We start from the raw sequence: 115,343 nt of genomic DNA on the forward strand, positions 1-115,343 counted from the left end.
ATTTTTATTAAAAATGATTTCAAAACACTAGAAATCAAAATTTTAATAACTTAATTTTTAATACATAATGGATAATTACGGAACCTTCATTGGTATCGTTTGTCTACTAGCATTTATGCTTCCTATACTTTTTTTAGTTGCAAAAGATCAAAAAAAAGTAAGGCTTTTAAAGAACAGAATAGATACCATCGCCCAAAAAAATCACATGAATAATAGTGAAATGTTTGAGTTGGGCAACCTCATTTTTTTAATTAATCATCTTGATCATAAAGGCATTGTTTTTCCAAGAATCGGTTCAGATACTTCAGCCGTTTCTTTTGACAGAACAAAGCTTGACCAAGTTGCCGCTTCTTATGAAACTGAACGTTTGGAGAGTGGAAAAACCATCATTAGCAAAATCGTTATCAGTATAAAATCTGGAGCAAAACAGATTCAGTATAATGCTTTTGATGAGTTTTACCCTAACCAAATGGAGGCAACATCATTGGTTGAAAAAACAAAAACTATGATACATCGTATTCAAAAACTATAGTCCCCCAAAACCATAAAAAAGAGAGTTGGAGTTGATAGTAAATTTGCTTTTCCCTTTTCTATTGCTTCAAAATTTTCCTGTCACGTGTTTTTTCCTTATTTCCCCCGAAAAGCAATTGTGTGAAAGCTATCAACTCTTACTTCTCTTTTCTTTTTGCATTTCCTTAAGAGGCTTCTATTTCGATTTTTCTATTTTAGTAGTACAATTTTATACAGAAAAATGACGCTACTCATTATATATGCAATTATTTCTATTGCATTTTCCTTTCTCTGCTCTGTGCTCGAAGCCGTTTTACTTAGTATTACGCCAACTTTTCTTGCCATTAAAAAAGAGGAAGGTAAAAATTATGCTCATCAATTAGGAAAGTTTAAAGAAGATATAGACAAGCCACTTATTTCAATCTTAACCATAAATACCATTGCGCATACCGTTGGTGCTATTTTGGTAGGTTCACAAGCAGAAACTGCATTTGGAACAGGAAATAATGCGGTGGGAATTGTTTCGGCAATTATGACCTTTTTAATTTTAGTTGTTTCAGAAATTATTCCTAAAACTATTGGAGCTTCTCATTGGAAAAGTTTAGCAGGCTTTGCTACCACTGCTCTACGAATCATGATTTTCCCATTACAATACACAGGAATTTTATGGCTTGCACAACGCATTACCAAAGTTTTTGGTGGATCTTCACATGCGGGAATCATTAGTAAAGAAGATTTTAGCGCTATGGCTGAAATTGCAGAAAAGGAGGGTATTTTTTTAGAATCGGAATCAAAGATTATTAAGAATTTGATCTCTTTTAATGAAATTCAAGCAAAGGATGTAATGACGCCTAGAACGGTTATGAAAATAGCTAACGAAACTGAAGTGATAGAAGAATTCTACGAAAAAAATAAAACACTTCGGTTTTCCAGAGTTCCTGTTTATCATGAAGATAGCGACAATATAAAAGGTTTAGTACTAAAAACCGATATGCTACAAGCCATTGTAAATGGGGAAGGAAAAAGTACTTTGGCTGATATCAAACGTACTATTTTGATAACCAACAGAACAAAACCAATTCCAGAACTATTTGAAGAGTTGATTCAAACCAAAAACCACATGGCCTTGGTCATTGATGAGTATGGCTCAGTGAGTGGATTGGTAACCCAGGAAGATGTTATTGAAACTTTACTTGGACTTGAAATTATGGATGAAAGTGATTCTATTGCCGATCTTCAAAACCTGGCTCGAAGAAATTGGGAACGCCGTGCTAGATTATTGGGTATGATTGAAGAAGAGCAACAAGAAAAACAAGAATAAATGCTCGAAGTTGCTTACATAAACACTCCATTAGGAATCACTAAAATTGAAGGTGATTTAGTAGGAATTCAGCGCATCACTACCAATCATGAAGTTGATAAACCATCAGAGGAAATTCCGGAATCGCTACAACATTGTGTTACCGAATTGCAACGCTATTTTGAAGGAAGTTTGACAGCATTCACCTTTAAAATGAATCCACAGGGTACCGAATTTCAACAAAAAGTCTGGAATGCACTATTAGATATTCCGTTCGGAAAAACTACTTCTTATGCAGACTTATCCATAAAACTTGGTGACATAAAAGCCATACGAGCCGTAGCCAATGCCAATGGTAAAAATCCGTTATGGATTGCTGTTCCATGTCACAGAGTCATAGGTTCCGATGGTAGTTTAACCGGGTATGCCGGCGGTTTGTGGCGAAAGCAATGGTTGTTAGAGCATGAAAATCCTGTAAAGCAACAGACGCTTTTTTAAATAAATTTCTGTATTTTTAGATGAAATCAATCAAAAAATGAAATTCATTAAAAAATTCTTTAAATGGCTGTTCATCTTACTTTTAGTAAGCTGCTTAGCTTTACATCTTTTGGGGTATGGTTACCTCTTTAAAGCGGTAAAAACTATTTATTTCAACGGTCACACCACTGCATTTCTATCGGATTACAAGTATTTTGACAATGCCGAAATTGACAACGGATCTGCTCAACCTTGGCCAATTCATCAAAATTACAATACAGCGAAAACCACAGAATTGCTGGAAGAAACTAATACCGAATTAGGAACTATTGCCTACCTCATCATAAAAAATGATAGTATTTGGTTCGAAAAATATTACGAAGACTACAATGAAAATTCCAAAAGCAATTCCTTTTCCATGGCAAAAAGTTATGTAAGCGGAATGCTAGGCAAAGCCATTATGGACGGCTACATTAAAAATCTTGAGCAACCCGTAGGAGATTTTATTCCGGAGTTTAGCGAAGGAAAAGCAGCCAAACTTACCGTTGGCGATTTGTCTTCCATGGCTTCGGGTACTAATTGGGATGAAGCGTATTATTCACCGTTTTCAGTAACTACACAAGCATATTTTGATGATGATTTAGAAGATGTTATTCTCAATTTAAAAGTAGTTAACGAACCCGGAACATTCTACAAATATGCCAGTGGCGATACCGAAATGTTAGCCATGGTCATAGAACGTGCTACCGGAAAAAAACTCTACAACTACCTGTCTGAAAGTTTTTGGAAGCCCATGGGTTGCGAAAACCAGGCCTTGTGGCAAGTAGATAGCGAAGAAGGTGATTTGGTAAAAGCGTATTGTTGCATTGCCAGTAACGCCAGAGATTTTGCGCGTTTTGGAAAACTATACAAAGACCACGGAAAATGGAATGGAAAACAACTACTAGATTCCACCTTTATTGCCACTTCTTTGAAACCTCGTTTTAACGATAGTCCGTTTTACGGTTATGGTTGGTGGTTGCACAAAAAAGCCGGAAAAAACTTTTTTATGATGCGTGGTCATTTGGGTCAATATGTAATTGTGGAGCCAGATGATAATGTAATTATCGTTCGTTTAGGACATCAAAAATCCCCAGATGCAGGGATTGGGGTATACACAAAAGATATTGATATTTACATAGACGAAGCTTATAAAATGATGACCAATGCTACACCGAATTAGTTTAGATAAAATTCTGTTTTTAGATATTGAAACAGTTCCTGAAGTTGAGAACTTTAGCGAACTTGATGAAACTACTCAAAAATTGTGGGAGCTCAAAAGTAAATATCAACGAAAAGAAGAATTCTCTGCGGAAGAGTTTTATGATAATGCAGGGATTTGGGCAGAATTCGGAAAAATCGTTTGTATTTCGGTAGGCTATTTTGTTACTAAAGGTTCTGGAAGAAATTTTAGAGTGACAAGCTTTTTCGGGGAAGAAGAAAAATTACTGAAAGAATTCAAAAATCTTTTAGAATCGCACTTTTATCAACCTCAGCATCTACTATGTGCACACAACGGAAAAGAGTTTGACTTCCCTTATATTGCTCGGCGAATGCTTATAAACCGAATTACGCTTCCTTCAAAATTAAATCTATTTGGAAAAAAACCTTGGGAAATACCCCATTTGGATACGTTGGAACTCTGGAAATTTGGGGATTATAAAACCTATACTTCTCTGAAATTATTAACGCATGTATTGGGAATTCCGTCTCCAAAAGATGATATTGATGGCAGTGAAGTTCGAGGTGTTTTTTATGATGAAAAAAATATAGATAGAATTGTCACCTATTGTGAAAAAGATACGGTTGCAGTTGCTCAAATATTCTTACGATTACGAAACGAAGATATTCTTACCGAAGACGAAATTTTACATGTTTAAAAATCTTTGTAGCTTTCCACTTTACTAGAAGTATGCTGAAAATTGAAAACCTATCAATAGCCTTTAAAAAAGACAACACATTTACGAATGTGATTCACAACATTTCGTATGAAGTACAAAAAAATGAGATTGTTGGTATCGTAGGAGAATCAGGTAGTGGAAAATCGGTGTCTTCCTTGGCTATTTTGGGTTTACTTCCCAAAAAAATAAGTAAGATCTCTTCTGGAAAAATTATCTTCAATGAAGAAGAAATAACCCATCTTCCCGAAAAAAAATATCAGCAATTACGTGGAAAAACCATTTCTATGATTTTTCAAGAACCTATGAGTTCTTTAAATCCGTCCATGAAATGCGGTCCTCAAGTGCTTGAAATTTTACTTCAGCATACCCAACTTTCGAAGAAAGCCGCGAAAACAGAGGTTTTAGCTTTGTTTGAGAAAGTAAAATTACCCGAGCCGGAAGCTGTTTTCAAAAAATATCCACATCAAATTTCGGGCGGACAAAAACAACGGGTTATGATTGCCATGGCCATTGCTTGCAAACCTAAACTTTTAATTGCAGACGAACCTACAACAGCGCTAGATGTTACCGTTCAAAAAGAAATTATCAAACTTTTAAAAACTTTACAGCAAGAAACCGAAATGAGTATTATTTTCATTTCGCATGATTTAGCGTTGGTTTCTGAAATTGCTGATAAAGTTGTGGTTATGTATAAAGGTGATATTGTTGAACAAGGTGATGCTTCACAGGTTTTTCACCATCCAAATCATTCCTATACCAAAGCACTTTTGGCAAGTAGACCTTCTTTGGATGTTCGATTACAGAAATTACCAACTATTGCAGATTTCTTGAATGAAACCACAAATTTGTCTATTATAAGCCCTGATGAAAGAGAAAAAAAGCATCAAAAACTTTATGAGCAACCTCCTTTACTTTCCATAAGAAATGTGTCAAAAGAATACGTTACTGCTACCGCTATTTTTGGAAAAGACAAAACATTTAAAGCTGTTGATGATGTTTCTTTTGATGTTTTTGAAGGCGAAACGGTTGGATTAGTTGGTGAAAGTGGCTGTGGAAAATCTACCTTAGGAAACGCCATTTTACAACTAGACAAAGCCACTTCCGGAACCATTTTGTACAAGGGAAAAGATATTACAAAACTAAAATCATCAGAAATAAGAAGTCTTAGAAAAGAAATTCAATTGATATTTCAAGACCCGTATTCTTCGTTAAATCCAAGGATTTCTGTAGGTAATGCCATTTTAGAACCTATGAAAGTTCATGGGCTGTATAAGAATGATACCGAACGAAAAGAAAAAGTTATAGAAATTTTAGAGCGTGTAGGTTTAGATGCTTCTCATTACAACAGATATCCACATGAGTTTTCCGGTGGGCAACGTCAGCGAATTGGCATTGCAAGAACCATTGCTTTACAACCCAAACTTATTGTTTGTGACGAGTCTGTTTCTGCTTTAGATATTTCCGTTCAGGCTCAAGTTTTAAACTTATTAAACGAGCTAAAAGAGAATTTTGGTTTTACCTATATTTTCATTTCGCACGATCTTTCGGTAGTAAAATACATGAGTGATCAACTAATTGTGATGAATAAAGGTAAAATTGAAGAAATGGGTGATGCCGATGCTATTTATAAAGAACCTAAAACAGCCTATACCAAAAGGTTAATTAGCTCAATTCCTATAGGAAAATGAAAAATAAAACGTTTTCGTAAAGTTTTAATCAATTATATATACTAAATAGCCAATTTCTATGCGGATTTTACAATCTGTTTAACATTTAAGGTGTACCTTTGCCCGCTCAAAACCATTTACTATGAGTACCGAAAATGTTGCTGATACTAAACAAGTTGTTTTAATTGGGGCAGGAATAATGAGTGCAACTCTTGCCACATTATTAAAAAAATTAAACCCTGGAATTTCCATTTCCATCTTTGAAAAATTAGATGTGATTTCTGGAGAAAGCTCTAATGCTACCAACAATGCCGGTACAGGACATTCAGGATTTTGTGAACTAAACTATACTCCTCAAAAAGAAGACGGTTCTGTAGATATTTCTAAAGCCATTAACGTTGCAAAATCTTTTGAACTTTCAAGAGAGTTTTGGTCATTTTTGGTAAAAGAAAAAACCATCATCAATCCTCAAGAATTTATACAAGCCGTTCCACACATGAGTTTTGTTTGGGGCGAAGAAAATATTGATTTCCTTAAGAAAAGATGGGAGCTTTTAAAAGAGCATCCGTTATTCAAAGGAATGGAATTTTCTGATGATTGGGACGAAATTGCCTCTTGGATTCCATTGATGATGGAAAACAGATCTAAAGAAGAGAAAGTTGCCGTTACCAAAATGCCTGCAGGAACCGATGTGAATTTTGGTGAATTGACTCGTAAAATGCTTTTGGGCCTATTCTATGAAAAAGAGATAGATCTTCACATGGCTCATGAGGTAAAAGACATTCATAGAAATTCCAATGGAAAGTGGGAAGTAAAAGTGAAAAACCTTACTACAAAGAAAAAATCAATCGTAGAAGCAGATTTTGTTTTTGTAGGTGCAGGTGGTAGAGCTTTAAACTTATTAGAAAAATCTAAAATAGAAGAAATTAAAGGTTTTGGAGGTTTTCCTGTAAGTGGAGAATGGCTGGTTTGTAATAACGAAGAAGTTATTAAAAATCACCATGCTAAAGTTTACGGAAAAGCAAAAGTGGGCGCTCCACCAATGTCGGTTCCTCACTTAGATACTCGCCTTATCAACGGTAAACCAAGTTTACTTTTTGGTCCGTTTGCAGGTTTTTCAACCAAGTTCTTAAAGAATGGTTCTTACTGGGATTTCTTCGATTCAATGAAAAAAGACAATATTGGTCCTATGCTTTCTGCCGGGGCTCAAAATATACCTTTGACGCGTTACTTAATAGAGCAAGTGCGTCAAGACAAAAAAGATAAAATTGAATCTCTTAGAGAGTACTTTCCAAACGCAAAATCAGAAGACTGGGATCAAAAAACTGCCGGACAACGCGTTCAGGTAATTAAGAAAAGTGGTCGTGGCGGAATTTTACAATTTGGTACCGAAGTAGTAAGTTGCAAAGATGGTTCTCTTGCAGGTTTGCTTGGTGCTTCTCCAGGTGCTTCCACGGCTGTAGCTATTATGATAGATTTGCTACAACAGTGTTTCCCAGAAAAGTTTGAAAGTGAATGGAAAGCAAAAATTCAGGAAATGATTCCTTCTTACGGAAAAGAAAATTTGGATGAAGCTTATTACAATGAAAGCAGAAATAAAACTGCTCAAGCACTAGGTTTATCTGCAATTTCCGAAGATGAAAACATTCCTGTACTCCGTTAGTTAATAGCTAAATACTGTCTAAAAAGCGGATGGAGAGATCGTTTTTTAGAACCCAACTAAACACAAAACACATGATTTGATTGCTCTTTAGACAGTATTTTATTTATAATTCCATTTCAGGAATTTCTCCCTCCACTAATAATGTTCCTTCAGTAGCATTTTTTATTTCTTCTACGCTTACTCCAGGAGCGCGTTCCAATAATTTAAATCCATCTTCTGTTATTTCCAAAACTGCAAGATTGGTCACTATTTTTTTAACACACTGAACTCCCGTTAGCGGTAAACTACATTTTTTAAGAAGCTTAGACTCCCCTGCTCTATTGGTATGCATCATGGCTACAATTATATTTTCTGCGGAAGCAACCAAATCCATAGCACCACCCATACCTTTAACCATTTTACCCGGAATTTTCCAGTTGGCAATATCACCAGTTTCAGAAACTTCCATAGCACCTAAAATAGTAAGGTCTACGTGTTTTCCACGAATCATAGCAAAACTCGTTGCGGAATCAAAAAAACTAGCTCCAGGAAGCGTGGTAATGGTTTGTTTTCCAGCATTGATCACATCGGCATCTACTTCCTCTTCAGTAGGAAATGGTCCCATTCCCAACACACCATTTTCACTCTGAAACTCTACGGAAATATCATCTCGTACAAAATTAGCCACTAGCGTAGGAATCCCTATTCCAAGGTTTACATAGTATCCGTTTTTTACTTCTTGAGCAATACGCTTTGCTATTCCGTTTTTATCTAACATACTTTTTCTTTTTGAAAATGAGGTCTCTTTCTTATTCTCTAACTGTTCTCTGTTCTATTCGTTTTTCATAATGTGTACCTTGGAAAATTCGGTTTACAAAAATTCCCGGAACATGAATTTCATTTGGATTCAAGCTACCTGCAGCAACCAATTCTTCTACTTCAACCACAGTAATTTTAGCAGCGCCACACATGACAGGATTAAAATTTCGGGCAGTTCCTTTAAAAATTAAATTTCCGGCTTCGTCACCCTTCCAAGCTTTGATCAATGCAAAATCAGCTTTAAAAGCATGTTCCAGTATGTGCATTTTCCCATTGAACTCTCTTGATTCCTTTCCTTCTCCAACTTCGGTTCCATAGCCCGCCGGAGTATAAAATGCAGGAATGCCAGCTTGTGCTGCTCGGCATTTTTCGGCCAATGTTCCTTGGGGAGTTAATTCAACTTCTAATTCGCCACTCAACATTTGGCGTTCAAATTCATCATTTTCGCCCACATAAGAAGAGATCATTTTTTTGATTTGCTTCTGCTGTAGCAATAATCCCAAACCAAAATCATCTACGCCAGCATTATTTGAAATACAAGTGAGTTCTTTTACATTTAAACGAACCAATTCAGTAATACAATTTTCTGGAATACCGCATAACCCAAAACCACCCAACATAAGTGTGTTTCCATTGCTAATTCCATTCAAAGCTTCTGAAACCGTATTTACAGTTTTTTTGATCATTTCATATTATTTACTTCTAAAAATATAAAATATACAAATACGAAGTTTGTTTTTTGCGATTTTTTAATACTTGATGCTCATCAATAAAAAACGCTTCAAAACTAAATGAGTCATGAAGCGTTGCTATTTTGCTATAAATGGTTCTTGATTTAAGAAAAAGTAGCGTCTTTAAAATTGGCTAGAATTTCATCAAAAACACTATACAATTCGTCTAAATTGTCATTCGTAACTAATTGGGTTCGGTATTCTTTAAAATGCGGAATTCCTTTAAAATAATTGGTATAATGGCGACGCATTTCTACGATTCCTAAACGTTCCCCTTTCCATTGGGTAGACCATGTTAAATGATTTTTAGCAGCTTCTACTCTATCTTCAATGGTTGGTTTCTCTAAATGTTCACCTGTTTCAAAGAAGTGTTTTATTTCGTTAAAAATCCAGGGATAACCAATCGCTGCACGACCAATCATAATGCCATCTACTCCATATTTATTACGGTATTCCAAGGCTTTTTCAGGAGAATCTACATCCCCATTTCCAAAAATAGGCATGGTGATTCTAGGATTTTCTTTTACACGTGCAATGTGCGTCCAATCCGCTTCTCCTTTGTACAATTGAGCACGTGTTCTACCGTGAATACTCAAAGCTTGTACCCCTACATCTTGCAAACGCTCTGCAACCTCATCAATATTAATAGAAGTATCGTCCCAACCCAAACGAGTTTTTACAGTAACAGGCAAATTGGTATTATCAATGACAGCTTTGGTTAAGCGAATCATTAAATCTACATCTTTTAAAACCCCTGCTCCGGCACCTTTAGTCACCACTTTTTTCACAGGACAACCGAAGTTGATGTCTAACACATCTGGTTGCACGGTTTCTACAATTTTGGCAGACATGGCCATAGCTTCTTCGTCACCACCAAAAATCTGAATTCCCACAGGACGCTCGTAATCAAAGATATCGAGCTTCATTTTGCTTTTAATAGCATCGCGAATCAATCCTTCCGAAGAAATAAACTCGGAATACAACATATCGGCTCCGTGCATTTTGCATAACCTACGAAATGGCGGATCGCTCACATCTTCCATTGGTGCTAACAATAATGGAAATTCTCCTAACTCTATGTTTCCTATCTTTACCAAAACTCAATCTATTTTGAGAGCAAAGATACAGTTTTATCAGATTTTCTAAGAATATGATATAAAATTATGATAAACAGAAAACTACAAACGCTCTCTTTCTTCTACATCAATATCTTTTTTGTTGTTGCTTAAGCGGTAATTACCAAACTTATATTTGAAACCAAGTAGTATAGTTCGGTTTTCATAACGAGCTCTGTAGGAGTTATTCTGATTCAAATATTCTGTGGTACTGGTAAAGATTTGTCCATTAAAAATGTCATTTGCCTGTAGACTCAAACTCGCACGGTTATTCCATAAAGACTTGCTCAAACTGATTGAAAAATTACTTCTTCCTGTAACTTGAGCATTGGCATCATTCGCCGGAAGTATATATAAATATGTAACATCGGCTAAAAGCGAATTATCTTTTAGGAAGGTAAAATAGTTTCCTAAAAACAACCAACCTGTCCAACGATTGTTATCTACCAATTGGTTTTCATTTTCCTGAGCAAAAAATTGCAGTTTGTTGTAAAACGTAGTCGATTCAAAATACAAAAACCATCGGTTTGAAATGGATTTGTTTACATATAAATCCAAACCATAACTAGCTTCTCTTTCTAAATTGGCCGCCACATATTTTAGTTTTCGATTGTCATTTTCCTGAAAACTCAATTCAGACATAGGATTGCTGATATGTTTATAAAAAACAGATGCCGTATACATTCCCTGATACGTATAATCCAAACTCATGTACTGTTTGATTGCTGGCAACAACGCGCTATTTCCAGAAACATAACTATTATCGGTCAAGTAAAAACGAAACGGATTCAAACGTTCATACGATGGTCTGGTGATACTTTTTCTGTACGACGCACTGAAAGAATGGTTGCTAGACGGATCATAAGAAATTCCGGCAGACGGAAACCATTTTACATAGTCAAAACTATTGTTATTTGTAGCATCTGCAGCAGTTCCTTCGGCATCGGTATATTCTGTTCGAAAACCGGCTCTTACATTCCATTTGGTCCAGGATTTTGAAAGATTCATATACGCTGCCAAATTACTTTCGGTATAGTCAAATTGATAATTATTATCTAACACTTCCGTACTCTCGCTTAAACTTTCTTGCACCAAATCGCTATCGGTATCAATTTGCACTCCTTTAATTCCCGCTTCCAACGCCATATCGTTTTCCATTGGTAAACTATAATCAATTTGAGCGGTAGAAATAGTAATATCCTGATCTTGATCTGTAGTAAAATGATTGGTTCTTGAAGTACTTCCCAAGGCATCAAAATAATTGGTTACCACATCTTGATCTCTTTCTTTATTATAAAAAGTATGATGTGCCAATATGGAAATTTTTTGTCCGTCTTCATCTAGCTTTTTCTCATAGCCAAGATTCAGCGCTACATTGTTTTTGTTGTCATACGTATTATTGATAGAATGAAATGTAGAATCAATAGTCTCGGCAGTATTGTAAGCCGAAGTAAATCCATCTGTATTTCGTTTCCAGTATGGCGTAATATCGGCCATAGCAGAAAAACTCAAGCTACTTTTTTCAGAGAAATCATAATCTACGTTTGCAGAAACCGTATGGTTTTCTGACCAAGTGTCTAAATCTAAATGACTTTTCCATTCTCCTGCTGGAGTTTCTTCATCAAAAAACTGTGCATATTCATCCGTAATTCGGTCTATTTTTTTCTTGTTGTAAGCATAACTCAGAAAAACATTCAACTTATCTGTTTTATAGAATTGAGCTATTCCGGCGTTGTATTTTGGGTAAATTCCCTGGGTAACATTTCCAAAAACGGAACCGTTGTAACCGGTCGCTATATTTTTGGTCATATTGATATTTACCACCATAGCATCTTGAGCATCATATTTTGCAGAAGGATTTGTAATGACCTCAACAGACTGAATAGAACTCGCAGGTGTATTTTCTAACAACTGCTGAACTTCCGAAGCCGATAGATATACCTTTTTGTTGTTGATATAAATGGTAGGTTGCATTCCCTTTACCATTAACTCATTATTCACAGCAATAATTTGTGGAGTTTTTTGCAAAACATTCCATGTACTTCCGTTAGTCAAAGCCGTATTGGCTACGTTAAAAATGGTTCTGTCCGCTAATTTTTTTACGGTTGGTAATTTTCCAACTACAGTTACTCCTTCAATATTTTCAACCTCTGGTGTTAAGATTAAAATTCCAACATCACGGTTTGACGTAATTGTAACTTTTTGATTTACAGTTTTGAAACCTATAAAAGAGCAAGAAATAATATAAGTTCCTTCCGTTACATCTTTAAAAATAAAACTACCTTCCTCATCACTGGAAACACCGGAAAGCGTTTCTTCTTCTTCACTTTTCAATAAAACAGTAGCATAAGCTATCGCCTCGTTTTCATCATCCTGAATTTTTCCTGAAACTGAAAATTCTTGTGCAAAAATGGGTAAAGAACTAAGCATCACAAAGCTTAGAAGCATCTTGGAAATTCTCATAAATAACTTTGAAATCTGTTTGTTAACGAAATATTAACAAATATATCATTTTTTTCTTACACGCAAACAAATATTTAGCAGCCTGCTCAACAGCTTATTAAATCCATTATATTTGCAAATTGATAAGGTTACAATTTTTTGACAGCATGGGATAACATTCCAAGCGAAAAAATTTGTAATTACTTAAAAAACAATATTCAAGAATACATCTTGATTAATTTAAAGTTGGAAAACAGGAAATGAAGCACATTCGTAATTTTTGTATCATAGCGCATATTGACCACGGGAAAAGTACTTTAGCTGACCGTTTGTTAGATTTCACAGGTTCGGTAACCGAGCGTGAAAAACAAGATCAGCTATTGGATAGTATGGATTTGGAGCGCGAAAGAGGAATCACCATTAAGAGTCACGCCATTCAAATGGAGTACATTTATAAAGGTGAAACCTACGTGTTAAACTTAATTGATACTCCGGGTCACGTAGACTTTAGTTACGAAGTTTCTCGTTCTATTGCTGCTTGTGAAGGAGCTTTGTTAATTGTAGATGCTGCGCAAAGTATTCAGGCACAAACTATTTCTAACTTGTATTTAGCTTTAGAAAATGATTTAGAAATTATTCCGGTACTAAACAAAGTAGATTTACCAAGTGCCAATCCGGAAGAAGTGACCGATGATATTGTAGACCTTTTAGGTTGCGATGCTTCAGATGTAATTCCAGCTTCTGCGAAAACAGGTTTGGGTATCGAAGAGATTTTAAATGCGATTATTGAACGTATTCCTGCTCCTAAAGGAACTGTTGACGAGCCTTTACAAGCCTTGATCTTTGACTCGGTTTACAACCCATTTAGAGGAGTTGAAACCTACTTTAGAGTATTGAATGGTGAGATCAAAAAGAATCAAAAGATCAAATTCATGGCAACGGGGAAAACCTATAATGCCGATGAAATTGGTACTTTGAAATTGGTGCAACATCCTAAACAAAAGATTTCTGCAGGAGATGTTGGTTATCTAATCACTGGTATCAAAGATGCGCGCGAAGTAAAAGTGGGTGATACCATTACTGATGCTGCAGATCCTACAAAAAATATGATTTCTGGTTTTGAAAATGTAAAACCAATGGTATTTGCCGGAATTTATCCTGTAGATACTGAAGATTATGAAGAGCTTCGTGCTTCTATGGAAAAACTACAGTTGAACGATGCTTCGCTAGTATTTACTCCAGAAAGTTCTGCAGCTCTTGGTTTTGGTTTCCGTTGTGGTTTCTTAGGAATGCTTCACTTAGAAATTATTCAGGAACGTTTGGAGCGTGAATTTGACATGACCGTAATTACTACCGTTCCCAACGTTAGTTACCATGCGTTTACCAAAAAGAACCCTGATGATATCATCATTGTAAATAATCCTTCAGACATGCCAGATCCAACAATTATGGATCGTGTGGAAGAACCTTTCATCAAAGCAAGCATCATTACCAAAGCCGACTTTGTAGGTCCTGTAATGAGTTTGTGTATCGAAAAACGTGGACAAATTACCAATCAAACCTATTTAACTCCAGAACGTGTAGAGCTGAATTTTGATATGCCATTGGCGGAAATTGTATTTGATTTCTATGACCGTTTGAAAACTGTTTCCAAAGGGTACGCATCGTTTGATTATAGTCCAATTGGTATGCGTGCTTCAAAATTGGTTCGTGTAGATGTTTTGATCAATGCACAATCGGTTGATGCACTTTCTGCGTTGATTCATGCTGATAATGCCTATAACATTGGTAAAAAGATGTGTGAAAAACTGCGCGAATTGATTCCACGTCAACAGTTTGATATTCCTATTCAGGCGGCAATTGGAGCTAAAATTATTTCACGTGAAACCATCAAAGCTTTACGTAAAGACGTTACTGCTAAATGTTATGGTGGAGATATTTCGCGTAAACGTAAATTACTTGAAAAGCAGAAAAAAGGTAAAAAGCGTATGCGCCAAGTTGGTAACGTAGAAATACCTCAACAAGCGTTTATGGCTGTGTTGAAATTGAATGACTAATTTTATTTCTATATAATTTACAAAAGCGAACCAAATGGTTCGCTTTTTTTATCGAAATTTAAACTTACCGAAAACAATAATTTAAGATTCCTTTAGCGCAGAAAAATTCCATTTCGTAGTAAATTAGAGCTGACTTTAGAAAGCCCGTCTTTTTAACGTTCTGAATAATTATTATCGAATAAAATCTGTGAAACCATGGAATTTATAGATTACTACAAAACACTGGAAATAGCCAGAGATGCATCGGCAGCTGATATAAAAAAAGCATACCGAAAACTGGCCAGAAAATACCATCCGGATCTGAATCCTAACGATACCGAAGCTCATAAAAAATTTCAACAGATCAACGAAGCCAATGAGGTGTTGAGCGATCCTGAAAAACGAAAAAAATACGACAAATATGGTGAGCATTGGGAACATGCCGAAGCCTACGAAGAAGCGCAACGCCAACAACAGCAACAACGTTCTCAAAGAAATACCGGTTTTGGCGGTGGTAGCAATTACCAACAATACACCTATTCTAGCGACGGAGCTGATGATTTTTCAGACTTTTTTGAATCGGTTTTTGGAAACAGAGGTAGCCACCGACAACAACAATCGCGCTTTCGGGGACAAGATTTTAATGCCGAACTACAACTTACTTTGCACGATGTTTTTACTACGCACAAACGCACGCTAACCATAAATGGTAAAAACATTCGACTCACCATTCCGGCCGGAGTAGAAAATGGGCAAACCATCAAAATAAAAGGTCATGGTGGCGAAGGTATCAATGGTGGTCCCAAAGGTGATTTGTACATTACTTTTAATATTAGCAACCATACGCCCTTCAAAAGAGATGGAAATGATTTATATAGAGATGTAAATGTTGACTTGTATACGGCTTTATTGGGTGGAGAAATCACCATAGATACGTTTGATGGCAAAGCCAAATTAACACTGAAACCAGAAACTCAAAACGATACTAAAGTAAAACTAAAAGGCAAAGGTTTTCCGGTGTACAAACAAGAAGGCAAGTTTGGTGACTTATATGTAACCTTTAAAGTTACACTGCCTAAAAACCTTTCAACAGAAGAAAAAGAACTGATTGCACAACTTCAAAAACTACGTTCATGAACTCAACAACATTGATATCTGTTACTTCCTTTTGTGAATCGCACGCTATTGAACCTAAATTTATTGAAACCTTAGCACAATACGAATTTGTAGAAATCATAGAACAAGAAAAAGAACAATTCATAGAAGAGGAATGTTTAGCAACTATAGAACGAATGATGCGGTTGCATTATGACCTTAACATTAATATGGAAGGCATTGATGCTATTCAACATTTGCTTAACCAAATTCATGAACTGCAGAAGGAAGTTGTCTTACTTCGGAATAAACTCAACCCCTAATATTTTAGAGAACATTAGCATTAGAAATCTATCTCTTACCAGTCTGTTAACAGCACTTTGGACTATTGTTTTTTAATTTTATAGACAATTAAAAATTAGTTCATTATGTCACAAAGTGTATCAGATAAAATAGTAAAAATGTTAGTTGATGCCGGTGTTAAAAGAGTGTACGCTGTTACCGGTGATAGTTTAAATCCTGTAAATGACGCCATCCGTAGAGAAGGTTCTATTCAGTGGATTCATGTTCGTCATGAAGAAGCCGGAGCTTATGCAGCTTCTATGGATGCCGAGTTAAACGGAATTGGTTGTTGCATGGGTAGTAGTGGTCCGGGTCACGTTCACCTCATCAACGGCCTCTATGATGCCAATCGATCTGGAAATCCGGTTATTGCTATAGCTTCAACCGTAGCAACTCATAAAATGGGAACCGAAAATTTTCAAGAAACCAATGTCACCAAACTATTTGATGATTGTAGCAAATATTGTTTCATGTCAAACACTCCAAAACAAGCATTAACAGGTTTGCAAAGTGCCATTCAGCATGCTATTACCGAAAAAGGTGTTGCTGTTTTAGGTTTACCTGGAGATGTTGCTTCAGCAGATGCAGAGGCTGTTGTTTCGGCTGATAAAAACTATTTTACCAAACCTGTTATAACTCCCCCACAACAACATATAGAAGAATTTGCTAGCGTAATCAATAGCAACAAAAATGTAATGCTATATGTTGGCCACGGTGCAAAAGATGCCTATAGCGAGGTGATAGATCTAGCAGAAACTATTAAAGCTCCAATTGGTTACAGCTTTCGCGGAAAGATATTTTTTGAAAAAGATGAAAATCCTTATACCGTTGGATTAAATGGTCTGTTAGGAAATAAATCTGGGTTTAAAGCTATGCACGAAGCTGATTTATTGATTCTTCTAGGAACTGATTTCCCATATTCTGATTTTCTTCCGGAGAACAATACCATCATTCAAATTGATATTAAACCAGAGCGTATTGGCCGAAGAGCAAAGGTAGACTATGGTTATTGTGGAGATATCAAAGAAACTCTAAAACGTGTACTTCCGTTAGTTGAAACAAAAACTGAAACTAAATATTTAGACAACATGCTAAAACTACATAAAGAGGTAGAAGACAATTACCAAAGTTATGTAGAAGGTAAAGGAAAAGAAGATCAAATTCATCCGGAATATGTAGCTTCTGTAATAGACAATCTTGCAGATGACGATGCTATTTTCACCGTAGATACAGGAATGTCTGCCGTTTGGGCTGCTAGATATTTAAAAGGTAAAAAGAACAGATATCTTACGGGTTCCTTTAATCATGGTTCTATGGCAAATGCAATGCCTATGGCTATCGGAGCTGGACTTTCGCAACCGGAAAGACAAACTATTGCACTTTGCGGTGACGGAGGAATTACGATGCTTCTGGGAGATCTTATGACGATAAGCCAATATAACATTCCCGTAAAAATTATCATTTTTAACAATAGAACATTAGGAATGGTAAAACTAGAAATGGAAGTTGCCGGAATACCCGATTGGCAAACCGATATGGTAAATCCGGATTTTGCTAAAGTTGCCGAAGCTATGAATATAAGAAGTTATACTGCCGATAAACCAGAGCAAGTTACTTCTGTATTAAAAGAAGCTTTTGTACACGAAGGTCCTGCGGTCATCAACATATTTACAGATCCAAATGCGTTGGCCATGCCGCCAAAAGTAACTTTTGAACAAATGAAAGGTTTTGCTGAAAGTATGGGAAAATTGATGCTGAATGGAGATGCTGCTGAAGTAATTAGTTCTGCTAAATCGAATGCTAAATATTTGAAAGAACTCTTTTAAAAACAACATCAAGCATATCTATACAATTAAAAGTCGCATTAGAAAATTTTTCTATGCGACTTTTCTATTTTAACGAGATAGTTTTTGTATCTTTAAATACATTACTACCTGAATTTAAAACGATTACAAATAAAAAGTAAGTATCTTTTTTTGCCCTATGGAATAATTTTGATGTAAAAAATTCAGGTAGTTTTTTATTTTTCCGGATTTAATAATTCCATTGGTTTTCCTAAATATACCAACTGATATCCTTCACCTATTTCAAAATTAGCATCCAGAGAACAAATAATGTGAAGTGTTCTTTCTTGATCTTTTATAAACAAAGGAATTGTTTTCTTCTCTTTATTCAACCTAGCTACTTCTTTTAAATAATGATCTTTAGATTCTAATTCCAATTCATTCATATTTGGATAATCTCTGGCAACTTCACTTAGATTTAAATAATCGTCTTTCTTAGAGAAAAGGTTGTCTAGTGGCAAATCTTCCTGCCCCAATTCTTCCGAAGTAATCAAACGAAAAGCTCCGTTTTCACCAAGATATTTTTGAAACTTTCCAAGCGAGTATTTGTTCACCTCATCACTTGCAGTTAAAGCTAACAAATAACCAATGTCGCTAAATTCAATATTCAAGGTAAGATCATCAGAAAATACATTGATTTCCATAGCATCAATCCCCATTTGACTTGCTTTATCTACATTGTCTGGATTACTATCTACCAATACCACATGTCTACCATTCTTCTTCAAATATTTAGCGATTAACCTACAAACGTGTGATGCACCAATCATTACAATTCCATTGGATTGCTTTAAGAAAACACCCGAAACTCTAGCAAATAATCTTGCTGTGGTGGCATTTAAAAGTACGGTTCCTAGTACGATCATAAATACCAAAGGTGTAATGTATTCGGCACCTTCTTCACCCTGCATTATCAATTTTAAACCAAATAAAGAGGCAATACCGGCGGCTACAATTCCACGAGGACCAACCCAACTAATAAATAATTTTTCATTGAATTTTAAATTGGAACCCCATGTACTTAAAAATACTCCAAGCGGACGAATAGCAAACACAATTACTGCGAAAAGAATCATAGTATCCCAGGTATAAATGAGATACAAATCTTCCATATTAATATTGGCCGCGAGCAGTATAAATAAAATAGATATTAATAAAACACTGAGTGATTCTTTGAAATATAAAATGTCTTTAAGATTTGGCAGATTGATGTTTCCTAAAACCATTCCCATAACCACAACCCCTAAAAGACCAGATTCATGGGCAAACATATCTGAAAGAATGAAAACTCCCAAAACTGCACAAAGAGTAACTACATTCATCAAATAATGTGGTATCCAGTTTTTTCTTATGAATAAATACAACAAATAGGCTCCTGAAAATCCAAAAGAACCACCTATAACAATGATTTTTCCGAACTCTGCCAATGCCTGTTGCGTAAACTCTCCGCCAGCTTCTACACTAATAAATTCGTATACCAAAACGGCTACCAAAGCTCCGATAGGATCTATTAAAATACCTTCCCATTTCAAAACTGTAGAAACGTCTTTCTTTAAAGGAATGTTTCTAAGAATTGGGCTAATTACCGTTGGTCCCGTTACAATAATTAATGAAGAAAATAAGAAGGATATTGGCCATGATAATCCAAATATAAAATGAGATGCAATACCAGCGCCAAAGAAAGTTATAAGACTTCCTACGGTGATCAACTTAATAATTACCGGACCAACATTTAGAATTTCAGATCTTTTCAAGGTTAACCCTCCTTCAAAAAGGATAATACTAATGGCCAAGGAAACAAAATTGAACAGACGCTCTCCAGGAAACAATCCATCGTTTCCATTCCACATGGGTTCTATAAGTTTTTCGCCATCCACAGTAAAAAAAGTAGAAATGGGCCCTACACATAATCCAATAATAATTAAGGGTAAAATTGCCGGCAATTTGAGTCGCCATGCCATCCATTGCGCTAAAATTCCTAATATTACGATTCCTGCTAATGCTAACATTTTTTTCGGTAAAAGTTAAGTGAACCAAAATACTGGTTCTTCAATTTTTATTTTGTTAAAAAATACCCAATAATAATACAACTCTAATTCTTGCTAAACAACAGAAATATAGAAAAATAGCCCAAGTACATTCTATTTTTACAAAATTTCTCACGAAAAAAACCTTCTAAAGTGTAACCAAAAAATCAATTCTAGCACTTATTTCCGTATTCATCCTGAAGATTGAAAAAAGTTAGACTGTGATAATCTTAATAAAATCTAAAAATCAGTGGATATCGGTTAACAATTTCATACTTTGCGACTCGCTTTTTTGAAATCTTATGAACTGATAACCAAAAGATTTCTTCTTCAGGCTGAAAAAAATAACCACTATTATGAAATTATATACCATAGAATCCGGAAACTTTAAGTTAGATGGAGGCGCTATGTTTGGTGTAGTACCAAAATCTATCTGGAATAAAACAAATCCGGCAGATGAAAATAACATGATAGACATTGCAGCAAGATGCCTACTTGTAGAAGACGGAAACCGTTTAACGCTCATTGATACCGGAATGGGCAATAAGCAAAACGATAAGTTTTTTGGATACTATTATTTATGGGGAAATGATAATATTGATGATTCCCTTAAAAAACACGGTTTTCATAGAGATGATATAACCGATGTTTTTATGACACATTTGCATTTTGACCACTGTGGAGGTTCCATCCAATGGAACAAAGACAAAACAGGATATGAACCTGCCTTTAAAAATGCTAAATTTTGGACCAATAAAGATCATTGGGAATGGGCTACCAAACCAAATCCTAGGGAAAAAGCATCTTTCTTAAAGGAAAATATTCTACCTATGGAGTCTAGCGGTCAGCTAAACTTTGTAGATGTTCCCAGCGCTGGAGACTTTTTAGAAAATGGACCGCTTGGTTTTGATATTCTTTATGTAGATGGTCATACAGACAAACAAATGATTCCGTTTTTCAATTATAAAGGCAAAAAACTTGTTTTCGCAGCAGATTTGTTGCCAACTGTTGGGCACATTCCACTTCCGTATGTGATGGGATATGATACAAGACCTTTATTAACTATGAGTGAGAAAGAAAAGTTCTTAACAAATGCTGCAGAAAATAATTTCTACATTTTGCTAGAACACGACGCTCACAACCAAATCTGTACTTTAAAAAACACCGAAAAAGGTGTTCGACTAAAAGATATTCATACTTTTGACGAAATTTTTAATTAAACTATAAAAAATGAAATTTATAAAACCCGTACTTGTTACCGCTACAGCTGCTATGATCATGGCAAGTTGTGGTTCTCCTAAAATTGTTGCCACTCCCGTTGAAAACATAAATTCTGTAACTGCTAAAAAAGCAGAATTAACAGAAAACCAATTAGAAAATTGGATGCATTTAGACTTACTTTCCGATACTATTCCGGGAATGAGCGTAAACAAAGCATATACCGAATTATTAAAAGATCTTACTCCTAAGAAGATTATTGTTGGGGTAGTAGATTCTGGTGTAGATATTGAGCACGAAGATCTTAAAAATGTAATTTGGACCAACGAAGATGAGATTGCAGGAAACGGAATTGACGATGACAAGAACGGTTATGTAGATGATATTCACGGTTGGAATTTCTTAGGTGACATTACCAATGAAAACCTTGAAATGACGCGTATTGTAAAAAAAGGTGATGACGGTTCTGAAATGTACAAAGAAGCCAAAGCTAAGTTTGATCAAGACTTGCAAGAAGCTACACAAAACAAAATGCGTTACGAGCAGTTACTACAAGCTGTGAAAAATGCAGATGGTATTGTTACTGAAAAATTAGGAACTTCAGACTATACAAAAGAAGACCTTGCGGGTATTGAAGCTACTACACCTGAATTACAACAAAGCGTTGGAATTTTATCTCAAATGTTAGCCTACGCGCCAACAGTAAAAGAGTTAAAAGAACAATTAAAAGAAGGAATCGAGTATTTTTCAGATCAACTTAATTACAACCTAAATACAAGTTTTGAAGCAAGAAGTATTTTAGGAGATAATCCAGATGATTTTACGGATAACAAATACGGAAACAACAACGTAATTGGACCAGACAAAGAAGAAGCAAAACACGGTACACACGTTGCAGGTATCATTGCGGCACAAAGAAATAACGGAATAGGTATGGACGGTGTTGCAAATAGCGTAGAAATTTTAGCCGTAAGAGCCGTTCCAAACGGAGACGAATATGATAAAGATATTGCTTTAGGTATTCGTTATGCAGTAGACAATGGCGCAAAAGTAATTAATACCAGTTTTGGTAAAGCATATTCTCCACATGCACAGTGGGTTTACGATGCAATTAAATATGCAGCAGACAACGATGTTTTAATTGTAAATGCAGCAGGTAACGATACACACAATATAGATGAAGTTGATGTTTATCCAAACGATGCAGTAGGTACAGATCCAGAAATGTCTGATACTTTCTTAACTATTGGTGCTTTAAACTATGAGTACGATGCTAATTTGGTAGCAACATTCTCTAACTACGGAAAATATAATGTTGATGTTTTCTCTCCTGGAGTAAAAATTTACTCAACAGTTCCAAATAGCAAATATGAGTTTTTACAAGGAACTTCTATGGCTTCTCCGGCAGCAGCTGGTGTTGCAGCATTAATTCGTTCTTACTTTCCAAAATTGAAAGCTTCACAAGTAAAACAAATCATTATGCAATCTGGTTTGGCACCTAATATGAAAGTAAACATTGGTGGTGATCCAAGTAACGTAGTAGATTTTGCCGATCTTTCTCAAAGTGGTAAAATGGTAAATGCTTACAACGCTCTTATTCTTGCAGCACAAGTAGATGCAGGAAAAGTGAAATTATAATTTAAAAATTAATCAGAAAGCCGCTTTTATGAATTTAAAAGCGGTTTTTTTATTTTTACTGAAAACACTATTTAAGTCAATTGTATGAAAAAACTATGCGTACGCCTTAGTTGCTTGGCAGTTTTGTTAACCGGCAGTTTATTTGCTCAAAACAATACTCCATACTGGCAACAACATGTAGACTACACCATGGACATCAATATGGATGTAGAAGATTTTCAATATGAAGGAACTCAAAAACTTGTCTATACCAACAATTCTCCTGATGTTCTAGACAAAGTATTTTACCATCTATATTTCAATGCTTTTCAACCGGGAAGTGAAATGGATATAAGATTGCAAAACATTGCAGACCCAGATAAAAGAATGGTGAACAATCTGGGAACAAAAGAAAACCCTGTATACGAAAGTAGAATTGCTAAACTTTCTCCAGAAGAAATAGGATACCTCAAAGTAAAATCTCTAAAACAAGATGGAGTAGCAGTTACCTACAAAACTATTGGAACTATTTTAGAAGTAGCACTTGCAAAACCAATTCAACCTGGCGAAAAAACCACTTTTGAAATGGAATTTGATGGACAAGTTCCTGTACAAATTCGTCGTTCGGGTAGAAATAACAAAGATGGAGTTGCTCTTTCTATGACGCAATGGTATCCAAAATTGGCAGAATACGATTTTGAAGGTTGGCATGCTGATCCGTACATCGCAAGAGAATTTCACGGTGTTTGGGGAGATTTTGATGTAAAAATTACTATTGATAAAGATTACATTCTAGGTGGAACCGGGTATTTACAAAATCCGAATGAAATAGGATATGGATACGAAGATGAAGGAACCAAAGTAAAACGTAGAGGAAAAACCGCTACTTGGCATTTTAAAGCGCCAATGGTACACGATTTCACGTGGGCTGCAGATCCTGAATATATTCATGATAAACTGGAAACCGAAAGCGGTGTAACACTTCATTTCCTTTATAAAGATGATGAAAAATTTAAAGATGCCTGGACAAAATTACAACCTAAAACTGCAGAATTATTAGATTTCTACAATACAAACGTAGGTCCATATCCATGGAAACAATATTCTGTAATTCAAGGTGGCGACGGTGGAATGGAGTACGCTATGTGTACATTAATTACCGGTGGTGAAAACTACGGTGGTTTGTTTGGTACTACGGCGCATGAAATGGCACACGCTTGGTTTCAACATTTGTTAGGTACCAATGAATCTGAACATCCTTGGATGGATGAAGGTTTTACTTCGTTTATTTCAACCTTATCAAGTGCAAAAATCAAGAATCTAGAAAATCCAAATCCGTTTGAAAGTGCTTACGGTAACTATTTGTATTTAGCAAAATCTGGTAAAGAACAACCAGAAACTACGCATGGAGATCGTTATGCATACAACTTTGCATACTCTATAAATGCCTATAGTAAAGGAGAAGTTTTTCTAGCACAATTAGGTTACATCATTGGTCAAGATAAATTGATGGAAACACTTCATAAATATTATGAAGACTTCAAATTCAAACATCCAACACCTAATGATTTCATTAGAACTGCAGAAAAAGTATCTGGAATGCAATTGCATTGGTATTTAACCGATTGGATAGAAACTACAAATCAAATTGATTATGGAATCAAAGAAGTAAACGAAACTGAAAACAACACTACAATTACACTAGAAAGAATAGGTTTAATGCCAATGCCACTAGATGTTATTGTAGAATATACAGACGGTTCTGTAGAATATTTCTATATTCCATTAAGAATGGCTTATGGCGGAAAAGATAATCCTTATCCTGCTTTAAAAGCAACTACAATGGCCGATTGGCCTTGGGCTTACCCAACGTATGATTTATCTATTTCTAAACCTAAATCTGAAATCAAAACCATTGTAATTGATCCATCAAATTTAATGGCAGATGTAGATAGAGAAAATAATATTTATAGCGCAGAGTAACCTAAGCTATACAACAACAATTTTAAGAAAGCCATTCCAAAATTTGGAGTGGCTTTTTCTTTATTGATAAAGAAGCAGTAATTTTACCGCACTTATCTAAAACAAAAATGGATTTCAGATTTCCAAAAGATGAAAAATTAAAAAGTAAAACCCTCATTCAAGAAATGTTTAGGGAAGGAAATGCTGTTTCAAAATATCCATTAAAATTAGTTTTTATACAATCATCGCTTCCTAAAGAAGTAACTTTTCAAACAGGCGTTTCAGTTTCCAAGCGCTATTTTAAACATGCGGTAGACAGAAATAAAATAAAAAGATTTTTGCGAGAAACATACCGACACGAAAAAAACAATATTCTAAATCAAACTACTGATAATTATGCTTTTATGATTTTATACACCGGTAAAGAAATGCCAAATTATGATTTCATTAAGCAGAAAATGCAACAATTAGTTGAAAAATTTATACAAAACGAGCTAAAGAATCGTTAGCTAATTTGGCTAAGATGTACAAACATTTTGTAATTTAGCCAGACCCTCATACTAAAAACGCGTTTATTTATCATGAAGAAGAAGATTTTTATCTGCTGTGCGGCTATTGTTCTTTTTTTCGTTGGAACCTCTTTTAAAAACGATTTCTTTGAAATTTCTAAACAGATAGAAATTTTCACCACTTTGTTCAAAGAATTGAACATGAATTATGTGGATGATACCAATCCTGGTGAGCTTATGGATACTGCCATAAAAAGTATGCTTAGCGATCTAGACCCTTACACAAATTATCTCAACGAACAGGACGTAGAAAACTATAGAATTAACCAAAGCGGTGAATACAGCGGTATTGGTGCTATGGTAAAAAGTGCCGAAAACAAGCTCATCATTGTTGAACCCTACAAAGGTTATCCTGCTGATAAAGCTGATTTGAAACCAGGCGATGAAATTGTAAAAATTGATGATATTGAAATCAAAAATTTTGAAGACAATGCGAGTGATCTTCTAAAAGGAGCTCAAAATTCATCTATTCAAATTACCTATAAACGCCAAGGAAAAACGTTTTCAACAACACTGGAACGTGAAGGAATTGAAATTGATGCAGTACCGTATTACGGAAAAATCAATGATAAAACGGGTTATATTGTTTTAGAAAGATTCAATGAAAAAGCTGCCAAACAAACCAAAGAAGCTCTAGAAGATCTTAAAAGTCAAGGAGTAGAAAAATTGGTTTTAGACCTTAGAAATAATCCGGGTGGACTCTTAAGAGAGGCCATAAATATCTGTAACCTGTTTGTAGATAAAGGCGAAGTGATAGTGACTACAAAATCAAAGGTTAAAAAATTCAATCAAACCTATAAAACCAGAAATCAACCATTAGATACTAAAATTCCATTAGTAATTTTGGTTAATGGCCGTAGTGCTTCAGCTAGTGAAATTGTTTCAGGAGCTTTACAAGATTTAGATAGAGCAGTAGTAGTTGGTGGAAGAAGTTTTGGAAAAGGTTTGGTTCAGCGTCCATTAAAATTATCGTATGGAACACAGTTAAAAGTTACCATATCTCGCTATTACACGCCTTCTGGTCGTTGTATTCAAGCTTTAGATTATTGGCATAGAGATGCCAGCGGAAATGCCGTAAGAACTTCTGAAAAAGATTTTAATGCCTTTCAAACTAGAAATGGTAGAACGGTTTATGACGGTGGCGGTATTATGCCGGATGTTGAAATTACTTCTGCAAAGAAAAGTACATTTACCAATGCTTTGATAGATGATTATATCATCTTTGATTATGTGAATAACTATTATTATTCACACGAATTGGCTTCTGCAGCAGATTTTGATTATTCTGATGGAGATTATAATAAGTTCAAAAAATATGTTTCAGAAAGCAATTTTACATATGAAACTGAGACTGAAAGAGAACTAAAACAATTACTTACCAAAGATAAATTAGACGATCTAGGAAACGAAGTAAAATCATCCTATCAAAATCTTCTAAATACAATTGATGAAAGTAAAGTTACCTCACTAGATACTTATAAACCGGAAATAAAGGAAGTAATCGAAAAAGAGATTATAAAACATTATTTCTATAGGGAAGGATTGTACACCTACAATTTAACTCATGATGAAGCACTTATCATGGCTACTAAATTGTTAACAGATACTTCTAAATACAAAGGAATCCTTCAATAAGTAACTATATGAAAAATTTACTGGAAGAGGTAAAGCAACCAGCGCTTTATCAGGTTCGCGAACTCGCTTTAAAGGTTTGGCCACAGACTTTTAAACCCATTTTATCAGACGATCAAATAGATTATATGATGGAGATGATGTACAGTACAAAGTCTTTACAAAAACAATATGAAAACGGTTGTATTTTTTACATATTAAAGAGTAATACAGACCCAGCCGGTTTCATGTCTATAGAACACAATTATAAACAAAACCCTTATAAAACTAAATTACACAAACTTTATCTTCTAACGGAATTTCAAGGAACAGGATTGGGTAAATATCTAATAGAACAAGCTGCCGAAATAGCTAAAACCCGTGGTAGTAAAATCTTAGAACTCAATGTGAATAGATATAATACAAGTGCTATTGAATTTTATAAAAAAAAGAATTTTGAAATTACTGAAACAGAAGACATTGCCATAGGTAATGATTTTTTAATGGAAGATTATATCATGCAAAAACCCCTCTAGTCATGAATTTTGATGAACAATTTAAAGTTTACAAAGAAATTTTCAGTAAATACACCAAATACGATGGTTCGGTAGTACAACAACATATAGAAAAACTTACCGAAATGGATAAGATCATTCCTCCAATGGAATCCTATACCATGTTGCTTAATGTAACAAAAAACTGCCATGAATTTTTAAGTAAAAATTTTGAATATGTTGCAGGTTATACAGTTGATGAAGTAAAACGAAATGGCGGTGTGGAATTTATAATCTCAAAATTTCACCCAAACGATATCACTGAATGGATGACCTGTATAAAAGAACTAATGGATATTATGATTCATAAAGTTCCTAATGATAAAAAAGATAAAATATCAGCATCATATAATTATAGACTTCAAAAGAAAAATGGAGAGTACATAAATATTATAGAATATATTTCACCAATTTATTTTGACGAAAATAATGTACCAGTCATAGGTTTTGCACATTGCACAGTAATAGGAAGAGATTTTGAATATCCCATTATTGGTAATATTAGGATGTTAAATGATGCCGGTGAATATGAGACTTTATTTCATAAAAACTTTTCCCATGAATCGTTAAGAACTAAACTAACTAACAGAGAAATAGATGTTTTACGATTAATTGCTTTGCGCAAAACTAGTAAGGAAATAGGGGAGAAGTTGTGTATAAGTTCACATACCGTAGACAGTCACCGTAGAAAAATACTAAAAAAAATGAAATTTAAATCTACAGGAGAAATCATCCAATACTGCAAAGAGAACTTTTTAATTTAAAAAATACTCAATTTGAGTATTTTCTATTAAAAATTATTCAAATATTTTTGTTACATGATTAGATTATTACCGTTTTTAGGTTGGGGGGCTTAAAGATATTCTAAAATTTAATCTAATCTGTTAAGGGTTTGAAAAGAGCGTGATTTATAATCACGCTCTTTTTTTTATTCTTGATTATCAAATGTGTATCCAATCTTAAGAGTAAGGTAAGGTATGTTTCGGTAGTTGCTAATTCTGCTAAAATCTGTTCCTTGGGTTACCACATCATACTGTTGTGTGTCAAAAATATTACTGCCGGTAAGGTTTACTTTCCAACGATCATCAAAAAACGTTTTCTTTACTCCTAATGATGCATAGAAAAACCCGTCTCGCTTTTCCTGTGCTCCCTGAAATGGGCCTGAATATGACATATAGTATTGTATGGAAAAATCATCTGAAACTTCAAAAGTATTGTTCCATTTGGCACCATAATTAAATTGATTTCTGGTATAAGCTGTTTCATCAAAATCAACTTCCAGATGATAATCATACAGTGAAATACTCAAATTGCTTGTCCACCATTTTTTAAAAGCTATATTTCCCATCAACTCAACTCCAGTATTCTGGGAAATCCCAACATTGGTAGGCATTGAAATTAAAATTTCATCTGCTCCTGTTACGGTATAATCTTGCATTACATTCGTAGTTTTTCTGTGGTAGAATTGAAAACTTGCATAATCTTTATTAGTCCAGTTTTGTTTATAGCCTAGTTCATACGAGTCTACATAAGCTGGTTTTATGTTTGCGTTTCCTAAGTAATAACTGGTAACATCTGTGTACTGTAACACTGGAATAAGTTGGTAATATCCTGGTCTGTTAATACGGCGTGTATAATTGGCTACCAATTGTATATCATCTGAAAAATTATACAACAAATAAGCAGTAGGAAAGAGCTTGGTAAAATTATCGGAAGCTGGAATATAAACTTGTTGTTGGTCTACAGCTACATAACTGTAATTAGACTTGGTATCGGTATTTTCTAACCGCAGACCAAACTGATATTCTAACTTTTTAAACTTACTCTTAAAATTGAAATAAGTAGCATATATATTTCGTTTAAAATCTATAATCTGATTGGTTCGTTCGTCAGAGAAAGGTATTAAATTGTTGTTTTCATCAAAATTACCATTATCGTTACCAACTTCTGGAATGTTATCAATTTCTACAGCAACTCCAACGTCTAAAGATGTTTCTTCACTAAAAGGAACGGTATAATCTAAAGTTCCATTTACTAATAATTCATTTTTTTCATAATTGAGATAGCCAATTTTTTCAACCCTATCTTCATAAATTTTAGAATCGATGGTAGACTCTTTGTAAGGACTTGTATAGTTTGAAACGTCTACATTCAACACTAACTTATGAGATTTACTTTCATTAAAAAAGTGATTGTACCCAAAAGTACCACCGTAATATCCATAGTTATTTCGGTAGGTAGTTTGAAGGTTATAATAAGATTGATCTAAAATATTTCCTTCTGCATCATAGGCTTCATTGGTAACATTTCCGGTAAAATCTCTGTAACCACGGTTATTCACATAATTTATATTGGCCGAAAAATCTATATAATCGCTTGGCGTAATATCATAATTAAAACCTGCCTGAATATAAGATACTTTTTGACCATATTTTTGATCTCTGTACAAGGAAGTTGTGTACAAAACATCATTGTTTAGAACGCGTTGTTGCAAATTGTATTCGCTTTTATTGAAAACCTGATCTCCTTCCTGAACATTCATATACCAACCACTACGAGCTGTTTTTTTATCAATAGAAGCATAACCATTCAAGGTACCAAAAGTATTGGTGGTTATTTCGGTATTAATGGCATAGCCTTCTAAACGTGTTTTCTTTAATATAACCTGAATGATACCAGCACTACCTTCTGATCTGTATTTTGAAGAAGGATTGGTTATAATTTCAATACGCTCTATTTGATCAGCGGGAATTTGGCGTAACTTTTCAGTTCCATTAGGATCTCTGTGACCATTAATGTACACCACAAAAGTACCATCACCACGATACGTAATATTGCCATTTATATCTACTTGTAAAGAAGGTACATTTTGTAAAAGATCTACAGCAACGGAAGCTGTTGGAAAACTTTCTGCATTAATTACCTGTCGGTCTACTTTGTACTGAATAGCCGGTTTATTAGATTTTACAACAACTTCATCCAGATTTTCAACATTTTCTTTTAATAAAATATCAGCAACAGTCACTACATATTTATCAACTGTAACAGGAATCTCAACTTTTGAAAATCCCATAAATGTGGCTTGTACTGTATAAGAACCAAACGGAACTTTTTCTAGCTGAAATACACCAGATTCGTTACTAATTCCACCTAATAAAACACTGTCTTGAACAGCTACAGATTTTAATGTTATCTCTGCATAAGGAATAGGTTGAGAGGTAGCTTTGTCTAAAACTTTTCCTTTTACAACGGCTGTTTGCGCTATACTGCTCAACGAAATACAGAAAGCAAACAAGAAGAAGATATACTTCATATTACTATAATTTTCTTACTTTTTATAGATTAAGAAAATTACAGTTTGTTACAGTATTAGAAATTTATTTTTTACGAATCATTCCTATATGCGGAATACCATCTTCTAAATAACCTTCGCCAACTTGCTGAAAACCGTGTTGCTCGTAGAATTTTTTAAGGTATAATTGAGCCGATATTTTTATGACATGTTCTTGAAATGTAGTAGTAATAAAATCTATCGAAGCTTTTAAAATATCATGACCGTAACCAAAAGCACGCTCAGTTTCCTTTACAACAACCCGACCGATGCTTGCATTTTCAAAATAATCACCTGCTTTAAACACACGTGTATAAGCAATAATTTTTCCACCTTTTTCGCCAATAATATGCCAAGATTTTTCATCTTTTCCATCAATATCTTGATATACACAATCTTGTTCTACCACAAAGACTTCGCTACGTAATTGAAGAATTTCGTACAATTCTTGAGTAGTTAATTCAGAAAATGTTTTGACGTAAATATGCATGGTATTAAATTTTTTCAAACTTAGTAAATTCCTTTAGGGAAAGTACCATAGAAAAAAAACTAGTTAATCTTGCACAATAAAATCTTTAGAGGCTTCCTGCTTTTTAAATTCCGGTTGTAGATTGATGTGGTTGATTCCAAATTCATCATGTAGTAAATGTTCTATTTCATGCTGAATTTCATCAAACTGAGAAATGGTAATATCTTCAGAAAAATCTAAATGAGCTTCCAAATGTACCTCATCATCATTTAAATTCCACACATGAATATGGTGTAGTTTGTTCACATATTTTATTTCATGAACAGCTTCAATAATTTTTTCTAAATCTATATTTTCAGGAACAAAAAGCATTAAAGCCCTCGTAGAAGTTTTCAATAAGTCATAGCCCATATAAATTAAATACACAGCAATAGCAGCTGTAAGCACGCTGTCTACCCAATAGATTTCAAAATACTTCATTAAAAATCCACCCACAAGAACAGCTATACTGGCTAACATATCGGTTAATAAATGAATATAAGCTGATTTCATATTCATATTACCTTCGGAATGTTTTTTCAACAACAGTACACTCAGCCCATTGGCTACAATACCTAAAATAGCCAACCAAATTACAATTCCAGATTGAATAGCAACCGGATTTAAGAATCGTTCCACCGCTTCTTTAATCAAATACAGCGCTACAATAATTAAACTGGAGGAATTCACAAAAGCTGCTAAAATTTCGGCACGCTTGTAACCAAAAGTTCTGTTTGTAGAAGCTTTCTTTTTTGAAAGTTGATTGGCAACATAACTAATAATTAATGAAATTACATCGGTAAGATTATGCAATGCATCAGAAATAAGTGATAAGCTACCAGAAATAATTCCTCCAACCACTTGCGAAGCCGTTATCAACACATTTAAAAAAATAGAGAAAAGGAGGTTTTTACCTTTTAAATTTCCATGATCATGATGGTGGTGATGGTGATGATGTGACATAACTTCATTATAATTTATACCACAAAAATAGAACAGAATGGGTGCAACCTAATTGCATTTATCGCAAATACCGTGGATAAGATATTCTTGTGAAGAAACTTTAAATGCGTCTGGAAGTTTTAAATGTGGTAAAGAGATGGCGTTTAAACAAACTGTAGTATTACATTCTGTACAATGAAAATGCGGATGTAAATCTTTATGATGATCTGCAGTACAGGTACTGTTACACACAGCATATTTTGTTTGAAAGCCTTCGTGAATGGTGTGTACCAATCCATTTTCTTCAAAAGTCTTTAAACTTCTAAAAATTGTGGATTTATCTGCATTGGAAAGAGCCGTTTCAATATCTGTCAAAGAAACCGCTTCTTGAGTAGATAAAAGATACTGCAATACGAGTAGCCGCATTGCAGTAGGTTTTATATTTTTTTGTACCAAATATGTTTCTTCTCTTTGAAAACTCATTTACATACAAGGAATTTTAGCTATTCTATTGGCATGTCTTCCGCCTTCAAAATCAGTTTTCAAAAACGTTTTTACCATTTCTACAGCTTGCTCAATAGAGGTGTAACGCGCCGGAATACTTAAAATATTCGCATTGTTATGTTGACGTGCGAGTTCTGCAATTTCTTTGGTCCAACAAAGTGCAGCGCGTACGCCCTGATGTTTGTTAACCGTCATAGAAATTCCGTTTCCACTTCCACAAATTACAATACCAAAATCTACATTTCCTTTTTCAACATCAGTTGCAACCGGATGTCCAAAATCTGCGTAGTCTACACTATCAGGAGTATCCGTTCCGTAGTTAATAACTTCGATACCTTCTGATTTTAAATACTCTACAATGGCAAATTTGTATGCCGGTCCTGCGTGATCGTTGCCAATAGCTATTTTCATATTTATTTCTGTTTAAAAAATGATGCTTTTACAAAGATACAAAGAAGCAAACTCATCTATCTTTAAATATAAAAGAAGTATTTACCTACAATTATAGCGATATAAACAAATTAAATAATTGATTTCCAATAAATTCATAGGTTATAAACAATGGAAAGAGCTCAATTTTACAATTAATTAAATTTCAATCAATTATAATTTTACAATAATTGTTGATAACTGGTAATTAAAATAGCGCAACTTTATTTTGTTGTTAACGGAATATTTTCAATATGTAAACTAAATTGAAAAAGTCAAGAGTATAATTCAAAATTTTATTGAAAGTTATCAAACAGAAATTTTACGATTATTAACAGCTATCAACATAGAAAAATATTAAAAATTTCAATCAAAATCTCGTTGTTCACAACTGTTAATAACTATCATATTTCATCTCAAAATGAATATTTTAGAATGTAAATTATATGTTAATTTCTACGAATAAAGTTTGACAAACTATCAAAACAAGAAAAACTAAATAAAAATATACCGCTATTCACAGGCTATAATAACAACCATTTTAATTTTAAATTTTAAAAAAAAGAAAAGAAGTATATTATATATGTTTATAAGATATGTTAGTATTCAATTTTTATTTTTGATTTGAAAAGATTGAATTGACTGATACGTATGTTTGAAAAGAAAATTAATTAGGTGTGTATTGAAAAAAAAAGAATGCTTAAGAATTGCATTCTTTTTGGATTCCTTGCTTTGGATTGATAGAGATAACGGTTTCTTCGCTCTCTTTTAATGACTGGTCTATGGTTACAAAAAAGTAAGCCATGCCGCCAACAAATAGCAGGATAAAGAAGATTATTATGATGTAAACTTTTTTCATATACCTTAATAGACGATGTAATTTAGAAAATATTACATTTTTTTTAATAAAATTTTAACTTTTTTTGGTTAGTCTTGGAAAACGCAAATAATTTGTACCTTTCAAGTACTTTAAAAACAATTTATGTCTAGAAAAAAGAAGAGAGCACAAAAGCAAAAAAAGAACGAAATAACCAAAGGCATATTTAGCATTCTAGAAAAAAATCCTAGTCAGAATTTTAACTATAAACAAATAGCTGCAAAGCTTGGAATTACAGATCCTTCAGGTCGTAATCAACTCATTAAGAAACTAGTACAACTCAAAGAAAGCAAAAGAATAGAGGAGCCAGAACGTGGTAAATACAAAGCTATTCCTTCACTCAATTATTTTACAGGAACGGTAGACATGACCAGCAAAGGTCATGCATATGTGATTTCTGAAGAATTAGAAAAAGATGTTTTTATTCCAAGTAATATGCTTAATAAGGCATTACATGGTGATGAAGTAGAAGTCTATGTTTTTCCAATGAGGAAAAATAGAACGAAGGTTGAAGGAGAAATTACAAAAGTTCTTAAAAGGAAAAAAACACAGTTTGTTGGAATAGTACAAATGCATCCAAACTTTGCGTTTGTATTGGCAACCGATGTGAAAATGTATACCGATATTTTTGTTCCGAAAAATAAATTAGGTGATGCAAAAGATGGTGACAAGGTAATTGTAGAAATTAATGATTGGCCGGAAAATGCAGATTCTCCATATGGAAATATTACTACAGTACTTGGAAAACCGGGAGATCACAATACAGAAATACATTCAATTTTAGCAGAATATGGGTTACCGTATGAATTTCCGCTGGAAGTAGAACATTATGCAAATCAGTTAGATACTTCTATAACAGCAGAAGAAATTGCAAAGCGTAGAGATATGCGTGATGTGTTAACATTTACCATAGATCCAAAAGATGCAAAAGATTTTGATGATGCATTATCATTTCAAGAATTAGAAAACGGAAATGTAGAAGTAGGTATTCACATTGCCGATGTTTCGCATTATGTGGTTCCCGGAACTGTGTTAGATGAAGAAGCTTATAACCGAGCAACTTCTGTGTATTTGGTAGATAGAGTAGTGCCAATGTTACCCGAAATTCTTTCAAACAATGCCTGTTCATTAAGACCAAACGAAGAGAAATATACCTTTTCTGCAGTCTTTGAATTGAATGATAAAGCCGAAGTTGTGAATAAGTGGTTTGGTAGAACAGTTACCTATTCCGATAAACGATTTGCCTATGAAGAAGCGCAGCAAATCATAGAATTAAAATCGAACACCATTCCTGCTGAAATTTCACTTACTGGTGAAGCATACGAAGTGGATGATGCTATTGTCAGCGCAATTTTAAAATTAGACGAATTGGCAAAAATTATGCGTTCTAGAAGAATGCGTGCAGGAGCCATTTCTTTTGATAAAGTGGAAGTTAAATTCCAATTAAATGAAGAAAGTGAACCCGTTGGAGTTTACTTTAAAGAAGCGAAAGATGCTAATAAATTGATTGAAGAATTCATGCTGTTAGCTAATAGAAAAGTTGCTGAGTTTATAGGTAAACAAGAAAAAACATTTATCTATCGAGTGCATGATGAGCCCGATGAAGAGAAATTAATGCAGTTACAAGGCGTAATTTCTCGTTTTGGATATGGACTTAATATGAAGAACCGAAAAACCATTACAAGCTCTTTAAACAATTTATTGTCTGAAGTTCAAGGTAAGAAAGAACAAAACTTGGTAGATACACTTGCGATTCGCTCTATGAGCAAAGCAAAATATACTACAGACAACATTGGTCATTACGGTTTAGCGTTTGATTATTATTCACATTTTACTTCGCCAATTCGTAGATATCCCGATGTGATGGCGCATCGTTTGTTGCAATTTTATTTAGACGGAGGTGCTTCTGTAAAAGTGGAAGAATACGAAGAAAAATGCCATCATTCGTCAGATATGGAAAGTTTAGCAGCCAATGCAGAGCGTGATTCTATCAAATACATGCAAATCAAGTTTATGGAAGATCATAAAGATCAACCGTTCTTGGGTGTTATTTCTGGCGTTACAGAATGGGGCGTGTATGTAGAAATTATAGAAAATAAATGTGAAGGAATGATCAGAATTAGAGATATCAAAGATGATTATTACACATTTGATGAAAAGCAATATGCTATTGTTGGTGAAGTAACTAAAAACGTTTATCAACTTGGTGATGAAGTAGTGGTAAAAGTAAAATCAACAGATCTTATGAAACGCCATTTAGATTTTGATTTGCTAGGAAGTAGAGAACAAGTAGGTATTTAAAAGTCAATAGCTTAAAAGTTTTAACGCAGATTTAAGTGATACTTAACTGTAACAAATTCTCGTATTTCACATCTTTGAGGTATTAAACAAACTTAGTTATGAGAAAATTAATTGCAATTGGATTATTTTTTATTGGTTTTTCAGCATTTGCTCAAAATGATATAACAAAAACACTTGGAGCTTTTGACGAAGTTAAGGCCTATGATGGAATTTCGGTTAAACTAATTCAATCAAACGAAAATAGAGCCATTATCAAAGGAAAAAATAAGAATGATGTAGAATTGGTTAACAAAGACGGAATTCTTAAAATTCGAATGGATATCACAGAAGCTTTTGATGGTTATGACACGTTTGTAGAAGTGTATCACAAAGATAGATTGTACGTGATTGATGCAAATGAGCAAGCATATATTGAAAATATAGATCCTTACAAGCAAACCGAAATTACTTTAAAAGCTCAGGAAGGTGGCGAAATAAGTATGTATTTGAAAGTAGAAAAACTAGAAGTTAAAGCGGTTACTGGAGGAATTATTACTCCAATTGGTTCTGCAACAAATCAAGATATAAGCATTAATACAGGTGGAGAATATGAAGGAAAAGAAATGGAAAGCGAGCAAACCACAGTAAGCGTTAATGCGGGTGGAAATGCAGATGTTTATGCCACTAAATATGTTGATGCAAAAGTAAGAGCTGGTGGAAATGTTCAAATTTATGGAAGTCCAAAAGTGATAGATCAACAAACCTTTCTAGGAGGAAAAATAAAAGAAATGGATTAAAAATTCATTATTAAAGAATAGCAAAAGCACCATAATCTCAAGATTTATGGTGCTTTTTTGTTGTATTATAATTAATTTTGAAGTTAAATAGGGTAAGATAATCTTCACTCAGAAGAAAAATCAATGATATAATGATTCAGGATGTTTTTGCAGCGATACCTTTGGGAGTTCTTTTAGCATTTACCATTGGTCCTGTATTTTTTGTGCTTATAGAAACCAGCGTAGTCAAAGGTTTTAGAGCGGCAATGATTTTTGATATTGGCGTTGTATTAGGTGATATTTTCTTTATTCTTATTGCTTATTTCAGTACTTCAAAATTACTAGAAAGACTCAAAGATGAACCCGGTTTATTTATTTTCGGAGGAATTATTATGATCGTTTATGGTGGTTTTACTTACATCAAAGAAAAGAGAGATTACAATAAAAAAATTGATGAAGAAGTAGATGTAAAGGAAGTAAGCAGAAACAACTACTTTGGACTTTTTTTCAAAGGATTTTTACTGAATTTTATAAATATTGGTGTTTTAGGTTTTTGGTTAGGAATCATTATAGTATTTGGACCAAAGCTAGATATGATGCCAAATAGAATCATCATCTTTTTTGCTACAATTATTGTAACTTACTTATTGACAGATGCTATTAAAATTACACTGGCAAAACAATTGAAAAATAAATTGACACCTTTTAGAATTCACAAACTTAAAAGAGTTATTAGTGTAGTATTAATGGTTTTTGGAATTGCTTTAATGGCTCAAGGAATTTTTCCAAAAGAGAAAGAATTTCTAGAAAGAAAATTTGAGTTAAAACAAGGAGAAGCAATAAATCATACAAACAGTATAAAAGAAAAAAGAGCTGATAGTTAAATCAGCTCTTTTTTTGGAGGCATCAAGCGGATTCGAACCGCTGTAGACGGTTTTGCAGACCGCTGCCTAGCCGCTCGGCCATGATGCCCTTTGCGGACGGCAAATTTACATATTTATTTTTTATTACCAAGCAAAAATATCACTAGGGTAAAAGGTTTTCTTAAAGTGTTCTGTTCAAGGTCATTTCTATAGTCACCATTTCTACATTTCCACCAATCGGCGGATTTATCTTTGAAACTGCAACTGTTGCCTCTTCTGCAATACTTATTTCTTCAAAAATTCTATTCAAAATACGTTTAGCTACATGTTCCAGAAGCTTAGACCGTACAAGCATTTCTTCTTTCACTATTTTATTAATATGTACATAATCAACAGTTTCAGATAATTCATCACTGGTTGCTGAGGGTTGTAAATTTGCTTTAACCGATACATCAACGCGGTAATCACTACCTATTTTTCCTTCTTCGGTTAAACAACCGTGATATGCATAAACCTTTATATTGGTAACTTTGATAATTCCCATGAAAAAAATTTTTGCAAAGATAGATTTTAAACTGTGCTATTAACGAATAATAACGTTTTCTATTGATTGATTGTTGGTACTAATTTTTATTTTTGCAGTAATTAGTAATGCTTCTATCTTAATTATTTATGTCAGAAGAAAAAAAATCGCTCAATTTTATAGAGCATATTATTGAAGAAGATCTTAGAAATGGATTTTCTACAGATGATTTACGATTCAGATTTCCACCAGAGCCAAATGGATATTTACATATTGGACATGCAAGTTCTATTTGTTTAAACTTTGGTTTAGGATTAACATACAATGCACCGGTAAACCTTCGTTTTGATGATACCAATCCAGAAAAGGAAGAACAGGAATATGTTGATGCAATCAAAAGAGATGTTTCTTGGTTAGGGTTTGAATGGAATCATGAATGTTATGCATCCGATTATTTTCCGCATTTGTATGAATGGGCTGTTGAGCTTATTAAGCAAGGAAAAGCATATGTAGATTCACAATCTTCTGAAGAAATTGCTGCTCAAAAAGGAACTCCAACCACGCCTGGTAAAGAGAGTCCTTATAGAAATCGTCTTATTGAAGACAATTTGGATTTGTTTGAGCGAATGAAGAATGGAGAATTTGAAGCAGGAGATCAAGTATTGCGTGCAAAGATAGATATGACATCATCAAACATGTTGATGAGAGATCCTATCATGTATAGAATTATGCATAAATATCACCATAGAACTGCAAACAATTGGTGTATTTATCCAATGTATGACTGGACTCATGGTGAAAGTGATTATTTAGAACAGGTTTCACACTCCTTTTGTACGCTTGAGTTTGCCATGCACCGTGAATTGTATGATTGGTTCTTAGATCAAGTATATGATAGTGAAAAGATACGTCCTAAACAGCGTGAGTTTGCACGTCGTAATTTAAGTCATACCGTTGTTAGTAAACGTAAATTATTGCAACTGGTTAAAGAAGGTCATGTAACTGCTTGGGATGATCCTCGTATGCCTACTATTTCTGGTCTTCGAAGAAGAGGATATACACCAAATTCAATTAGAAATTTTGCTGATACTATTGGTATTGCAAAACGTGAAAATTTGATAGATGTATCTTTATTGGAGTTTTGCGTTCGAGAAGATCTAAATAAAATAGCTCCACGTGTTATGGGAGTTTTAGATCCGGTAAAAGTGGTTATCACTAATTATCCTGAAGATGGAGAAGAATGGTTAGATGCTGAAAACAATCCGGAAGATGAAGTAATGACCTATAGAAAAGTACCTTTTTCTAGAGAGTTGTATATTGAAAAGGAAGATTTTAGGGAAGAAGCAAACCGTAAGTTTTTCCGTTTAAAACTAGGTGGAGAAGTTCGCTTAAAGAATGCATACATCATTAAAGCAGAAAGTTGTGTGAAAGATGAAAATGGTAATGTTACCGAAATTCATTGTACGTATGATGAAGATAGCCGAAGCGGAAGTGGAACAGAAGCTAGTATGCGTAAGGTAAAAGGAACACTGCACTGGGTTTCTGTAGCTCATGCTCAGGAAGCTGAAATTCGTATTTATGACCGTTTATTTGCAGATGCAGCTCCAGATAGTCATAAGGATAAAAACTTTTTAGAATTCATAAATCCAGATTCTTTACAAGTTGTTACAGGTTATGTTGAACCTAGTTTAGCTTCTGCAAAGGTAGGAGAGCGTTTCCAATTTCAACGAATAGGATATTTTTGTGTAGATAAAGATACTACCAACGATCAATTAGTTTTTAACAAAACTGTAGGATTACGCGATACTTGGGCAAAACTTGAAAGCAAATAATATTTTCATAAAATATTAAAAATAAATAAAATAGCTACCAAAGTCGGTAGCTATTTGCTTTTGTTAACGGAATATCAATTAACGGTCGTTTAACAGTAAATTCCTATTAAAAAGAATACTTTAGAAGTGAATTTATTTAATAACCTAAAAAAAATTGATATGAATAAGACAGGAAGTACATTAGTTGCATTGGTTGCAGGAGCAGCATTAGGAGTAGGAGCGGGAATGTTATTTGCTCCTGCGAAAGGTTCAAAAACCAGAAAAAAAATCAAAAGTAAAGCAATAGAAACTAAAGATGATTTATCTTTAAGAATTTCTCAAATTGCAGAAGAGTTATCTCAAACAGCAGATAAAAAGAAAGCGGATTTTGAAGAAACTTTAGAAGAAACTCTTTCTAGTATGAGCTACAAAGCAGAAGACGTTATCAACACTATGGAGCGCAAATTAGAAGATTTGAAAGCAAAAAATGCTAAACTTCAAAAAGGTAAAAACAATGTAGTAGTTACCGAAGAAGTAAATATATAATTAGGTAATTTGCCCTTTACATGATAGACAACATTAAAGAGAACCTCGGTGAAGTAAATGAAAACGCTCAACAGTATGTAAATTCGAGTGTTTCATACTACAAATTGAAAGCATTTAAGCTTTTAATGAAGGGAGTAACTTCTATGTCTCAATTGCTTATAACTGGTTTTATACTTGTTATTGCGGCGTTGTTTATTTCTTTTGCTGCTTCTTTTGGAATAGGAGAATTGCTAGATAATAGATTTTTAGGATTTTTAATAGTAGGAGTGTTTTACATACTCGTTGCTATTATCTTTTATGCGAATAGACAGATAATTGAAAGGAAAATTTTGAAAGAGTTTTCAGAAGATTTCTTTGATGAATTAGAAGATGACAACTAATCCCTAAAAATTGACAAGCATGAGAGTCTACAAAAGTTTTGAAGAAATAGATAATGATCTAGCTATAAGAAAGCTAGAAAGAGATATAGCCGCCGAAAAAGTAAAATTAAATCTGAGTAAAACAAAAGAACAATTAATGCCAACCAATCTTCTAGGAGGATTCACAGGCATTGCTAGAAAATTCATTATAACTTATATAGTTAGAAAAATTCTCAAATAGAATTAGTTTAGTTTTAAGTATAGATAATTTGGTTAGTTAAATAAATCCTTGGGAAGATATTCTTCTCAAGGATTTATTTTTTTGTAGTCAACAGGATGAAGATTTTTAAATCTCCAACTTTCATAACCATAGGATGGCAAACCTATGGATTTTCTATAAATATTGATAGAATCTTTATTTTGAATATGATCTTCAGAATCAAAAGTGATGGTTCCAAATTTTTGCTGATGAGATTCTTTTGATAAATGATAATCGTACAACTTAGCATAAATCTTAGGATCACATTCTCCTTTAGCAACCAATGTTTTTAAAGTAGGCAAAATGTTATTTTTAAGTCCTTCATCAGAAATATTTTGTAAAAGCATGTAAAAATCATCTTGAAGATCTATGTAAGCGTTTTTAGAGCTTTTTCCAGTCTCAGATATACTTGGATAACCATTTTTATTTAAAATTGATTCTATACGTTGTAAATACTCCTTTTTGAAATTAACTATTTTGATTTTCATGCTAGCATCATTCAACTTTTCAAGGTTTCTGTAGAAATTCAGTTTTTCTTTGAGAGATTTTATTTCGGTAACTAAAGCATTATCAACATGAGAGTCAAAAGTGTTTTTCAATTGGTTGTAATCTTCTAATACGAAATCGTTTTCTTTCGCAATTGTATTTAAAACGTTGTCGTGAGTTATTTGCTTCCAGGAAATACCATAAGTAGTTATAAGATTTTTGAAATGTTGAAATGTTTCAGAAGCATTTCCGGCAATGTAAGAAGCTTTTACATAGGTTTTGTATTCATTGTAGATCTCCATATTTACTGGAGTAAATTCCTTGAAAAGATCGTCGAGTATAGTATAGCTTTTTTCGTAATCTCCTTTTATAAAAAGACTATCAGCTTTATATACGCCAACGTAATAGTTGTCTGAAATATAATTCAGGTTATTTTTTGGTGTAGTATTAGAATCATTGATTGGTAAAAAAGTACTGGCCAACAGCGTTGCAATACTGGTAAACAATATTTTCATAGCGGTACTATTTTTAAATTATAAAAAAAGGAGCTTAAATTTTAAGCTCCTTACAAATTAATAAAAAAATATTTACTATTTCTTAGTATTGTCACCATTTTCTAGTTTATGCTGTTTCATGGTTTCACTAATTTGATTACTAGCTGTAAAGCTGGCGACCATATTATTCAGCATATCGCTACCGGCTTGCGGTGTGTTTGGTAACAAAATTAAATTACTGTTGGTTTCTTCACCTAAGGATTGCAACGTATCATAGTGTTGCGTTACCACAATTAGGGCAGAAGCTTCTTGAGAACTAATTCCAACTTTATTCAAAACAGCTACAGATTCTTCTAAACCACGTGCAATTTCTCTACGTTGATCTGCAATACCTTGTCCTTGTAAACGCTTGCTTTCTGCTTCAGCTCTTGCTTTTTCAACAATTAAAATACGTTGTGCATCACCTTCAAACTGAGCAGCTGTTTTTTGACGTTCTGCTGCGTTGATTCGGTTCATAGCTTCTTTTACTTGAGAATCGGGATCAATATCTGTGACTAAAGTTTTGATAATGTCAAAACCATATTCCAACATCGCGTCTTGTAATTCTGCTTTTACTGCAATGGCAATATCATCTTTCTTTACAAAAACGTTGTCCAATTTCATTTTAGGAACTTCGGCACGTACAACATCAAAAACATACGATGTAATTTGATCATGTGGATATTCTAATTTATAAAACGCATCGTAAACTTTGTCTTTGATAACTACGTATTGTACCGAAACTTTTAATCTAACAAATACATCATCAAGCGTTTTGGTTTCTACAATTACATCTAATTGCTGAATTTTTAAACTTATTTTTCCTGCTATTTTTTGTGCTACTGGAATTTTAAATTGAAGTCCGGAATGACGAATGCTACTAAATTTACCAAAGGTTTCAATAATGTAAGCAGTTTGTTGTCTTACGGTAAATACAGAAGCAACGATGAGTAACAGCAGAAGTACTGCAATGATAATTTGTGGATACATGGTTATAAATTTTAAGTTTGAACAATCAAATTTAGGCTTTCAGTAATATTTGTCGCTATTGTATAAAAATGTTACAAGTTATAAAAAAACCGCTCTATGCTGAGCGGCTTTCTATTTATGATAAAGTATCAATTGCTTTCTGTATTCGTTCAATACTGGTTTCTTTTCCAAGAACTGCAGCAATGTCAAATACATGCGGACCTTTCATAGCTCCGACTAACGAAAGTCTGAATGGAGGCATTACCTGGCCAAAACCATAACCTTTTTCTGTAAGCCATTCTTTTACAATGGTTTCAGTATTTGATGAAGTGAAATCTTCTATACCTTCTAACACAGCAATCAACTCTTGCATAATGGTTGGCGTTTGTTCTTTCCACTGTTTTTTAGAAGCTTTTGCATCATATTCAGTAGGATTCACAAAGAAATAATCGCTTAAATCCCAAAGTTCATTTACAAAGTTGGCACGTTCTTTTACCAAACCAACAACGGTTGTTATGGTTTCAATTGGAGTTTCAACATGATTATGAACAATAGGAGCGAAAAGTTCAGCTATTTCAGCATCTGATTTCTGCTGTAAATATTGATGGTTGAACCATTTATTTTTCTCAGGATCAAATTTTGCACCTGATTTATTTACTCTGTCTAAATCAAAAGTTTCTGTAAGTTCTTTTAAAGAGAATAACTCTTTATCAGTTCCATCATTCCAACCTAACAATGCTAAGAAATTCACTACAGCTTGTGGGAAATATCCTTGTTCACGATAACCCATGGAAGTTGTTTCTTCAGTTTTCCATTCTAAAGGAAATACCGGGAATCCCATTTTATCACCGTCACGTTTGCTTAATTTTCCATTACCTACAGGTTTTAAAATTAATGGTAAATGGGCAAATTCTGGTTTTTTCCAACCAAAGGCTTCGTACAAAGCAATGTGAAGTGGAAGCGAAGGCAACCATTCTTCACCACGAATTACATGAGAAGTTTCCATTAAATGATCATCTACAATGTTCGCTAGGTGATAGGTTGGCATTCCGTCACTTTTAAACAAAACTTTGTCGTCTAGTAATTCTTTTTTGAAAGATACTTCACCTCTAATCAAATCGGTAGTAGTAATATTAGCTTCTTCTGCATCAGGTGTGTACATGTTAAAACGAACCACATAAGCTTCACCATTAGCAATTTTTTCAGCAACTTCTTCTTTAGAAAGTGTGAAAGAATTTTCTAAGGTTCCACGATTTTCCCAGTTGTAGATAAACGTTTTTCCTTCTGCTTCACAAGCTTTTCTTGCTTCTGCTAAAGCCTCAGGTTTATCAAACGCATAATACGCTTTTCCTTTGGCAATCAATTCTTCAGCAAAATCTTTGTATAAATGTTTACGTTCGCTTTGTTTGTACGGACCAAATTGTTCATTTTTTCCAACAGTTTCATCGGGAGCAATTCCTAACCATTCCAAAGCTTCAAAAATGTAAGCTTCTGCACCAGGAACAAAACGTGTTTGATCGGTATCTTCTATTCGAACATAAAAAGTTCCATTATGTTTTTTAGCAAATAAGTAGTTGAATAACGCTGTACGAACGCCACCAATATGCAATGGTCCGGTTGGACTTGGGGCAAAACGTACTCTCACTTTTTTAGACATGATGTTTCTTTGTTTTGCGGCAAAAATACAAAGTTTTATGCTTCATATGTTAATAACCTGTTTATATTAGAATATATTGTAATTTTATAGGTTTAATCAAGACTATATCAACATCTAAAAGATAGCTTTTGAACAATTTTCAATACATACAACAAAAATTAGTCCAATTCACCAGAAAGTTTTACCTGAATGAATTGATCAAAGGAGTTATTCTTTTTGTATCGATCGGATTGTTATATTTTTTGATAACGCTACTTGTGGAACATTTTTTTTGGTTGTCACCCGTAGCTCGTAAAATTTTGTTTTGGTTGTTTATTGGCGTGGAGCTTGCTTTGCTATTCAAGTTTGTTTGTATTCCGTTAGCATATTTATTCAAGTTAAAAAAAGGAATTTCTGCAGCTGATGCTTCGAAGATTATCGGAAATCATTTTCCGGATGTAAATGATAAGTTGATGAATTTAATTCAGCTTTCAGAAAGCAAGCAAGAATCAGATTTGTTGTTGGCAAGTATAGAACAACGAAGTTTAGAGTTGCAACCCATCCCTTTTCATTTTGCGGTTAATTTTAAAACGAATTTAAAATATACCAAATATGCCTTAATTCCTATTTTGATATTTGTGTTTTGTTTGTTCTTTGGATCCATTAATTGGTTTACAGAAAGCTATGATAGGGTTGTTAATTATTCCAAAGAATATATTCCACCGGCTCCTTTTGAAATTTTTATCACCAATGAGAATTTTAAAGTAGAGGAGGGAAAGTCTTATACGGTACAAGCAAAAGTTGTTGGCGATGTTTTGCCTTCATCGGTTTCAATACATTTTGATGATGAACAATATTTTCTAAAAAAGATAGATGCTCAAACTTTTGAATACACATTTGAAAATGTATCATCTGTAACTGAATTTTATCTAAAAGCTAATGATGTTTCTTCTGCACATTATAAGTTGAACGTTATTCAAGTTCCCATGATTTTGAATTTTGAAATGTTACTTGATTATCCATCTTATACTTCCAAAAAGGATGAAGTATTAAAAAGTTCAGGAAATGCCATTATTCCGGAGGGTACAAAAGTTGTGTGGAAATTAAAAACAAATGCAACGGACGATGTTCGGTTTATAGAAAAAGATTCACTACAGTCGTTTAAGAAAAATCAAAATTTGTTTGAGTTTAATCGACAAGTGTTTTCAAATTTAAAGTATGCAATTAATACCAATAACAAGAATTTTCAATCTTATGAAAATTTTAATTATGAGTTAGAAATAGTAAAAGATGGCTTTCCATCTATTCAAATTCAAACGGTAAAAGACAGTATTACCGATGCTATTATTGTGAATGGAAATGTTAGCGATGATTATGGTTTGAAGAAACTTTCTCTGGTGTATTACAACGTAAATTACCCTGATGTAGAAGAGAGAATTAGATTGAATATTCCTTCGGATAATATGTATCAATTTTTTACTTCTTTTCCAGATACGATTAATTTACCAAAAGGTGAGTCATACGAATTTTATTATGAAGTTACAGATAACGATCCTTTTCATGGAGGTAAAATTTCTAAATCTACTACACAACAATATCATGTAGCGACCAAAAGCGAAAAGCAACAGGAATTGTTAAAAAATCAAAAACAATCAATTTCTGATTTCAGTAAATCTTTTGAAAAGTTCAATGAACAACAAAAAGAATTAGAAGAAGTTTCAAAATTGCAAAAGGAAAAGAAGGATTTGAATTATTCCGATCAACAAAAGATTCAAGATGTTTTAAAGAAAGAACGAAATCAGTTAAAACAAATGGATCAACTTTCTGAGCAGTTGAAGGAAAATTTGAATGATTTTAAAAAGGAAAATGATCTCAATGCTGAAGAAGATAAATACTTGCAAGAAAGATTAGAGCGTTTGCAGAAAAAGATGGAAGAGGAGCAGAAGATGCTTGAAGAAATGCAGAAGTATTTGGATAAGTTGAGTAAAGAAGAGATGTCTGGGAAATTAGAAGAATTTCAAAATCAGAAGAACAAGAATAATCGTGATACCAAACAAATGTTAGAATTGGTGAAACGTTATTATGTTCAACAAAAAGCGGAAATGATCAATAAGGAAATTGATGCTTTAGCTGATAAGCAAAAGGAGTTATCAGAAAAGAGTACTGAACAAAATACTTCTGCAGAACAAGAAAAATTGAATAAGCAGTTTGATGAGTTATCTAATGAATTAGAACAATTGCAAAAGGATAATCAGGAATTGAAAAAGCCTATGGACATTCCTGATCAGTCCAAAGAATCGGATGCTGTTAAGCAAGTTCAACAAGAAGCTCAAGAAAATTTGGAGAATTCAGAACAATCAGATTCACCAAGTGAACAATCCAAACAGCAACAAAATGCTCAACAAAAACAAAAGCAAGCTGCTCAAAAAATGAAACAAATGAGCAGCAAAATGCAGGGTGGAATGCAAATGGGTGCTATGGAAACTATGTCTGAAGATTTAGAAATGCTTCGTCAAATTCTAGATAATTTAGTTGTTTATTCAAATCAACAAGAAGATTTGCAGTTACAAATTTCTAAATATGTAACTACTTCAAATGGTTTTTCAAAACAACTGTTGAAACAACAAGATTTGAAAATGATGTTTGAACATGTAGATGATAGTTTGTTTGCGTTGTCTTTGCGTCAACCAATGATTTCTGATGAAATCAATTCTCAAATAGAGGATGTGTATTTCAATGTAGATAAAAGTTTAGAACGGCTTTCTGAAAATCAAATTTATCAGGGAATGAGCAGTCAACAATATGCTTTAACGGCTGTAAACAATTTGGCAAATATGTTGAGTGATGTATTAAATAGCATGCAAAACCAGATGCAAATGCAGAGTAGTGGTCAAGGTAAAGGTTCCCAAAGTCAAGGATTTCAATTACCAGATATTATACAATCTCAACAGCAACTTAATGAACAAATGGAAGGACAAATGCCTTCCCAAAGTGGACAATCCCAATTGGGTGAATCAGGAGAAGGTTCTAAGGGTGAAGGGAGGGATGGTGAAGGTAAAAAAGAAAACGGTAACAAATCTGGAGAAAAAGGTAAAGAGGGTAAAGAACAATCGGGTGAAAATGGAGGTTCTTCAGGTGGAAATGGGTCTGCTGAAATGAGTAATCAAGAACTGTTTGAAATCTATAAACAACAACAAAAATTACGTCAAGAATTAGAAAAGCAGTTAAATGATAAACTAAGTTCTGAGCAAAAGAGAAACACTCAAACAGTTATTAAGGATATAGAATCAGTAGAGGAAGAATTGTTGTCGAGAGGTATTACGGAACAAACTTTACAAAAAATGAAACGCATAGAACAACAGTTAATAAAACTGGAAAATGCTTCATTTGAACAGGGTAAAAAGGAAGAACGACAAAGTGAATCCAACTCTAAGGAATTTGAGGGAATACATACCGATGTAGATCGATTGAAAGATTATTTCAATCAAGTTGAAATTTTAAATAGACAAATACTACCTTTGCGCCAATTTTATAAAGCTAAAGTAAATCAGTATTTTAAAGAGCATGATTAATTTTCATTACGAAACAGAATTTGAACTTTCCAACGAGGCCGATTATGGTAAATGGATTGCATCGATTTTATCTTCTGAAGATAAAGAATTAGGTGAGCTAAACTATATTTTTTGTAATGATGAATATTTGCATAAGATCAATGTAGATTATTTAGATCATGATACGCTGACTGATATTATTAGCTTTGATTACACAGAAGGTGATGTAGTCTCTGGTGATATCTTCATTTCTATTGAAAGAGTAGAAGATAATGCAAAGTATTTTAATGTAATGTTTCACGTGGAACTTTTAAGAGTCATGTCTCACGGAGTATTACATTATTGTGGTTATAAAGATAAATCAGATGCTGATGCTGATTTAATGAGAAGTAAAGAAGAAGAAAAAATTAAGCTGTTCCACGTGAAACAATAATCGATATTTCGATTATTGTATTAGTAAGTTCCACGTGAAACATAAAGTAGAATTGTATGTTTGATAGAGAATATGATGTGATTGTAGTTGGTGCTGGCCATGCCGGATCAGAGGCTGCGGCCGCTGCTGCAAATATGGGAGCAAGTACGTTATTGGTTACCATGAACCTTCAAAACATCGCTCAAATGTCTTGTAATCCTGCGATGGGAGGTATTGCAAAAGGACAAATTGTAAGAGAGATTGATGCGTTGGGAGGTTACAGTGGAATTGTAACGGATAGAACTGCGATTCAATTCAAGATGTTAAATAAATCCAAAGGTCCGGCAATGTGGTCTCCAAGAGCTCAAAGTGATCGTATGCGTTTTGCTGAAGAATGGAGAATGATGTTGGAGCAAACTCCAAATTTGGATTTTTATCAGGAAATGGTTTCCGGTTTGATCGTGGAAAATAATGAGATTAAAGGAGTGAAAACTTCTCTTGGTTTGTCAATTTATGCGAAGTCTGTAGTCTTGACAAACGGAACTTTCTTGAACGGTTTGATTCATATTGGAGAAAAACAAATGGGTGGTGGTAGAGCAGGAGAAAGAGCCGCTACCGGAATTACTGCCGATTTGGTTGAGCTAGGTTTTGAAGCTGGAAGAATGAAAACCGGAACACCTCCACGTGTTGATGGTCGTTCGTTAGATTATTCAAAAATGACGGTTCAGCCTGGAGATGCCATTCCAGAAAAATTTTCATATTCAGATGTTACCAAACCATTGACACATCAACGCGATTGTCACATGACGTACACAAGTGAAAAAGTTCACGATTTATTGCGTACTGGTTTCGATCGTTCGCCTATGTTTAATGGTGCTATCAAAAGTACGGGTCCAAGATATTGTCCTTCCATCGAAGATAAAATCAATCGTTTTGCCGATAAAGATCGTCACCAAATGTTTATTGAACCGGAAGGATGGAACACGGTAGAAGTCTATGTAAATGGTTTTTCTACTTCGTTGCCAGAAGATGTTCAGTTCAAAGCGTTGCGTTCTGTTGTTGGTTTTGAGCAAGTGAAATTCTTCAGACCTGGTTATGCTATCGAGTATGATTATTTTCCGCCAACACAATTAAAGCATACGCTTGAAACCAAATTGGTAAGTGGATTGTATTTTGCTGGACAAATCAACGGAACTACCGGTTATGAAGAAGCAGGTTCCCAAGGATTAATGGCGGGTATTAATGCAGCGTTGAAAGTTCAAGGTAGAAATCCATTTATTTTGAAGCGTAACGAAGCTTATATTGGAGTTTTAATTGACGATTTAATAACCAAAGGAACTGAAGAACCTTATCGTATGTTTACGTCGAGAGCAGAATATAGAACCTTGTTACGCCAAGATAATGCAGATATTCGTTTAACGCCACTTGGGTACGAAATAGGTTTAGCGAAAGAAGACCGCATGAATCGTATGATTGAGAAGCAACAAAAATCTGATGCTTTTATCAATTTCTTTAAAGAAACTAGTATCAAACCGGAAGATGCAAATCCTATGTTAGAGGAGTTGGCTTCATCTGAAATGAAACAATCTGATAAAATGTATAAAGTGTTTTCCAGACCAAAAGTTACTATGGATCACATGAAACAGTTCGCAGAAGTTTCAGATTATATCTCAGAAAACAATTTAGATACCGAAGTTTTAGAACAAACCGAGATTCAGATTAAGTACTCTGGATATATTGAAAAGGAAAAAAATAACGCAGATAAGCTAAATAGGTTAGAAGATATTCGTATTCCGGAGAATTTTAATTTCGATAAATTAACGTCTGTTTCTTTTGAAGCACGAGAAAAATTGAAAAAGATTCGCCCAACCACGTTATCTCAAGCTTCACGAATTAGTGGAGTTTCGCCTTCAGATATCAGTATTATGTTAGTTTATATGGGACGTTAATGTAGTTCCACGTGAAACAATTCAATCAAATTCCCGCTTTTTAGCGGGATTCTTTTTTATAGTTTTTATTTATTTGTTGAATGAATTTTAGAATTTCATGACAAAAACATCCAAAGTGCTTTTAGAAGTAAAAGATCATTCGGTCTCTAAAGAAACATTTCAATTGGTGAAAAATGCTGAAATGGATTTTTTAGAAACCATTCCGCAGCCAGCCGAAAATGAATTAGGGAAATATTACGAAAGTGAAGATTATATTTCGCATACAGATGCAAAACGTTCGTTGTTTGAAAAAATGTATCATGTGGTGAAAAGTTATTCTTTAAATAAAAAGGTAAAACTGATCGATTCTTTCAAAACCGAAAAGAAAACTTTATTAGACATTGGTGCAGGAACTGGAGATTTTTTAATGCAAGCCAAAACAAAAGGGTGGGAGGTGACCGGAATTGAACCGAATGAAAATGCCATTGCCAATGCAACCAAAAAAGGAATTACATTGCATACTTCTTTGGATAAAATAGCAAATGAAAAATTTAATGTGATTACACTTTGGCATGTTTTAGAACATTTACCAAACCTAGAAAATCAAATTGAGCAAATTTCTTCTTTATTAAAACCGAACGGAGTTTTGGTAATTGCGGTTCCAAACTACAAGTCGTACGATGCAGAATATTACAAAGAGTTTTGGGCTGCTTACGATGTGCCAAGACATTTGTGGCATTTTTCAAAAGAAGGCATAGCACAACTTTTTTCGAAACAAAATTTTGGTATCAGTAAAATCTTACCATTAATATTTGATGCCTTTTATGTTTCACTCTTATCAGAAAAATACAAAAATGGGAAAATGAATTATTTTAAGGCTTTTCAAATAGGAATGCGTTCCAATTCCAGAGCAAAAGCTACAGGTGAGTATTCTTCTCTAATTTATGTGCTTCGAAGAGCTAAATAATCGTATAAATAGCTTTTGTGACGGTTTTAGGGTAGTAGATGATAAATGACAAGATAAAATTTTAAAAACGGCTTAAATCGCTTTAAAATGATTAGTTTTCAATAAAAATATTTTATTTAAAATTTTTAAGTATAAATTTTAATTATAATAAGGCTTCACGCAAAATTCATCGTCATTTTTCATAAAGGAAGACTAACTTTTATATTTTTGCGATGCTGAGATGATCCATAGAAAAATCTCAGAAAAATTGATTTAAAAAATTTAAACAAACAATACATGAAAAAATTAGTTGTAACAGTTTTTGCAGTAATTGGATTAATTTCTTGTAGTCAAGAAAAAACTGCTTATATAGATCTTCCAACTTTGTTAGAGGATTATCAAGGTAGAAAAGACATTGAAACGAAGTACAAAGACAAAATGGAAAAGTTTGGAATGCGAAGAGATAGTATTGGTAAATCTTTAGATGCTGAAGGACAAGATTTTCAAACGAAGGCAAACAGTATGTCTCAATCAAAGCAGCAAGAAGAATATCAAAAATTGATGCAAAAGGCGCAACGTCTACAACAAGTTTTACAACAGGAAGAATATAAAATTAGTCAAGAAGGTCAAGTGGAAATTGATACGTTGATTAGTGAAGTAAAAGATTTTGTAAAAGTTTACGGAGCTGATAATAATTATACTTACATTTTTGGAGCTAATGAAAGTGGTAGTGTAATGTATGGAGCTGATGATAAGAATATTACAGAAGATGTTCTAAAAGCTTTGAACGATAAATATGCTAGAGAATAATTAGCATTAAATCATAAATAATATTTAAAAGCGCTGTGCCACAGCGCTTTTTTTTGTAATATGGTGTAAGATAAATTCATTCACCGTGTCAAAAGTTTTCAAGGGCTTTCTTATTTTTTTATTACTTGTTGTTGCCATTTTATTAGCTGCCGGATTTTTTGCTTCCGGAACGGTTGAAAAAAAGGTAACAGAAGCACTTTCCAAGAACTTTTTGGTAAGCATAGGTGATACCAAAATCAATTTTTGGAATACCACTGCAACTTTCTCAAATGTGTCTCTTCAAAGTAAAAACAGAGAAAAAGATAGTTTGTCTATCAATGCAAAAGACGTACACGTAAACTTTCAAAGCCTTTTGAATGTTATCAAAGCAGACACTATCAAAATTTCAAAGATTGATGTGGCTTTTCCAACCTTGGCTATTTACAAAGCAGAAAAAGATTCTACTAAGTCAAAAAAAATAAAAGAGAAGGACTCTTTACCAAAATCTTTTCTTTTAAAAAATTTAGAAGTGAACAACGGAAATGTTTCTGTTTATTCATCAACCGATACGCTACAAACTTCAAGCAAAAATTTTCAAATTTTACTTGCTGATATTGCTGTTAATAACAAAACAGTTACTCAAAATATTCCGTTTGAATACAGTCTGAAACAAATACGGTTTTCCGAATTTTACCAGAATGCAGGGAAACGCAAGGAACTTACAGCAAAAAATCTGGTAATTTCAGATAGTATCATCGAAGTTTCTGGTTTGCATTTAAAGCCTCGTTTTAGTAAAAAAGAATATATAAATCATATTGATTATCAAGATGATTGGATGGATCTTACGGTGAGTAACATCAAAATTCATCATTATGATGTTAACTTTTTTGAAGAAAGAAAATCTATTAAAATTCCTAAAATAGAAATTGATAGTACGTACTTGAATTTGTATAGAGATAAATCGGTGAAACGAGATTTTAGTTACAAACCAATGTACAGCAAAATGCTACGAGATTTGGACTTTGATTTGGTTGTAGATTCGCTCGAAATTACCAATACAAAACTAGATTATGAAGAAAGACTTCCTGGCAGAGTTCCCGGAATCATTGATTTTGCAGATATGCACATTCTTATTACAGATATCAATAACGTGGATACTTCCAAAAAAACGAATATTACTATTGATTGTCAGTTTTTAAAAGAAGCACCGTTACATGTAGATTGGATGTTTGATATTCACAGTAAGAAAGACTATTTTGAAATTAAAGGAAATCTTGGTTCTGTAGATGTTAAACAGCTTAATAATTTTATGGATCCTATGATGAACATTCAAGTATCGGGTAGAGTAGACGCTGTAATGTTTAATTTCTACGGAACTGATGCCAGCGCTAAAGGAGAGTTCACCATGAAATATCATGATTTGAAAGTAGAATTACTCAAAAAAGGTGACCGAAAAAAGAAGCGTAAATTTCTATCGGCTATAGCCAATATATTTGTTCATAAAGTGCGAGAAGATTTAGATGCTAAACAAATTGAAGTAGAACGAACCAAGTATAAATCGTTTTTCAACTATTTCTGGTTATGCGTCCAAGATGGAATAAAAAAAACGGTGGTTTTTTAGTTTAAAAGGTACAACAGAAAAAACGCCGGAATAAGATAAATCACCATATTTCTGGCACCGTCATAATCTTTTACCAATCGCGTGCCAATTAACAAAGCCAATAGCACAGCAATACATAGCAAACAACCCAACAGTGCAAAAGTTTTGCCTTCAAACCAAATCAATTCAATGATTCCGGCAACACATAAAAAAGTGGCTATAATTTCAAAAAAGAGAATTTTTAGAATGGATAGTTTTACAAAGTGTTTCATAAAACTGTTTTTAAAATAATCATTGAGCCATAACACTTGTCCTTTAAAATCAGTTATTTTTTCAAAAGCACTAAAGCCAAAGGTAAAAATGAATAATAGTAAAATAGCTACTTGGGTAAACATTAAGGTGTGCATAAAACCATATTTTTTATCGCTGCAAAAATATTGTAACGTTGCGTTACGTTTAAGTACTAATATCAACAAAAATACGTAGCAAAATTTACTTGGCAACCCAAGCATGAAACTAACTCATTTTTTAAACCGGCCTTTTAACTACTTACAAAGCACCAGAAAAAAATGGAATTATATTATAAGTGCTTCACTTTTTGCACATTTTTTTTTGATTCTCTTTCAGCCTTACGGATTATTTACTGAGTTAAGAAACCCAATAAATACGGCATTAGATAAATTTTTATTTTTCTTTACAATCACCTGTATTGGCTTTTTTGGTCTTATGTTTTCTCAGTTTGTATTACGGTCCTTATTCAATTTTCAATCGGTAACTATTAAAAAGTATATTTATTTTTTTGCTATAGAGGTTTTTGTAGTATACGCTATGTATTTTCTGATTTCTTTTTTTATTCCAGATTTAGGAAAAGATTTTGAAAAAGAATTAGATGTTTCTTTCCAATTACGTAATTATTTTAGAGCTTTTACAGTATTGGTTTTTCCTTTTTTTGGAGCTATAGTCTTTGAGTTTATTGCTAAGTTGAAAGAAGAAGTTAAAACGATGGGCAAGCAATTAAATATCTATCAACATAAATATCAAGACAAGCAAAAACTAGCGATGCTAGACTTTTATGATGAAAATAATCAATTACAATTAAAAATTCCGTTACAAGATTTTTTCTATGCAGAGTCTAGTAACCAATACGTACTTATTTATTTTCTTGAATCAGGAAACATAAAACGAGAAATTATTAGAACTCGTTTGAAGAATATTTTAGAACAATTTTCTGTTAGTTGTGTTTTACAATGTCATAGATCTTTTATGGTAAACCTTATGAATGTATCTTGTTTAAACAAAAAAGAAACAAAGAAATACCTTATTCTAAAGTCAGAGAATTTAATGGAAATTCCAGTATCAAAAACCTATCTTACTTCTATTTTATCAGAAATAGAAAAACACGAATAGAAAAATAGAAACATTTTACTCCAAACTTATTTATGTTCACTCCAAATCATTTTAAAAGTAACTCATTAAGAACTTAATTTATAAATATTTGTACAATAAGTTAAACTAACCAAATAAGTATTTACTATGAAAAACCTTTGCCTAATTTTAGGCTTTCTTTTTGTTTCGCTAGCATTTTCTCAAGAAAATGTAACCATCAGTGGAACCATAAAAGACGATACCAATGGCGAAACCATTTACGGAGCATCGGTCTATTTGCAAGATACATCCTATGGCGTTACTACTAACTCATACGGATTTTACTCGTTATCTGCTCCTGCTGGAACATATACTTTATCAGTTTCTTTTATTGGTTATGAAACAATTTCACAGCAAATTACGCTAACTGAAAATCAAAAAATAAATTTCGAAATTACGGAAGAGTCCATGGCGCTCGATGAAGTGGTGATTACTGCAGAAGAAAATACAGCTACCGATATTAAAACACCACAAATGAGTGTTACCAAACTGAAAACTGAAACTATTAAAAAAATTCCGGCAGTTTTAGGGGAGGTTGATATTATCAAATCCATTCAATTACTACCTGGAGTTACCAATAGTGGAGAAGGTTCTGGCGGATTTAACGTACGTGGCGGTGCAGAAGATCAAAACCTGGTATTGCTCGATGAAGCTATTATTTACAACACTTCGCATTTATTCGGATTCTTTTCAGTTTTTAATGCAGATGCTATTAAGAATATTGAATTGTACAAAGGTTCTATTCCGGCACAATTTGGCGGACGAGTTTCTTCGGTTTTAGATGTGCAACAAAAAGACGGAAATAGTAAAAATTACGAGCTTACAGGAGGTATTGGCGCCGTGAGTAGTAGATTAGCCGTAGAAGGACCTTTATTCAAGGAGAAAGGCTCTTTTATAGTTGCGGGTCGTGGTTCATACGCACATTTATTCTTAAAATTAGCCGATAACGAAAATAGCGCGTATTTCTATGACGTGAATGCCAAAGGAAACTACGAAATCAACGATAAAAACAAGTTATTTCTTTCCATGTATCACGGCCGTGATAAGTTTGACATTGCTAATATTTTTAAGAACGAATACGGAAATACTTCTGCAAATCTGCGTTGGAATCACGTGTTTAATGACAAATTATTTGCTAATGCTTCTTTGATTTATAGCAAGTATGATTATAAAATTCAAATTAGTTTTATAGAGCTAGATTGGGTTGCGGCTATTGAAAATTATAATTTCAAGTACGATATGAAATACTACGCAAGTCAAAATTTTAAATTGAATGCAGGAATAAGCGGAATTTCATACATGTTTCAACCGGGAGAAGTAAAACCAACTTCCGAAACATCTTCTATCAATTACATGAAACTTGATGATAAAAGAGCACTAGAAACCGGAATTTACCTTAGCGCAGAACATACACTTACTGAAAAATTAACCGCTCTCTACGGAATTAGATACAGTATGTTTCACAGGTTTGGCGGACAATCTTTAGTCAATTATGAAAATGATTTACCGGTGGTTTATAACGAAACTTTAGGCGTTTATGAAGAAGGAACTCCTGTTTCCGAAACGTATTATGACAAAGGAGAAGTTATCAAATCATTTGGAAATTTTGAACCCCGCGTTGGACTTTCCTACCAGCTAAATGATGCTACTTCTATTAAAGCAGGGTATTCCAGAACGGCGCAATATATTCATTTGATTTCTAACACTTCGGCAGCAACACCTGTAGACGTTTGGGCACCCAGTGGAAAGTTCATCAAACCACAATTATCAGATCAGTTTTCGGTGGGGTATTTTAAAAATTTAATGGATAATAAATATTCGTTAGAAGTAGAATCATTTTACAAAACCGTTGACAACCGAGTAGATTATGTAGATGGCGCAAGTTTAATAGGTCAAAATACAATTGAAACCGAAATTTTAATTGGCGAATCTAAAGCCTACGGATTGGAAGTTTTACTTCGGAAAAATTCCGGAAAATTAACCGGTTGGATTGCCTATACGTTGTCTAATGCAGAACAAAGAACGTTGGGCGGCGCAGCAGGCGGACCAGGAATTAATGCTGGAAATTGGTACAATACGCCTTATAACAAAACGCATGATATTTCGGTAACAGGAACTTATGCTCTTAACAAAAAATGGGATTTTGGAGCTAATTTAATTTATCAAACAGGTAGACCGGTAACGTACCCAAATGGCCAATATCAGTATGAAGGAATTTCGGTTCCTAGTTATTCCGGGAGAAATGAAAATCGTTTACCGGCATATCATCGGGTAGATGTTTCAGCAACGTACCGTCCAAATCGTAAACCAGAAGCTAAATGGAAAGGTGAGTGGGTTTTCAGTATTTACAATTTGTATAACAGAAAAAATGCGGCTTCAATTTCCTTTGGTCAAAATCGTGAAACTGGTATCAACGAAGCTACTAGAACAGCCATTTTTGGTATGGTTCCTTCAGTATCTTATAACTTCAAATTTTAAAGTAAGATGAAATTCAATATAAAATCAATATTCGTATTAGTGGTATGTATTTCGTTTACCGCTTGTACCGATGTAGTAGACGTAGATGTACCTTTTGAAGGTTCAAATTTAGTAATCGAAGCTTCCATGGATTGGCTGAACGGAACTTCAGGGAATGAGCAAACTATTTACCTGAGTGAATCCACTCCGTATTTTTCAGAAGATCAAATAAGTCCGGTTTCTGGTGCAACGATTAGTGTTGTGAACGATGCAACTGGAGAAACATATATTTTTGAAGATCAGAATGATGGTTCATATACAACAACATCTTTTGAACCAGTAGAAAATCAATCTTTTACCTTAACGGTTGTTTATGATAATGAAACGTACCAAGCAAGTGATACCTTTATTTTGCCAACGGCCATAGATTATGTAGAGCAAACTTTGGAAGGAGCTTTTGATGATGAAGTGATAGATTTGAACACCTATTTTCAGGATGATGCAGAAGTTGATAATTATTACATGAACAGATATTACCGACAAGGAGATTTGTTTCCGTACTTAGATACTTTTTCAGATGAATTTACAAACGGGAATCAAATGCATGATTTTTTTGAAATTGAAGATGATGAAGACAGTACTATAGAACCTTTGCAAGCAGGTGATGTTGTAGATATTTATTTGTATTCCATAACCGAAAGTTATTACAATTACATGACATTGCTTCTAGAACAATCAGAAAGTTCAGGAAATCCGTTTGCTACAACTCCGGCTGCATTACAAGGAAATTGTAAAAATATGTCTGATGGAGAAGATGCTTACGGGTATTTTAGAACTACTAGGTATGATAAAGTTACCTATACAGTAGAATAGTATAAAATGAAAAGAAGCGGTTGTTAAACCGCTTCTTTTTTATGTAAATATCTGGTAAGTTTTATAGAAAGGTCTGTAAAAATGATTTTTGCATTTCCGTTACGTTCCACGTGATACAAGGCATCTTCAAGCTCTTTGGTAATTTCCAAAATATTACCGCTGTGTACAAATGGTGCAAACTTTTCCAATTTAAATCCGTCCGATTGCATTTCCATATACACCAAATCGGGCGATTGATAATTGAGTAACAATGCTTGTCGGAAAACATCCATGCAGTAATTTAAAAACTGCTTTTGAGTTTCTCTTCCGGTAGCGGCAACTTCTTCGCTCCAGGAAATTAAGTCATGAATAACCGCTTTGTTTCCTTTGGCTCTAAACGCAGCTCTTACCCAAAATACAAACCAGTTTTCAAATACCAAATCTTCAGAATCTTTTAATGAAATATCAATGGCTTTGTTGTAATTTCCTTGTGATTGATGCGCAATTTTTGCAGCTTCAGCTTCCTGAATTCCACGTGAAACCAATCCTTGTTTAACTACTTCTTCTGTCAACGGTGGAAAATGTAAAATTTGACAACGAGACCGTATAGTTTGAATAATTTTTTCCTCCTCTTCAGCAATCAGTAAAAAGATGGTTTTGTTCGGCGGTTCTTCTATCAGTTTCAATAATTTGTTGGCTGCAGCAGTATTCATGCGGTCTGCCATCCAAATAATCATTACTTTATAACCACCTTCGTATGATTTTAAACTCAACGATTTTACAATATCGGTAGCTTCATCAACCCCAATAATTCCCTGTTTGTTTTCAATACCCAGAACCTGAAACCAGTCAAAAGCATTTCCATAACCTTGTTCGCTCACAAACTTTCGCCATTCTTCCATGAACATGGTGCTAACAGGATGCTTTTTCACACGATCTGTAGTGGCAACCGGAAATGCAAAATGCAAATCGGGATGTGAAAGGTTTTCAAACTTTAAATTACAACTTTGATTTCCACCTTCATTTTCACCATTGGTATTTTGGCACAACAAGTATTGAGCATAAGCAATTGCCATGGGCAACGTTCCGGAACCTTCTGGTCCAATAAACAATTGTGCATGGGCAATTCTACCATTGTCTACACTTACGGTGAGGTGATTTTTTATGTGTTGCTGACCTAGTATGTTTGAAAAAAGCATACGCAAAGATAGTTTTTTTAAAAAACGAAGGTTGCTAAATGTTTATTTATGCTTTTCGTCATTTTATAGCTGATGAATATTGGTTACATTTGTGTTTTAACATCTAGAAAATTAACAACAAATGAAAACAATCGACGATTTTAATTTCGATAATAAAAAAGCATTGATCAGAGTAGATTTCAATGTACCTCTAAACGGTGATTTTCAAGTTACTGATACTACAAGAATAGAAGCAGCAAAACCAACAATCGACAAAATTTTGAAGGATGGTGGTAGCGCAGTTTTAATGAGCCACTTAGGAAGACCACAAGGTTTTCAAGATGAATTCTCTTTAAAGCACATTGTAGCTAAAGCATCAGAAATTTTGGGTGTTGAGGTGAAATTTGTTGAAGATTGTGTAGGTGAAAAAGCAGAAGCTGCTGTAGCTGAGTTGAAAGCTGGAGAAGTATTGCTTTTAGAAAACCTACGTTACTACGCTGAAGAAACAAAAGGTGACGAAGCTTTTGCAGAAAAGCTTTCTAAACTAGGTGATATTTATGTAAATGATGCCTTTGGTACTGCGCACAGAGCACACGCTTCTACAACTATTGTAGCTCAGTTTTTCCCAGAAGCTAAATGCTTTGGATATTTATTAGCCAAAGAAATTGAATCTATTGAAAAAGTAATGAGCACAGGAGAAAAACCTGTAACTGCTATTTTAGGAGGGTCTAAAGTTTCTTCAAAAATTACCATTATTGAAAACATTCTTGATAAAGTAGATAACTTGATCATTGGTGGTGGAATGACGTATACTTTTGTGAAAGCAAAAGGAGGTAAAGTAGGAAATTCTATTTGTGAAGATGACAAACAAGAATTAGCGCTTGACATTTTAAAACAAGCAGAAGCAAAAGGAGTAAAAGTATATATTCCGGTTGATGTTGTTGCTGCAGATGATTTTAGCAATACAGCAAATACGCAGGTTTCTCCGGTTGATGCCATTCCTGATGGTTGGGAAGGTTTAGATGCTGGACCAAAAACATTGGAAATTTTCAAAGATGTAATTTTAAGCTCTAAGACAATTCTTTGGAATGGTCCTGTAGGAGTTTTTGAAATGGAATCTTTTTCAAAAGGAACTATTTCCGTAGGTGACTATATCGCAGAAGCTACTGAAAAAGGAGCTTTCTCTCTTGTAGGAGGTGGAGATTCTGTAGCGGCTGTAAAACAGTTTGGTTTCCAAGATAAAGTTAGTTATGTTTCTACCGGTGGTGGAGCTATGCTAGAAAGTTTAGAAGGAAAAACATTACCAGGTATTGCTGCTATTTTAGCATAAAACAAATATTTGATAGTCAAAAAATAGAACCTTGCTTAGCGGCAAGGTTTTTTATTTTTAACATTCAGAAGGGAAATAGTTCTCCCAAAAAAACCGATTTTTGGCAAATTGATGTCAAATCTCCTAAAAAATTCAAACCCATTTATGAAGATTTTTTGCGCGTTTGGTATGGCTTTAATGACGTTTGCTATACATGCTCAAACCCCAACCGAGCAAAACCAAAAAGAAGACGATTCTATTGTAATTTATAATCGAGGACTAGAAAATCCTGTAAAATTAGATACTTTAAAGGCTGAAGAAACCGAACGTTATTTTACAAAAATAGACGGCGCTTATAGGCTTATAGATGTTGAACTTGCCTACCAAATGGATAGTTTATGGCTAAAAGAATTGTACAATTCTGAGCTGTACAACGAAATGCAAGATGAGATTACTCAAACAGATTTTGATGAAAATGTAGATTACGATGCATTACCAACAGATACATTGAAAGCTAGATTGGCATTACTAGATCAAAAAACGCCTTTCAATATTTCTTATAATCCAGAGTTGGAAAGAGTCATTAAATCCTATTTAAAACATCGTAGAAAATCTTTAGAACGCTTAATGAGTATTAGCGACTATTACTTTCCGCTGTTTGAAGAAAAACTAGATAAATACGATCTTCCATTAGAAATAAAATACTTGGCTATTGTAGAATCAGCCTTAAATCCTACGGCAAAATCTAGAGTTGGAGCAACAGGTTTATGGCAATTTATGTTTCAAACCGGAAAAGTATATGGCTTAAATGTAAACAGTTATGTTGATGAGCGCTGCGATCCTGTAAAAGCTACAGAAGCTGCGGCTCAGTTTTTAGCAAGATTGTACAAGATTTTTGGCGATTGGGATTTGGCTTTAGCAGCTTATAATTCGGGTCCGGGAAATGTAACCAAAGCCATTCGTCGTTCTGGCGGATACCAAAACTATTGGAATCTACGTCCATTTCTTCCACGTGAAACAGCGGGGTATGTTCCCTATTTTTTAGCTACTATGTATATTTTTGAGTATGCTGAAGAACATGGTTTTAAACCTAAAAGAACTGTTTTTCCTTATTTTGAAACCGATACTGTTCGTGTTAAGAATTTAATTACGTTCGATCAGATTTCAGAATTGGTAGGTGTTGAAATGGAAGAAATTCAGTTTTTCAATCCTTCATATAAGCTAGATATTATTCCAAATATCAAAGGGAAAGAATATGCTTTGCGATTACCAAAAGCATCCTTAGGAAAGTTTGTGGCAAATGAAGATAGTATTTATGCTCACGTAAAAGCAGAATTAGCCAAGAAAGAAAAACCAATGCCACAACTGTTTGATCAAGATTCTAAAATATATTATAGAGTTCGATCTGGAGATGTTTTAGGAAAAATTGCGCAGCGCTATCGCGTAAGAGTCAGTAGCATTAAGCGTTGGAATGGTTTACGAAATAACAACATTAGAATTGGTCAAAAATTAGTAATTTACCCTAGGAGAATTCCAAAGCAAGTGTCACAGACCAAAAAAAAGTCAACATCGAGTAAAGTAACTTCAGGAAAAAATGCAAAGTTTCATATTGTAGAACAAGGAGACTCTTTATGGAGCATTGCAAAAAAATATCCTGGAATTACTGTTGAACAAATCAAACTTTGGAATGATATTAGCAGTACAAATCTAAAATTAGGCACAAAACTAAAATTGTGCAATTGTTAGATACCTAAAACTATAATTTGATATAATGAGAAAACTTCTTTTTTTGGTAATGGCCCTTTTTGTTTTGCAAGCATGTGAAACCACCAAAGAAAAAGACTATAGACCGCCTTCCATAGGAACTATGAATTCTATTTCTGTAGTGATCAACAATGCCATGTGGAACGGAAAAGTAGGAGATAAAATCCGTGAACTTTTTGCAAGACCTGTAGATGGTTTAGCTACGGAAGAACCCATTTTTTCTTTGAACCAATTGCCTCCTTCTGTATTTACAGGAAATACAAGAATTGGAAGAAACGTACTGATAATTCAGAATTCAGAAGAAAATGTAGCTCGAATTTCAGAAGATTTGTACGCAACTCCACAGCAAGTTGCTGTGGTTAAAGGAAGCTCTGAAGATGAAATCATTAAGCTATTAGATCAGAATGCAGAGGCGATGATCAAAAACTTTAAAGAGCATGAATTGCTAGAGCAACAAAGTAGAATGCGTAGCTCAAAAATTAAAGAAAAGGAACTGCTAGATGAGTTTGGTATTACTTTAAAACTGCCTATAGTTTATAGAATTACCACTCAAAAAGATAAATTCTTCTGGATCAAACGTCAAATTCAAAAATATGAAGGAGGATTGTTAGTGTATGAAGTGCCATATAACAGTATTCCAAAGGATTCAACACTATCGGATGCTCTTGTGAAAATGAAAGATTCTATTGGAAAAGCCAACATTCCTGGTAGAGATCCCGATAGAATGTGGATGGTTACCGAAAAGGCTTTTGCACCAAGTATCACGCATACAACCATAGATAATAGACCGGCAATAGAAAGCAAAGGTTTATGGGAAATGAAAAATTTCTTAATGGGAGGTCCTTATGTAAATTACCTTATTGAAGACAAACCAAACAATAGATACATAGTGTTAGAAGGTTTTGTTTTTGCGCCTTCAATAGACAAAAGAGATTATATGTTTGAACTGGAAGCTATTGCAAAATCAATCAAGTTTAAAGATGATGAAGATTTTGACGCTGAGAAGTATAAAGAATAAATTTTTAGAAATACTATAAGAAGGAATCCTGTCCATTTTCGGCAGGATTTTTTTATTGAATTAATATAAACCTTACAATTCTGTTATCTTTGGAATCCTTTTAAAAATTGAATTTACATGACCACACTTTCCTATATTTTACAACACCTAAAACTACCGGAAAAGAGTATTCAGAATACCATAAAACTGTTAGAAGAAGATTGTACCATTCCGTTTATTTCGCGTTACCGAAAAGAAATGACCGGTAATCTTGATGAGGTTCAGATAGGAGACATAGCCAAACTGAAAACAGCTTTTGAAGATTTGCAAAAACGCAAGGAAACCATCAAAAAAGCTATTGAAGAGCAAGAGGCTTTAACGCCTGAATTAGCTCAGAAAATAGATGCTGCAACCACGCTTGTGCAGTTAGAAGATTTGTATTTGCCATTTAAAAAAGCTCGAACCACCAAAGCAGCAAAAGCACGTGAAAAAGGTTTAGAGCCTTTGGCAAAAATCATTATGAAACAGCAAGATGCCAATGTGGAAGCAACGGCCAAACGTTTTGTAAAAGGAGAAGTAGCTTCTGTGGACGAAGCATTGCAAGGCGCCAGAGATATTATGGCGGAATGGATTAATGAGAATGAATGGGTGCGTAACAAACTTCGAAAGTTATACCAGCGAAAAGCAGTGATTACTTCCAAAGTAGTAAAAGCAAAAAAGGAAGAAGAACCAGCTCAGAAATACCAACAATACTTTGATTGGAGTGAATCGGTTTCCAGAGTTCCTTCGCATAGATTATTGGCCATGCAACGTGCCGAAAACGAAGGTTTTGTAAAGGTAAAAGTAGAGGTTGAAAAAGACGAAGCCTTAGATATTATAGACGATCTTATTGTAAAAACCGATGTAGAAAGCAGCACCAATCAGGTTTTTAAAGCTATAGAAGATGCTTACAAACGTTTGTTGCATCCGGCCATTTCCAATGAATTGTTGAAGGAAGCCAAAGACCAAGCAGATGCTTCGGCCATCAATGTGTTTTCTACCAATTTGCGTCAGTTATTATTAGCGGCTCCGTTGGGAGAAAAACGAATTTTAGCCATTGACCCTGGTTTTAAAAGTGGGTGTAAAGTGGTTTGTTTAGATGAAAATGGTGATTTAAAACACAACGAAAATATTTATCCGCATCCACCACAGCGCGAAACAGGAATGGCGATCAAAAAAATCAAAAGTTTGGTCAATGCATATGATGTAGAAGCCATTGCAATTGGTAACGGAACGGCTTCACGTGAAACCGAAGCTTTTATTAAAAAGATTGCTTTTGACAGAGATTTGCAAGTTTTTATAGTGAATGAAGCCGGAGCTTCGGTATATTCTGCTTCCAAAATTGCAAGAGCCGAATTTCCTTCGTTTGATGTTACGGTTCGTGGAGCGGTTTCTATTGGGCGTCGTTTGGCAGATCCGTTGGCAGAATTGGTGAAAATTGATCCGAAAGCAATTGGAGTAGGGCAGTACCAACACGATGTAGATCAAACCAAATTAAAATCAGAATTAGACACGGTAGTGATGAGTTGTGTGAATACCGTGGGTGTAAATGTAAATACCGCCAGTGCACCGTTGATGAGTTATGTTTCCGGAATTGGAAATACGCTAGCCGATAATATTGTAAAATACAGAACTGAAAACAACGGAATTACTTCCAGAAAAGAATTGCTAAAAGTTGCCAGATTAGGGAACAAAGCATTTGAACAAAGTGCGGCATTCTTCAGAATTACCAATGCTAAAAATCCGTTAGACAATTCAGCGGTGCATCCAGAGCGTTATGCGTTGGTTGAAAAAATGGCGAAAGATCAAAAAGTATCAGTTTCAGAATTGATTGGCAACAAGGCGTTGATTCAAAAAATAAAATTAAGCAATTACGTCTCTGATGAGGTGGGAATGCTTACGTTGACTGATATTGTATCAGAATTAGAAAAACCGGGCTTAGATCCAAGGAAAAAAGCCAAAGTGTTTGAGTTTGATAAGAATTTAAGAACAATAGATGATGTAAAAGCCGGAATGAAAGTTCCCGGAATTGTAAATAACATTACCAATTTTGGCTGTTTTGTAGATATAGGTATCAAAGAAAGCGGTTTGGTGCACATTTCTAAATTGGCCAATGAATTTATTTCAGATGTCAATTCGGTAGTGCAATTACATCAACATGTAATGGTAACCGTTAAAGAAGTAGATATTGCCAGAAAACGCATTCAACTTTCTATGATAGACTAAAAAAACAAAAGCCATACTTTTTACAGTATGGCTTTATTATTTCTTTTAAATCAACAAACGTGATTATTCTTTGTTACTAGCAGGTTTAGATTGCTTGTCGTCTTCATCGTTCTTAGAAGCATCTTTGAATTCTTTGATTCCACTTCCTAGTCCACGCATCAACTCAGGTATTTTTCTTCCTCCGAACAACAGTAATAAAATTACTGCAATTAAGATAACCTGCGGTACTCCAACCATTCCTAGAAAAATTGATAAATCCATCATAATAAGTAATTAATAAAGCAAAGTTAAAAAACAAATATAGAATATATACGTTAAATATGATATTTTTAGTTTTAGCAGTCAAAGAAAAAAAGCTTACCTATATTTGTTTCCATGAAGAAAGAGAAATCATCCAGAAGAAAAAAACTCCATAAAAAGTGGATCTATAAATATCGGTTGATCATTTTAAATGAAGATACTTTTGAAGAACAAATTTCTTTCAAACTAAATAGATTAAATGTTTTTGTAATAGGTTCTATTTCGGCGGTTTTCTTGATTGCCGTTACTACGGTACTAATTGCGTTTACACCTTTGCGTGAATATATTCCCGGGTATCCTTCAGTAAAACTGAAAAGAGAAACTACACAGTTGATGATAGAAACCGATTCGTTAAAGAATGAATTAGCTAGAAACGAACGCTATCTGGAATCTATAAGAAAAGTACTTACCGGAGATTTACAGCCATATCAGGTAACTAAAGATTCAGTTCCCGAAGGACAAGAAACAGGAACGATCGAGTTGGATTTTGAACCTAATAAAGCCGATTCGTTGTTGAGAGAAGAAGTGGCTAATGAAGATAGATTTAATTTTTCTGGAGCTGAAGAAAATACAATGGATTTTGTACTTTTTTCTCCTGTAAATGGAAGTATTTCGGAAGAATTTAATCCACAAGAAAAACACTATGCTGTAGATATTGTTGCCATTGCAAATGCGCCTGTAAAAGCAGTTGCAGATGGTAGAGTTGTTTTTGCAGAGTGGACATCAGAAACTGGTTATGTAATGATAATTGAGCATGCCAACGGATTAATTTCTGTGTACAAACACAATGCTTCTTTGAACAAATCTCAGGGAGATTTTGTAAAATCGGGCGAAGTAATTGCTACGGTGGGTAACACTGGCGAATTAACTACCGGTCCACATTTACATTTTGAACTTTGGAACAACGGGTATCCAATAGACCCAACATTATATATCGATTTTAAATAATAGACTATGTCACTTAAATCGTTAGCGGCCAAAATTTTTGCAAAACGAATTGTAGCGAAATCTCAAAAGTGGATTCAAAACCCTATTGAAGCACAAGAAAAAGTTTTTGCAAATCTTATAGAGAATGCAAAGAATACAGCGTTTGGAAGAGATCATCACTTCAATACGATTAAATCCTATGAAGATTTTAAGAAGCAGGTTCCTGTTCGGGATTATGAAAATTTAAAATCTTACGTAGAAAAGGTAGTTGAAGGAGAAAAAGATATTCTATGGCCGGGCCAACCCATTTATTTTGCTAAAACCTCGGGTACTACAAGCGGCGTAAAATATATTCCTATCACCAAAGAATCTATGCCTTCACATATAGAAGCTGCTAGAAATGCAATTCTGTTTTATATTGATGAAAGTGGTGAATCTGATTTTGTAAACGGAAAAATGATCTTTTTACAAGGAAGTCCAATTCTTAAAGAAAAGAACGGAGTAAAACTAGGTCGTTTATCAGGAATTGTAGCACATTATGTTCCAGGATATTTACAGAAAAATAGAATGCCAAGTTGGGAAACCAATTGTATAGATGATTGGGAAACCAAAGTAGATGCAATTGTAAATGAAACTTTGAAGGAAGACATGTCTGTGATAAGCGGAATTCCTTCTTGGGTACAAATGTATTTTGAAAAGCTACAAGAGAAAACTCAACAGAAAGTTGGCGATGTTTTTCCAAACTTTAAACTCTTTATCTACGGAGGTGTTAATTTTGAACCTTACAGAGCAAAATTTGAAAATTTGATAGGAAGACGCGTTCCTAGTATTGAGTTGTTTCCGGCAAGTGAAGGATTTTTTGCTTTTCAGGATTCACAGAAGGAAAAGGGAATGTTACTATTGTTAAATTCAGGAATCTTCTATGAATTTATAAAAGCCGATGATTTTTTTGAAGAAAATCCAGAACGTATAACCATCAAAGATGTAACGCTAGGTGTAAACTATGTGTTGATTATTTCTAGCAACGCAGGATTATGGAGTTACAATGTGGGAGACACCGTTCAGTTTACTTCATTAAAACCATATAGAGTCATTGTATCTGGAAGAATAAAACATTACATTTCTGCTTTTGGAGAGCATGTTATAGCCAAAGAAGTGGAATATGCATTAAAAGAAGCTTTAGACGATACCGATATTCGTGTGAATGAGTTTACCGTTGCGCCACAAATTACGCCAGAAAGTGGGTTGCCATACCATGAATGGTTTATTGCATTTGAAAAAGCTCCAGAAGATTTAGTTGCTTTTGCTTCAAAAATTGATAAAGCAATGCAATTGCAAAATACCTATTATGATGATTTAATCACAGGAAAAGTATTGCAACCCTTAAAAATAACGCCGGTACAGCAAGATGCTTTTTCGTTATATATGAAATCGATAGGTAAGCTAGGCGGGCAAAACAAAGTACAGCGTTTAGCCAATGACCGTAAGATAGCAGATGTATTATCAAATTATAAAGTTGCGCACAATTAAAAATTAACCTGTATTTTTGTTCCTCAAAAAAAGCATGAACACTACAAGTACCATTAAACAAACAAGAGCACAAGAGTCAACCGGAGCCATAGAACGCATGTACATTACCATGCGCCACCTTTTTAATCGTGGATTTTATAAACCTATGGGAATTTCAGGAGAAACCTTAAGAGAATCTTTATTGCTTTTAAGACCAGAAATTTACGGGACCATTGCAGATGAAAAAGCAGAAATTAATGGTTTGGTATACGTTTTAGAACGTTTACCTGACGGAATAGAAGAGTGTAGATTTATTAATTTAACCTCAAGTGAGGGCTATGATAAATCACATTTTTCGCCAATTGTTCCACCAAAAAGAAGAAGAAATTGCTATCGTATAGACGATGAGCAAATGAATATCGAAATTACCAGAGGGCGTTCAGATATTTACGATATTCTTACCCACTTAACGTTTCTTTTCGTTGAGTCACACAAAATCGCAAACAAGGTTTTAATTAACGAAGAAGGAAAAACCACGCGTGATTGGGAAAAAATTGAAGCCGCTGTTCAAAAAGGTAAATTAACGCAGGCGGAAAGAGAAGTTGCTTTTATGCACCTAGGAAATGTATTAGGAAGAACTTTTGAAGAAATTTTAAGCGCACATAATACATTCACTACCAAAAAGCAGCCAGAACGTTTTCTACATGTCATATACTGGTTAGGAAAAATAGCTATAGAAGAAATCGTTTACAATGATAAGCGTACTATTACCTTTAGTTCCGTTTTACGTGAACGTTTAGGGCATCATATTCATGGAGAAGCTTGGGCAAATAACATCAAAGAAGTTTTAAAGAAAAACGGATTGTTACAGCGTCCAATTCACATTATTAGTGCAAATATGCACAGTGTAATGAACTCTATTTACGCAGATCAGGTTCTTGGAAAAGAGTTTAAAAACAAATCAGATTTTGCTTTGTATGAAGCCTTGAGTAAAGCTGATAATGATAGTTTACGCAAAAAAGTAAAAGACTTTGCTCACAAAAATGGAATGATTTCCATTGATGACACTTCTGGGACAAATATTGACGTTCAAATTTTTGATACGGCAAAAATTGATTTTACCAAGAGTAAATTCAAACCAAGCAAAGAAACATCAGAAGATGATAAACCGGTTTTATTCGTTATGGATTATGCATTTGGTGAACAAGCTTATGAGACCATTGATGAGTTTTTAAAACCTTATATTGAAGAAGAAAAAACTACTTTTCTAAATATAGATTCGGTTTCCATAATGGGTAAAGCAGGAATTCTAGAAGGCGGAAAAGGAGATTTAATGATTCCGAATGCACATATTTTTGAAGGTACGGCAGATAATTATCCTTTTGAGAATGAGTTGTGTGCATCAGATTTTGAAGGCAATGATTTAAAGGTTTTTGAAGGTTCTATGATTACTGTTCTTGGAACCTCACTTCAAAACAAAGATGTATTAAAGTTTTTCCATGATTCTACCTGGAATGTAATTGGTTTAGAGATGGAAGGAGTACATTATCAAAAAGCAATTCAATCTGCTTCCAAAATTAGAAAAAGTATTAGAGAAGATGTAAAAGTACGGTATGCTTATTACGCTTCTGATAATCCTTTGGAAACTGGAAGTACTTTGGCATCTGGTGGTCTTGGGACTACGGGTGTAAAACCTACTTATTTAATTACAATTAAGATTTTAGATCAAATATTAAGTTAATTACCAAAACGTATGAGTAACCAACCAACCCAACCTAATCATAACTCAGACGAGATAGATATTATTCAACTTTTTTCGTACTTCGGAAGAGGTATAAAAAAATTTTTTAAAACCATTGGTAAGTTTTTCAAATGGCTTTTCCATCTTTTTATTTCGTTATTAATTCTTGTACAGAAGAATCTGGTTTATTTCTTAATCGCCGCTGCCATTGGTTTTATTGGAGGAGGACTTTTTGATCATTCAAAATCAAAAGTATATGAATCGTCTATGATTGTTCAGCCAAATTTTGATAGTGCAGAACAGTTGTATAACAATATTGCTTACTATAACGAATTGACTGATTCCAGGGATAGCTTATCGTTGGCTAAGGAGATGAAAATAGCACCTGAAGAAGCTGGTAAAATATTGAGTATAGAAATTGTACCATTCTTTGATAAAAAACAGAAATTAAAATTATTTGATGATTTTGTTAGAAATTTAGACACAATTACAAGACAGAGTTTTGATTATGATGATTTTGAATCTAGCTTAACAGATTTTGATGCAGTGTTTCACAGAATAACTATTTTTAGTAGTGATAATACCGTTGCAAAGAAAATGGAAAATCAAATTGTTAATTCAATTGAAAAAACTAGTTTTTTTAGAAAAAGATCTGATGTTGAAAAAGCAAATATTTTATTACAAGATTCACTTTATAAAAAGCAATTAGTAGAGATAGATTCTTTACAAAAGGTCTATCAAAAATCTTTGATAGAAGCTGCTAGAAATAGTAACGCAGGGACTAGTATAAGTCTCTCAGAGGGAGAAGGGACCAAAAATCAGAGAGAAATTGAATTATTATTACAAATAGACGAGATTAGGCAAAGTCTTGTTAATTTAAATGAGAAGAAAGTATTCACAGAATCAGCAATAAATATATTAGCAGAATTACCTGAAAAGGGAATTAAAGTGACTAAAGTTTCTAAAAGTTATAAGTTTATATTACCGATTTTTTTCGTAGGAATATTATTGATATTTTTACTTTTAGTTCAGTTGAACACATTCCTAAAAAAATACACACGATAAATGAATATTCTCATCACTGGTGGCGCAGGTTTCATAGGTTCACACGTTGTTAGGCAATTTGTAAATCAATATCCTGAATATCATATTTACAATTTAGATGCACTGACCTACGCCGGAAATTTAGAAAACATACAAGATGTAGAAAGCGCTGCCAATTATACCTTTTTAAAAGGAGATATTACAGATGCTGATTTTTTAGCTCAAATATTTCAAGAATATAAGTTTGATGGTGTTATTCATTTAGCGGCCGAATCACATGTAGATCGTTCCATAAAAGATCCATTGGCTTTTGTAAGAACGAATGTAATTGGAACCGTAAATCTTTTAAACGAATGTGTAAAACATTGGAAAGATAATTACGAAGGAAAATTATTCTATCACATTAGTACCGATGAGGTGTATGGAACTCTAGGAGAAACCGGTTTGTTCGAAGAAACTACCTCGTACGATCCTAATTCTCCGTATTCAGCTTCCAAAGCAAGCTCAGATCATTTTGTACGCGCTTATGGGGAAACCTATAAATTACCGTACATAGTTACCAACTGTTCAAATAATTATGGGCCAAATCAGTTTCCTGAAAAGTTAATTCCGTTGTTTATCAATAACATCGTTGAGAAAAAACCATTGCCCGTGTATGGCGATGGAAAATTCACCAGAGATTGGCTTTTTGTAGAAGATCACGCAGTGGCTATCGATTTGGTTTTTCACAAAGGAATTCAAAAAGAAACCTACAATATTGGCGGTTTTAACGAGTGGCAAAACATAGATTTGATTAAATTGTTGTGTAAGTTGATGGATGAAAAATTAGGGAACGAAGCTGGAACTTCCGAACAATTGATTACCTACATTACAGATCGTCCTGGGCATGATAGACGCTATGCGATAGATGCAACAAAAATAAACAAAGAATTAGGCTGGAAACCTTCGGTTACTTTTGAAGAAGGATTAGCCAAAACTATAGACTGGTATTTAGATAATCAAGAGTGGTTGCAAAATATCACTTCTAGAAATTACAGAGATTATTACAATACCATGTACAAAAACCGATAAAGTATGAAAGGAATAGTATTAGCAGGAGGATCGGGAACACGTTTACATCCACTAACCATTGCCGTAAGTAAGCAGTTAATGCCTATTTATGATAAGCCTATGATTTACTATCCCATTTCAACGTTAATGTCGGCCGGAATTAGAGAAATCTTAATCATTTCTACACCGCAAGACAAACCGCTTTTTCAAAAGTTGTTAGGAGACGGAAGCAAGGTTGGCTGTACTTTTGAGTACGCAACGCAAGAAGCTCCTAATGGTTTGGCAGAAGCGTTTATTATTGGTGAAGATTTTATAGGCGATGATAAAGTTGCTTTAATTTTAGGCGATAATATTTTCTATGGAAGTGGTTTGGCTAAGCTATTACAAGCAAATAACAATCCAGATGGCGGAATCATATACGCTTATCATGTACACGATCCCGAGCGTTATGGTGTAGTAGATTTTGATGATGAAGGAAATGTATTATCTATCGAAGAAAAGCCAAAAAAACCTAAATCTAGTTACGCAGTTCCGGGAATTTATTTTTATGATAATTCCGTAGTTGAAATCGCTAAAAATATACAACCAAGTCACCGTGGAGAATTAGAAATTACCGATATCAATAAAGCATATTTAGAGCAAGGAAAACTTACTGTGAGCATTTTAGATCGCGGAACCGCTTGGTTAGATACAGGGACATTTAAATCGTTAATGCAAGCCGGGCAATTTGTTCAAGTAATAGAAGAGCGACAAGGCTTAAAAGTTGGTTCTATAGAAGAAGTAGCGTATACGATGGGCTATATTTCCAAGGAACAGTTAGCCAAAATTACAGCTCCACTCATGAAAAGTGGGTATGGAATCAATCTACAAGAAATTTTAAATAAATAATAGTACATGAAGGCAATAGAAACAGCATTAAAAGGCTGCTTTGTGATAGAACCAACCGTGTTCGAAGATGCAAGAGGATATTTTTTTGAAAGTTTCAATCAATCAAAGTTTCAAGAGTTAACAGGCTTGGCTGTAAACTTTGTTCAAGATAATCAATCAGGGTCTCAAAAAGGGGTTCTAAGAGGTATTCATTACCAAAGAGGTGAACACGCACAAGCAAAATTAGTTCGTGTTTTGAAAGGAACTGTTTTGGATATTGCTGTGGATCTTCGTAAAGATTCAGCAACTTTTGGGCAGTATTTTTCTCTAATTCTTTCCGAAGAAAATAAAAAGCAATTGTTTGTTCCACGTGGTTTTGGTCACGGTTTTGCTGTGCTTTCCGACACGGCTGAATTCAGTTATAAATGTGATAATTTATACAACAAAGCTTCCGAAGGCGGAATTATTTATAACGATCCAACTTTAGATATCGATTGGATGTTGGCAAAAGATGAGGTTTTATTATCGGAAAAAGATGCCGAATTGCCTACTTTTGAAAACGCTAAATTCTAATCTCTTTTATGAAGACAATTGCAATTATTGGTTTGGGATACGTAGGTCTTCCCTTGTCTGTTGAATTTTCAAAAAATAACTATCAAGTTATTGGTTTTGATATTCATCAGAAAAGAATTGCCGATCTTCAAAATTTTCATGATGCAACGCTAGAAGTTAGCGAGGCTGAATTACAAGAAGCAAAAACGCTTCAGTATACGTCAAATCCAGAAGATTTAAAACAGGCTTCGGTGTATATTGTCACGGTTCCAACGCCGATAGATCAATATAAAAAACCCGATTTAACGCCTATTATTTCAGCTTCTAAAGAAGTGGCCAAATGGATTTCAAAAGGGGATATCATTATTTATGAATCTACTGTTTTTCCGGGTTGTACCGAAGAAGTTTGTGTGCCTATTTTAGAAGAAATTAGCGGATTAAAATTCAATACTGATTTTTATTGTGGTTATTCTCCGGAGCGAATTAATCCGGGAGATAAAGAACGCCGCGTTCATAATATTGTCAAAGTAACTTCGGGAAGCACACTCGAAATTGCTGAAGAAATAGATCAACTGTATAAATCTATTGTTAAGGTGGGTACGCACAAAGCGTCTTCCATAAAAGTTGCTGAAGCTGCAAAAGTGATCGAAAATTCACAACGTGATCTCAATATTGCTTTCGTCAATGAACTGTCCATGATTTTTGATAAAATGAACATCAATACTCTGGAGGTTTTAGAAGCTGCCGGAACCAAATGGAATTTCTTGCCGTTTAGACCTGGTTTGGTTGGCGGACACTGTATTGGTGTGGATCCGTATTATTTAACGTACAAAGCGCAAAGTTTAGGGCATAATCCTGAAGTAATTCTTGCCGGAAGACGTATTAACGATAATATGGGCGCTCAGGTGGTGAAAAAATACATCAAACATCTATTGAGTTCCAAGAAAGATGCAACGAGCTTTAAAACGCTTATTTTGGGCTTCACGTTCAAAGAAAATTGTCCGGATATTAGAAATACACGTGTGATTGATATTTATTCGGAATTATTAGATTTTGGTATTCAAGCCGATATTTATGATCCGATTGCAAGTAATGAAGAAATCACCCATGAATATGGTATTGAAGTACATTCGGAAGCGATTGAAAATTACGACGGAATTATCGTTGCTGTTGGGCATGAAGAATTTCTAGGATACGATTGGGAAACCATAGCCAAGGACACCATCATTTTTGATGTAAAAAGCATCTTGAAAAAAGGATTAGCAACCGATTCACTATAAAAAATAAAACCATGAACGTTTTAGTTACAGGCGCCAACGGACAATTAGGAAAATGTTTGCAGGAAGTGGCAAAACTTGAAACTTCATGGAATTGGATGTTTACTGGTTCGGCAGATTTAGATATCACCAATGCTGAAAAAGTTCAACAGTTTTTTGAAAACAATGCAGTTGATATTGTTGTCAATTGTGCTGCGTACACGGCTGTTGATAAAGCCGAAACGGATATAGAAAATGCCTATGCTGTAAATGCAGAAGCAGTGAAGTTTCTAGCTGAAAATTGTAAAAAACACAATGCATTACTGATTCATATTTCTACGGATTTTGTGTTTGATGGAGAAAATGAAAACGCATATTTGCCCACGGATATTACCAATCCGATTGGTGTTTATGGAGCTTCTAAATTGAAAGGAGAACAATATGTTCAAGAGTTGCTGAAAAAATATTTCATCATCAGAACGTCGTGGGTATATTCAGAATTTGGAAATAATTTTATGAAAACCATGTTGCGTTTATCAGAATCTAGAAATGAGCTAAACGTTGTGGCAGATCAAATTGGTTGTCCAACCTATGCGATGGATTTAGCAGTAGGAATTGTAGCGGTGATCAAATCAAAAAGTGAAAATTTTGGTGTGTATCATTTCAGCAATCAAGGAAAAATTTCCTGGTTCAATTTTGCTTCGGAAATCTTCAAACTAGCAGGAAAAGAAATGAAAGTGAATCCAATTCCGGCTTCAGACTATCCAACTCCTGCAAAAAGACCAAGTTTCAGTTTATTAAATGCTGAAAGCTTTCAAAATGAATTTAAAATGCAAATTCCGGCTTGGAAAAAAAGTTTAGCAAATTGCTTAAAAAAATATCAAAATGCCTAGTAGAATTATTGAAAATACAACGGTTTTAGTCACTGGAGGCGCCGGATTTATAGGATCTAATCTTGTAGATGTGTTGCTCACCCAAAACAACAAAGTTATTTGTTTAGACAATTTGGTAACCGGACATAAAAAGAATATTGAAAAGCATTTTAACAATCCTGACTTTACGTTTATTGAAGGTGATATTCGGGATTTAGCCACTTGTTTACAAGCCACTAAAGATGTCGAAATTGTGTTGCATCAAGCAGCATTGGGTTCAGTTCCGCGTTCCATTAACGATCCCATTACAAGTAACGAGGTAAATATTTCCGGTTTTTTGAATATGTTATGGGCTGTTAAAGAAAATGGAGTGAAACGTTTTGTGTATGCTGCAAGTTCTTCTACCTATGGTGATCACCCAGATTTACCAAAGATGGAAGATATCATTGGAAATCCGTTATCGCCTTATGCCGTTACCAAATATGTGAACGAATTATATGCAAAGGTGTTTGCAACAACTTACGGAATTGAAACCATTGGTTTGCGTTATTTCAATGTGTTTGGGCCAAAACAAGATCCGAATGGAGCTTATGCAGCGGTGATTCCAAAATTTATCAATTTGATGAAATCTGGTGAAGCTCCTATTATCAACGGAAATGGAGAACACAGCCGTGATTTCACGTATATTGACAATGTGGTTCAGATGAATCAATTAGCTGCGTTAACAGACAATAAAGAGGCTGTAAACACAGTTTATAATGTGGCTTGTGGCGATAATACCAATTTGAACGAATTGTTTGAAGAGATCAAAATCAACCTAAAAGCCAACGGATTTGAAGTGCCGAAAACTCCGGTTTACGGACCCGAGCGTAAAGGCGATGTAAAACATTCTTTAGCGTCTATAGAAAAGGCAAAAAGCTTGTTGCATTACGCGCCAACCGTTACCTTTGAAGCAGGATTAAAAAATACCGTGGAGTGGTTTTTGGATACTTTTTGAATCTATGAAGGATAAAATAGTAGACTTAGTTTCTAGAAACATCAGGTTACTCAAGAATTTTTCTTATTTGAGTGTAATACAACTGATAAATATTTTAATACCTTTAATAATTTATCCATATTTAATAAAGGTTTTGGGCGAAGATACTTATGGAAATGTCATATACGCACAGACTATTATCGGGTATATTGTTATAATTATAAATTTTGGATTTAACATTACAGCAACAAAAGAAGTAAGTGTTAACAGGGATAATGCCGAAAATCTTTCTGAAATCATAAGTGCTGTATATGCTATTAAATCATTTTTAACTTTGCTTTCTTTTGGGATTCTTTTGATTTATATGAGCCTATCTTTTGAGGGATCACAAAATCAATTATTGTTGTTATTTACTTTTTCTTTATGTTTAAATGAATTATTATTTCCCGTTTGGTATTTTCAGGGTATAGAAGAGATGAAATTTATTACTATAATCACCCTAGTTGGTCGTATAATTTTCTTTGTAGCCATTTTTCTTTTTGTTAAAGAAAAATCGCATTATTTACGAATTCCTTTAATAAATGGGTTTTGTGCTCTGGTAACTGCGTTAATTTCATTATATATTATTTTTGTTAAAAATGGATTAACTCTAATATTGCCTAAATTTAGCCGAGTTTTTAAATTTTTTAAGGATGCGATTCCAATATTTGTTTCAGAGTTTTCTGTTAAAACATATCTAGGAACTAATAAATTAATATTAGGGCAATTATCTGGAATGCGATATGTTGCATATTACGATTTAGCTGAAAAAATTATTACTGCGATCAAAGTGCCAATAAAGATCGCAGGCCAAGTTATTTTACCTAAAATTAGTTTGGATAAGGATATTAATTTTATACATAAATTTTTCAAATATTCCTTTTTTTTTAATGTAACATCTATGTTATTAGTATTGTTTTTTGGCAAGTATTTTATTCTCTTCTTAGGAGGTGAAGGAATGCTTCCCTCTTTGGATGTATTAAAAATTTTGGCCTTGACAATCCCGATTGTTGCCATGAGTAGTATATTCGGATTACAACTATTAATTCCAATTGGTTATATTAATTATTTTAGTAAAAGTGTCATTTTATCCGCAATTCTATATATTATTCTAGTTTTTGGACTATATATATTCAACGAGATAAATTTAATGTCTTTATCCTTTGTAAATGTGTTGGTTGAATTATTTGGTTGTTTAATATTGTATTTTGGTTGTAGAAAATATAGATTAATATAAAGTTACTATATAGTGAAATATGTATCGTTGATAACTTCAATTTTTCTTTTTTATGGATGTTCTCATGAAAAGTGTATAAAGCAATTTTCTATTGAAGTAATTGCATTTAGTGAGATTAAGAATAAAATAGAAATATATTATGTTTTTAATGAAGAAGATCCATTTGTTTACAATATCAAAAAGGTAGATTCATTTCATACTACCAGTTCATATGATACTTTGAAATTTAGTTTTGATAATAATTATCCTAATAAATTAAGAATAGATTTAGGTGATAATCCAATGCAGGTAGAGATGAAAATAGATAGAATTACATTTTTGTATGGACAAAAAAGAATTCAAATTCCAGGGGATTTAATGTGGAGATTTTTTTCTACAAATGACTATTTGAAACTTTCAAAAAGTAGTAAAATACAGTTTTTTAATATAGATGGTAAAATGGATCCATATATCCAACCGAATAAACTTTTAAGACAGAGAATGAAAGTAGAATTATATTTGGATTAGATGAATGTTTGCGCAGTACTTGTGACCTACGGAGAGAGGTATCAATATTTTGAAAAAGTAATAGATCGATTGTTAGAAATCGATGTGTTTAGAATAATTATCATAGAAAACGGTGTTGGGTCAGAAAGTTTAAAAAAACTGAATAAACTCGCAAATATTTCAAATATAAATGTCCATTTTTTAGGAAATAATAAGGGATCAGCTTATGGATTTTATGAGGGTATTAGATTAGCCATTTCAACGGATTCCGATTATTTATGGCTATTGGATGATGATAATCTACCTGAATATGATGCATTAGATTATTTAAAGAAGTATTATAAATTTATATGTAACAAGTTTAAGTTTAGAAATCGAGACTTATGCCTTTTATCATATCGAAATGATAGAGAGTTATATAAGTTATCGGTACAGAAAGGAATTCCTGATTTGATGCTTGGCTATAATAATTCATTTCTAGGATTCCATCTATTTAAAAGAAAGAATAGTAATAATGTGATTGGACGAAAAGACATTAAATTTGGAAAAGTTTTAGTTGCACCATATGGAGGAATGTTTTTTCACAAGGAATTAATTAACAAAATTGGATTTCCTAGAAAGGATTTTTTTCTTTATGCCGATGATCATGAGTTTTCTTATAGAATAAATTTTGGAGGTAGCATATTTTTGATATTGGATAGCAAAATAGACGATTTAGAAAAATCTTTTCATTTAAGAAATATGTCAACTAAGTTTAGGACTAGATTTCATAAAACCGATTCCTTTGATGCTATTTATTATTCTGTAAGAAACAATGTATACTTTGAGAGCAAATTTGTAAAATCCAAATTAATATATTCAATTAATAAGTATTTGTATTTGATCATGATTTTTATACTGTTAAGTAATGACCAAAAATGGTTGAGAAAATATAAAAATGTATTAAAAGGAGTAATTGATTCTAAAAAGCTTGTTTAATGCTAAGTCTAAAAAAGATATACAGATTTTTTTTCTTTATTATTTTATTGTGTTGTTTTGGCATTGGTGGTATATTACAATTTTTCTTTGGCATTCCTAATACAATTTATACATTCTTAATATTATTATTTTTCTACTTTTTTATAATCATTTACATAGTAGTAAAAAGAAAGTTTTTCATTGACAGCTTAATTATAATTTTATGTTTATTTGAGCTTGTAATTATATCTAGTGGGGCTATTAATGGTGTTTCTTTAGAGAAGATTCTAATATATTCTATTTTTTCATTATTGCCTTTAGGAGTTTATCTGTTTTTTAAAATAAATCAGAGAGAGGGGTATATAACTTCAACATCGATAGATGATATCTTTTTTAAGATATCTTTATTACAGTTTCCAATAATGTTAATTCAACATTATGGATTTCCTTTGTTTATTAAGTTTAATCGAAGTAGACAATACATAGCTGATTTTGATTTTATGTTTGGAAGCTTTTTTTTGAAGGCAGATCATGCTCTGGGACTATTTCTATTATTAGTAATAATGCGGATATTACTTAAAAATGATAAGAGGAAGATTACTAAATATCCCTTGTTAGTAGTCGTATATTTATCATTTGCTATTCTTTACGGAGAGTCAAATTTATCTAAATTATTCCTAGTTATTTTCTTGTTCTACTATTTGTATCAGACTTTCCCAAAAAGGTGGAAATTGTTTGGAATTATTCTTATAGCACTATTGGTGCCGATTGTTTCATCAAAAATGAAAAATATACAAGCATTTAAAGTTCATTTATATTTTATGAAGTATGAGTATTCCGTTGATAAATCATATCAGAATTATACTAAGGGGATAGCTAAACGACCACAGATTGTAATAGTACTTGCTAATAAGTTCCCTTTAAAATATATCGGAGATGGACCCTATTCCTATTTTGATATAATTAAAGGCAGATTTAAGTTGAATAGGCATTTTTCACAATTGATATGGACATATGTAGATATTGGTATTATAGGTGTATCTATGCTTCTTTTAATATTAATTGTCTTAATATTAAGAATCAATGTTCCAAGTAGTTATATTTGGTTAATTGGGTTGATAGTTTTTTCATATGCATTTTTAACCACAATATTTTCGGATTTAGGAATATTGATTGCTCTTTTTAGTTTTTTAAAAAAAAGAAAATAAAACTTATATGAATTTGATTGTAATTCCTTTTCATGATTGGAGAAAAATCCAGAAGGAAGGTTTTAGAACTAGAGATGCTCATTTTATTGAAGAGTTTGGAACTATAAAATCTCAGAAAACATTAATAGTAAATAGACCAACCACTAGACTAGAGATTTTTTTGAGATATAGAAAGATTAGATTTAACTACGATGTAGTTTATAAAGAAAAGTACTTTACACTATATAAGATTAACGATAATCTTTACATGGTAGATTCAATTTTCCCTGATATTATAGGTCAACTTTTAAAAAAGTATTTATGGTTTGTAGAAAAGTATGGAGATGAGGGGCTATTAAAGTTTATAAATAAATGTTTGAATATCATTGATTTCTCAGAATGCGTTATTTTAAGTCAAAATATCTTTGCGTATCAACTTTTAGAAAATGTTAGTAGTTCATTGAAAATTTTTGATGCATGGGATGATTTTACCAAATTTAACGTTTATAAAAAGGTTAGATTTAAGATATATGAAGCTTATAATGTTTACGCAAAAAAATGTAATTTTTGGGTTACGAATTCGAAAGAAAATATTAGTAGATTTTATCAAAAATTTTCTCCTAACTTTATAAGTTTAATTAAAAATGGTGTTGATGTAAAGCGATTTTCTGGAAAATCGGAAATACCTAGAGATATAAAAAATATTCCTAGACCTATTGTTGGCTTTGGAGGTAAGGTATCTCATTTAATAGATGTTCCTTTTCTGAATGAGGTATTAATTGATAATCCTCATTTGTCTTTTGTTTTTATAGGTCAAATTCTTGATAAAAAAGTCTATAAAAAAATTAATAAGACTAATAATTTCTACTATTTAGGAGATAAACACTACGACGAATATCCTAATTATGTAAAAAATTTTGATATTTGTATCATACCTTATGTAGTTGAAGATTCGAAGAAATCGGGTGCTAATTCAATTAAGATGTATGAATACTTAGCAGCGAATAAAAAAGTCATAGGGACATCAGGAAATGGGTTAGAAGAAATGCAAGAATATGTATTTGTTACAAATGACCCCAAAAATTTTTCTTTGATTTTAAATAGTTCACAAGCAGGAATAAAAAATGAAATAAATATTGATGAATACTCTTGGAATTTAAGAGTACGTGAACTTTTAAAGTTAATTAATTCATATTAATGATTGATATCTACAGAAAAATAAATAGTTATAAGGAATTTATAAATTCAATTTTAATAATCTTTGTTTTTATAACATTACCTTTTACCATTAAAATAGGTAATATTAGTATTATTGTAGCAGCCATATTTAATATTCTATTTTTTGATAAAAACAATGTACGTAAATTATTATCACCAATATTTTTATTTCCTCTAGCTCTTTTTGTAATTCAGTGTATAAGTGCATTTTTTTCTTTTAATAAAGAATTAGCCATAAAAGCATTAGATTTGTACCTACTTAGTGTTTTATTACCAATAATAATCTTAAATCAGAATTTAAAGGACTGTTTTTTTTTCGATATTTTAAAATGGTTTTACAATTCAGTTATTGTAGCTTGTTTAATTTTATTAGTACATTTTCTAATAAAGCTTTTATTTAATTATAATTATACAGATTTACATTTTCATGGATTCACAAAAATTTTAGGTCAACATCCAGTTTATTTTTCTTTATTTATTGTTGTCGCCTTTTTAATAGATATATATACAGGTAATTTTAGTTCTATATCTAAAAAAAAAATGGTCCATGTAGGAATATTATTAACATCTCTTGTCTTATGTTCTTCAAAAGCAGTAATAACCATAGCCTTTCTAATTTTCTTACACCAGTTTTTTATTCATTTTAATAAATTCATGAACAAAAAGAATTTAATATTTCTTTTGTTTTTTGTTTTTTTGTTTTTTTTAATTTCTCCAAGATTAATGAATAGGTTTACAGATGGATTAGTCATAAGACATGAGGTTTTGAATTTCAAACCGACGGATGATTACTATCAGAAGAAGCAATTTTCTTATCAAGAAAAAACAACAATTAGTGATCTTGAACTAAGATATATTTTTGCTAAAATTGCACTATATAACCTATTTAAAAAACAAAAAATTCTTTTCGGGTTTAATGAAGGAGACGCTCAGGATGTTCTTGATTACAATTATATGAGTTATAACTTAGCTCCAAATTGGTTTGAAGGCTTCAATGTTCATAATCAGTATATAAACTATCTTTTTTATTACGGTTTTTTAGGATTCTTTATTTTTATTTTTTATTTGATATACAATACATTCGTTTTATTTAACGGAAATGTGATATATCGATATTTTTGCATTTTAGTATATTTTATCTTTTTATTTGAAGTATGTTTGGTGCGCAACAAGGGAATCACCTTTTTTTTTCTCTTTAATTCTTTATTTTTAACAAAAGTAGTATATTTTGAAAATAGCAATAATAGGGACCAGAGGAATCCCTAATTATCATGGTGGATTTGAACAATTTGCTGAATTTTTTTCAGTTTATTTAGTTCGGAAAGGACATGATGTGTATGTCTACAATTCTCATAATCACAAGTACAAAAAGCCCTTTTTCAAGGGGGTCAAAATAATACATAAATATGATGCTGAATATAAGATGGGAACAGCAGGTCAATTTATTTATGATTTGAATTGTATACTAGATGTAAGAAAGAAGAATTTTGATATTATTCTTCAATTAGGATATACTAGTAGTTCTGTTTGGTATAAGTTGCTTCCTAAGGATGCAGTTATAATTACTAATATGGATGGATTTGAATGGAAACGTTCTAAATACAATTATTCTGTTAAACAATTTTTAAAAACAGCAGAAAGACTAGCGGTAATTAGTAGTGATTTTTTAGTTTCTGATTCGATAGGAGTTCAAGAATATTTAAGAAGAACATACAAAAGGCAATCAAAATTTATAGCTTATGGAGCTAAGTTATTTAAAAGCCCTTCTCAAAGGTTTTTGAAAAAGTATGAAGTGAAACCATTTGAATATGATATGCTTATCGCAAGAATGGAACCTGAAAATAATATTTTAAAAATATTAAGTGGTTTTACTGCTTCAAAAAGTACCAGAAAGTTTCTGGTTATTGGAGATTTTAGTAATGCTTATGGACAATATTTGAAAAAAAAATTTGAAGGAGATGATCGTATTTTATTTTTGGGAGGGATTTACAAATTAAGCCATTTAAACAATTTAAGATACTTTTCTCATTATTATTTTCATGGTCATTCCGTAGGAGGTACAAATCCTTCTTTGATTGAAGCAATGGCCTCCAAGGCCTTCATAATTGCTCATAGCAATATTTTTAATAGAACAATTTTGAAAGAGAATGCATTTTATTTTAGAACATCTAAGGAAATAACAGAAATTTTAGATAGAGATGTGGATAAATATGTTCATAATAAGAAAATAGAAAATAATTTTAAAGAAGTTGAATTAAATTATTCACTTGATATAATTCATGAACAATATATGAATTATTTTGAAGATTGTTTTAAAGGAAACTAGTGAAGAAAAGAGATTATTAAATTATGAAAGTAGACACTTAGTACATTTAGGCTAAATTAATTTAATGTTATTTATGTTTCTAAGATATAGAAAGTGACTTATGTATAGTCTCATTGTGAGCACAATGTTTTAATTCTTTATGACTTTTTCTAAATATATAGGGCTGTTGCTAAAAATTATATTGATTCTTTCTCATGGGGGTTGAGAATTTGATGTTATACTCATCAAACAAAATTAGTCGTATATAAGCAGATCGACAGCCTTTATCTCCAAAGAGCAGACAATTTTTAATTGCGTTTTAATATCTATTAAATAATGAATATCATGTACTGAACTATAAATAATTTCGAAACTTTTAAAAACTCTTTTCTAGTGTATAATGAGATCTTCAACTTAAAAAAGAATATACCAATTCTTGAAAGTATTTATACCAGATATTCTAAATTATAACGTCTTAGCCTATGGTATTCTTAAAATTGTAGATACGATTCAATTTTATTTTGTACGATATCATTTTTATTCAAAGTAAATTCTTAGTTTTATACTCTACAAAAATTGTTGAAATAACTAACCAAAAAGAATGAGTAGTTCAAAAAAGAAAAGATTCTCCGGTCTTTTGCGTCCGCTGTCTTTTGCTATAGACCTTATAATTCTTAATGTCTTTGGCTTCTTCCTGTTATTTTCGGAGGACTTTGATGTGAAGTTTTACATCTATATTTCTATAGTCTGGTTTTTTACATCGCTTCAACAAGATTTCTATGATATTCATAGATATACAAACCTTATCAGAATTGCATCAAAAATTTTCAAACAAGGTTTTATTATTCTGCTGTTTACGTTCTCCTATTTCAGTATATTTTACGAAGAAAATCTACCACCTACACAGATTGTAGGTTATGCTTTGATGATCACAGCCGCCATGGGAGCTATTCGTATAGCTATTTTCTTCTTCATGAAACGTTATAGAAGAACGCTTGGCGGTAATCAAAAGAGAATTGTAATTATAGGTCAGAATAGAAATACACTTCAATTAAAAGATTTTTTTGAGAGAAACCCAGAGTATGGCTATAATTTCTGCGGATTTATTTCATTTGGAAAAAATGCTACCTTTTCAACGTTAGAAGGCTGTTTCAGTTTTATCATTGATAATAATATAGATGAAATATACTGCTCATTGGCAGCCATGGAAGATGTAGATATTGCGGAGTTCATAGCTTTTGCTGATAACAATTTGAAGTTGTTGAAATTTTTACCGGATAACAAAGAGATTTTCAGTAAACAATTGAAATATGAATATTACGGATATACACCTATTTTATCCCTTCGTAATATTTCTGTAGATGAACCAATTAATAGAATACTTAAAAGAGGTTTTGACATCCTCTTTTCATCACTTGTAATCGTATTGGTATTATCTTGGCTCACACCGCTTATAGCTTTAATTATTAAGATAGAGTCCAAGGGCCCTGTGTTTTTTAAGCAAAAGAGAAGTGGAGTAGGGTTTCATGAATTTGAATGTTTTAAGTTCAGATCTATGACGCCTAATAAAGATGCGAACAAACAACAAGCTACAAAAGGTGATGCTCGTATTACCAAAGTAGGTCGTATTCTTCGTAAAACAAGTATTGATGAATTACCACAATTTTATAATGTTTTCTTAGGCGATATGTCGGTAGTAGGACCGCGTCCGCATATGATTTCACATACTGAAAACTACGCAAAGAAGATTGATAAATTTATGGTACGCCACTTTATCAAACCTGGAATAACTGGTTTGGCTCAAGTACGTGGATATCGTGGAGAGATTGAAACCGATAACGATATCATCAACCGAGTAAAATATGATATTTTCTATATTGAAAACTGGAATATTCTATTAGATCTTAAAATTGTTTTCTTAACGGTATACAATGCTGTTAAAGGTGAAGACAAAGCATATTAAATTGCCGTTTTCAGCAATCATTTCTTTTACTTTTTTGAATTTTGACAGAACGAAAAAAAATATTGCTTTCGCCACCATGTGTAAATCATCTGGAAGAGCAATACGTTCAAAATGCCATAAAATCTGGCTGGATAGCACCTCAAGGTCCTGAAGTTATAAAATTTGAAAATGCTATTCAACATTATTTGGGAGAAGAAGTTTTTCCTGTTGCAGTTAATTCTGGTACGGCAGCAATTCATTTAAGTTTGTTGGCTCTAGGAGCTGGTAAAGTTGATTTTGTAATTACACAAAGCTTTACGTTTACAGCTTCTGCAAACCCAATTCAATACGTTGGAGCAACTCCAATTTTCATAGATTCAGAAGATGAAACCTGGAATATGTCGCCAATATTACTTCAAAAATCTATTGAAGATCTTCAAACTCAAAATAAAAAACCAAAAGCAATAATTGCCGTAAGCTTATACGGAATGCCTTTTAGTGAAGAAATCAAGGTAATTGCAAATCAGTACAATATTCCGCTTATCGAAGATAGCGCCGAGGCATTAGGAAGCAGTTTCAAAAATCGTAAATGTGGAACCTTCGGAGACCTTGCGATTTTTTCATTTAATGGAAATAAAATCATTACTACTTCGGGTGGAGGTGCGGTTATCTGTAAAACTAAAGAACAGGCAGATTATATTCGATTTTTAGCCAACCAAGCAAAAGATGATGCTCCATTTTATCAGCATAGTCAATTAGGATTTAATTATGCATTGAGTAATATTTCTGCAGCTATCGGAAATGCTCAAATTACCAAACTGCCTGAATTTGTAATACGCCGAAAAACTATTCAACAGCATTATAAAGATGCATTGGCAAAATATGATTTCATAAAAGTGCATACAGAACCTACTTCAGATTTTAGTTCCAATCATTGGTTGACGTGTATTTTGATTGATGAAAACGAAGCGGGAAAAACAAATACAGAATTGAAGGATTACTTGGCGTCTAAAGGAATTGAATCACGATTTTTATGGAAACCAATGCACTTGCAGCCACTCTACGCCAAAGCTAAGTTTTACGGAGATGGAACATCAGAAACACTATTTTCAAAAGGGCTGTGTTTGCCTTCTGGCTCTGGTTTAACAGACGAGCAACTCAGCTATATTATCGAAACAATTCACGAATTTTTTGCGGCCTAACCCAAAATCTTTGTATTTTTAAAAGTAAGGAAGATGATTATGGAATTAGCAGCAATTGTACCGCCACAAGATTACACGATTCAAGCAGAAGAAATTCAAAAATTAATTACGGATAAAACCGTCATAGTAACGGGTGCAGGCGGAAGTATAGGCTCAGAATTATGTAGAAAAATAGCAACATATCAACCTAAAAAATTGATTTTGTTTGATGTTGCTGAAACGCCATTACATCATATTTTTTTAGAGACAAAGTTACTCACCAATGTAGAATGTTTGCTGGGAGACATTAGAGATGAAGCATTGCTTACCGAAATTTTCTCGGAATTAAGACCTGAAATCGTTTTTCACGCCGCTGCTTATAAACATGTTCATATTACTGAAAAAAATCCGTCAGAAGCTTTAAAAGTCAATTTTTTCGGAACTGTCAATGTATGTGAAGTTGCCAAAAAATATCATACCAAGCATTTTGTATTAATATCTTCAGACAAAGCTGTAAATCCGTCCAATGTGATGGGAGCTACCAAGCGTTTGGCAGAACAATACCTTTTAGATTTAGCAAAAAAGGAAACTGGTGTGGAGTTCAAAATTGTTCGTTTTGGAAATGTTTTTAATTCCAACGGATCGGTTGTGGAAACCTTTACCAATCAATTGAAAAACAAACAGCCAATTACACTTACGCATAAAGCTGTAGAGCGTTATTTTATAGGAATATCAGACGCTTGTAATCTTATCTTGCAAACTAGTATTTTAAAGAGTGAAGGCAATCTTTTTACCTTTCATATGGGAAAACCTGTGAAAATTAAAGAGCTCATTCAAGCGTTAATCCAAGAATTACAGATTCAGTATACAGTAGAAATTCAAGAAATAGGTCTACAAGAGGGCGAAAAATTACGGGAAGAATTATATGAAGCAGATGCCAAAATTGAAGCTACATCGCATCCTAAAATTATTAGGATTTCAGAATCAAATTCACAAATTGATATTAAAAAGACCTACGAGCAATTAAAAGATTTTACATTTGAACATCATTCCCCTTCAGAAATTAAAAAAGCCATTCACCTCGCTTTAAAGGAATTTCAAACTTTATAAAATTTTAATCGTGGCAAAGCCTTTAGTTTCTATCATTACACCCACATATAATTCGGAAAAATTTATTTCGGAAACTATTCAGTCTGTTCAAAATCAAACATATCCATACTGGGAAATGCTCATTGCAGATGATGCTTCTTCAGATGATACAAGAGCTATTGTAAGTAAATTTCAGCAAGAAGATAGCCGAATTAAACTCATTCCGCTAACCAAAAATAGAGGAGCTGGTTATGCTCGTAATAAGGCCATCAATATGTCCTCTGGAAGATATATTGCTTTTTTAGATGGAGATGATTGTTGGAAGCCCGAAAAACTAGAGAAACAAGTAACATTGATGGAAGACAAAAACATTACTGTCTGCTTTTCTAGTTATGATTTGATGGATGAAAACAGCAATCCTTTAGGGAAAACGATCACCGCATTGGAAGAAGTTGATTATGCCAAAATGCTAAAAAGTAACTACGTAGGTAACCTAACAGGAATGTATAATGCTGAGGTTTTGGGTAAAGTGTACATGCCATTGATTCGCAAACGCCAAGATTGGGGTTTGTGGCTTAGTTGCATCAAGGAAGCGGGCAAAGCAGTTGGAATTTTAGAGAGTTTGGCCTATTACCGTGTACGAAAGGATTCTATTTCTGCGAATAAATTCAATTTATTAAAACATAATTATAATTTTTACCGAAAGGCGCTTAACTTTGGCGTCCTAAAATCAAGCGGTTATTTAACCCGGTTTTTAATAGAACATTTTTTAGTCAAATCTAAACAGACAACAACACAAAAATCATGAACATACTTGTTTTAGGCTCAGGAGGAAGAGAGCACACATTTACTTGGAAACTTGCACAAAGTGATAAAATTGAAAATTTATATGTGGCTCCAGGTAATGCCGGAACTGCTAAAATAGCAACCAACATTGCTATTGATGCTGCAGATTTTGAAGCTGTAAAAGAGCAAGTGATTTCAAAAAGTATTGATTTGGTAGTTGTAGGTCCGGAAGATCCTTTGGTAAAAGGAGTGCACGATTTTTTCTTGGCAGATGAAGCGCTAAAATCAGTTCCCGTAATTGGACCACAGAAATTAGGTGCAACGTTAGAAGGAAGTAAAGAATTTGCCAAAGAGTTTATGAAACGCCATAAGGTGCCAACAGCTGCTTATGAAAGTTTTACTAAAGACACCGTTGCAGACGGACATAAATTTTTGGAAAGTTTAACTGCTCCGTATGTTTTAAAAGCAGACGGTTTGGCTGCCGGAAAAGGTGTTTTGATTTTGAATGATTTAGATGAAGCAAAAGCTGAATTGAGCAACATGTTAGTAGATGCTAAATTTGGTGACGCAAGTTCTAAAGTAGTGATTGAAGAGTTTTTAGATGGTATTGAGTTAAGCGTTTTTGTTTTGACTGATGGTAAAAACTACAAAATTCTTCCAACAGCAAAAGATTACAAGCGTATTGGCGAAGGTGACACAGGATTGAATACAGGCGGAATGGGTGCTGTTTCTCCGGTTCCTTTTGCGAATGATGAGTTCATGCAAAAAATTGAAGACCGTATTGTAAAACCAACAGTAGAAGGACTTCAAAAAGATAATATTCCATACAAAGGATTCATTTTTATTGGTTTGATCAAAGTAGGGAATGAGCCTTTAGTAATTGAGTACAACGTACGTATGGGAGATCCGGAAACAGAAGTTGTTTTCCCTAGGATTAAATCTGATTTAGTTGATTTGTTAGTTGCTACCGGAAACGGAACTTTAGATCAAGTTTCTTTTGAAATAGATAAAAGAACAGCAACAACGGTTATGGCAGTTTCAGGTGGATATCCAGAAGCATACGAAAAAGGAAAAGAAATTACCGGTGAAGAAAACATTGAAGACTCCTTAGTTTTCCACGCAGGGACTATTTTGAAAGATGAAAAAGTGCTTACTAGCGGAGGTCGTGTAATTGCGGTTACCTCTTACGGAAGTGATTTCAAAGAGGCACTAAAAAAATCTTATCAAAACATAGAAAAACTACATTTTGATAAGATGTATTATCGTAAAGACATCGGCTTCGACTTATAAAGTCGAAGTCGGTTCTGTTCTGTTGTACTCCTTAAAGAAGTTTAACCAATAAGCTAAAGCACAAAATCCGATTGCAATAAAAAAGAAATTTATTGCATTAGCACCCCACCAAGTGTCTAGTTCTAAGTTTCTTAAAAAATCTAGAGGAGCAAACAATACGTTTACAAATAAGTCTGCTATTCCTTCAAAAAAATCTTTCATAATCAACAGATGAATATTATTAACCAGACAAAAATATAAAAACATCCTATGATTTCAAGCTTTTTTAGTAAAACAAAACCTATAAATTATTTGGTGCTGGTTCTGCTGTTGCTGGGAATTGTGGTGTTTAAATCATTTTTGTTTAGTTATGAACCTAAGGAAACTTCGTTTTTAATAGAACAAGGATTGAATTTGGTTTTACTACTCATTTCATTTGGATTGGTAGTTTTTATAGATTCCAAAAATAAATTGACCAATAATAACAGTTACGCGCTATTGGTTTTTGTGCTGTTATTTGCCTTTTTTCCTGCTGTATTAACCAATCACAAACTTATACTTTCCAATGTTTTTGTTCTATTGGCTTACAGAAGATTGATCAGTCTTAAATCTATGATTAGCACCAAAGCGAAGATATTTGATAGCGTTCTATGGATTGGAGTAGCTTTTTTTCTTTTTAACTGGGCATTTCCATTATTTATTTTACCCTTCTTTGGAATTTTATTTTTTCAGGCGAAGAGTTTTAAAAACTGGATGGTTCCTTACATAGCTGCGCTAACATTGGCTATTTTTTATGCGGTTTATTTGATTTATTTTCAAGGTGGATTGATGAATTTTCAGTGGCCAGAAATTGAATTCGCCTTCAATATTGAAAAATACAAAACACCACAATTTATGGTTCCTGCAGCATTTCTATTTATTATGGGAACTTGGGCTGTGCTTCAGTTTTTTGCAAATTTTCAAAGTAAATCAATCAAACTGCAAAAACCTTTTTGGATTTTAATTCTTGGTCTTTTTGCTTCCACCATAATTGCTTTACTTTCAGAAATAAGTAACGGAGCCGAAATGATTTTTATGTTTTTCCCTTTAGCTATTTTGATAGGAACAGTGCTGGAAAGATTACGAACTTTTTGGTTAAAAGAACTATTACTCTGGATTTTTATCGTAGCAATTCCACTGGTTGTTCTAGTGTTGTAATTTACTTCCGAAGGCAAGATCGCCGGCATCACCCAACCCGGGAACTATATAGCCTTTTTCATTTAGATTTTCATCAATTGCAGCAATCCAAAGTGTAGTATCTTCAGGAAAATGTTTTTTAATAAATTCCACACCTTCTGTTGCTCCAATTACCGATGCTATATGGATTTTCTTCGGTTTTCCCATTGCTTTTAAAGCTTTTAAAACAGCAACCATAGATTGTCCTGTTGCTAACATAGGATCGGCCAAAATAAGTGTTTTACCCTCTAAGGATGGCGATGCCAAATATTCTACTACTATTTCAAAATCATTTTCAGTATTTGTTTGATGTCTAAAAGCAGAAATAAAAGTGTTTTCAGCATCATCAAAATAATTTAAGAGCCCATTGTGTAGCGGTAAACCAGCACGTAAAACGGAGCAGATAACAATAGCATCTGCAATAGATTTTCCATGATACGTAGCTAAAGGAGTTTCTAATGACTTGGCAGAAAAATCAAGAGTTTTGCTTATTTCATAAGCCAAAATTTCACCAATGCGCTCAATATTTCTTCTAAACCTTTGAGCATCTTTTTGAATAGATTGATCTCTTAACTCATTTATGAATTTATGAATGATAGAATTTTCTGAAGCAAGGTGATGTACAATCATTTCAATACGTATTATTATTCAAAAGTAATTATTTAAAGTATATTTGCAGCACGAGAAATGCACATAATTAGCGTTTCTACTGTTTATCAACTAATTGAATTGTATATGTTTAGCAATTTCGCTTTTGAAATTTTTGAAGAAAGTATTAAGAAGTATCACGTAATTGATGATGTTTATCAACCTTTTGAAAACCCTTATCCATCCGATAGTCTAGAACATTTGTTGTATAGAAAAAATTGGATTGATACTGTTCAATGGCATTATGAAGATATCGTGAGAGATCCGGATATTGCACCTGTGGATGCTTTAGATTTGAAAAGAAAGATAGATGCTTCTAACCAAGACAGAACAGATACTGTTGAATATATAGACAGTTATTTTTTAAATAAATACAAGGATGTTGTTGCAAAGGAAAGTGCAACAATCAACTCAGAAAGTCCGGCTTGGGCTATAGACCGTTTGTCTATTTTGGCTTTAAAAATTTATCATATGCAAGAGGAAGTTGACCGTGATGGTGCTTCTCATGCTCACAAGGCAAAATGTCAAATAAAATTAGACGTTCTACTAGAACAAAAGAAAGACCTGTCTTTGGCAATAGATCAATTATTGAGCGATATTGAAAGCGGAGACAAATACATGAAAGTGTATAAGCAAATGAAAATGTACAATGACGAGGAATTAAACCCAGTATTGTACCAACAAAAGAAATAAGAAAAAGTACCCCCTTTTTTTTGATGGATGCAGAAGAACATATTTTAGTAATCAGGCTTTCGGCGATGGGCGATGTGGCGATGACGGTACCTGTGCTAAGAGCGTTTAGGCAACAATATCCAAAAGTTAAGCTTACAGTAGTATCGCATCCTTTTTTTGAACCACTTTTTCAAACTATTCCAGGAATCAACTTTTATGGTGTAGATCTTAAAGATCGTCATAAAGGTGCAAAAGGAATGGTAAAGTTATATGCAGACCTGCGTAAATTAAAAATTGATGCAGTAGCAGATTTGCATAATGTGATTCGATCAAAATTCATACGTACTATTTTTAATATTTCTGGCAAAAGAGTAGAACATACCGATAAAGGAAGGGAAGAGAAGAAAGCGCTGACAAGGCCAGAGAATAAAGAGTTCAAACAGCTAAAATCAATGTTTCAGCGTCATGCCGATACGTTTGAGAAATTGGGCTATCCTATTGATATTTCGAAGGTAGATTTTCCAAAGAAGAATCCGCTTACGGAAGCTATTTTAGAACTTACCAATGGCGAGAAAACTACAAATTGGATTGGTATAGCACCATACGCCCAATACGAAACCAAAATTTATCCAAAGGACTTGATGGAGCAAGTAATTGCTGGTATTGCGAACGATGCAGATAATACCATCTTTTTGTTTGGGGCAAGGTCTGAAAAAGATAAATTGGAAGAATTGCAGCAGTCTTTTTCCAATGTGAAAATTGTTGCGGGTTCTATCAATTTCAAGGAGGAAGTAACGCTAATGAGTTATTTAGATGTGTTACTTTCTATGGATAGTGGAAACGCACACATAGCTGCTATGATGGGCACAAAAGTAGTAACACTTTGGGGAGCAACACATCCGTATGCAGGATTTACTCCGTTTCAACAACCACTAGAGCATGCTTTGATTTCCGATAGAAAAAAATATCCTCAGTTACCAACTTCTGTCTATGGAAACAAAGAAGTTCCTGGATATGAAAACGCCATGCGAACTATTGATCCGCATGACGTTGTTTCAAAAATTAAAAAGATCTTAGACGCACAAAAGATTCCAAATTATACGTCGTCATAATCTATTGAAATTGTATTGGTGATAGGATGAGCTTGGCAGGTTAAAATCAAACCATCTTCAATCTCATCATCCATTAAAATTTGATTTTTGTCCATTACGGCTTTTCCTTCTGTTACTTTAGCTACGCAACTACTACAAATTCCGCCTTGACAAGAATATGGAGCGTCTACTTGATTAGCCAGAGCAGCTGTAAGAATAGTTTGTTTTTTGTCCATTAAAAAAACGGTCTCTTCATCATCAACAAGAACCGTTACTTTACAAGCACCTTCTTCTACAGCTTCATTGGTTTCTAGCATAGGTTCAGAAGAAAACAATTCAAAATGAATTTTGTTCTTTGCTATACCTTGCTTCTCTAAAGTTTCAGACACTGTATTGATCATTGCCTCTGGTCCGCAAACGTAAAAAGCTTCAAGATCTGTTCCTTCAGATTTTTCAGAAATGATAGTACTCACAGTAGAGCTTTCAATTCTTCCGTATAGAGCATTCGGTTCTTCTTGTTGACTAAAAACAAAATGAATGGTTAACCTATCTGGAAATTTTTTTACTAAGTCCATCAATTCATCATAAAACATAGCTTCAGAAACCGATTTGTTCCCGTAAACCAATACAAATTGATTATTGGTTTTATAGATGACAGTTTTTAGAATACTCATTATTGGAGTAATTCCGCTTCCTGCGGCAAAACCAACTATGGTATCTCCCGTATTTTTATGATTGTAAACAAAGCGTCCTTGTGGAGGATGTACCAAAAGCGAATCTCCAACTTGAAGAATTTCGTTTGCATACTTAGAAAAGCTTCCGTTTTCCATACGTTTAATACCTACAGCGACTTCTCTTGAAGTTGGGTCTGTACAAATAGAGTAGGCTCTGCGAAGTTTTTCGCCATTCAATTCTTTTTCAATAGTAATGTATTGTCCGGGAATAAACTTGAATTCAGACTTTAAATTTGAAGGAATATCAAATGTGACAATTACCGAGTTTGGTGTAGATCTGTCAATATGTTTTACCGTTAACGGATGAAATGTATTCATGTATTTTATTTTTAGCAAAAGTACTAAGAATTGTAAGATACTGAAAAAAAGAAACCTCCAGTATTAAAGAAGGTTTCAATTAGTTTTTTAGAGATCTCTATTTATATTTTATAGTTTAAAAGCATACGCTATTCGCAAAGCTACTTGTCCAAAATCATAATCAGAATAATCTTCATAACGTGCACTTACATCCCAGGTTTCATTTGCATAACCAATTCCCGGAGACCATAAGAAAGATGTTTCGTCTAATTTATTAACACCAAAAGCAGCACCCGCTTCTCCCGATACGTAAAAACTATTTGCGAAAAATGATTTGAAGCCCAACTTAGCAGGAATAAACCCAGAATCTTGATAGTTGGAAAACAGATGTGTATAACCCGTTGTGGCCATCAAAGATGTTTTTTCGGTAACATTAAGCTGTAATCTGGCATCAAGCCCCAGTGAAGCATCAAATGCGTCATCATCGCCCACAGGAATACCACCATCAACGGCAATTCCAAATTTTAAATTTTTGTCGTAATTGTTCTGTGCGAAAGCAGTAGCAGAAACCATAATTAGCAATAGTGTAATTACAGAATTCATGTTCATCACTTTTTTCATAATTCAATTTTTTAAAATTCTAGTGTAAAGGACAGAAATGAAAACTTAAAAGGGTTTTAAGAAGATGATAAAATAAAATTAAAACATACCTAAGTTTTTTAGGTATTAATTTTTTCTTACATTTATAACAGATATTTAAAACAATGGCAAAACCGAATTTATATAAAGGAAGTATTCATACCATTCTCTTAAAACTTTTGGGAGATGAAGGGAGAATGTATGGTTATGAGATTACTCAAAAAGTAAAAGAAATTTCCAACGGCGATCTTCTTATAACAGAAGGAGCGCTATATCCTGCATTACACAAGTTGGAAGCAGATGGTTTACTTCAGGTAGAAGTAGAAAAAGTAGATGGACGCTTGCGTAAGTATTACAAACTTACCGAGGATGGCGCAAAAGAGAGCGTTCAGAAGTTATCAGAATTAGAAGCGTATTTAGAAACCATGCAAAACTTATTGCAACCTAAATTAATATAATGATGCATACAACAACCAACAAAAAAGTAAATCAGGAACAATTGGCAGTCTTACATGATTTTGTTGCCAAGCATGTGCAGTATTATGATGTTCAAAGCGAGTTAGTAGATCATATGGCTAACGGTATTGAAGCTGTTTGGCAAGAAGATACAGCTGTTTCTTTTAATGAGGCATTTAGAAATGAGATTAAGAAATTTGGAGTTTCCGGTTTTCGTAGAATTGCTGAAGAGCGCGAAATTGCTCTGAAAAAGCGCTACAATAAAATAATTTTCAAACATTTGTTAAGCTTCTTCAAGTTACCAAGAATTATAGGTTCTTTATTGGCTATGTATGCAGTGTTTTTGTTGTTTACAAATTATTCAGAAGTGCTTTTAGGGGTAACTAATAAAATCATTGTAGCTGTGATCTCTATTATGATTGGGTTGATGCTTTTTAAAAAATACCGTCAACAAAAATCTGGGCGAAAGTTTATTTTTAAAGAGTATATTTTTAACTATGGAGTTTCTTCAATTTTTATACAGATTCCCCTCAATTTAATTATTTTTTCACCTCGTTCTGTAGGAGGGTATTATGCCGCAGCTTATTCAGTATTGTTTGTAGTTTTGCTTCTATATCTTTATATAGTCGTTGTATACATACCAAAGAATGCTGATAAATATTTAAATGAAGTATATCCAGCATACGAATTGATGCAGCAAGCATAAGTAATGAAAGTAAACCAAGAACAAATAGCAGCTTTATACGCTTTTACCAGAAAGCATTATGTGGAGTTTTATGATCTACAAACCGAATTGGTAGACCATTTGGCAAATGCTATTGAAGCACAATGGGAAAAGAATCCTGAAATTCCTTTTGAAGAAGCCTTACAAATTGAGTTTAAGAAATTCGGTATTTTTGGCTTTACCGAAATTGTAGAACAACGACAAAACGCATTGCACAAACGATACTTGAAAATTATTTGGCAACAGTTCAAAAGCTTTTTCAAACTGCCCAAAATTATTGGTTCTGTTGGGAGCGTGTATCTTTTGTATTTAGTTTTCAGAAACTATGAAAAACTAACATTTGTACTTTGGTTGCTATTGTTACTGCATATGGTAGCTTCTTTTGTGTATATGATTGTTCAAAAGCAAAAACAATTCAAACAAAAAGAAGATCGAAAATTTATTTTTAAAGAGTTGATCTATACTTTCGGGATAAATTCTCTTGTAATGCAAGTGCCGGTTCAGTTGTTCGTGTTTTTTGATAATTCTGCAGAAGGCGTCGCGTCTTTGGTAGGAGCATTTACAATGGCTACTTTGATTGTCTGCTATTTGCTGTACACCTACATAACCTTTTTTGTGATTCCTAAAAATGCCGAAAAATATCTAAACGAAGTATACCCTGAATATAAATTTATGCAGCAAGCGTAACATTTTAAATAAATAGCTACTAACTTAATAACCAACTAAATTATCTTTCTTATGATAAAGAAATTTTTGTCGTTAGAGTGGAAACAGTTTAAGCGTTCGGCTGCATTTCAACAGAAGATTGCTGTTAAAATAGTACTTGGCCTTTTCGCTCTTTTGATTATCGCAGAGCTTATTGGTGGAGGAATAGCTACTTATTTTATTCTAGAAGATGTATTCCCGGAAGATGATCCATTTATTATTGTAAACAATTATCTTATCTATTGGTTTTTGTTAGAAATGCTCTACCGTTACTTGTTGCAACAGCTTCCGGTAGTAAATATAAAGCCGCTCATGGTATTGCCTATCAGTAGAAAAACAGTGATCAATTTTCTCATAGGAAAATCAGTTCTATCTTTGTTCAACTTTATACCGCTTTTCTTTTACGTTCCATTTACTATTGTATTGCTTGTAAAAGGCTATGGTTATAGTGCTTTGGCTTGGTTCGCAGGAATGTTATTGATTACTTGTGCTATCAATTTTATAAATTTTCTAGTTAATAAGAATAGTACATTTTTTGGTTTTATTGCAGCTTTATTGGCTGTGATGATTACACTTTGGTATACCAATATTTTTGATGCAACTCCGTACATAGGAAGCGGTTTGCATGCTTTGTACACAACGCCCTATCTTTTAGTAGTTCCGTTGTTGGCGGTTATTTTATTATACGTACTCATCTTTCAATTTTTAGATAAGAACTTTTATTTGGACGGAGTGGTTCGTAAAAGAGTGAAAGAGGTAGAAGCTGCAGATTTATCATTCCTAAATAAATTCGGAAAATTAGCTCCCTTCTTAAAGAACGATTTAAAAATGATTTGGCGAAATAAAAGGCCCAAGCAAGTACTGTTTCTGTCATTTCTATTTTTGTTCTACGGTATCATATTTTTTTCCAATAGTGTATATGAAAATCAAGTTTGGATAAAACCTTTTGCTGCTGTTTTTGTAACAGGAGGTTTTTTAATGACGTTTGGCCAAAATGTACCTTCTTGGGATAGTGAATATTACAAGTTAATGATGAGTCAAAACATTCGGTATAAAACGTACTTGGAGAGTAAATGGCTTTTAATGGTTGTTTTTACCATAATTTCGGCCATATTAAGCATACCGTATGTGTATTTTGGTATGGATATTCTTTTGGTGATTTTGGCAGGAGCTCTTTTTAATATTGGTTTGAATACATACTTGAATTTACTCGGTGGAGTATTCAATAAAACCGTTATTAATTTGAACGAGCGTAATAAAGCTTTTTCCAATACTCAAGCATTTAACGCTTCTCAATTTTTAATTGCAATTCCTAAAATGGGTTTGCCTATTCTATTCTTTTTTGTTCCCTATTTGATTATGGATAGTTGGATGTACGGCGTTGCTGGTTTGGCAGTTTCCGGTTTACTAGGATTAATGTTAAAAAATCCAATTCTCAGTTTCATAGAAAAACAATATCAAAAAGAAAAATACAAAGCTATTGCCGCTTATTCTGATAAATAATTAACTCGCTTTTGCATTATGATTACAGTAAAAAATCTTTCGAAAACATATAATAGCACCACGGTTTTAAATATTGATAATTTAGATATTCCAAAAGGACAAAGCTTTGGTTTGGTTGGCAACAATGGAGCAGGAAAAACTACTTTTTTTAGTTTGCTATTAGATTTGATACGTCCTTCTTCAGGATACATTAAGAATAATAATATTCCGGTACATGAAAGCGAAGACTGGAAACCCTTTACTTCTTCTTTTATAGATGAATCTTTTTTGATCGGGTACCTTACTGCGGAAGAATATTTTTATTTCATAGGGGAACTTCGTGGTCAAAATAAAGCTGATGTAGATAGATTATTGGCGCAGTTTTCAGACTTTTTCCACGATGAAATTCTAGGACAAAAAAAGTACTTGCGCGATATGAGTAAAGGAAATCAGAAAAAAGCAGGTATTGTAGCTTCGTTTATTGGAAATCCAAAAGTGGTGATTTTAGATGAACCTTTTGCAAACTTAGATCCCACGACTCAAATTCGATTAAAAAAAATCATCAAGGAATTATCTCAGGAAAAAGATGTAACGGTTCTAGTTTCTAGCCATGATTTGCTACACGTAACCGAGGTTTGTGAACGTATTGTGGTGTTGAATAAAGGAACTGTGGTGAAAGATATTCAAACCTCTACCGAAACTTTAAAAGAGCTTGAAAGTTTCTTTGCAGAATAAGTAGATTCTTTAAAAATCAAGTGAAGAGAATTGTTTGCCGGAAGACTTTTCGTTTTCTAAAAAAAGAAATGTATTTTTACCGGCCTTATACTAAAATGGTTATATTTTAGTTTAGTAAAAAACAATCGTAATCAAGCAATTGAAGAATAAGCACTACATACTTGTTGCAATCGCACTTGCATTCATCACTTTAGTAGGGTGTTCCCGTAAAAAAGATAAATTCTTAAACCGAAATGTTCATGCATTAAATACCAAGTACAATATTTTGTACAATGGGAATTTGGCGTTGGAAGATGGTAAAGAACAGCTAGCTACAACCTATCAAGACAATTATTGGGATATTCTACCTGTGGAGCGCATGCAGGAAAAAGATGTGGTAATGTTGCCAGGTTCTCAAAAGAACTCCAATTTTGAACGTGCCGAAGAAAAAGCAACCAAGGCCATTCAAAAACACTCCATGAATATTGGTGGTCGCGAAAAAAACTCACAAATAGACGAAGCCTTTTTACTGCTTGGAAAGGCGCGCTATTATGAAGAACGAATGATTCCTGCATTAGAGGCGTTCAATTATATCATTAAAAAATATCCAAAAAGTAGTGGCATAGTACAGGCAAAAGTATGGCGCGAAAAAGTGAACATGCGTTTGGATAACAATGAACTTGCTTTATTAAACCTGAAGAAAATTTTCAAAAAGAATTATGTAGACGAAGAAAACCATGCAGACGTTCGCGCAACAATGGCAGAAGCTTACATCAATTTGAAAATTTATGATAGCGCAGCAACCGCGTTGAGCATGGCTGCAGATCTTACCAAAAACAATGTTGATAAAGGAAGGTATTTGTACATTCTAGGACAATTATATAACGAATTGGGAAATCCGGTTAAGGCAAACAAAGCTTTTGATAGAGTTATAGAATTGAACAGGAAATCGCCACGTATTTACATGATTCATGCGTACATTGAGAAAATAAAGAATTTTGATAAGCGCTATGGCGGAAGTAAATATGAGAATTTAGAGTTACTAAATGATCTTGCAAAAAATAGAGAAAACCGTCCGTATCTTGATATTATTTACCACGAATTAGGAAATTTTCATTTAGACAACGATTCTATTCGATTGGCAGCATTGTTTTACAACAAATCGCTTCAGCAGAAAAGTATAGACAGGTATTTGAATGCACTTAATTATTCAGAATTAGGTGAAATGAATTTCAATATTCGAGATTATAAAACAGCAGGAAAATATTACGATAGTACGCTTGTTAACTTGAATGAAAATACCAAAATGTTTCGCCTATTCCAGAAAAAGAAAAACAATCTGGAAGATGTAATCTACTATGAAGATATTACACAGCGAAACGATAGTATTTTGTCTTTGGTAGCCATGTCTTCTCAAGAGAGGGAAGCATATTTCAATGATATCATCAAAAACATTGAAGCAGATAGAAAAGCAGCAAAAGAAGAAGCAGAAAAGCAAGCCTTAATTGCAGCACAATCTCAAGGAGGAGGTTTATCATCAAAAGGAGCTTCGTCTGGAAATTCATTCTATTTTTATAGTGATGTAACCTTGCAGTATGGTAAAAATGAATTTAAGAGAAAGTGGGGAGATCGTGCTTTAGAAGATGATTGGAGAATTTCAAGCACAAAAACATTGTCTAAAGAAGAAATGGAAGAGGTAGCCAAAGAAGGTGAAGAAGCAGCAACCAAAGATGATTTGGTTTCTCTTGATTATTATTTAGGAACGGTGCCCACAGATCATAAAATTATAGACAGTGTATATAGTGAGCTTAACTATGCGTATTATCAATTAGGACTCATTTATTTTGCGAAGTTTAAAGAGTATGATTTAGCAGCAGATAGATTAGAAACCTTATTGAATGGTAAACCAGATGAAAATTTAATTATTCCTGCAAAATACAATCTATACAAGATTTATTTAAACTTGAATCCGGCTGAAGCAGAAAAGCTCAAACAACATATTATCAATACCTATCCAGATTCTCGTTATGCTATGATACTTAAAAATCCTCAGGCAGATTTGGCAGCAGATGAAAATGGCCCAGATGCTACGGTGAGTTTTTATGTAGAGGCAATGAAGAACGATGAGTACAATTTGGTTCTGGAATATATTGATGTAGATATTGCTCGTTTTACAGGAGATCCTGTGGTTCCAAAACTAGAAATGACAAAAGCTATAGCTATTGGAAGGTTAAAAGGTTTGAAAGATTATAAAGATGCGTTGAGTTTTGTAGCATTAAATTACCCTGCGAGCGATGAAGGGAAAAGAGCTCAAACATTATTATCAGGAGCCATTAAAACATTAGAACGACAAAAGTTTAACATGGCTTTGAAAGAAGGAGATGAAATAAAATTGGTGTTTCCTTACACTTCAGAAAATATAGCTACGGTTCAGGAATTTAAAAATGAATACAAGCTAAAGTCAAAAGATATTCCAGAACTCAAAAAGTTTACAACCTCGGTTGATTTGTATAGCAATACAAAGAACTTTTTTGTATTTCATGGTTTTGAAAGTAAGAAAGAATTAGAAGCGTTTTTCAGCTTTTTAAACGAAAAATTAAAAATAGAAATTCCGCAAAATAGATTTTTTATTACATCTGATAATTATGCTATATTGCAAATCCATAAAAATTTAGAAGAATACAGCCAACCAAGCATACCATAAACCTCTAAACTAAAGTAGAATGTTTAACGAAAAGAAAACGACACGACCTGAAAATGTTGGGCTTTCCAACAGAATCCTTGCAAACACAAAAATCAAAGGAGAAGTTATCTCTGATACCGATTTTAGAATTGATGGAAGCTTGGAAGGAGACGTGAACACTTCAGGAAAATTAGTGATTGGAAAAACAGGTCTTATAGATGGCAAAGCACAATGTAGCAATGCGGATATCGAAGGGACTTTTACAGGGACCTTGGTGGTAAAAGGACTTTTAACTTTAAAGTCAACCGCAGTATTAGAAGGTGATGTTGTTGCTGGCAAGTTGGCTATAGATCCGGGTGCAACGTTCAATGCTACTTGTAGTATGAAGAGTGGAGCGTCTATTAAAGCTTTAGGAAATGGCAAACAAGAAACCAAGAAATCAGCTTCATAAATATATGAGGTTTGCGGGCGCCGGTATTCAAATTGGCGTCATCATTTTTCTATTCTTTAAAATAGGAGAATGGTTAGATGTAAAATATCATAAAACGAATGAACTATATACAAACATCCTTACTTTGGTAGGGGTGTTTTTGTCTATTTATATGATAGTGAAAGAAGCATTAAAACTAGGTAAAGATGAGTAGCACTTTTCAGAAATTAATATTCGTTTTTCTTTTACTTAGTATACTTTCATTTGTGCTCATTTGGGGTTTGCATGAAAGTGTTCTTACCAATACTATACACTTAACAGTTAATGGAATATTTCTTTTCCATTTTGGCATTACATTGCTTATTTTAATTCAGTTATATCTAATCAATAAAAAGCTTCCGGAGCAATTGGGGTTTATTTTTCTTGGAATGATTACCCTTAAATTAATATTGGTTGGGGTTTACTTAGCGCCACATATTACGCAAAAAGAAATATATACCAATAGTGAACTGACGTTGTTTGCCATTCCATATTTTATTTTTTTAACATTTGAGGTTTATTTTACAAAACAATTACTTGATAAAAAAATAACTTGAAACTACTCATAATCATAAATTTACAAGGTTTTCAAAAAAAAAGTAGTTATTAACATCCAAATGTTAATTTATAGTGTAAATTTGCACAAAATTTTGAAGCATAATTTATCTAAAGCGAGTTATGATAGGAGCAAAAAAAGCTATCAGGTTTTTTATGGTATTGATAGCGTTTTCTACCACGCTAGTGGGTTGGGCAAACGAAGGATCTGAACACGGTCACAAGAGTGAAGACAACGGTCGTATCGATGACCCTGTTGAAATCAATGAGTACATTCAACACCACTTAAAAGATTCACATTATTTTAATTTTTTCAGCATTGGCGAGCACCATTACGGTTTTCCACTTCCTGTTATTGTTTGGACAAGCGGAGGTTTAAAAGCGTTTATGGCTTCTGAATTTCACCATGACGAAAACGGAGATGTAATTGTTGAAAAAGGAGATGTAAACTTGGCTATGATTCATGGTCATATTTATGAATTGGAGGAAGGTGCTTCAGATGTAGAATTTAATGAAGAACACCATCCTCACAATGCACACAAAGTTTTAGATTTTTCAATTACTAAAAGTGTAGTAGGAATGCTAATTGCAGCATTACTTTTATTTTTAGGTTTTGGAGCTTTGGCTAAAGGATATAAAAAAGGTCCAATTCCAACAGGAGTTGGAAGAGCGTTAGAGCCTTTAGTTATTTACGTAAGAGATGAAATCGCTCGTCCAAATATTGGTGAGAAAAAATATAAAAGATTTATGCCATATTTGTTAACGGTATTCTTCTTTATATGGATTTTGAACTTATTAGGGTTAACGCCGCTTGGGTTCAACGTAACAGGTCAAATTGCAGTAACCTTCTGTTTGGCTATCGTTACTTTCTTAATAACACAATTCGTAGGAAACAAAGATTATTGGAAACATATTTTCTGGATGCCAGGCGTGCCGTGGCCAATGAAAATTATCTTAGCGCCAATTGAGGTGTTGGGAATGTTTACCAAGCCTTTCTCATTAATGATTCGTTTATTTGCAAACATGACAGCCGGTCACTTTGTAGTGATGAGCTTGATAGCTTTGATGATTTTACTTAAAAATCAATTTGGTGCAGTAGGATCTACGGGTATTTCATTAGTGTTGGCATTATTCATTTCAGTTATCGAATTGTTAGTTGCGTTTTTACAAGCGTTTATTTTTACCATGTTGTCTGCATTGTTCATTGGAGCGGCTGTAGAAGAACATGATCATCATTAAGAACTTGTTTAATTTAATATATATTTAAAGTTATGGGAACTATTCCAAATTTAGTAGGTGCTGGTCTTATCGTAATTGGAGCTGGTCTTGGTCTTGGTAAAATTGGTGGTAGCGCTATGGAAGCTATCGCTCGTCAGCCAGAAGCTGCTGGTAAAATCCAAACTGCGATGATTATCATCGGGGCTTTATTAGAAGGTCTTGCTTTTGGTGCATTAATTTTAGGTGCATAATTAAAAAGCTTACTTATAACAAATTTCCTGCAACGGTTGGTTGCAGGAAATTGTTTAAAATTGAAAAACAAAACGAATATTAAAGAGAATAAAGTTATATAAATTATCATGGAGCAATTATTAAATGATTTTTCGCCAGGGTTGTTTATCATGCAATGTGTAATTCTGTTAATCTTAATTATACTTTTAGGGAAATTTGCATGGAAACCAATTATTAATTCCTTAGACGAAAGAGAAGAAGGAATTAAAAATGCTTTGGAGGCTGCTAAAAAAGCCAAAGAAGAAATGGAAAATCTTCAAGCTGATAATGAAAAAATGTTGGCAGAAGCACGTGCAGAAAGAGACGGTATGTTGAAAGAAGCTCGTGAAATGAAAGATAAAATGATTGCTGATGCTAAAGAAGCTGCGTCTGCTCAAGGAGCTGCAATGTTAGAGCAAGCAAAAACTGCTATCGAGTCTGAAAAGAAAGCTGCTGTTACTGAATTGAAAAATCAAGTAGCTGCAATTTCATTAGAAATCGCTCAGAAAGTGGTGAAGACAGAATTGTCAGATAAAGAAAAGCAAATGGCTCAAGTAGAAAAAATGCTTGACGAGGTTACTTTAAACTAATTAGAAACTATGGTTGGTACAAGAGCTGCAATACGCTATGCAAAAGCAATATTAGAATTAGCAATAGAGAAAGATAACGCTGCTGTTGTTGATGAAGATATGAAGCTTATCAAAAGCACCATAGCTAACAACAAAGAATTACAAGTTGCTCTAAAAAGTCCGGTAATTAAATCAGAAGATAAAATTGCAGTACTTAAAGAGATCTTTAAAAACGTTTCAGAAATCACAAAAGGACTTTTCAATATTCTTGAAGAAAACAGAAGAATTGAATTGCTTCAAACAGTTTCTGAAAAATATATTATTCAGTACAATGCTTATAAAGGAAAACAAACTGCTGTGGTTACTACGGCTGTTGCGTTGACCAAAGAATTAGAAGCAAAAGTATTGGCTAAGGTAAAAGAGTTAACATCGAAAGATGTTACTCTTGAAAACAAAATAGATCCATCCATAATCGGAGGATTTATCCTTAGAGTTGGAGACCAGCAGTTTGATGCAAGCGTTTCTAGCAAGTTTAGCAAATTAGAAAGAGAGTTTAGTAACAATTTATACGTTTCACAACTTTAATTATTAAAATCAAATCCGGTAAAACGGTATTAAATACTAAAGTAAGATGGCTGAAGTAAAAGCTGCTGAGGTATCAGCAATATTAAAGAAACAACTATCAGGATTTGAAGCGTCAGCTTCATTAGACGAAGTAGGTACTGTATTAACAGTAGGTGACGGTATTGCTCGTGTATACGGCTTATCAAACGCTGAATACGGTGAATTAGTTGAGTTCGAAGGAGGTTTAGAAGGGATGATCCTTAACCTTGAAGAAGACAATGTAGGTGTAGTAATCTTAGGAGCTTCTAAAGAAATCAAAGAAGGTGCTACTGTAAAACGTACACAACGTATTGCTTCTATTAATGTTGGTGAAGGTGTTGTTGGTAGAGTTGTAGATACTTTAGGTAACCCAATCGATGGTAAAGGTGCTATTGATGGTGATTTATATGAAATGCCACTTGAGCGTAAAGCTCCTGGTGTAATTTATCGTCAACCGGTAAATGAACCATTACAAACTGGTATTAAATCTATCGATGCAATGATTCCTGTAGGTCGTGGTCAACGTGAGTTGGTTATTGGTGACCGTCAAACAGGTAAAACTACCGTTTGTATTGATACCATCTTAAATCAAAAAGAATTTTACGATGCAGGTAACCCTGTATATTGTATATATGTTGCTATTGGTCAAAAAGCTTCTACGGTTGCAGGTATTGCAAAAACATTAGAAGATAAAGGAGCTTTAGCTTATACTACTATTGTTGCGGCAAACGCATCAGATCCTGCTCCAATGCAGGTTTATGCTCCAATGGCTGGTGCAGCAATTGGTGAGTATTTCCGTGATACTGGTCGTCCTGCTTTAATTATTTATGATGATTTATCTAAGCAAGCGGTTGCGTATCGTGAAGTATCTCTTTTATTAAGAAGACCACCAGGACGTGAAGCATATCCTGGAGACGTTTTCTTCTTACACTCTCGTTTATTAGAGCGTGCAGCAAAAGTAATTGCTGATGATGATATCGCTAAGAACATGAACGATCTTCCTGAGTCTTTAAAACCAATCGTAAAAGGTGGTGGTTCTTTAACAGCTTTACCTATTATCGAAACTCAGGCTGGTGACGTTTCTGCATATATTCCAACAAACGTAATTTCGATTACTGATGGTCAGATCTTCTTAGAATCTGATTTATTTAACTCTGGTGTTCGTCCTGCAATTAATGTAGGTATCTCTGTATCTCGTGTAGGTGGTTCGGCTCAGATTAAATCTATGAAAAAAGTGGCAGGTACTTTAAAACTTGATCAAGCACAATACCGTGAGCTAGAAGCTTTCGCTAAGTTTGGTTCAGATTTAGATGCAGCTACTATGGGAGTTATTGAAAAAGGTAAACGTAACGTTGAGATCTTAAAGCAAGCACAAAACGATCCTTATACAGTAGAAGATCAAATTGCGATCATCTATGCTGGTTCTAAAAACTTGTTGAGAAATGTTCCTGTAGATAAAGTGAAGCAATTTGAAGGAGAGTATATCGATTTCTTAAATGCTAAGCACAGAGATACTTTAGATCAGTTAAAAGCCGGGAAATATACAGATGCTCAAACTGATGTTTTAACAGCTGCTGCAAAAGAAGTTGCTGCTAAATACGCATAATTAAGATTTATATATTGAGCAATAAGAAATCTCTTGTTGCTCAATTTTTCAATATTTAATTCTACATCAAAGAATGGCGAATTTAAAAGAAATACGTAACAGAATTGCTTCGGTAGGTTCAACCATGCAGATTACCAGTGCCATGAAAATGGTATCGGCTGCAAAATTGAAAAAGGCTCAAGATGCTATTACAGCTATGAGACCTTACTCTAGTAAGCTAACAGAATTACTTCAGCAGTTAAGCGCTACTTTGGAAGGTGATTCTGGAAGCATTTACGCTACCGAAAGAGAAGTAGAAAAAGTATTATTGGTTCCTATCACATCCAACAGAGGTTTGTGTGGTGGTTTCAATGCAAACATTATCAAAGCTTCTTTACGATCAGTAAATGAAATGTATCCTGGTAAGCAGGTAGATTTCTTTACTATTGGTAAAAAAGGAAATGATATCATTAGCAAATCAAATACAGTTATAGAAAATCATAACGAAATATTTGATGATCTTACTTTTGATAATGTTGCTGTATTAGCAGATAAACTAATGAGTTTGTATGCAGAAGGAACGTATGATAAAATTGTTATCATATACAATCACTTTAAGAATGCAGCTACACAGGTTGTAATGCACGAACAGTTTTTACCAATTGTTCAAGCAGAAAAAGAGGAAGTAGAAGAAGCTGCTCCACTAGATTATATTTTTGAGCCATCTAAAAAAGAAATCGTGGAAACGTTAATTCCTAAATCTTTAAAAACACAACTTTATAAAGCCGTTAGAGATTCTTTTGCTTCTGAGCATGGAGCTCGTATGACAGCAATGCACAAAGCAACTGATAACGCGACTGAATTACGTAATCAATTGAAATTAACGTATAACAAAGCTCGTCAGGCAGCAATTACCGGTGAAATCTTAGAGATCGTTGGTGGTGCAGAAGCATTGAACGGATAATAGAATAGACTTATATTGCAATATATTGAAAAGCCACTTTCTGAAGTGGCTTTTTTTGTTTCGGAAATTGATGGTCTTAAGAGAATTCAATACATTAGCACCACAAAATTACTTAGGTATTGAGTGCACTGCAGAAACTTTTTAAAACTACCTTTATATACGGTATTGCAACCGTTTTGCCACGTATTCTAGGGCTTATACTCACACCTTTTTACATCAATGAATTAAGAAGTACTGGAAGTTATGGAATCTATTCTTCCTTGATAGTATTTTCAATATTTGGAAATGTGATTTTGTCATATGGGATGGAAACTGCTTTTTTCCGTTTTATCAATAAAAGTGAACGAAAAGCAGAAGTACAGTCTACAGCGTTGACTGCTCTATTAGTTTCTTCACTTACTTTTTTTGTGGTAGCCTTTTCTTTACGTGAGGAAATTGCTTTTTGGTTAGAATATAAAGTAGCTTTTATTGGTTATGTAATTGGGATTATGGTGTTGGATGCATTGGTGGTAATTCCTTTTGTATGGTATCGAAATCAAAGTATGCCTATTCGTTTTTCAGTGATTAAAATAACCAATGTTTTAATCAATTTTGGGTTGAATCTTTTCCTATTCCTTGCACTTCCAAAAATTATAGATGATCGTCCTAATTCTTTTTTAAACAATTTCGTTTTTGAAGACCGGGTTCACTATATATTTATTTCCAATTTGGTAGCTAGTGGTTTAACGCTTCTTATGATGCTTCCATTGTACAAGAGGATTGGTCTCGGATTTGATAAAGTTATTTTTAAAAAGATGTTTCGCTATGCTTTTCCGGTGCTTATTGCCGGTATTGCATATTCCATAAATGAAGGTATAGACAGACTTATTTTACGTTATATGGAACCAAATCATATAGCGGATGAAATGGTGGGTATTTATGCTGGCTGTTATAAGCTTGGAGTTTTTATGGGGCTTTTTGTAACTGCTTTCAAATTGGGAGTAGAACCATTCTTTTTTAGCCAGGCGAACAAAAAGGATGCAAAAGAAACCTATGCTAATATCACTTTGTACTTTTCTATTTTCGGATCTTTCATTGTGCTTTTTGTAGTGGTATATGCAGATCTTTTAAAGATGATATTAATTCCACGCCAAGAATATTGGGTTGGTTTATGGATTGTTCCATTTATTCTCATGGCTAATCTTTGTTTAGGAATTTATCATAACCTTTCAGTTTGGTATAAGGTGACCGATAAAACTTGGTACGGAGCTTATATTTCGCTTTTTGGAGCTGTAATCACATTGGTTTTAAACTTTTTACTTATTCCGTTAATTCATTACAAAGGAGCTGCCATTGCAACGCTAGCTGCTTATGCCTCTATGATGTTGCTTTCGTTCTATTTTGGTCAAAAAAACTATAAAATTCCATACAATACCAAAAAAATTGGCTTGTATTTAGGAACATCCATGTTATATGCTTGTCTTTCGTTCTATGTTTTTAACAGAAATATATATGTGGGAAGCATTTTTGTTTTTCTATTTTTGTTGATGATCTATAGCTTAGAAGGAAAAGCACTTAAAAAACTACTCAAAAAATGACAATTAATATTATAAATAAATCAAAGCACGCTTTGCCAAATTATGAAACTGTAGCTTCTGCAGGAATGGATATGCGAGCAAATTTAGAGCAACCAATTACCTTAAAACCTTTGGAAAGAACAATTGTGAAAACAGGTTTGTTCATAGAGCTTCCTATTGGTTACGAAGCGCAAGTACGCCCAAGAAGTGGATTGGCAGCTAAAAAAGGAATTACTGTTTTGAATGCACCGGGTACTGTTGATGCAGATTACCGCGGTGAAATAGGAGTTATTTTGGTAAACCTTTCCAATGATGATTTTATAATTGAAGACGGTGAACGTGTTGCACAGTTAGTTATAGCAAAACACGAGAGAGCAGAATGGATAGAGGTTACAGAACTTTCTGAAACGGCTAGAGGCGCAGGAGGTTTTGGAAGTACCGGAACCAAATAAGAAAATAGCTAAAAAAACACTCCCAATTTTTTTAATTTAGAATGAAGATAATAGTACCAATGGCAGGTCGTGGATCACGACTTCGCCCTCATACATTAACAGTTCCAAAACCATTAATTCCTATTGCCGGGAAACCAATTGTTCAAAGATTGGTAGAAGAAATAGCCGATGTAATGAAGCAAGAACTAGAAGAAATTGCGTTCATCATTCAGGAAGATTTTGGAAAAGAAATTGAGAACCATTTATTAGACGTTGCAGCAAGTCTTAATGCAAAAGGTGTAATTTATTATCAAGATAAACCACTTGGAACCGGGCATGCCATTATGTGCGCTCAAAAATCCTTGGATGGACCATGTGTTATTGCCTATGCCGATACACTTTTTAAAGCAGATTTCAATTTAGATGAATCAGCTGATTCTGTAATTTGGGTTAAGCAGGTTGAAAATCCAAAAGCCTACGGAGTTGTAGAGCTTAACGAGGAAAAAGAAATTACTGGTTTAGTAGAAAAACCGCAAGAGTTTGTTTCAGATTTGGCAGTGATTGGTATCTATTATTTTAAGCAGGGCGAAGTTTTAAAAGCAGAACTTCAAAAAGTATTGGATAACAATATTATTCATGGCGGAGAATACCAAATAAACGATGGTATCAAAGCAATGATGGAAAAAGGTATGAAATTTGTTCCCGGAAAAGTGGATGAATGGATGGATTGCGGAAATAAAAATATTACGGTAGATACTAATAACAGAATGTTACAGTTTTTACATAAAGACGGACATTCATTAGTGGCAGAATCAGTTACCATTAAAAATTCTGAAATTATTCCGCCTTGTTATATTGGTGAAGATGTGGTGTTGAAAAATGTAACCATTGGTCCAAATGTATCTTTAGGAGATGGTTGTGTAGTGGAAGATGCTACAATCAAAAACAGTTTAATTCAGAGTTTTGCAACTATTAAAAATGCAAATTTAGACAACGCCATGATAGGAAATCATGCTACTTTCGATGGTAATTTTACCAGTGTGAGTATAGGTGATTATTCAGAATTGGTTTAATTTTTTGAAATGATAAAAAATCGGTTTTACATAGTATTTTTTCTCTTTTGTGTGGTGAGCATACCAAAGCTTTCTGCTCAGAACGAAGATGAAAATGCCGATGTAACAACCGAACAAGTAGAAGATGCTTTTCAGGAGAACTTTTTTGAAGCTATGCGAGAGCGCGCTATTGAAAATTACGATAAAGCCATTGACTATCTTAAAAAATGTAAAGAGCTAGATCCAGAAAATGCAACGGTAGATTTTCAATTGGGTAGAAATTATTATTCACTGAAATCTTATGAACAAGCCGAAAATTATTTTTTGGCCGCTATTGAAAAAGATCCGGATAATCGTTGGTTTTCAGAAGCGCTGTTAGATGCTTATCAAGCTGAAAATAAAACAGACGAAGCTATTGAAGTTGCTGAAAATTTGGCTCAAAGAAATGATGCTTTTAAAAAAACATTGGTATTGCTGTACGCAAGGTCAATGGATTATGATAAAGCTTTGAAATTACTAGATGAGTTAGATAATCTATATGGAACTTCCTCTGCGAGAGAAAAGCAGCGAATGCGCTACAAAGCTTTTCAAAAGCATCAGGCAAAAATGGAAAATGAAATTAAAGTAATTGAGGCCGAAGCAGATGAAACCACTTCCGAAGAAGAAAATCCGGTAGAACAGCTTCAGCAAGAAATGAGTAGTTTGCTAAAAAATAAAGATTATAAAAAGTTGCTTGAAACAAGTGATTCAGCATTAGAAAGCTATCCGTCGCAATCTATTTTCTATTTTATGAATGGTGTTGCGCATGAGAATTTGGGCGCTTATAACAAAGCTATTTCGTCTTTAGAAAATGCACTCAGTTTTTTAATAGATGATATTGTATTGGAAAAGCAAATTTATGCTGAGTTAGCAGCTTGCCATAAAAAGCTGGGAAACCTTCAAAAAGAACAAGAATACCTTCAAAAAGCAAAAAATATATAATTGTATGAAATACATTTCGCGAGTAGTAATTGCACTTTCTATAATTACCATGGCTTATTCGTGTAAGCCAAAAAGCGTTATTGGAGAAGGAACCGTGAACAATAGTCTTACGGCTAAGAAGATCATCAAAAATCATTATATAAACGATTTGGAGTTTGAAACAATTCGTGGTAAAATGAAAATTAGATTTGATGATGGCGATAATTCCCAATCTTTTGGAGTAAATGTTCGTATAGAAAAAGATAAAACTATTTGGTTGAGTGAGTCTTTTTTAGGAATGGTAAAGGCTTACATTACGCCAACTCATGTTTCTTTTTATAACAGAATAGACAACACATATTTTGACGGCGATTTCTCTTATATTAGTAAAATTCTAGGAACAGAAATCGACTTTGAAAAGTTACAGAATGTATTGATCGGTCAGGCAATTTTTGATCTGAAAGAAGATAAATACACTGTTAACATTGTTGACAACAGATACCAATTGAAACCGGAAACTGATATGGTTTTGTTCAAGCGTCTTTTCCAAATTGAACCAAAATATTATAAAATGGCGCTACAACAAGTAGCACAGCCGGCGGAATCTAGAGTTTCTAGTATTTCTTATGATTCGTATGAAGATATTGATGGTCAACCTTTTCCTAGTAATTTAACTGTTACTGTAGAAGAACCAGGTAAAAAAACGATCATTGGTATAGAATATAAAAACGTTGAATTCAACCAAAAAGTGACCTTTCCGTATAATGTACCTAGCGGTTACGATAGAATTATGCTTGACTAAACATGACAAGAACACTTCAAACATATATTTGTAGTATAGCCTTTATCTTTTTGGCAATAGGTAGTGGTTTTTCTCAATCAAAAGAGCAAAAAGCACTGGAGCAAAAGCGTAGCGATTTGATGAAAGAAATAAATCAAATTCAGCAATTGCTGCAAGAACAAGGAAAAGAAAGAAAGTCCTTGGCTACCGAAATTGAAGGGTTGAACAAGAAGATTAGTGTTCGTCAAGAATTGATAAAAGTTACCAATCAACAAGCTAATTTGTTGAGTAGAGAGATCAATAACAATCAAAGAAATATTGAAAAATTACGTTCAGAATTGCAAGTGCTGAAAGAAGACTATGCAAAAATGATTCGTAAATCATATCGAAACAAATCCAAGCAAAACAGGTTGATGTTTTTGTTGTCTTCTGAAAGTTTTTTTCAAGCTTACAAGCGTATGGAATACATGAGCCAGTATCGTGACCATCGCAAAAAACAAGGTTTGGCTATTCAATCTAAAACAGAAGAATTAAAACAATTAAATCAATCACTTATTCAACAGCGAAAGGATAAAGAAGTTTTAATTGCTGAAAATAGAAAAGCTCAAAATTCGCTGGAAGTAGAGCGTAAGCAACAACAAGAATTAATTGCATCTGTAAAGAAAAAGGAAAGTGGATATTTGGCGCAAATAAAAACCAAACAACAAGAAGCAGATCGTCTTGAAAAAGAGATTCAGCGTTTGATTAGAGAAGCGATTGCCGAAAGTAGAAGAAAAGCTGAGGCAGAAGCTAGAAAGTCTGGTAAAACCGTTGAAAAAACGGCTAGTAATCAATTTGCATTAACTCCGGAAGATAAA

General features: G+C 33.5%; 106 protein-coding genes, 1 tRNA gene and 1 pseudogene (2 of these 108 cut by a window edge). 85 read left to right on the forward strand and 23 right to left on the reverse strand.

Translation table 11 applies throughout. From position 1 onward, the window contains the following. The 8 genes from BM383_RS00305 to mqo form a co-directional block, all read left to right on the forward strand. On the forward strand, nucleotides 1-11 hold the end of the coding sequence (locus BM383_RS00305) for a hypothetical protein (protein WP_093021329.1). Its footprint begins 355 nt before the window's first position; only the last 11 of its 366 coding nucleotides appear in the window; its start codon lies beyond the left edge, outside the window; the stop codon is at nucleotides 9-11. A gap of 56 nt (nucleotides 12-67) precedes the next feature. Next, entirely contained in the window at nucleotides 68-532 is a 465-nt protein-coding gene (locus BM383_RS00310; RefSeq protein ID WP_093021333.1) for a hypothetical protein, read from the forward strand. Between the two features lie 219 nt (nucleotides 533-751). Then, on the forward strand, nucleotides 752-1,831 hold the full coding sequence (locus BM383_RS00315) for a CNNM domain-containing protein (RefSeq protein WP_093021336.1): 1,080 nt from the start codon (nucleotides 752-754) through the stop codon (nucleotides 1,829-1,831). Then, nucleotides 1,832-2,308 carry a methylated-DNA--[protein]-cysteine S-methyltransferase gene (locus BM383_RS00320; protein WP_093021340.1) on the forward strand — a complete coding sequence of 159 codons (477 nt, stop codon included), beginning with the start codon at nucleotides 1,832-1,834 and terminating at the stop codon, nucleotides 2,306-2,308. A gap of 37 nt (nucleotides 2,309-2,345) precedes the next feature. Then, nucleotides 2,346-3,509 (forward strand): serine hydrolase domain-containing protein, encoded by a 1,164-nt coding sequence (locus tag BM383_RS00325; RefSeq protein WP_093021343.1) that lies wholly within the window; start codon nucleotides 2,346-2,348, stop codon nucleotides 3,507-3,509. Continuing rightward, entirely contained in the window at nucleotides 3,493-4,206 is a 714-nt protein-coding gene (locus tag BM383_RS00330; RefSeq protein ID WP_093021346.1) for a 3'-5' exonuclease, read from the forward strand. Before BM383_RS00325 ends, BM383_RS00330 begins: the two co-directional genes overlap by 17 nt. 32 nt (nucleotides 4,207-4,238) lie before the next feature. Next, nucleotides 4,239-5,915: an ABC transporter ATP-binding protein gene (locus BM383_RS00335; RefSeq protein ID WP_093021349.1), complete on the forward strand. Its 1,677-nt coding sequence runs from the start codon at nucleotides 4,239-4,241 to the stop codon at nucleotides 5,913-5,915. A gap of 121 nt (nucleotides 5,916-6,036) precedes the next feature. Next, the gene (gene mqo, locus BM383_RS00340; protein WP_093021352.1) at nucleotides 6,037-7,557 is read left to right on the forward strand and encodes a malate dehydrogenase (quinone); all 1,521 of its coding nucleotides are present in this window, start codon (nucleotides 6,037-6,039) and stop codon (nucleotides 7,555-7,557) included. A gap of 103 nt (nucleotides 7,558-7,660) precedes the next feature. Here mqo and BM383_RS00345 read toward each other — a convergent pair whose 3' ends face one another. The 4 genes from BM383_RS00345 to BM383_RS00360 all read right to left on the reverse strand — a co-directional run bounded on the left by BM383_RS00345 (nucleotide 7,661) and on the right by BM383_RS00360 (nucleotide 12,664). Continuing rightward, nucleotides 7,661-8,314, reverse strand: a complete 654-nt coding sequence (locus BM383_RS00345; RefSeq protein WP_093021356.1) for a 3-oxoacid CoA-transferase subunit B — start codon at nucleotides 8,312-8,314, stop codon at nucleotides 7,661-7,663. Between the two features lie 31 nt (nucleotides 8,315-8,345). Beyond that, nucleotides 8,346-9,041, reverse strand: a complete 696-nt coding sequence (locus BM383_RS00350) for a CoA transferase subunit A (RefSeq protein WP_093021359.1) — start codon at nucleotides 9,039-9,041, stop codon at nucleotides 8,346-8,348. Nucleotides 9,042-9,190: 149 nt separating this feature from the next. Further along, nucleotides 9,191-10,183, reverse strand: coding sequence for a tRNA dihydrouridine synthase DusB (gene dusB, locus BM383_RS00355; protein ID WP_093021362.1), 993 nt, complete (start codon nucleotides 10,181-10,183; stop codon nucleotides 9,191-9,193). Nucleotides 10,184-10,264: 81 nt separating this feature from the next. Next, nucleotides 10,265-12,664: a TonB-dependent receptor domain-containing protein gene (locus BM383_RS00360; RefSeq protein ID WP_093021364.1), complete on the reverse strand. Its 2,400-nt coding sequence runs from the start codon at nucleotides 12,662-12,664 to the stop codon at nucleotides 10,265-10,267. 239 nt (nucleotides 12,665-12,903) lie between these two features. Here BM383_RS00360 and lepA point away from each other — a divergent pair, with 239 nt between their 5' ends. The 4 genes from lepA to BM383_RS00380 all read left to right on the forward strand — a co-directional run bounded on the left by lepA (nucleotide 12,904) and on the right by BM383_RS00380 (nucleotide 17,942). Continuing rightward, on the forward strand, nucleotides 12,904-14,700 hold the full coding sequence (gene lepA, locus BM383_RS00365) for a translation elongation factor 4 (RefSeq protein WP_093021366.1): 1,797 nt from the start codon (nucleotides 12,904-12,906) through the stop codon (nucleotides 14,698-14,700). Between the two features lie 195 nt (nucleotides 14,701-14,895). Next, nucleotides 14,896-15,816, forward strand: coding sequence for a DnaJ C-terminal domain-containing protein (locus BM383_RS00370; RefSeq protein ID WP_093021369.1), 921 nt, complete (start codon nucleotides 14,896-14,898; stop codon nucleotides 15,814-15,816). Next, nucleotides 15,813-16,097 (forward strand): chaperone modulator CbpM, encoded by a 285-nt coding sequence (locus BM383_RS00375; protein ID WP_093021372.1) that lies wholly within the window; start codon nucleotides 15,813-15,815, stop codon nucleotides 16,095-16,097. The genes BM383_RS00370 and BM383_RS00375 overlap by 4 nt, the downstream gene beginning before the upstream one ends. Nucleotides 16,098-16,202: 105 nt before the next feature. Continuing rightward, entirely contained in the window at nucleotides 16,203-17,942 is a 1,740-nt protein-coding gene (locus tag BM383_RS00380; RefSeq protein ID WP_093021375.1) for a thiamine pyrophosphate-dependent enzyme, read from the forward strand. 194 nt (nucleotides 17,943-18,136) lie between these two features. On the opposite strand, the gene BM383_RS00385 is transcribed toward BM383_RS00380, so the two are convergent. Beyond that, nucleotides 18,137-19,969 (reverse strand): cation:proton antiporter, encoded by a 1,833-nt coding sequence (locus tag BM383_RS00385; protein ID WP_093021378.1) that lies wholly within the window; start codon nucleotides 19,967-19,969, stop codon nucleotides 18,137-18,139. 374 nt (nucleotides 19,970-20,343) lie between these two features. Here BM383_RS00385 and BM383_RS00390 point away from each other — a divergent pair, with 374 nt between their 5' ends. From BM383_RS00390 to BM383_RS00420, 7 genes are all read left to right on the forward strand, one after another. Continuing rightward, a complete protein-coding gene (locus BM383_RS00390; protein WP_093021381.1) occupies nucleotides 20,344-21,207 on the forward strand; it encodes an MBL fold metallo-hydrolase in 864 nt (287 codons plus the stop codon). Nucleotides 21,208-21,217: 10 nt separating this feature from the next. After that, complete coding sequence (locus BM383_RS00395; RefSeq protein ID WP_093021383.1) at nucleotides 21,218-22,843, forward strand: S8 family peptidase; 1,626 nt, start codon at nucleotides 21,218-21,220, stop codon at nucleotides 22,841-22,843. Between the two features lie 84 nt (nucleotides 22,844-22,927). Further along, complete coding sequence (locus tag BM383_RS00400) at nucleotides 22,928-24,805, forward strand: M1 family metallopeptidase (RefSeq protein ID WP_093021386.1); 1,878 nt, start codon at nucleotides 22,928-22,930, stop codon at nucleotides 24,803-24,805. Between the two features lie 107 nt (nucleotides 24,806-24,912). Beyond that, nucleotides 24,913-25,293, forward strand: a complete 381-nt coding sequence (rnpA, locus tag BM383_RS00405; protein WP_093021389.1) for a ribonuclease P protein component — start codon at nucleotides 24,913-24,915, stop codon at nucleotides 25,291-25,293. Between the two features lie 72 nt (nucleotides 25,294-25,365). Next, nucleotides 25,366-26,988 (forward strand): S41 family peptidase, encoded by a 1,623-nt coding sequence (locus BM383_RS00410; protein ID WP_093021392.1) that lies wholly within the window; start codon nucleotides 25,366-25,368, stop codon nucleotides 26,986-26,988. A gap of 8 nt (nucleotides 26,989-26,996) precedes the next feature. Further along, a complete protein-coding gene (locus BM383_RS00415; protein ID WP_093021395.1) occupies nucleotides 26,997-27,500 on the forward strand; it encodes a GNAT family N-acetyltransferase in 504 nt (167 codons plus the stop codon). Nucleotides 27,501-27,502: 2 nt separating this feature from the next. Next, the gene (locus BM383_RS00420; protein WP_093021398.1) at nucleotides 27,503-28,282 is read left to right on the forward strand and encodes a LuxR C-terminal-related transcriptional regulator; all 780 of its coding nucleotides are present in this window, start codon (nucleotides 27,503-27,505) and stop codon (nucleotides 28,280-28,282) included. 164 nt (nucleotides 28,283-28,446) lie between these two features. Here the strand turns inward: BM383_RS00420 and BM383_RS00425 are convergent, their stop codons facing one another. The 5 genes from BM383_RS00425 to rpiB form a co-directional block, all read right to left on the reverse strand. After that, entirely contained in the window at nucleotides 28,447-30,831 is a 2,385-nt protein-coding gene (locus BM383_RS00425; RefSeq protein ID WP_093021401.1) for a TonB-dependent receptor, read from the reverse strand. Nucleotides 30,832-30,895: 64 nt separating this feature from the next. After that, nucleotides 30,896-31,339 (reverse strand): GNAT family N-acetyltransferase, encoded by a 444-nt coding sequence (locus tag BM383_RS00430; RefSeq protein WP_093021404.1) that lies wholly within the window; start codon nucleotides 31,337-31,339, stop codon nucleotides 30,896-30,898. 63 nt (nucleotides 31,340-31,402) lie between these two features. Beyond that, entirely contained in the window at nucleotides 31,403-32,320 is a 918-nt protein-coding gene (locus tag BM383_RS00435; RefSeq protein ID WP_093021407.1) for a cation diffusion facilitator family transporter, read from the reverse strand. Between the two features lie 48 nt (nucleotides 32,321-32,368). Then, the gene (locus BM383_RS00440; RefSeq protein ID WP_093021410.1) at nucleotides 32,369-32,782 is read right to left on the reverse strand and encodes a Fur family transcriptional regulator; all 414 of its coding nucleotides are present in this window, start codon (nucleotides 32,780-32,782) and stop codon (nucleotides 32,369-32,371) included. Then, nucleotides 32,783-33,214 carry a ribose 5-phosphate isomerase B gene (rpiB, locus tag BM383_RS00445; protein WP_093021413.1) on the reverse strand — a complete coding sequence of 144 codons (432 nt, stop codon included), beginning with the start codon at nucleotides 33,212-33,214 and terminating at the stop codon, nucleotides 32,783-32,785. Nucleotides 33,215-34,214: 1,000 nt separating this feature from the next. Here rpiB and rnr point away from each other — a divergent pair. The 3 genes from rnr to BM383_RS00460 all read left to right on the forward strand — a co-directional run bounded on the left by rnr (nucleotide 34,215) and on the right by BM383_RS00460 (nucleotide 38,049). Beyond that, nucleotides 34,215-36,410 carry a ribonuclease R gene (gene rnr, locus BM383_RS00450; RefSeq protein ID WP_093021416.1) on the forward strand — a complete coding sequence of 732 codons (2,196 nt, stop codon included), beginning with the start codon at nucleotides 34,215-34,217 and terminating at the stop codon, nucleotides 36,408-36,410. A gap of 98 nt (nucleotides 36,411-36,508) precedes the next feature. Next, a complete protein-coding gene (locus BM383_RS00455) occupies nucleotides 36,509-37,186 on the forward strand; it encodes a head GIN domain-containing protein (RefSeq protein WP_093021419.1) in 678 nt (225 codons plus the stop codon). 131 nt (nucleotides 37,187-37,317) lie between these two features. Next, a complete protein-coding gene (locus BM383_RS00460; protein ID WP_093021422.1) occupies nucleotides 37,318-38,049 on the forward strand; it encodes a LysE family translocator in 732 nt (243 codons plus the stop codon). A gap of 14 nt (nucleotides 38,050-38,063) precedes the next feature. On the opposite strand, the gene BM383_RS00465 is transcribed toward BM383_RS00460, so the two are convergent. Both BM383_RS00465 and folB read right to left on the reverse strand, forming a co-directional pair. Next, nucleotides 38,064-38,137: transfer RNA gene (locus BM383_RS00465), tRNA-Cys, on the reverse strand. Between the two features lie 72 nt (nucleotides 38,138-38,209). Continuing rightward, nucleotides 38,210-38,572: a dihydroneopterin aldolase gene (gene folB, locus BM383_RS00470; protein WP_093021425.1), complete on the reverse strand. Its 363-nt coding sequence runs from the start codon at nucleotides 38,570-38,572 to the stop codon at nucleotides 38,210-38,212. Between the two features lie 128 nt (nucleotides 38,573-38,700). On the opposite strand from folB, the gene BM383_RS00475 reads away from it, so the two are divergent. The 4 genes from BM383_RS00475 to BM383_RS00490 all read left to right on the forward strand — a co-directional run bounded on the left by BM383_RS00475 (nucleotide 38,701) and on the right by BM383_RS00490 (nucleotide 41,508). Next, nucleotides 38,701-40,383, forward strand: a complete 1,683-nt coding sequence (locus BM383_RS00475; RefSeq protein ID WP_093021428.1) for a glutamine--tRNA ligase/YqeY domain fusion protein — start codon at nucleotides 38,701-38,703, stop codon at nucleotides 40,381-40,383. A gap of 159 nt (nucleotides 40,384-40,542) precedes the next feature. Then, nucleotides 40,543-40,908, forward strand: coding sequence for a YtxH domain-containing protein (locus tag BM383_RS00480; RefSeq protein WP_093021431.1), 366 nt, complete (start codon nucleotides 40,543-40,545; stop codon nucleotides 40,906-40,908). Between the two features lie 20 nt (nucleotides 40,909-40,928). Then, a complete protein-coding gene (locus BM383_RS00485; RefSeq protein ID WP_093021434.1) occupies nucleotides 40,929-41,288 on the forward strand; it encodes a phage holin family protein in 360 nt (119 codons plus the stop codon). Nucleotides 41,289-41,307: 19 nt separating this feature from the next. After that, nucleotides 41,308-41,508 (forward strand): DUF6327 family protein, encoded by a 201-nt coding sequence (locus tag BM383_RS00490; protein ID WP_093021437.1) that lies wholly within the window; start codon nucleotides 41,308-41,310, stop codon nucleotides 41,506-41,508. A gap of 65 nt (nucleotides 41,509-41,573) precedes the next feature. On the opposite strand, the gene BM383_RS00495 is transcribed toward BM383_RS00490, so the two are convergent. The 3 genes from BM383_RS00495 to gltX all read right to left on the reverse strand — a co-directional run bounded on the left by BM383_RS00495 (nucleotide 41,574) and on the right by gltX (nucleotide 45,171). Then, nucleotides 41,574-42,527, reverse strand: a complete 954-nt coding sequence (locus BM383_RS00495) for a hypothetical protein (RefSeq protein ID WP_093021440.1) — start codon at nucleotides 42,525-42,527, stop codon at nucleotides 41,574-41,576. A 75-nt stretch (nucleotides 42,528-42,602) separates the two neighbouring features. Further along, nucleotides 42,603-43,535 carry an SPFH domain-containing protein gene (locus BM383_RS00500; protein WP_093021443.1) on the reverse strand — a complete coding sequence of 311 codons (933 nt, stop codon included), beginning with the start codon at nucleotides 43,533-43,535 and terminating at the stop codon, nucleotides 42,603-42,605. Nucleotides 43,536-43,650: 115 nt separating this feature from the next. Then, a complete protein-coding gene (gene gltX, locus BM383_RS00505) occupies nucleotides 43,651-45,171 on the reverse strand; it encodes a glutamate--tRNA ligase (protein ID WP_093021446.1) in 1,521 nt (506 codons plus the stop codon). 128 nt (nucleotides 45,172-45,299) lie between these two features. On the opposite strand from gltX, the gene BM383_RS00510 reads away from it, so the two are divergent. From BM383_RS00510 to BM383_RS00535, 6 genes are all read left to right on the forward strand, one after another. Further along, a complete protein-coding gene (locus BM383_RS00510) occupies nucleotides 45,300-48,722 on the forward strand; it encodes a DUF4175 family protein (RefSeq protein WP_143106321.1) in 3,423 nt (1,140 codons plus the stop codon). Further along, a complete protein-coding gene (gene ybeY / locus BM383_RS00515) occupies nucleotides 48,715-49,134 on the forward strand; it encodes an rRNA maturation RNase YbeY (protein ID WP_093021452.1) in 420 nt (139 codons plus the stop codon). Before BM383_RS00510 ends, ybeY begins: the two co-directional genes overlap by 8 nt. Nucleotides 49,135-49,190: 56 nt before the next feature. Then, nucleotides 49,191-51,062, forward strand: coding sequence for a tRNA uridine-5-carboxymethylaminomethyl(34) synthesis enzyme MnmG (mnmG, locus tag BM383_RS00520; protein ID WP_093021455.1), 1,872 nt, complete (start codon nucleotides 49,191-49,193; stop codon nucleotides 51,060-51,062). Nucleotides 51,063-51,159: 97 nt separating this feature from the next. Next, nucleotides 51,160-52,008, forward strand: coding sequence for a class I SAM-dependent methyltransferase (locus BM383_RS00525; protein WP_093021458.1), 849 nt, complete (start codon nucleotides 51,160-51,162; stop codon nucleotides 52,006-52,008). Nucleotides 52,009-52,284: 276 nt separating this feature from the next. Next, nucleotides 52,285-52,797: an OmpH/Skp family outer membrane protein gene (locus BM383_RS00530; protein ID WP_093021461.1), complete on the forward strand. Its 513-nt coding sequence runs from the start codon at nucleotides 52,285-52,287 to the stop codon at nucleotides 52,795-52,797. A gap of 85 nt (nucleotides 52,798-52,882) precedes the next feature. Next, nucleotides 52,883-54,397 carry a DUF748 domain-containing protein gene (locus BM383_RS00535; RefSeq protein WP_093021464.1) on the forward strand — a complete coding sequence of 505 codons (1,515 nt, stop codon included), beginning with the start codon at nucleotides 52,883-52,885 and terminating at the stop codon, nucleotides 54,395-54,397. Here BM383_RS00535 and BM383_RS00540 read toward each other — a convergent pair. Further along, on the reverse strand, nucleotides 54,394-54,783 hold the full coding sequence (locus tag BM383_RS00540) for a DoxX family protein (protein WP_143106322.1): 390 nt from the start codon (nucleotides 54,781-54,783) through the stop codon (nucleotides 54,394-54,396). The genes BM383_RS00535 and BM383_RS00540 overlap by 4 nt on opposite strands. A 421-nt stretch (nucleotides 54,784-55,204) precedes the next feature. On the opposite strand from BM383_RS00540, the gene BM383_RS18760 reads away from it, so the two are divergent. The 3 genes from BM383_RS18760 to BM383_RS00555 all read left to right on the forward strand — a co-directional run bounded on the left by BM383_RS18760 (nucleotide 55,205) and on the right by BM383_RS00555 (nucleotide 59,131). After that, on the forward strand, nucleotides 55,205-55,783 hold the full coding sequence (locus BM383_RS18760; protein ID WP_177229043.1) for a LytTR family DNA-binding domain-containing protein: 579 nt from the start codon (nucleotides 55,205-55,207) through the stop codon (nucleotides 55,781-55,783). Nucleotides 55,784-55,909: 126 nt separating this feature from the next. After that, nucleotides 55,910-58,279, forward strand: coding sequence for a TonB-dependent receptor (locus BM383_RS00550; protein WP_093021473.1), 2,370 nt, complete (start codon nucleotides 55,910-55,912; stop codon nucleotides 58,277-58,279). Nucleotides 58,280-58,285: 6 nt separating this feature from the next. Next, nucleotides 58,286-59,131, forward strand: coding sequence for a DUF4249 domain-containing protein (locus tag BM383_RS00555; RefSeq protein ID WP_093021476.1), 846 nt, complete (start codon nucleotides 58,286-58,288; stop codon nucleotides 59,129-59,131). 23 nt (nucleotides 59,132-59,154) lie between these two features. On the opposite strand, the gene holB is transcribed toward BM383_RS00555, so the two are convergent. Further along, entirely contained in the window at nucleotides 59,155-60,309 is a 1,155-nt protein-coding gene (holB, locus tag BM383_RS00560) for a DNA polymerase III subunit delta' (RefSeq protein ID WP_093021479.1), read from the reverse strand. A 121-nt stretch (nucleotides 60,310-60,430) separates the two neighbouring features. Between holB and BM383_RS00565 the strand changes: the two genes are divergently transcribed. The 4 genes from BM383_RS00565 (at nucleotide 60,431) to BM383_RS00580 (ending at nucleotide 66,623) form a co-directional block, all read left to right on the forward strand. Further along, entirely contained in the window at nucleotides 60,431-61,618 is a 1,188-nt protein-coding gene (locus BM383_RS00565; protein WP_093021482.1) for a phosphoglycerate kinase, read from the forward strand. 144 nt (nucleotides 61,619-61,762) lie between these two features. Next, the gene (locus BM383_RS00570; protein WP_093021485.1) at nucleotides 61,763-63,343 is read left to right on the forward strand and encodes a LysM peptidoglycan-binding domain-containing protein; all 1,581 of its coding nucleotides are present in this window, start codon (nucleotides 61,763-61,765) and stop codon (nucleotides 63,341-63,343) included. 25 nt (nucleotides 63,344-63,368) lie between these two features. Continuing rightward, entirely contained in the window at nucleotides 63,369-64,379 is a 1,011-nt protein-coding gene (locus BM383_RS00575) for a DUF4837 family protein (protein WP_093021488.1), read from the forward strand. Between the two features lie 117 nt (nucleotides 64,380-64,496). After that, a complete protein-coding gene (locus BM383_RS00580; RefSeq protein ID WP_093021491.1) occupies nucleotides 64,497-66,623 on the forward strand; it encodes a Tex family protein in 2,127 nt (708 codons plus the stop codon). Nucleotides 66,624-66,686: 63 nt separating this feature from the next. Here BM383_RS00580 and tatA read toward each other — a convergent pair whose 3' ends face one another. Further along, nucleotides 66,687-66,887: a twin-arginine translocase TatA/TatE family subunit gene (gene tatA / locus BM383_RS00585; protein ID WP_093021494.1), complete on the reverse strand. Its 201-nt coding sequence runs from the start codon at nucleotides 66,885-66,887 to the stop codon at nucleotides 66,687-66,689. Between the two features lie 111 nt (nucleotides 66,888-66,998). On the opposite strand from tatA, the gene BM383_RS00590 reads away from it, so the two are divergent. Genes BM383_RS00590 through BM383_RS00670 form a run of 17 tightly spaced genes read left to right on the forward strand, consistent with a single transcriptional unit; the run spans nucleotide 66,999 to nucleotide 85,167 of the window. After that, nucleotides 66,999-67,871: a M23 family metallopeptidase gene (locus BM383_RS00590; protein ID WP_093021497.1), complete on the forward strand. Its 873-nt coding sequence runs from the start codon at nucleotides 66,999-67,001 to the stop codon at nucleotides 67,869-67,871. 6 nt (nucleotides 67,872-67,877) lie between these two features. Continuing rightward, nucleotides 67,878-69,380 carry a GH3 auxin-responsive promoter family protein gene (locus tag BM383_RS00595; RefSeq protein ID WP_093021500.1) on the forward strand — a complete coding sequence of 501 codons (1,503 nt, stop codon included), beginning with the start codon at nucleotides 67,878-67,880 and terminating at the stop codon, nucleotides 69,378-69,380. Nucleotides 69,381-69,414: 34 nt separating this feature from the next. Next, on the forward strand, nucleotides 69,415-71,100 hold the full coding sequence (locus tag BM383_RS00600) for a DUF6909 family protein (protein WP_093021503.1): 1,686 nt from the start codon (nucleotides 69,415-69,417) through the stop codon (nucleotides 71,098-71,100). Nucleotides 71,101-71,112: 12 nt separating this feature from the next. Next, the gene (locus BM383_RS00605) at nucleotides 71,113-72,165 is read left to right on the forward strand and encodes a GumC domain-containing protein (RefSeq protein WP_093021506.1); all 1,053 of its coding nucleotides are present in this window, start codon (nucleotides 71,113-71,115) and stop codon (nucleotides 72,163-72,165) included. Then, nucleotides 72,166-73,215, forward strand: coding sequence for a dTDP-glucose 4,6-dehydratase (gene rfbB / locus BM383_RS00610; protein WP_093021508.1), 1,050 nt, complete (start codon nucleotides 72,166-72,168; stop codon nucleotides 73,213-73,215). Between the two features lie 3 nt (nucleotides 73,216-73,218). Continuing rightward, the gene (rfbA, locus tag BM383_RS00615) at nucleotides 73,219-74,082 is read left to right on the forward strand and encodes a glucose-1-phosphate thymidylyltransferase RfbA (RefSeq protein WP_093021511.1); all 864 of its coding nucleotides are present in this window, start codon (nucleotides 73,219-73,221) and stop codon (nucleotides 74,080-74,082) included. 6 nt (nucleotides 74,083-74,088) lie between these two features. Then, the gene (gene rfbC / locus BM383_RS00620) at nucleotides 74,089-74,634 is read left to right on the forward strand and encodes a dTDP-4-dehydrorhamnose 3,5-epimerase (RefSeq protein WP_093021514.1); all 546 of its coding nucleotides are present in this window, start codon (nucleotides 74,089-74,091) and stop codon (nucleotides 74,632-74,634) included. 8 nt (nucleotides 74,635-74,642) lie between these two features. Next, the gene (locus BM383_RS00625) at nucleotides 74,643-75,893 is read left to right on the forward strand and encodes a nucleotide sugar dehydrogenase (RefSeq protein ID WP_093021517.1); all 1,251 of its coding nucleotides are present in this window, start codon (nucleotides 74,643-74,645) and stop codon (nucleotides 75,891-75,893) included. 11 nt (nucleotides 75,894-75,904) lie between these two features. Next, nucleotides 75,905-76,762, forward strand: a complete 858-nt coding sequence (rfbD, locus tag BM383_RS00630) for a dTDP-4-dehydrorhamnose reductase (protein ID WP_093021520.1) — start codon at nucleotides 75,905-75,907, stop codon at nucleotides 76,760-76,762. Beyond that, nucleotides 76,755-77,738: an SDR family oxidoreductase gene (locus BM383_RS00635; protein WP_093021523.1), complete on the forward strand. Its 984-nt coding sequence runs from the start codon at nucleotides 76,755-76,757 to the stop codon at nucleotides 77,736-77,738. The genes rfbD and BM383_RS00635 overlap by 8 nt, the downstream gene beginning before the upstream one ends. A gap of 4 nt (nucleotides 77,739-77,742) precedes the next feature. Beyond that, on the forward strand, nucleotides 77,743-78,993 hold the full coding sequence (locus tag BM383_RS00640) for an oligosaccharide flippase family protein (RefSeq protein WP_093021526.1): 1,251 nt from the start codon (nucleotides 77,743-77,745) through the stop codon (nucleotides 78,991-78,993). Between the two features lie 12 nt (nucleotides 78,994-79,005). Continuing rightward, nucleotides 79,006-79,500, forward strand: a complete 495-nt coding sequence (locus BM383_RS00645) for a hypothetical protein (RefSeq protein WP_093021529.1) — start codon at nucleotides 79,006-79,008, stop codon at nucleotides 79,498-79,500. After that, nucleotides 79,501-80,457, forward strand: a complete 957-nt coding sequence (locus BM383_RS00650) for a glycosyltransferase (protein ID WP_093021532.1) — start codon at nucleotides 79,501-79,503, stop codon at nucleotides 80,455-80,457. Then, nucleotides 80,457-81,644: a hypothetical protein gene (locus BM383_RS00655; RefSeq protein WP_093021535.1), complete on the forward strand. Its 1,188-nt coding sequence runs from the start codon at nucleotides 80,457-80,459 to the stop codon at nucleotides 81,642-81,644. Before BM383_RS00650 ends, BM383_RS00655 begins: the two co-directional genes overlap by 1 nt. A gap of 7 nt (nucleotides 81,645-81,651) precedes the next feature. Continuing rightward, on the forward strand, nucleotides 81,652-82,821 hold the full coding sequence (locus tag BM383_RS00660) for a glycosyltransferase family protein (protein ID WP_093021539.1): 1,170 nt from the start codon (nucleotides 81,652-81,654) through the stop codon (nucleotides 82,819-82,821). Next, entirely contained in the window at nucleotides 82,821-84,107 is a 1,287-nt protein-coding gene (locus tag BM383_RS00665) for a hypothetical protein (protein WP_093021542.1), read from the forward strand. The genes BM383_RS00660 and BM383_RS00665 overlap by 1 nt, the downstream gene beginning before the upstream one ends. Then, nucleotides 84,070-85,167, forward strand: coding sequence for a DUF1972 domain-containing protein (locus tag BM383_RS00670; protein ID WP_093021545.1), 1,098 nt, complete (start codon nucleotides 84,070-84,072; stop codon nucleotides 85,165-85,167). Before BM383_RS00665 ends, BM383_RS00670 begins: the two co-directional genes overlap by 38 nt. Nucleotides 85,168-85,218: 51 nt before the next feature. On the opposite strand, the pseudogene BM383_RS19140 reads toward BM383_RS00670, so the two are convergent. Continuing rightward, nucleotides 85,219-85,536 (reverse strand): annotated as a pseudogene (locus BM383_RS19140) (IS982 family transposase); the annotation flags it as partial. Nucleotides 85,537-85,747: 211 nt separating this feature from the next. On the opposite strand from BM383_RS19140, the gene BM383_RS00675 reads away from it, so the two are divergent. The 5 genes from BM383_RS00675 to purD are packed head-to-tail and all read left to right on the forward strand — an operon-like array spanning nucleotide 85,748 to nucleotide 91,434. Next, nucleotides 85,748-87,109, forward strand: coding sequence for an undecaprenyl-phosphate glucose phosphotransferase (locus tag BM383_RS00675; RefSeq protein WP_093021548.1), 1,362 nt, complete (start codon nucleotides 85,748-85,750; stop codon nucleotides 87,107-87,109). Nucleotides 87,110-87,150: 41 nt separating this feature from the next. Continuing rightward, on the forward strand, nucleotides 87,151-88,290 hold the full coding sequence (locus BM383_RS00680; RefSeq protein WP_093021551.1) for a DegT/DnrJ/EryC1/StrS family aminotransferase: 1,140 nt from the start codon (nucleotides 87,151-87,153) through the stop codon (nucleotides 88,288-88,290). A gap of 39 nt (nucleotides 88,291-88,329) precedes the next feature. Continuing rightward, nucleotides 88,330-89,379, forward strand: a complete 1,050-nt coding sequence (locus BM383_RS00685) for an SDR family NAD(P)-dependent oxidoreductase (RefSeq protein ID WP_177229044.1) — start codon at nucleotides 88,330-88,332, stop codon at nucleotides 89,377-89,379. A gap of 10 nt (nucleotides 89,380-89,389) precedes the next feature. Further along, nucleotides 89,390-90,166, forward strand: a complete 777-nt coding sequence (locus tag BM383_RS00690) for a glycosyltransferase family 2 protein (protein WP_093021557.1) — start codon at nucleotides 89,390-89,392, stop codon at nucleotides 90,164-90,166. After that, a complete protein-coding gene (gene purD / locus BM383_RS00695) occupies nucleotides 90,163-91,434 on the forward strand; it encodes a phosphoribosylamine--glycine ligase (RefSeq protein WP_093021560.1) in 1,272 nt (423 codons plus the stop codon). Before BM383_RS00690 ends, purD begins: the two co-directional genes overlap by 4 nt. Here purD and BM383_RS00700 read toward each other — a convergent pair. Beyond that, nucleotides 91,429-91,635, reverse strand: coding sequence for a DUF6341 family protein (locus tag BM383_RS00700; RefSeq protein ID WP_093021563.1), 207 nt, complete (start codon nucleotides 91,633-91,635; stop codon nucleotides 91,429-91,431). The two genes, purD and BM383_RS00700, sit on opposite strands and share 6 nt — an antisense overlap. A 48-nt stretch (nucleotides 91,636-91,683) precedes the next feature. Here BM383_RS00700 and BM383_RS00705 point away from each other — a divergent pair, with 48 nt between their 5' ends. Beyond that, entirely contained in the window at nucleotides 91,684-92,610 is a 927-nt protein-coding gene (locus BM383_RS00705; protein WP_093021565.1) for a DUF6427 family protein, read from the forward strand. Here BM383_RS00705 and upp read toward each other — a convergent pair. Next, nucleotides 92,599-93,258, reverse strand: coding sequence for a uracil phosphoribosyltransferase (gene upp, locus BM383_RS00710; RefSeq protein WP_093021568.1), 660 nt, complete (start codon nucleotides 93,256-93,258; stop codon nucleotides 92,599-92,601). The genes BM383_RS00705 and upp overlap by 12 nt on opposite strands. 105 nt (nucleotides 93,259-93,363) lie before the next feature. Here upp and BM383_RS00715 point away from each other — a divergent pair, with 105 nt between their 5' ends. Further along, complete coding sequence (locus BM383_RS00715) at nucleotides 93,364-93,969, forward strand: DUF4254 domain-containing protein (RefSeq protein ID WP_093023381.1); 606 nt, start codon at nucleotides 93,364-93,366, stop codon at nucleotides 93,967-93,969. 23 nt (nucleotides 93,970-93,992) lie between these two features. Next, nucleotides 93,993-95,060, forward strand: coding sequence for a glycosyltransferase family 9 protein (locus BM383_RS00720; protein ID WP_093021570.1), 1,068 nt, complete (start codon nucleotides 93,993-93,995; stop codon nucleotides 95,058-95,060). Here the strand turns inward: BM383_RS00720 and BM383_RS00725 are convergent. Further along, complete coding sequence (locus tag BM383_RS00725) at nucleotides 95,045-96,091, reverse strand: ferredoxin--NADP reductase (protein WP_093021573.1); 1,047 nt, start codon at nucleotides 96,089-96,091, stop codon at nucleotides 95,045-95,047. The two genes, BM383_RS00720 and BM383_RS00725, sit on opposite strands and share 16 nt — an antisense overlap. A 108-nt stretch (nucleotides 96,092-96,199) precedes the next feature. Further along, nucleotides 96,200-96,691 carry an outer membrane beta-barrel protein gene (locus tag BM383_RS00730; protein ID WP_093021576.1) on the reverse strand — a complete coding sequence of 164 codons (492 nt, stop codon included), beginning with the start codon at nucleotides 96,689-96,691 and terminating at the stop codon, nucleotides 96,200-96,202. Between the two features lie 143 nt (nucleotides 96,692-96,834). On the opposite strand from BM383_RS00730, the gene BM383_RS00735 reads away from it, so the two are divergent. The 21 genes from BM383_RS00735 to BM383_RS00835 form a co-directional block, all read left to right on the forward strand. Then, entirely contained in the window at nucleotides 96,835-97,167 is a 333-nt protein-coding gene (locus BM383_RS00735) for a PadR family transcriptional regulator (protein ID WP_093021579.1), read from the forward strand. Further along, nucleotides 97,167-97,871 (forward strand): hypothetical protein, encoded by a 705-nt coding sequence (locus BM383_RS00740; protein ID WP_093021582.1) that lies wholly within the window; start codon nucleotides 97,167-97,169, stop codon nucleotides 97,869-97,871. The genes BM383_RS00735 and BM383_RS00740 overlap by 1 nt, the downstream gene beginning before the upstream one ends. A gap of 3 nt (nucleotides 97,872-97,874) precedes the next feature. Continuing rightward, complete coding sequence (locus tag BM383_RS00745) at nucleotides 97,875-98,576, forward strand: hypothetical protein (protein ID WP_093021585.1); 702 nt, start codon at nucleotides 97,875-97,877, stop codon at nucleotides 98,574-98,576. A gap of 51 nt (nucleotides 98,577-98,627) precedes the next feature. Continuing rightward, nucleotides 98,628-100,097, forward strand: a complete 1,470-nt coding sequence (locus BM383_RS00750) for a DUF5687 family protein (RefSeq protein ID WP_093021588.1) — start codon at nucleotides 98,628-98,630, stop codon at nucleotides 100,095-100,097. Nucleotides 100,098-100,115: 18 nt separating this feature from the next. Further along, complete coding sequence (locus BM383_RS00755) at nucleotides 100,116-100,811, forward strand: ABC transporter ATP-binding protein (RefSeq protein ID WP_093021592.1); 696 nt, start codon at nucleotides 100,116-100,118, stop codon at nucleotides 100,809-100,811. Nucleotides 100,812-100,950: 139 nt separating this feature from the next. After that, the gene (porW, locus tag BM383_RS00760; RefSeq protein ID WP_093021595.1) at nucleotides 100,951-103,494 is read left to right on the forward strand and encodes a type IX secretion system periplasmic lipoprotein PorW/SprE; all 2,544 of its coding nucleotides are present in this window, start codon (nucleotides 100,951-100,953) and stop codon (nucleotides 103,492-103,494) included. 19 nt (nucleotides 103,495-103,513) lie between these two features. Continuing rightward, nucleotides 103,514-103,924 (forward strand): bactofilin family protein, encoded by a 411-nt coding sequence (locus BM383_RS00765; RefSeq protein WP_093021598.1) that lies wholly within the window; start codon nucleotides 103,514-103,516, stop codon nucleotides 103,922-103,924. Next, nucleotides 103,890-104,117: an AtpZ/AtpI family protein gene (locus tag BM383_RS00770; protein WP_093021601.1), complete on the forward strand. Its 228-nt coding sequence runs from the start codon at nucleotides 103,890-103,892 to the stop codon at nucleotides 104,115-104,117. Before BM383_RS00765 ends, BM383_RS00770 begins: the two co-directional genes overlap by 35 nt. Next, nucleotides 104,110-104,499 (forward strand): DUF6168 family protein, encoded by a 390-nt coding sequence (locus tag BM383_RS00775; protein WP_093021604.1) that lies wholly within the window; start codon nucleotides 104,110-104,112, stop codon nucleotides 104,497-104,499. The genes BM383_RS00770 and BM383_RS00775 overlap by 8 nt, the downstream gene beginning before the upstream one ends. 121 nt (nucleotides 104,500-104,620) lie before the next feature. Next, nucleotides 104,621-105,736, forward strand: coding sequence for a F0F1 ATP synthase subunit A (gene atpB / locus BM383_RS00780; RefSeq protein WP_093021607.1), 1,116 nt, complete (start codon nucleotides 104,621-104,623; stop codon nucleotides 105,734-105,736). A gap of 32 nt (nucleotides 105,737-105,768) precedes the next feature. Then, a complete protein-coding gene (gene atpE, locus BM383_RS00785) occupies nucleotides 105,769-105,966 on the forward strand; it encodes an ATP synthase F0 subunit C (RefSeq protein WP_093021610.1) in 198 nt (65 codons plus the stop codon). Between the two features lie 108 nt (nucleotides 105,967-106,074). After that, complete coding sequence (locus BM383_RS00790; RefSeq protein WP_093021613.1) at nucleotides 106,075-106,575, forward strand: F0F1 ATP synthase subunit B; 501 nt, start codon at nucleotides 106,075-106,077, stop codon at nucleotides 106,573-106,575. A gap of 9 nt (nucleotides 106,576-106,584) precedes the next feature. Further along, the gene (gene atpH, locus BM383_RS00795) at nucleotides 106,585-107,139 is read left to right on the forward strand and encodes an ATP synthase F1 subunit delta (protein WP_093021616.1); all 555 of its coding nucleotides are present in this window, start codon (nucleotides 106,585-106,587) and stop codon (nucleotides 107,137-107,139) included. A gap of 46 nt (nucleotides 107,140-107,185) precedes the next feature. After that, nucleotides 107,186-108,763 carry a F0F1 ATP synthase subunit alpha gene (atpA, locus tag BM383_RS00800; RefSeq protein ID WP_093021619.1) on the forward strand — a complete coding sequence of 526 codons (1,578 nt, stop codon included), beginning with the start codon at nucleotides 107,186-107,188 and terminating at the stop codon, nucleotides 108,761-108,763. A gap of 73 nt (nucleotides 108,764-108,836) precedes the next feature. Next, on the forward strand, nucleotides 108,837-109,706 hold the full coding sequence (gene atpG / locus BM383_RS00805; protein ID WP_093021622.1) for an ATP synthase F1 subunit gamma: 870 nt from the start codon (nucleotides 108,837-108,839) through the stop codon (nucleotides 109,704-109,706). A gap of 119 nt (nucleotides 109,707-109,825) precedes the next feature. Further along, nucleotides 109,826-111,283: a lipopolysaccharide biosynthesis protein gene (locus BM383_RS00810; RefSeq protein ID WP_093021625.1), complete on the forward strand. Its 1,458-nt coding sequence runs from the start codon at nucleotides 109,826-109,828 to the stop codon at nucleotides 111,281-111,283. Continuing rightward, a complete protein-coding gene (gene dut, locus BM383_RS00815; protein WP_093021628.1) occupies nucleotides 111,280-111,714 on the forward strand; it encodes a dUTP diphosphatase in 435 nt (144 codons plus the stop codon). Before BM383_RS00810 ends, dut begins: the two co-directional genes overlap by 4 nt. A gap of 41 nt (nucleotides 111,715-111,755) precedes the next feature. Then, nucleotides 111,756-112,766 (forward strand): sugar nucleotidyltransferase, encoded by a 1,011-nt coding sequence (locus tag BM383_RS00820; RefSeq protein WP_093021631.1) that lies wholly within the window; start codon nucleotides 111,756-111,758, stop codon nucleotides 112,764-112,766. A 9-nt stretch (nucleotides 112,767-112,775) separates the two neighbouring features. After that, nucleotides 112,776-113,726 (forward strand): tetratricopeptide repeat protein, encoded by a 951-nt coding sequence (locus BM383_RS00825; protein ID WP_093021634.1) that lies wholly within the window; start codon nucleotides 112,776-112,778, stop codon nucleotides 113,724-113,726. A 4-nt stretch (nucleotides 113,727-113,730) separates the two neighbouring features. Beyond that, nucleotides 113,731-114,507 (forward strand): lipoprotein insertase outer membrane protein LolB1, encoded by a 777-nt coding sequence (locus BM383_RS00830; protein WP_093021636.1) that lies wholly within the window; start codon nucleotides 113,731-113,733, stop codon nucleotides 114,505-114,507. Nucleotides 114,508-114,509: 2 nt separating this feature from the next. Then, nucleotides 114,510-115,343 carry the 5' portion of a murein hydrolase activator EnvC family protein gene (locus BM383_RS00835; RefSeq protein ID WP_093021639.1) on the forward strand. 420 nt of this gene lie beyond the right edge of the window, so 834 of the gene's 1,254 nt are visible here — the first part of the coding sequence; it begins with the start codon at nucleotides 114,510-114,512; its stop codon lies beyond the right edge, outside the window.

It is taken from the genome of Pustulibacterium marinum, assembly GCF_900116665.1.
Taxonomy (GTDB): domain Bacteria; phylum Bacteroidota; class Bacteroidia; order Flavobacteriales; family Flavobacteriaceae; genus Pustulibacterium; species Pustulibacterium marinum.

Excerpts from the sequence above, each read along its gene's own strand:
- BM383_RS00745 (WP_093021585.1), top strand. The coding sequence starts at position 97,875 with ATGAAAGTAAACCAAGAACAAATAGCAGCTTTATACGCTTTTACCAGA.
- rfbB (WP_093021508.1), top strand. The coding sequence starts at position 72,166 with ATGAATATTCTCATCACTGGTGGCGCAGGTTTCATAGGTTCACACGTT.
- BM383_RS00350 (WP_093021359.1), bottom strand. The coding sequence starts at position 9,041 with ATGATCAAAAAAACTGTAAATACGGTTTCAGAAGCTTTGAATGGAATT.
- BM383_RS00525 (WP_093021458.1), top strand. The coding sequence starts at position 51,160 with ATGACAAAAACATCCAAAGTGCTTTTAGAAGTAAAAGATCATTCGGTC.
- BM383_RS00665 (WP_093021542.1), top strand. The coding sequence starts at position 82,821 with ATGATTGATATCTACAGAAAAATAAATAGTTATAAGGAATTTATAAAT.
- BM383_RS00485 (WP_093021434.1), top strand. The coding sequence starts at position 40,929 with ATGATAGACAACATTAAAGAGAACCTCGGTGAAGTAAATGAAAACGCT.
- BM383_RS00735 (WP_093021579.1), top strand. The coding sequence starts at position 96,835 with ATGGCAAAACCGAATTTATATAAAGGAAGTATTCATACCATTCTCTTA.
- BM383_RS00720 (WP_093021570.1), top strand. The coding sequence starts at position 93,993 with ATGGATGCAGAAGAACATATTTTAGTAATCAGGCTTTCGGCGATGGGC.
- BM383_RS00740 (WP_093021582.1), top strand. The coding sequence starts at position 97,167 with ATGATGCATACAACAACCAACAAAAAAGTAAATCAGGAACAATTGGCA.
- BM383_RS00415 (WP_093021395.1), top strand. The coding sequence starts at position 26,997 with ATGAAAAATTTACTGGAAGAGGTAAAGCAACCAGCGCTTTATCAGGTT.
- BM383_RS00375 (WP_093021372.1), top strand. The coding sequence starts at position 15,813 with ATGAACTCAACAACATTGATATCTGTTACTTCCTTTTGTGAATCGCAC.
- atpB (WP_093021607.1), top strand. The coding sequence starts at position 104,621 with ATGATAGGAGCAAAAAAAGCTATCAGGTTTTTTATGGTATTGATAGCG.
- rfbD (WP_093021520.1), top strand. The coding sequence starts at position 75,905 with ATGAACGTTTTAGTTACAGGCGCCAACGGACAATTAGGAAAATGTTTG.
- BM383_RS00565 (WP_093021482.1), top strand. The coding sequence starts at position 60,431 with ATGAAAACAATCGACGATTTTAATTTCGATAATAAAAAAGCATTGATC.
- rpiB (WP_093021413.1), bottom strand. The coding sequence starts at position 33,214 with ATGAAAATAGCTATTGGCAACGATCACGCAGGACCGGCATACAAATTT.
- BM383_RS00360 (WP_093021364.1), bottom strand. The coding sequence starts at position 12,664 with ATGAGAATTTCCAAGATGCTTCTAAGCTTTGTGATGCTTAGTTCTTTA.
- BM383_RS00335 (WP_093021349.1), top strand. The coding sequence starts at position 4,239 with ATGCTGAAAATTGAAAACCTATCAATAGCCTTTAAAAAAGACAACACA.
- BM383_RS00730 (WP_093021576.1), bottom strand. The coding sequence starts at position 96,691 with ATGAAAAAAGTGATGAACATGAATTCTGTAATTACACTATTGCTAATT.
- BM383_RS00590 (WP_093021497.1), top strand. The coding sequence starts at position 66,999 with ATGAAGAAAGAGAAATCATCCAGAAGAAAAAAACTCCATAAAAAGTGG.
- BM383_RS00455 (WP_093021419.1), top strand. The coding sequence starts at position 36,509 with ATGAGAAAATTAATTGCAATTGGATTATTTTTTATTGGTTTTTCAGCA.
- BM383_RS00750 (WP_093021588.1), top strand. The coding sequence starts at position 98,628 with ATGATAAAGAAATTTTTGTCGTTAGAGTGGAAACAGTTTAAGCGTTCG.
- BM383_RS00790 (WP_093021613.1), top strand. The coding sequence starts at position 106,075 with ATGGAGCAATTATTAAATGATTTTTCGCCAGGGTTGTTTATCATGCAA.
- upp (WP_093021568.1), bottom strand. The coding sequence starts at position 93,258 with ATGATTGTACATCACCTTGCTTCAGAAAATTCTATCATTCATAAATTC.
- BM383_RS00400 (WP_093021386.1), top strand. The coding sequence starts at position 22,928 with ATGAAAAAACTATGCGTACGCCTTAGTTGCTTGGCAGTTTTGTTAACC.
- BM383_RS00625 (WP_093021517.1), top strand. The coding sequence starts at position 74,643 with ATGAAGACAATTGCAATTATTGGTTTGGGATACGTAGGTCTTCCCTTG.
- BM383_RS00410 (WP_093021392.1), top strand. The coding sequence starts at position 25,366 with ATGAAGAAGAAGATTTTTATCTGCTGTGCGGCTATTGTTCTTTTTTTC.
- BM383_RS00650 (WP_093021532.1), top strand. The coding sequence starts at position 79,501 with ATGAATGTTTGCGCAGTACTTGTGACCTACGGAGAGAGGTATCAATAT.
- rfbA (WP_093021511.1), top strand. The coding sequence starts at position 73,219 with ATGAAAGGAATAGTATTAGCAGGAGGATCGGGAACACGTTTACATCCA.
- BM383_RS00725 (WP_093021573.1), bottom strand. The coding sequence starts at position 96,091 with ATGAATACATTTCATCCGTTAACGGTAAAACATATTGACAGATCTACA.
- BM383_RS00370 (WP_093021369.1), top strand. The coding sequence starts at position 14,896 with ATGGAATTTATAGATTACTACAAAACACTGGAAATAGCCAGAGATGCA.
- rfbC (WP_093021514.1), top strand. The coding sequence starts at position 74,089 with ATGAAGGCAATAGAAACAGCATTAAAAGGCTGCTTTGTGATAGAACCA.
- BM383_RS00595 (WP_093021500.1), top strand. The coding sequence starts at position 67,878 with ATGTCACTTAAATCGTTAGCGGCCAAAATTTTTGCAAAACGAATTGTA.
- BM383_RS00660 (WP_093021539.1), top strand. The coding sequence starts at position 81,652 with ATGAATTTGATTGTAATTCCTTTTCATGATTGGAGAAAAATCCAGAAG.
- BM383_RS00475 (WP_093021428.1), top strand. The coding sequence starts at position 38,701 with ATGTCAGAAGAAAAAAAATCGCTCAATTTTATAGAGCATATTATTGAA.
- atpH (WP_093021616.1), top strand. The coding sequence starts at position 106,585 with ATGGTTGGTACAAGAGCTGCAATACGCTATGCAAAAGCAATATTAGAA.
- BM383_RS00675 (WP_093021548.1), top strand. The coding sequence starts at position 85,748 with ATGAGTAGTTCAAAAAAGAAAAGATTCTCCGGTCTTTTGCGTCCGCTG.
- gltX (WP_093021446.1), bottom strand. The coding sequence starts at position 45,171 with ATGTCTAAAAAAGTGAGAGTACGTTTTGCCCCAAGTCCAACCGGACCA.
- BM383_RS00655 (WP_093021535.1), top strand. The coding sequence starts at position 80,457 with ATGCTAAGTCTAAAAAAGATATACAGATTTTTTTTCTTTATTATTTTA.
- BM383_RS00600 (WP_093021503.1), top strand. The coding sequence starts at position 69,415 with ATGAACACTACAAGTACCATTAAACAAACAAGAGCACAAGAGTCAACC.
- holB (WP_093021479.1), bottom strand. The coding sequence starts at position 60,309 with ATGCTTTTTTCAAACATACTAGGTCAGCAACACATAAAAAATCACCTC.
- BM383_RS00605 (WP_093021506.1), top strand. The coding sequence starts at position 71,113 with ATGAGTAACCAACCAACCCAACCTAATCATAACTCAGACGAGATAGAT.
- BM383_RS00575 (WP_093021488.1), top strand. The coding sequence starts at position 63,369 with ATGAGAAAACTTCTTTTTTTGGTAATGGCCCTTTTTGTTTTGCAAGCA.
- BM383_RS00685 (WP_177229044.1), top strand. The coding sequence starts at position 88,330 with ATGGAATTAGCAGCAATTGTACCGCCACAAGATTACACGATTCAAGCA.
- BM383_RS00420 (WP_093021398.1), top strand. The coding sequence starts at position 27,503 with ATGAATTTTGATGAACAATTTAAAGTTTACAAAGAAATTTTCAGTAAA.
- BM383_RS00715 (WP_093023381.1), top strand. The coding sequence starts at position 93,364 with ATGTTTAGCAATTTCGCTTTTGAAATTTTTGAAGAAAGTATTAAGAAG.
- BM383_RS00490 (WP_093021437.1), top strand. The coding sequence starts at position 41,308 with ATGAGAGTCTACAAAAGTTTTGAAGAAATAGATAATGATCTAGCTATA.
- atpE (WP_093021610.1), top strand. The coding sequence starts at position 105,769 with ATGGGAACTATTCCAAATTTAGTAGGTGCTGGTCTTATCGTAATTGGA.
- dut (WP_093021628.1), top strand. The coding sequence starts at position 111,280 with ATGACAATTAATATTATAAATAAATCAAAGCACGCTTTGCCAAATTAT.
- BM383_RS00435 (WP_093021407.1), bottom strand. The coding sequence starts at position 32,320 with ATGTCACATCATCACCATCACCACCATCATGATCATGGAAATTTAAAA.
- mqo (WP_093021352.1), top strand. The coding sequence starts at position 6,037 with ATGAGTACCGAAAATGTTGCTGATACTAAACAAGTTGTTTTAATTGGG.
- folB (WP_093021425.1), bottom strand. The coding sequence starts at position 38,572 with ATGGGAATTATCAAAGTTACCAATATAAAGGTTTATGCATATCACGGT.
- BM383_RS18760 (WP_177229043.1), top strand. The coding sequence starts at position 55,205 with ATGTATTTTCTGATTTCTTTTTTTATTCCAGATTTAGGAAAAGATTTT.
- BM383_RS00570 (WP_093021485.1), top strand. The coding sequence starts at position 61,763 with ATGAAGATTTTTTGCGCGTTTGGTATGGCTTTAATGACGTTTGCTATA.
- BM383_RS00775 (WP_093021604.1), top strand. The coding sequence starts at position 104,110 with ATGAGTAGCACTTTTCAGAAATTAATATTCGTTTTTCTTTTACTTAGT.
- BM383_RS00770 (WP_093021601.1), top strand. The coding sequence starts at position 103,890 with ATGGCAAACAAGAAACCAAGAAATCAGCTTCATAAATATATGAGGTTT.
- BM383_RS00425 (WP_093021401.1), bottom strand. The coding sequence starts at position 30,831 with ATGAAGTATATCTTCTTCTTGTTTGCTTTCTGTATTTCGTTGAGCAGT.
- BM383_RS00830 (WP_093021636.1), top strand. The coding sequence starts at position 113,731 with ATGAAATACATTTCGCGAGTAGTAATTGCACTTTCTATAATTACCATG.
- BM383_RS00825 (WP_093021634.1), top strand. The coding sequence starts at position 112,776 with ATGATAAAAAATCGGTTTTACATAGTATTTTTTCTCTTTTGTGTGGTG.
- BM383_RS00820 (WP_093021631.1), top strand. The coding sequence starts at position 111,756 with ATGAAGATAATAGTACCAATGGCAGGTCGTGGATCACGACTTCGCCCT.
- atpA (WP_093021619.1), top strand. The coding sequence starts at position 107,186 with ATGGCTGAAGTAAAAGCTGCTGAGGTATCAGCAATATTAAAGAAACAA.
- BM383_RS00315 (WP_093021336.1), top strand. The coding sequence starts at position 752 with ATGACGCTACTCATTATATATGCAATTATTTCTATTGCATTTTCCTTT.
- BM383_RS00395 (WP_093021383.1), top strand. The coding sequence starts at position 21,218 with ATGAAATTTATAAAACCCGTACTTGTTACCGCTACAGCTGCTATGATC.
- BM383_RS00555 (WP_093021476.1), top strand. The coding sequence starts at position 58,286 with ATGAAATTCAATATAAAATCAATATTCGTATTAGTGGTATGTATTTCG.
- purD (WP_093021560.1), top strand. The coding sequence starts at position 90,163 with ATGAACATACTTGTTTTAGGCTCAGGAGGAAGAGAGCACACATTTACT.
- BM383_RS00550 (WP_093021473.1), top strand. The coding sequence starts at position 55,910 with ATGAAAAACCTTTGCCTAATTTTAGGCTTTCTTTTTGTTTCGCTAGCA.
- mnmG (WP_093021455.1), top strand. The coding sequence starts at position 49,191 with ATGTTTGATAGAGAATATGATGTGATTGTAGTTGGTGCTGGCCATGCC.
- BM383_RS00755 (WP_093021592.1), top strand. The coding sequence starts at position 100,116 with ATGATTACAGTAAAAAATCTTTCGAAAACATATAATAGCACCACGGTT.
- BM383_RS00320 (WP_093021340.1), top strand. The coding sequence starts at position 1,832 with ATGCTCGAAGTTGCTTACATAAACACTCCATTAGGAATCACTAAAATT.
- BM383_RS00325 (WP_093021343.1), top strand. The coding sequence starts at position 2,346 with ATGAAATTCATTAAAAAATTCTTTAAATGGCTGTTCATCTTACTTTTA.
- ybeY (WP_093021452.1), top strand. The coding sequence starts at position 48,715 with ATGATTAATTTTCATTACGAAACAGAATTTGAACTTTCCAACGAGGCC.
- BM383_RS00765 (WP_093021598.1), top strand. The coding sequence starts at position 103,514 with ATGTTTAACGAAAAGAAAACGACACGACCTGAAAATGTTGGGCTTTCC.
- BM383_RS00460 (WP_093021422.1), top strand. The coding sequence starts at position 37,318 with ATGATTCAGGATGTTTTTGCAGCGATACCTTTGGGAGTTCTTTTAGCA.
- rnr (WP_093021416.1), top strand. The coding sequence starts at position 34,215 with ATGTCTAGAAAAAAGAAGAGAGCACAAAAGCAAAAAAAGAACGAAATA.
- rnpA (WP_093021389.1), top strand. The coding sequence starts at position 24,913 with ATGGATTTCAGATTTCCAAAAGATGAAAAATTAAAAAGTAAAACCCTC.
- BM383_RS00500 (WP_093021443.1), bottom strand. The coding sequence starts at position 43,535 with ATGTATCCACAAATTATCATTGCAGTACTTCTGCTGTTACTCATCGTT.
- BM383_RS00495 (WP_093021440.1), bottom strand. The coding sequence starts at position 42,527 with ATGAAAATATTGTTTACCAGTATTGCAACGCTGTTGGCCAGTACTTTT.
- lepA (WP_093021366.1), top strand. The coding sequence starts at position 12,904 with ATGAAGCACATTCGTAATTTTTGTATCATAGCGCATATTGACCACGGG.
- BM383_RS00430 (WP_093021404.1), bottom strand. The coding sequence starts at position 31,339 with ATGCATATTTACGTCAAAACATTTTCTGAATTAACTACTCAAGAATTG.
- BM383_RS00380 (WP_093021375.1), top strand. The coding sequence starts at position 16,203 with ATGTCACAAAGTGTATCAGATAAAATAGTAAAAATGTTAGTTGATGCC.
- BM383_RS00310 (WP_093021333.1), top strand. The coding sequence starts at position 68 with ATGGATAATTACGGAACCTTCATTGGTATCGTTTGTCTACTAGCATTT.
- BM383_RS00700 (WP_093021563.1), bottom strand. The coding sequence starts at position 91,635 with ATGAAAGATTTTTTTGAAGGAATAGCAGACTTATTTGTAAACGTATTG.
- atpG (WP_093021622.1), top strand. The coding sequence starts at position 108,837 with ATGGCGAATTTAAAAGAAATACGTAACAGAATTGCTTCGGTAGGTTCA.
- BM383_RS00640 (WP_093021526.1), top strand. The coding sequence starts at position 77,743 with ATGAAGGATAAAATAGTAGACTTAGTTTCTAGAAACATCAGGTTACTC.
- BM383_RS00345 (WP_093021356.1), bottom strand. The coding sequence starts at position 8,314 with ATGTTAGATAAAAACGGAATAGCAAAGCGTATTGCTCAAGAAGTAAAA.
- BM383_RS00635 (WP_093021523.1), top strand. The coding sequence starts at position 76,755 with ATGCCTAGTAGAATTATTGAAAATACAACGGTTTTAGTCACTGGAGGC.
- tatA (WP_093021494.1), bottom strand. The coding sequence starts at position 66,887 with ATGATGGATTTATCAATTTTTCTAGGAATGGTTGGAGTACCGCAGGTT.
- BM383_RS00540 (WP_143106322.1), bottom strand. The coding sequence starts at position 54,783 with ATGCACACCTTAATGTTTACCCAAGTAGCTATTTTACTATTATTCATT.
- BM383_RS00530 (WP_093021461.1), top strand. The coding sequence starts at position 52,285 with ATGAAAAAATTAGTTGTAACAGTTTTTGCAGTAATTGGATTAATTTCT.
- BM383_RS00480 (WP_093021431.1), top strand. The coding sequence starts at position 40,543 with ATGAATAAGACAGGAAGTACATTAGTTGCATTGGTTGCAGGAGCAGCA.
- BM383_RS00385 (WP_093021378.1), bottom strand. The coding sequence starts at position 19,969 with ATGTTAGCATTAGCAGGAATCGTAATATTAGGAATTTTAGCGCAATGG.
- BM383_RS00580 (WP_093021491.1), top strand. The coding sequence starts at position 64,497 with ATGACCACACTTTCCTATATTTTACAACACCTAAAACTACCGGAAAAG.
- BM383_RS00330 (WP_093021346.1), top strand. The coding sequence starts at position 3,493 with ATGCTACACCGAATTAGTTTAGATAAAATTCTGTTTTTAGATATTGAA.
- BM383_RS00705 (WP_093021565.1), top strand. The coding sequence starts at position 91,684 with ATGATTTCAAGCTTTTTTAGTAAAACAAAACCTATAAATTATTTGGTG.
- BM383_RS00390 (WP_093021381.1), top strand. The coding sequence starts at position 20,344 with ATGAAATTATATACCATAGAATCCGGAAACTTTAAGTTAGATGGAGGC.
- BM383_RS00440 (WP_093021410.1), bottom strand. The coding sequence starts at position 32,782 with ATGAGTTTTCAAAGAGAAGAAACATATTTGGTACAAAAAAATATAAAA.